The sequence below is a fragment of the Microbacterium sp. BH-3-3-3 genome, from assembly GCF_007679045.1.
In the GTDB taxonomy this organism is placed as follows: Bacteria; Actinomycetota; Actinomycetes; order Actinomycetales; family Microbacteriaceae; genus Microbacterium; species Microbacterium algihabitans.
This window is the reverse complement of the sequence record NZ_VEFS01000003.1, coordinates 113,550-228,892: the sequence shown is the minus strand read 5'-3', so window position 1 is coordinate 228,892 and position 115,343 is coordinate 113,550. Positions and strand designations below refer to the sequence as shown.

Sequence of the window (115,343 nt, the reverse complement as noted above, 5' to 3'; positions counted from 1 at the left end):
CAACCTCGGCGAGGCCCTGCGCCGCATCACCGAGGGCGCGGCGATGATCCGCTCCAAGGGTGAGGCCGGCACGGGCGATGTCTCGGAGGCGACCAAGCACATCCGCACGATCCGCGGCGAGATCAACGCCCTGCGCGCCAAGACGAAGGACGAGCTCTACGTCGCGGCCAAGGAGCTGCAGGCGCCCTACGACCTCGTCGCCGAGATCGCCGAGACCGGCGAGCTGCCCGTCGTCCTCTTCACCGCCGGGGGAGTGGCCACCCCGGCCGACGCCGCGATGATGATGCAGCTCGGCGCCGACGGCGTGTTCGTCGGCTCCGGCATCTTCAAGTCGGGCAACCCCGCCCAGCGCGCAGCGGCCATCGTGAAGGCGACGACCTTCCACGACGACCCCAAGATCGTGGCCGAGGCGTCGCGCGGACTCGGCGAGGCGATGGTGGGCATCAACGTCGCCGACCTCCCCGCCCCGCACCGCCTGGCCGAGCGTGGCTGGTAACACCCCGCGCGTCGGAGTGCTCGCGCTGCAAGGCGACGTGCGCGAGCACCTCGCCGTGCTGCGCGGGCTCGGCGCCGACGCGCAGCCCGTGCGTCGACCCGAGGAGCTCGCCGCCGTGGAGGGCCTCGTGCTCCCCGGCGGCGAGTCGAGCGTGATCGACAAGCTCGCGCGCGCCTTCGGCCTGTTCGACCCGATCCGCGCCGCGATCGCCGACGGCATGCCGATGTACGGCACCTGCGCGGGGCTCATCCTGCTCGCCGACCGCATCGACGGGGCGATCACCGGCCAGCAGACGTTCGGCGGCATCGACGCGCGCGTGGCGCGCAACGTCTTCGGCAGCCAGACCGCGTCGTTCGAGACCGAGCTCGAGGTGCCCGTCCTGGGCCATCCACCGGTGCACGCGGTCTTCATCCGCGCGCCCGCGGTGGTGGAGTGGGGTCCGGATGCCGCGCCCCTGGCGACCCTCGCCGACGGACGCGTCGTCGCGATCGAGCAGGGCGCCCTGTTGGGGACCGCGTTTCACCCCGAATCGACGGGGGAGACGCGTTTCCACCGCCGCTTCCTCGATCACGTCGCGGCCAGACGCGGCATCCACGCCCCCGCGCTCTAGACTGGAAGCTATGTCCGGACACTCCAAATGGGCCACGACCAAGCACAAGAAGGCGGTCATCGACTCCCGTCGCGCCAAGTCGTGGGCCAAGCTCATCAAGAACATCGAGGTCGCGGCGAAGCTCGGTGGAGCCGACCTCCAGGGCAACCCCACCCTCTTCGACGCCGTGCTCAAGGCCAAGAAGACCTCGGTCCCCAAAGACAACATCGACCGCGCGATCAAGCGAGGTGCGGGCATCGGCGGCGAGGCTGTTGAATACGCCTCTATCATGTACGAGGGCTACGGCCCGAACGGCGTCGCGTTCCTCATCGAATGTCTGACCGACAACAAGAACCGCGCCGCGGCCGAGGTGCGCACCGCCCTCAGCCGTAACGGCGGAACACTCGCCGACCCGGGCAGCGTCGCCTACAACTTCAGCCGCAAGGGCGTCATCGTGGTTCCCTCCGAGGGCACCACCGAAGACGACGTCATGCTCGCGGTCCTCGAGGCCGGCGCCGAAGAGGTCGAGCCGCACGGCGAGGGCTTCGGCGTCATCACCGAGGCGAGCGACCTCGTGTCGGTGCGTTCTGCTCTGCAGGACGCCGGCATCGAGTACGACTCCGCCGACGTCGAGTTCGTGCCCTCGCTCAAGGTCGAGGTCGACGCCGACACGGCCCGCAAGGTGTTCCGCCTCATCGACGCGCTCGAAGACAGTGACGACGTGCAGAACGTCTACACCAACTTCGACATGACGCCCGAGGTGCAGGCCGAGCTCGAGAACGACGAGTAAGGGCGCGCCCTGAGCTCGACCACGACCCCTGCGCCTACCGTGGGGGTCGTGGCATCTTCCCTGCGCGTCCTCGGCATCGACCCCGGCCTCACGCGCTGCGGCATCGGCATCGTCGACGTCGCTCCCAACCGCACGGCCACCCTCGTGCACGTCGGGGTGGCGCGTTCGGCACCGACCGATCCGATCGAGAAACGTCTCGCGGCCATCGCCGCCGGCATCCGCGAAGTTCTTCTCGCCCACCAGCCGCACGTCGTCGCCGTCGAGCGCGTGTTCGCACAGAACAACCGCCATTCGGTGATGGGCACGGCCCAGGCCAGCGGCATCGCGCTGCTGCTCGCCGCCGAGCACGGTCTCACCGCCGCCACGCACACGCCCAGCGAGGTCAAGGCCGCGATCACCGGCTACGGCTCGGCCGACAAGCTGCAGGTGCAGACGATGGTCGCGCGCGTGCTGCGCCTCGACTCTCTTCCCCAGCCGGCGGATGCCGCGGACGCGCTGGCCATCGCGCTCTGCCACGCGTGGCGCGGGGGAGCAGCCGCAGCTCCCGGCGGCGCGGAGCTCACCCCCGCGCAGCGCGCCTGGCGCGACGCCGAGAAGCGACGGACACCGCCGACGCGTGTCGCTCGAACACATGTACGAACCGATGCGTAGGCTCGGAGCATGATCTCTTCGCTGCACGGGACGGCGGCCCACGTCGCCGACGACTCGCTCGTGATCGTGGTGGGCGGCGTCGGTTTCTCCGTCGCCGTCACCTCGCAACTCGCCCGCACCGTCCACGTCGGCGATGACGTGCACCTGCACACGAACCTCATCGTGCGCGAAGACGCCCTGTCGCTCTACGGCTTCGACACCCGCGAAGAGCTGACCGTGTTCACGCAGCTGATCAGCGTGACCGGCGTCGGACCGAAGTCGGCCCTCGGCGTGCTGTCGTCGCTCACCGTTCCGCAGATCGCCCAGGCCGTCGCCGACGACGACGACGCCCCCTTCCGCCGCGTGTCGGGCATCGGCCCCAAGACCGCGAAGCTCATCGTCGTGCAGCTCGCGGGCAAGCTCGCCGTGATTCCCGCCACCGCCCCCGCGGCCGTGTCGGCGCACGGACAGGTGCCCCTGCAGGTGACGCAGGCGCTCATCGGCCTCGGGTGGACCGAACGCACGGCGGCCGAGGCCGTGGCATCCGTCGCCGAGAACGCCTCCGACGCCGACCGCGCGTCGGTGCAGGCGCTGCTGCGACTGACGCTCGCGCTGCTCGGCCCCGCCCGCAAGGAGAGCGTGAGTGGCTGACGTCCGCGACGCCGGCACCCCCGACGACGAGGTCGAGCTCGCGATCGAGGGGGCGCTGCGCCCCACCTCGCTCGCCGAGTTCGTCGGCCAGCAGAAGGTGCGCGGTCAGTTGCAACTGCTGCTCGACGCCGCACGCATCCAGCAGCGCTCGCCCGACCACATCCTGCTGTCGGGCCCTCCCGGGCTCGGCAAGACCACGCTCGCCATGATCGTCGCGCACGAGAGCGGCCGCCCCCTTCGCCTGTCGAGCGGACCGGCGATCCAGCACGCGGGCGACCTCGCGGCCCTGCTGTCCTCCCTCACGCCGGGTGAAGTGCTCTTCATCGACGAGATCCACCGCATGGCGCGCTCGGCCGAAGAGATGCTGTACCTCGCGATGGAGGACTTCCGCATCGACATCATGGTCGGCAAGGGTGCGGGTGCCACCAGCATCCCCCTCGACCTCGCCCCCTTCACCCTCGTCGGCGCCACCACCCGATCGGGCCTGCTGCCGAACCCGCTGCGCGACCGCTTCGGCTTCACCGCCCACCTCGAGTACTACGAGCCCGAAGAGCTCGAGCAGGTCGTCACGCGTTCGGCGTCGATGCTCGACGTCGGGCTGCCGGGCACCGCGCGCTCCGAGATCGCGCGCCGCTCGCGCGGCACCCCCCGCATCGCGAACCGCCTGCTGCGCCGCGTGCGCGACTACCTCGTGGTGCACGGGCCGTCCGCGGGCGCCGAACACGGCGACGCCGACGTGCGCACGGTCGGTGCCGCCCTCGACCTCTACGACGTCGACTCCATCGGCCTCGACCGCCTCGACCGCGCCGTGCTCGACGCGCTCGTGCGGCGCTTCCGCGGGGGACCGGTCGGACTCAGCACGCTCGCGGTCGCCGTCGGCGAAGAGCCCGAGACGATCGAGTCCGTCGTCGAGCCCTACCTCGTGCGCATCGGATTCATGGGCCGCACCCCCCGCGGCCGCGTCGCCACCCCAGAGGCGTACGACCACCTGGGCGCCCCTCACCCCGACGGCCTGCTCCGGTTCAGCCAGGGGTCATGACCTATACTCGGCGGGGGATTCCCCGACCCCCGCTCTACCCCCCGCTAGGCAGTGCCGCACGGCGCGCCTGACTTTGAAAGGTGCACCGCCTCGATGGATATCGCCCGGTTCTTCTCCGATTACGGCCTCATCATCCTGCTCATCGGCCTGCTGGTCTTCATGTTCTGGAGCTCGCGCCGCCGCATGCAGAAGCAGAAGGCCGAGCAGGAGAAGAAGGCCCGCGAGACCGTCGCCGGCGCCGAGGTCCTGCTGCAGGGCGGCCTGTACGGCACCATCGTCGAGTACGACGGTGAAGACCTCGACAAGCCCGCGCTGGTCGAGATCGCGCCCGGCGTGGTCATCAAGGTGCACAGCCAGGCCGTGCTCCGCATCGTCGACGCCGCCCAGGGCGCCGTCACCGAAGACGAGTTCATCGAGGCCGAGGAGTCCGAGGCCGAATACATCGCGGGCGTCGCCGACCACGACATCACCTCGATCAGCGACGACCAGCGCGCCGCCCGTCAGCACACCGAGGCCGAGCAGACCGACAAGGACCGCCCGCAGGCCTGACCTCCGCTCTTCCGCCGTACTCGCCCGCCGCACAGAAAGCCGACTCCGTGGCGCCCTCGACTCCTGTCCGTCATGCCTGGCGCGTGTTGACCGGACTGCTCGCCATCACCGGCGTGCTGTTCGGCATCAACGCGCTCGGCGTGTACACCTTCAACGCCAGTTCCTGGTCTCCCGAGCTCGCGCTCGACCTCCAGGGCGGCACGCAGATCATCCTGCAGGCCCAGACCACCGACGGCGCCGCGCCCGACAGCGATCAGCTGCAGCAGGCCGTGTCGATCATCCGCCAGCGCGTCGACGCCTCGGGCGTCGGCGAGGCCGACGTGGCCACCGAGGGCGGACAGAACATCGTCGTGCAGATCCCCGGCCAGGCCGACGAGGCCACCCGCCAGCGGATCCAGAGCGCCGCGCAGCTTCAGCTGCGTCCCGTGCTGTTCACGGGCTCGCCGGCCACGACGTTCGTCGGCGCCGACGGCAACTCCACGCCGTACCCGACGCCCGACCCGAGCCTGCCGGCCACGCCCACCGCGTCGCCGACCGACGCGAGCGACCCGGCGTACATCACCCCGGCTCTGCAGGCGCAGTTCCTCTCGTACGACTGCGCGAACCCGCCGAGCAACCCCGCGCAGGCCCCGGCAGACCAGCCGATGATCACGTGCGGGCTCCAGGACGGCACGAAGTACATCCTCGGACCCGTCGAGCTCGACGGAAACGACATCGTCGACGCCACGAACGGCCAGGAACAGAACACCGGCCGCTGGGCCGTCAACCTCGTCTTCAACGACCAGGGCACCCAGAAGTTCGGCGAGATCAGCCAGCGCCTTTACGGCAAGCAGGCACCCTTCAACCAGTTCGCGTTCGTGCTCGACGGTCAGGTGCTGTCGGCTCCCTCGATGAACGGCATCATCCTCGACGGCCGCCCCAGCATCACGGGCAGCTTCACGCAGGAGTCGTCGAAGGCCCTCGCCGACCAGCTGAAGTACGGCGCCCTGCCGCTGAGCTTCACCGTCGTCAGCAGTGACACCGTGTCGGCGACACTCGGTTCGCAGCAGCTGCAGGTCGGTCTGATCGCCGGCCTCATCGGCCTCGGCCTCGTCGCGATCTATTCGCTGATCGTCTACCGGGCCCTGGGCACGGTGATCATCGCGTCTCTCGCCGTGATGGCGGTGTTGACCTACGCCGCGATCTGCATCCTCGCGTGGCGCGCCGGCTTCCGCCTGTCGCTCGCCGGTGTCGCGGGTCTGATCGTCACGATCGGCTTCACCGCCGACTCGTTCATCGTGTACTTCGAACGCATCCGCGACGAGTTGCGCGACGGCAAGTCGATCACCGCGGCCGTCGAAGACGGATGGGGTCGCGCCAAGCGCACGATCTACATCTCGAAGTCGATCAACATCCTCGCCGCCGTCGTGCTGTACATCCTCGCGGATGCCACGGTGAAGGGCTTCGCGTTCACCCTGGGCCTGACCACGGCGATCGACATCCTGATCTTCATCCTGTTCACCCACCCGGTCATGCAGCTGCTGGCGCGAACGCGCTTCTTCGGCTCGGGCCACCCGCTCTCGGGGATGGACCCCAACGCGCTCGGGGCCGTCTACCGCGGTCGTGCGGAGTTCCGCGCCCCGGTCGTCGACAGCGGTCGCTCCAAGCGCTCGCGGGGCGAGGCCGCACGTCGGCAGACGATCGCCGAACGCAAGCAGGCCGAGCTCGCTGCCGCGTCCCGCGGCGATAGCCGCTCCACGAAGGAGGGAGACGACTGATGCGCTCCATGTCTCAGCTCGGAAACGACCTCTACTCCGGGAAGACCTCGTTCCCGTTCGTGCAGCGTCGTCGCCTGTGGTTCATCATCGCGGCGGTGCTCGTCATCGGCGCGGCGCTCGTGCCCTTCATCCGCCCCGTGCAGTTCTCGATCGAGTTCACGGGTGGGTCGCAGTTCACCGTGTCGAACCCCGCGAGCTTCGACCAGTCGCTCGCGACGAACGCGGTGACCTCGGTCGTGCCGGGCGCGCAGACGCGCGTCACCACGATCAGCGACCAGGCCGTCCGCGTGCAGACCGACCAGCTCGGCAGCGACCAGACGCAGGCCGTCTCGGCCGCGCTCGCGAGCGCGTACGACGTGCCCTCCGCCGAGGTGACCGACTCGTTCATCGGTCCCACCTGGGGCGCCGACGTCACGCGTCAGTCGCTGTGGGGTCTGGCGATCTTCCTCGCGCTGACCTTCCTCATCCTCGCGCTGTACTTCCGCACGTGGAAGATGTCGGTCGCCGCGATCATCGGCCTGGTCGACGTGCTCGTCATCACCATCGGCGTGTACGCGGTGTTCGGGTTCGAGATCTCGCCCGCGGCGGTGATCGGCTTCCTCACGATCCTCTCCTACGCCCTCTACGACACCACCGTCGTCTTCGACAAGGTGCGCGAGAACACGAGGGAAGACGGCGAGATCTCCGGCCGCACCTTCGCGGAGTCGGTCAACCTCGCCGCCAACCAGACGCTGATCCGCTCGATCAACACGACGGTCGTGGCCGTGCTCCCGGTCGGTGCGATCCTCTTCATCGGTGTTCCGCTCGGTGCCCGCACGCTGAGCGACATCTCACTGTCGATTTTCGTCGGCACGATCGTCGCGGCCTACTCGACCCTGTTCGTCGCCGTGCCGATGTACGCGCTGCTGCGCGAGTCGGAGAAGCCCATCGCCCAGCGCGACGCCCGCGTCGTCGCCGCGCGCGAGAAGGCGGGCGTCCCGGCCTGAGGCCGGGGCCCCGCCGCTCTCCGGGGCATCGCGCGGGGCGTAGACTTGATCGACTGGCCGTGAGGAAGGGGTGGCGATGACCGAGACCGCATCCTCCGCGCCGCCGCCGTCCTCGCTGCGACGCCTCGTGCCGCGCATCTTCTCGCGAGCCGCCCGTCGCGACGACGTCGACAAGCTGCTGCGAACGGTGCGCACGCATCACCCCAAGGGTGATCTCGCGATCATCGAGCGTGCCTACGCCGTCGCCGACAAGGCGCACGACGGACAGAAGCGTCAGAGCGGCGAGCCGTACATCACGCACCCGCTCGCCGTCGCGCAGATCCTCGCCGAGCTGGGGTTGGGACCGAAGGCCATCGCCGCGGCCCTCCTGCACGACACGGTCGAAGACACCGACTACCCGCTCGACGAGCTGGCCGCCGACTTCGGCGACGAGGTGGCGATGCTCGTCGACGGCGTCACCAAGCTCGACAAGGTCAAATACGGCGACAGCGCGCAGGCCGAGACCGTCCGCAAGATGATCGTGGCGATGTCGAAAGACATCCGCGTGCTGCTGATCAAGCTCGCCGACCGCCTGCACAACGCGCGCACCTGGGGCTTCGTGCCGCCCCACAAGGCGGCCAAGAAGGCCACTGAGACGCTCGAGATCTACGCCCCGCTGGCTCACCGCCTCGGCATCCAGGCGATCAAGAGCGAGCTCGAAGACCTCTCGTTCGCGGTCATGCACCCCAAGCTCTACGCCGAGATCGAGAGCCTCGTCAAACAGCGCACCCCGCAGCGCGAGCAGTACGTGCAGAACGTGATCGACGCCGTCGACGCCGACCTGCGCGAGCTCCGCGTGCGCGGGCGCGTCATGGGTCGACCGAAGCAGCTGTACTCGGTGTACCAGAAGATGGTCGTGCGGGGCCGCGAGTTCGATGACATCTACGACCTCATTGGCATCCGCATCCTCGTCGGGACCGTGCGGGACTGCTACGCGGTGCTCGGCGCAATCCACGCGCGGTGGACACCGCTGCCCGGGCGGTTCAAGGACTACATCGCCACGCCCAAGTTCAACCTGTACCAGTCGCTGCACACGACGGTGATCGGCCCGGGCGGACGCACGGTCGAGATCCAGATCCGCACGAACGAGATGCACCAGCAGGCCGAGTTCGGCGTGGCCGCGCACTGGAAGTACAAAGAGCGTATGGCCGGCGGCAAGACCGACGCGAAGGCCGTCGACGCTGACATGGCGTGGATCGCGCACATCTCCGACTGGCAGGCCGAGACCGCCGACCCGGGGGAGTTCCTCGACTCGCTGCGCTTCGAGATCGGCGCCAAAGAGGTCTACGTCTTCACGCCGAAGGGGCGCGTCGTGGGTCTTCCCACCGGCGCCACCCCCGTCGACTTCGCCTACGCCGTGCACACCGAGATCGGCCACCGCACGATGGGCGCCAAGGTCAACGGTCGCCTCGTGCCGCTGGAGTCGACTCTGCAGAGCGGCGACGTCGTCGAGGTCTTCACCTCGAAGAACCCCGATGCCGGCCCCAGCCAGGACTGGCTCGGCTTCGTCAAGAGCACCCGCGCGCGCAACAAGATCCGCGGGTGGTTCACCAAGGAGCGTCGCGAAGAGGCCATCGAGCAGGGCAAGGACTCCATCGCGCGCGCGATGCGCCGGCAGAACCTGCCGCTGCAGCGCCTGATGAACCAGGACTCGTTCACCGAGGTGGCGCGGCAGTTCCACTACGAAGACGTCTCCGCCCTGTACGCCGCGGTCGGAGAAGGCCACGTCTCGACCCAGTCGGTCATCGAGAAGGTCACCGCGCTCGTCAGCGCCGAAGAGACCAACACCGGTCCCATCGACATCCCCGTCGGGCGCAGCCGCGCCCCGCGCGGCGGAGACTCCGGCGTCCTCGTGCGCGGAGCCCCCGACATCCTCGTCAAGCTCGCCAAGTGCTGCACGCCCGTGCCCGGCGACGAGATCGTCGGCTTCGTCACGCGCGGCAGCGGAGTCTCGGTGCACCGCGGCGACTGCACCAACGTGCGCTCGCTCAAGGAAGAACCCGACCGTCTCATCGAGGTCGAGTGGGCGCCGACGACCAAGAGCGTGTTCCTCGTGCAGATCCAAGTCGAGGCCCTCGACCGCTCGGGTCTGCTGAGCGACGTCACGCGCGTGCTCAGCGAGCATCACGTCAACATCCTCTCGGCGACCGTATCGACCACCAACGACCGCCTCGCCCTGAGCAAGTTCGTGTTCGAGATGGGCGACACCGTGCACCTCGACCGGGTGCTCAACGCCGTGCGCCGCATCGACGCCGTCTACGACGTGTACCGCGTCACCTCGTCGTAAGGCCGGCGTCTCACGACCGAGGCCGCGTGCCGGTCTGCCCGTGCGCCGTCTCGCTCGATTCAATCGTGGATCGTCACGGCGGCCGGGGGATCCGACGCGTCAGCTCGTGGCCTGCGACTCGGACCAACCCGCCGCCGTCTGCGCGAGCACGTCGGCGGCGCGACGGGCGAAAGGGAATCGCGGATGCCGCGCGAGCCACTCGACCGCGTCATCCCGAGCTCCGGGATCATCGGCGGCCCACATGCGAGCGGCATGACGCTCGGTCTCGTCGTCGCTGCGCGCGAGGTCGACGAGGGTGCGTACGGGTGCGGTGACCGACACCCCCGCCACCTGCCGCACGTCGGCGGCCGCAAGGCGCACCTCGTGAGACACGACGCGCGCGTCGTGCGGCGCGCGGGCGCGGGTGGCCGCGACGCGCTGCACGTGGTGTCGATACGGTTCGGTCAGCACCCCGCCGTGGATCCACGCCGCGCTCAGGCGGATCGCCGCCCACCGCTCACCCACGAGCGGGGCGATGCTGCGCGCGCGCATCCACGGCGTCTCGACGGCATCGGCGGGGATGTAGCCCGCCCCGAGCGGGACCAGGATGCCGTCGAGGCACGCAGCGGTGAGCTCGGCGATCGACAGACGCTCACCGGGGAAGAACAGGAAGGGCGACACCATTCCGCCAGTGTGGCGGGAACGGTGTCGCCCCGTGACGGAAGTCCGTCAGCCTGTGGATAACCCGGTGGGTCGGCCTGTTCAGCCGCCGAGAGCGCGCAGCCAGGTGCGGCGCGCCTCGAGGGCCTCCTGCGTCTGGGCCACGGCGCGCTTGTCGCCCTTGGCCTCGGCGGCGGCGAGCTCGGCCTCGAGCTTGTCGATGGCGTCGGTGAGCTGACGCGTCATGTCGTTGGCGCGCGCCTTCTGCTCGGGATCGTTGCGCTTCCAGTCGGCGTCTTCGCGGGTGCGCACGCTCTGCTCGATGTTGCGGAGCTCGTCGTCGAGGGCGCGCTCCTTGTCGCGGGGGAAGATGCGACCGATCTCGTCCCACTGACGCTGGATCGCGGTGAGCTTCTGGCGCGCCGTGGCGATGTTCTTCTCATCGACGATCGGAGCGGCCTCCTGCAGCAGCACGCGCTTCTGCTCGATCTTCTCCTTCGACGCCTCGGCGTCGGCCGACTCGCGCTCGATGCGCGCGCCGTAGAGCGCGTCGCCGGCGGCCTTGAAGCGCGCCCACAGGGCGTCGTCGACCTTGCGGCCGGCGCGGCCGGTGGCCTTCCACGCGTCGAGCAGATCGCGGTACGCGCCGATGCCGTCTTCGCCACGGGGGGCGAGTGCCTCGGCACGCTCCACCAGGCGGGTCTTCGCCTCGCGCGCGGCCTTGTGGGTCTCGTCGAGCGACGAGAAGAACTCGCGGCGGTGGCGGTCGACCGTGGCGCGGGCGTCGCGGAAGCGGCGCCATAGCTGCTGGGCGGTCGACTTCGACAGGCGCGGACCGTTCTGCTGGTGGGCCTGCCACCGGTCGAACAACGCGGTCATGTCGGCCGTCATCTGCTTCCACTGCACCGTCTGCGGGTCGCGAGCGGCCAGGGCCTCGGCCTCTTCGACGATCGCGGTGCGCTCGCGCACGGCCTCTTCGGTGGCCTGCTTGGCGGCGACGGCCTCGGTCTCACTCGCCTCGGCGAGTTCGGAGGTGAGGGCGTCGACGCGGGTGATCAGAGCCGAGAGGTCGCCGACCGCTGCGGCACCGTCGAGCTTGCCGTGCAGCGCCTTGGCCGCGGCGCGCAGGTCGGACGCCGAGGCGCCACCGCGACGGTGACGGGTCTCGAGCAGCGTGACCTCGCCGGCGAGGTCGGCGAACTTGCGTTGGAAGTAGGCGAGGGCCTCGGCGGGGGTGCCGTCGGGGTACTGCCCGACGACGCGCCACTCGTCGCCCTCGCGGACCGACACGGTGCCTTCGTCATCGACGCGGCCCCAGGGCTCGGTCGACGAGGTGGAGGCCTTCTTGCCGGGCGGGGGACCGGGCACGCGCGCACCGGGGCGGGGGCCGGGGGCCGCCGGGGCGGCGGGGGCCTCATCGTTCGCGGACGCGTCCTCGGCAGGGGCGTCTTCGGCGGGAGCCTCAGCGGCGGCAGCGTCCTCAGCGGGGGCGTCCTCGACGGCGTCCGCGGCGGGAGCCTCGTCCGCAGGAGCACCCTCGGCGGGCGCGTCCTCCGCAGAGGCATCCTCGACGGAGGCCTCGTCAGCGGCGGGGGCGTCAGCCGCGGCCGCGTCTTCGACGGGGGATTCCTCGGCGGGAGCGTCCGACGTCTCATCGGCGGAGACCGGGGCCGTCAGGTCGTCGGAGGCCGCGGCATCCGGAGCCTCGACGGCCTCGGCCGTCTCGGCGCTGTCGGCCTGGGTGGTGTCGACCTCGACGTCGTTCGCGGCGTCGCGCGGGTCGGAGGACTCGGGGGTGGGGACGGAAGTCACGGGTAGCACCTCATCGCGGCAGAACCGCCTGGGGGAGAAGGACCCTCCGAGCCTAGTACGCGCGGCCCCCGCGAGACAGGATCAGGGCGTCGGCGTCGCCGCGGGAGCAGGCGCGGAGGGGGAGGTGTCGGGCGTCGACGCGGGCGTGGCGGGCGTCGACGGCGAGGGCGCGGGAGCACCGGGCCCGGCCACGAAGTACGCGGTCTGCACGCCGATGGCTCCGGCGATCACGACGAGACCGACCACGACGGCGAGTAGGTTGTCGCGCCGACGGCGTCGTCCCTGTCGCTCGTGCAGCTCGAGCCGCGCCTGGTAGGTGCGGGCGCGCTCGCGCTGCTCCCGCGTCTGCCGGTCTTTTCCGCGCGTCGCCACCATCGACTCCTCTCGCCCGTCACGGGCCCTTCGATCCTACAAAGCGGCGCCCGCGCGACATTCCCGCCCGCGCCCGTCGCGGTCCGCCCGCCCGGGCTCGATGTCGGAGGCCGCGGTTAGCCTGGAGGGGTGACCCCTTCCTCCGCCCTCTTTCAGGGCCAGACGCCGCTCGCCGTGCGCATGCGGCCGACCAGCCTCGACGAGGTCGCCGGCCAAGGGCACTTGCTGCGACCGGGATCGCCGTTGGTCACACTCGCGACGACCGACTCCTCGTCATCCGCGTCGGCGGCCTCGGTCATCCTCTGGGGCCCGCCCGGCACCGGCAAGACGACGCTCGCCCAGGCCATCGCCCGATCGTCGGGGCGACGCTTCGTGGAGTTGTCGGCGATCACCGCGGGCGTCAAAGACGTGCGCGAGGTCATGCAAGAAGCCCTCACCCAGCGCGATCTGTACGGGCAGTCGACGATCCTGTTCCTCGACGAGATCCACCGCTTCACCAAGGCCCAGCAAGACGCGCTGCTGCCCGGCGTCGAGAACGGCTGGGTCGTGCTCATCGCCGCGACCACCGAGAACCCGTCGTTCTCGGTGATCTCGCCCCTGCTCTCGCGCTCGCTCCTGCTGACCCTGCGTCCCCTCGGCGACGACGACCTCGGAGCCCTGGTGGATCGCGCGGTGGCCGACCCCCGCGGCCTCGCCGGACGCGTGGTGCTCGACGACGACGCCCGGGCGGCCCTGGTGCGCCTGGCCTCCGGCGACGCCCGACGCGCCCTCACCGCCCTCGAGGCGGCGGCCTCTGTCGCGGGCGACGATGCGGGGGCGACCGCACCGGCCGTCCGCGACGCCGAGGACGAAGACGACTCCGACGACGACGACGATCCCGGTCCGTTCACCGGCGGGGGAGACGAGCTCCCCGTCATCACCGCCGACCACATCGCCCAGGCCGTCGACCGCGCCCTGCTCCGCTACGACCGCCAGGGCGACGAGCACTACGACGTCATCAGCGCCTTCATCAAGTCGGTGCGGGGGTCGGATCCGGATGCCGCGATCCACTACCTCGCGCGCATGATCGAGGCGGGCGAGGACCCCCGCTTCATCGCGCGGCGCCTGGTCATCTCGGCCGCGGAAGACATCGGCATGGCCGACCCGCAGGCCCTGCAGATCGCGGTCGCCGCGGCCGACGCGGTCGCGTTCATCGGCATGCCTGAGGGACGCATCCCCCTTGCCGAGGCGACCGTGTACCTCGCCACGACCGCCAAGTCGAACGCCGCCTACAACGCCATCAACGCCGCGATCGCCGACGTGCGCGCGGGCGGGTTCGGACGCGTGCCGATGCACCTACGCGACGCCCATTATCCCGGCGCCAAGCGACTCGGGCACGGCAAGGGCTACAAGTACGCGCACGACAGCGACATCGGCATCGTCACGCAGCAGTACCTGCCCGACGAGCTCGTCGGCAAGCGGTACTACGAACCCACCAGTCACGGTGCCGAACGCGACGTGTCGGCGCGTCTCGAGAAGATCCGCCGCATCCTCGAGGGGCGCTGACGCGGCATCAGGCATGCTCCCGGCGCGCTCTGATAGCATGAACCGGCTCGAAACAGGGTTTTCGGGCATCCCCTCCTTCCTGTGATCACCTTCCGGTGCGCCCCGGCGTGCGCTTCGGATCGGGCGGAAGGGGGCGATACGCCCGTGAGCCGTGAAAGGCGCGGCCACGTCATCGGAAGGAGAACTTCGTGACCACGAAGTCTCAGGACCGCCGCAAGGTGCGTCTGTCGCGCGCCCTCGGCGTCGCACTCACCCCCAAGGCCGCCCGCTACCTCGAGAAGCGTCCCTACGCTCCCGGTGAGCACGGCCGCACCAAGCGCAAGGCCGACAGCGACTACGCCGTCCGTCTCCGTGAGAAGCAGCGTCTGCGCGAGCAGTACGGCATCCGCGAGAAGCAGCTTCGCATCGCGTTCAACGAGGCCCGCCGCACCGACGGCCTGACCGGTGAGAACCTGGTCGAGCTGCTCGAGATGCGTCTGGACGCCCTCGTCGTGCGTTCGGGCTTCGCCCGCACCACCGCGCAGGCTCGCCAGCTCGTCGTGCACCGCCACATCATGGTCGACGGCCAGCTCGTGGACCGCCCGTCGTTCCGCGTCAAGCCGGGACAGCTGATCCACGTCAAGACCAAGAGCGAGGGCCTCGAGCCCTTCCAGGTCGCCGCCGCCGGTGGGCACGCCGAAGTGCTGCCCCCCGTTCCGGGCTATCTCGAGGTCGACCTCTCCACGCTGCAGGCGAAGCTTCTGCGCCGCCCCAAGCGCGCCGAGGTTCCCGTGACGTGTGAAGTTCAGCTCGTCGTCGAGTACTACGCCGCCCGCTGATCTCAGCGAGCAGAGAAGGGCGTCGGGTTCTCCCGGCGCCCTTCGTCGTTCCCGGGTCGCGCTGTCACGCCGCCCTTCGTCCTTTCGGGGTCGCGCTCCCGCGTGGCCCTTCGTCGTTCCCGGGTCGCACTCCCGCGCGGCCGTTCGTCGTTCTCAGCCCGAGCACCGGCCTCCCCGGACACGACGCAGGAGATCCGCCGTCAACGGTCGGCAATCCGGGGGCAACGGGCGGATCCGCGTCCGATCTCCTGCGTTGTGTCCGCCCGGACTTCCTGCCGGCGCCGGGCACCCGTCGCGGGCGAGAGGGACGCAACGCAGCAGTCTCGGCGCCGCAGCCCTACGCACGCAGGGCCGCGAGCCACCGATGAGGCAGAACTCCTGCGTCGTGTCAGGACACGCGGCCGCTCCGACACGGCAGCGCTCCGCGACGCGACGGCGGCGGGAAGCGCCCGCAGGCGGCTGGGGACGGGCCGACTCCACGGCATCCCGTCGGTGGACGCGCGCGCCGCGGGGGCCGTCGCTTACGATGAGGGATGCCGCGATCGCGGCGTCGTATCGAGGAAGAAGTGGTGATCGTGAAAAGCCTCGTCTGGTTCGCGTTGGGTATCGCCGGTGGTTTCGTCGCCGCCCACCTGGTCAACAAGGACCCGCGCGGGCAGGAGGTGCTCGCCCAGCTCGACTCGCGCATCGGCGAGTTCACCGACCGTATGAGCGACGCCTACCACCAGCAGGAGACCCGACTCTCCGAGATCATCGACGACGCCAAGGGCGTCGCCGCCGCCGCTGTCGACAAGACCGCGGATGCCGTGGGCGACGCCGCCGCTACGGCCACGAAGGCCGTTTCCTCCTCCGACTGACCTCCCTGCGGCATCCGTCCCCGAACACCGGGGCGAATCCGCACGCGCACGGAAAGACCCGCCATGAAAACCGCCGAGATCGCCCAGCGCTTCCTCGACTTCTTCGAGAAGAAGAACCACACGATCGTCCCCTCGGCCTCGCTCGTCACCGACGACCCGGCCCTGCTGTTCACCGTGGCGGGCATGGTGCCCTTCATCCCGTACCTCAGCGGTGTCGTGCCGCCGCCGTACCCCCGCGCGGCCGACGTGCAGAAGTGCATTCGCACCAACGACATCGAAGAGGTCGGCAAGACCCCGCGTCACGGCACCTTCTTCCAGATGCTCGGCAACTGGTCGTTCGGCGACTACTTCAAGGAAGACGCGATCCGCTTCGCGTGGGAGCTGCTCACCGCGCCCGAGTCGGAGGGCGGACTCGCCTTCGACCCGAAGGATCTGTGGGTCACCGTCTACGAAGAGGACGACGAGGCCCGCGACCTCTGGCTGAAGCTCAGCACCCTGCCCGACGAGCGCATCCAGCGCCTCGGCAAGGACACGAACTACTGGTCGACCGGCCTGCCGGGCCCCGCCGGCCCCTGCTCGGAGATCTTCTTCGACCGCGGTCCCGCATACGGCATCGACGGCGGTCCCGCGACCGATGACGACCGCTACGTCGAGATCTGGAACCTCGTGTTCATGCAGTACGAGATCACCAACGTGCGCACGAAGTACGACTTCGACATCGTCGGCGAGCTGCCCGCGAAGAACATCGACACCGGCATGGGCCTCGAGCGCATCGCGTTCATCAAGCAGGGCGTCGACAACATGTACGAGACCGACCAGGTGCGCCCCGTGCTCGACCTGGCCGCGAAGCTCGCGGGCAAGTCGTACGGCCAGGAATCGCACGAAGACGACGTGCGCCTGCGCATCGTCGCCGACCACGTGCGCTCCTCGCTCATGCTGCTCGCCGACGGCGTGACCCCCTCGAACGAAGGACGCGGCTACATCCTGCGCCGCATCATGCGCCGCGCGATCCGCTCGATGCGCCTGCTGGGCGTCGAGGGTGCGACCTTCCCCGAACTGTTCGCCGCCTCGCGCGACGCGATGAAGGAGTCGTACCCCGAGGTCGAGGCCGACTACGCGCGCCTCTCGGCCTACGCGATCGCCGAGGAGCAGACGTTCCTGCGCACGCTCGCGGCCGGGTCGGCGATCCTCGACCAGTCGGTCGTCGAGGCCAAGAACGGCGGCGGCATTACCCTGTCGGGCTCCGAGGCGTTCCTCCTGCACGACACCTACGGCTTCCCGATCGACCTGACGCTCGAGATCGCCGAAGAGGCGGGCTTGTCGGTCGACCGTGCCGCGTTCGACACGCTCATGCTCGAGCAGCGCACGCGCGCCAAGGCCGATGCCCGCGCCCGCAAGGGAGCGATCGCCGACCAGAGCGCATACCGCGAGTTCCGCGCGCTGGGCGAGACCGTGTTCACCGGCTACACCGAGATGCAGACCGAGTCGAAGATCCTCGGCATCCTCGTGCAGGGCCAGGGCACCGACCGCGCGTCGGAGGGCCAGATCGCCGAGGTCATCCTCGCCGAGACCGCCCTGTACGCCGAGTCGGGCGGCCAGGTCGCCGACAAGGGCGTCATCGTCGGCCCGGGCTACGAGCTCGAGGTGCTCGACGTGCAGCGCCCCGTTCCGGGCCTGGTCAGCCACACCGTCGAGGTCACCACCGGCGAGGTGTCAGTCGGCGCCCCCGCGACGACCGTGGTCGACGCGCTCAACCGCCACGCGGCTCAGCAGGCGCACACCGCGACGCACCTCGTGCACGCGGCCATCCGCGACACGCTCGGCAAGAGCGCGACGCAGACCGGTTCGCTCAACCGCGCCGGTTACATGCGCTTCGACTTCAGCTGGGGCTCGGCGCTGTCGCCCGAGACCCGCACCGAGATCGAGGACATCGCTAACAACGCCGTCCGCGACAACCTCGAGGTCACCACCCGCGTGATGTCGCTCGACGAGGCGAAGGCCGCCGGCGCCATGGCGCTGTTCGGCGAGAAGTACGGCGACACCGTGCGCATGGTCGACATCGGCGGCCCCTGGTCGCGTGAGCTGTGCGGTGGCACCCACGTCGCCCGCAGCGCTGAAATCGGCCTGGTCAACCTCGTCGGCGAGCAGTCGGTCGGCGCCTCCAACCGCCGAGTCGAAGCCCTCGTCGGTCTCGACGCCTTCCGAGACCTCGCCGCCGAGCGCGCGATCGTCTCGCAGCTCAGCTCGAGCCTGAAGACGCCGCGCGAGCAGCTGCCCGCGCGCATCGCCGAGCTCGCCGCCAACCTCAAGGCCGCCGAGAAGAAGATCGCGACCTTCGAGGCGCAGGCCCTGACCGGTCGCCTGCCGCAGCTGGTCGAGTCGGCCGTCGCGGTCGGAACGGTGCGCGTCGTCGCACAGAGCCTGGGGGAGGGCGCGTCGGCCGACGACGTGCGCTCGCTCGCGCTGCAGGTGCGCGACCGCCTGGGCACCGACCCGGCCGTGGTGGCGCTCGCGACCGTCGCGGGTGGGCGTGCCACCGTCGTCGTCGTCACCAACGACGCGGCGCGCGAGCGCGGTCTCGCCGCGGGCGCCCTGGCCAAGAACGCCGCCGGTGTGCTCGGCGGCGGAGGCGGCGGACGCCCCGATGTCGCGCAGGGCGGTGGAACGGATGCCGCGGCCCTCCCGCAGGCGCTCGACGGCATCGTCGCCGACGTGCGGGCGACCACCGCGTGACGGAGTTCCGCCGCGGTATCCGCCTCGGCATCGATGTGGGGCGCGCCCGCGTGGGCGTGGCGCGCTCCGACCCCGACGGCGTGCTCGCCGTTCCGGTCGAGACGGTCCAACGCAAGAAGGAGCCGGTGCGACGCATCGTCGCCCTCGCCGCCGAGTACGAGGCGTTCGAGGTGCTCGTCGGTCTGCCGCTGAACCTGCGCGGCGACGACACGCCCTCGACCACCGACGCGCGGGCGTTCGCCCAAGCCCTCGCCGACGCCCTGCCGATGCCGGTGCGCTTGGTCGACGAGCGTCTGAGCACGGTGTCGGCGCACGGCGTCTTGCGGGAAGCAGGACGTTCCCAGCGCGATTCTCGTAGCATTGTGGATCAAGTCGCCGCTGTGGTCCTGCTGCAGCAGGCGCTCGACGTGGAGCGACAGTCCGGCGAGCCGGCCGGACCCGCCGTCACACCGGGACAGGAGCCCGCCTGACAATGCCCGAGAACCAGCCCCCCGAGAACGATCCGTTCGCCGACCTGTACGGCCGTCTGCCCGACCCCCGCCGGGCCGCGCGGTCTTCATCCGGCGACGACGCCGCACCCCCGTCGCGCCGGGCCGCGCGCGAGGCCCGGCGCACGTCGACGGGTCCGACCCCCACTCCCGAGTCGTCCGACGCCCCGACGCCCGACGCCGCCCCGCGCTTCGATGCGGCCCGCCGTGCCCCCGAAGACACCCCCGTGGCTCCGCCAGTCGAGACCGCGCGCCCCACCGCGCAGGACAGCCCAGCCCCCGCGCCCGCCCCGCGCGCGGCCGACGACGGCCCCACCGTCGTGCCGACGGCCGTCCCGGCCGCGGAGGTTCCGGATGCCGCGCCCCGGCGCACGGCATCCGCCCCCGCTCTCCGCGGAGACGACCTGGCCCAGCCCGGCCCGGTCCGCCGAGGCAACGATGGCCCCGCCCTCTCGTCGGAGGCCGCCCGCCGCGCCGCCGCCGCGGAGCCCGCACCCGCGGCGCCGCAGCCGACCGCCCAGCCTGCATCCGAGCGATCCGCAGCGGCCCCGCACGCCGCACAGACCCCCGCGCCGTCGGACCGCGACGCCCGCCGCGAGGCCCAGCGCGAGCCCTTGCTCGTCGGCGCCGGAGCCGCCGCCGCAGGCTCCTCGGCATCCGGTGCTCGTTCCGCCGCCTCGGGGTCGCTCGAAGACCTCTTCACCGGCCAGACGACCACGCACGACATCGGCGAGCACGCCCCGCGCGCGGCGAAGAAGCGCAACCGGATCGCCGGGTGGATCGCCCTCGCGATCGTGCTCGTCATCGTCGGTGGCATCGGCGCCGGCGGCCTGTACGTGTGGAACACGTACGGCGACCGAGTGCGCGAGTTCCTGGGCACGAGCGAACCGATCGAGTACGCGGCCGGCGAGGCCACCGGCGAAGCCCGCGTGACGATCGTCGCGGGCGACACCGGCGAATCGGTCTCTCCCAAGCTTTTCGACGCGGGCGTGACCAAGGCGTCGAACTCGCTGTACAAGTACATGGTCGACAACGCCGTGGGCTTCACCTTCCAGCCCGGCGTCTACAAGCTGCAGCAGAAGATGACCTCCGAGGCGGTCATCGCGGCGCTGAAAGACCCGGCCACCCGACTGAACTACTCGGTGCAGCTGCGCGAGGGCCTGACCCTCAACCAGTCGCTCGACCTCATCGCGGAGCAGCTCAAGATCCCGCGCGCCGACCTCGACGCCGCGACCGCCGATCCCTCGCAGTACGGGGTTCCGGCCTCGACGCTCGAGGGCTGGATCTTCCCGGCCACGTACGACTTCGACGAGGGCGTCACCGCGCAGCAGGTCATCCAGACCATGGTGCAGCGCACCGTGCAGTCGCTCGACAAGGCCGGAGTGCCCGAGGGCGATCGCGAGCGGATCCTCATCATCGCCTCGATCATCGAGCGCGAGGCACGCAGCAGCGAGGACTTCTACAAGGTCTCGCGCGTGATCGAGAACCGCCTGCAGCCCGACAACACCGAGACGCACGGCCTGCTGCAGATGGACTCCACGGCCCAGTACGGCGCGAACGAACTCGACGCCGGTTCGTCGTCGTCGAGCGAGAACGCGCTCACGAGCGACAACCCGTGGAACACCTACATCCGCCCGGGGCTCCCCGTCGGACCGATCGCGAATGCCGGCGATCTCGCCATCGACGCGGCCATGCACCCCGTCGACGGCACCTGGTACTACTTCACGACCGTCAACCTGGCCACCGGTGAGACGGTGTTCTCGACCACCTACGCCGACCAGTTGAAGGCCGTCGACCAGTTCCAGGCCTGGTGCCGCGAGAACCCCGACGGCGGATGCTGACCGGCCCGACCCGGCTGGCCGTCTGGGGCGACCCGATCGCACACTCGCGGTCGCCCCGGCTGCACACCGCGGCCTACGGCGTGCTCGGGCTCGACTGGGAGTACGACCGACGCCAGGTCGACGACGCCTCGTTCATCGGTGAGATCGAGGCCCTCGACGCGACCTGGCGGGGGCTGTCGCTCACGATGCCGCTCAAGCAGGTCGCTGCGGCCCGCGCGGCGACCCTCGACGACGACGCGCGCCTGACCGGCGCGGTCAACACGTACCTGCTGACCGCCGACGGACCGCACGGGTTCAACACCGACGTCGGCGGCCTCGCCCGCGCCCTCGAGGAGTACGGCGTACGCGCGCCGCGGATGGTGCGCGTGCTCGGCGCGGGGGCGACGGCGACCTCCGCGGTGGTCGCCGCGGCCCGAGCCGGTGCTGCGACCATCGAAGTCCGCGCCCGTCGCCCCGAAGCAGCCGCACGGCTCGCGGAGCTCGGCGCGGCACTGCGTGTCGAGGTGCGGGCGCGGTCGCTCGACGATCCGCGTCTCGAGTCGGCGGATGCCACGATCGCGGCGCTCCCGGGCGGGACCGACCTCGGCCCGGTCCGTACCGCCTTGGCATCCGCCTCCGGACCCCTCGTCGACGTCGTCTACGGCGGGTGGCCGACGCCACTCGCTCTCGCCTGGGAACGCGCGGGCGTCGCCGCGCACGACGGCCTCGGCATGCTGCTGCACCAGGCCCTGCTGCAGGTGCGGGTGTTCGTGGGGGAGGACCCGGCGCGGCCCCTCGCACGCGAGCCCGAGGCGCTGGCCGCAATGCGCATCGCGCTCATGGGAGACTAGGAACATGCTTCGCGTCCTCACCGCCGGCGAGTCCCACGGCCCCGAACTGATCGCCCTCATGGAGGGGATGCCGGCCGGCGTCCCCGTCTCTTCGGCCCAGATCCGCGCCGAACTGGCGCGTCGGCGACTGGGCTACGGCCGCGGCTCGCGCATGAAGTTCGAAGAAGACGAGCTCACGCTCTCGACCGGCATCGTGCACGGCTTCACCATCGGCAGCCCCATCGCGCTGCGCATCGGCAACACCGAGTGGCCGAAGTGGACCGAGGTGATGAGCCCCGAGCCCGTCGAACTCTCCGACCGCTCGCGCGGCCGCGGCGCCGCCCTCACGCGCCCGCGCCCCGGCCACGCCGACCTCGTCGGCATGCAGAAGTACGGCTTCGACGAAGCGCGGCCCATCCTCGAGCGCGCCTCGGCCCGCGAGACGGCCGCGCGCGTCGCCCTCGGCGCCATCGCCCGCTCGTTCCTGGGCGAACTCGGCATCCGCCTCGTCAGCCACACGCTGTCGATCGGTCCGGTGCGCACGCCCGAAGACGCAGCCCTTCCCACTCCCGATGACGTCGACCGTCTCGACGCCGATCCGCTGCGGTGCTTCGACGCCGACACGTCGGCCGCGATGGTCGCCGAGGTCGACGATGCGAAGAAGTCGGGCGACACCCTCGGCGGTGTCGTCGAGGTGCTCGCCTACGGCCTGCCGCCGGGACTCGGCTCGCACGTGCAGTGGGACCGCCGTCTCGACGCGAAGCTCGCGCAGGCGCTCATGAGCATCCAGGCGATCAAGGGCGTCGAGGTCGGCGACGGCTTCCTCACCACCACCCGTCGCGGATCGCAGGCGCACGACGAGCTCTTCGCCACCGACGGCGGCATCACACGTTCGTCCGACCGCGCGGGAGGCACCGAGGGCGGCATGTCGACCGGCACCGTGCTGCGCGTGCGCGCGGGCATGAAGCCGATCGCCACGATCCCCAAGGCGCTGCGCACCGTCGACGTCGCCACCGGCGACACGGCCGCGGCCCACCACCAGCGTTCCGACGTCTGCGCCGTGCCCGCCGCGGGCGTGGTCGCCGAGGCCATGGTCGCCGTGACCCTCGCCGACGCGGTGCTCGAGAAGTTCGGGGGCGACAACGTCGCCGAGACGCGCCGCAACCTCGAGTCGTACCTGGCGAACCTGCCCGAGACGCTGCGCACGAGCGACGCGTCCGACGCGGCGCTGCTCGCGCATGACCTCGCCTGAGCGGGTGCCCGCCGACGAATCGCACGCCGGGGGTCCCGGGCTTCCGGGGGCTGCCGGCAGCGCGGCGGCATCCGGTGTCTCCGGCGCACCCGGTGTCTCCGGCGCACCCGGTATCTCCGGCGTGCCCGGCAGCGCGGCGACACCCGGGCCCGACGGTGCTCCCGGTCCCGCCGTCGTGCTCATCGGTCCGATGGGCGCCGGCAAGACGAGCGTCGGTCGTCGCGTCGCGCGTGCGCTCGGCACGACCTTCACCGACACCGACAAGCTCGTCGTGCGCGACCACGGACCCATCCGCGACCTGTTCCTCGCCCACGGCGAGCCGCACTTCCGCGCCCTCGAGCGCGAGGCCGTCGTCGAGGCCCTCGGGCGCGGCGGAGTCGTCGCCCTCGGTGGGGGAGCCGTGCTCGACCCGCTCACCCGCGAACGCCTCACCGCGCATCGTGTCGTTCTGCTGACGGTGTCGCCGCACGTGGTGGCTTCGCGCATCCACGGCGACGAGCGTCCCCTGCTCGGCGGCGAAGACCCGGCCGAACGCTGGCTGCGCATCTTCGAGGAGCGCCGGCCCATCTACGAATCCACCGCCCACATCGCGTTCGACACGTCATCGGGGCCGTTGTCCCGCGTGGTCGACGACATCGTGGCCTGGGCGCAGAGCGTCCCGGCCCAGGAGGCACCATGAGCGACACCACGACCATCTCCGTCGCCGGCGACCCCGGTTACGACATCACCGTCGGCCGCGGGCTGCTCGCGACCCTGGGCGAGAAGCTGCCCGCCGGAGCGCAGAAGGTGCTCATCGTGCACCCGCCGACCCTCGCGAAGCAGGCCGAGGCGCTGCGCGCGCAACTCGTCGGCGACCGCCAGGTGCTGCTGGCCGAGATCCCGGATGCCGAGCAGGGCAAGCGCGTCGAAGTGGCGGCGTTCTGCTGGCAGGTCATGGGACAGGCCGACTTCACCCGCACCGACGTCGTGATCGGCTTCGGCGGGGGAGCGGTCACCGACCTCGCCGGCTTCGTCGCCGCGACCTGGCTCCGCGGCGTCGCGCTCGTGCAGGTGCCCACCACGGTGCTCGGCATGGTGGACGCCGCCGTCGGCGGCAAGACGGGCATCAACACCGCCGAGGGCAAGAACCTCGTCGGTGCGTTCTGGCCTCCGGTCGCCGTGGTCTGCGACCTCGACCTTCTCGACACGCTGTCGAAGAACGAGGCCACCGCGGGGTTCGCCGAAGTGGTCAAGGCGGGCTTCATCTGGCATCCGGAGATCCTCGACCTCATCGAGGCCGACCCGACGGGCATCGTCGACCCGCGCGGTGACGCGTTCCGTCGCTGCGTCGAGCTCGCGATCGACATGAAGGCCCGCGTCGTCGGCGAAGACCTGCGCGAGGCAGGGCTCCGCGAAGTGCTGAACTACGGCCACACCCTCGGCCACGCGATCGAGCACGCCGAGCGCTACCGCTGGCGCCACGGCGCGGCCATCTCGGTCGGCATGGTGTTCGCCGCCGAGCTATCGCGTCTGGCCGGTCGTCTGTCCGACGACGTCGCTCAGCGTCACCGCACGGTGCTGGAGTCGCTGGGCCTTCCGACGACCTACCGCGCCGGCGCGTTCCAGACGCTCAAGGCCACCATGCAGCGCGACAAGAAGAGCCGCGGCAGCATGCTGCGCTTCATCGTGCTCGACGACCTCGCCCGCCCGACCGTGCTGCAGGCTCCGGACGAGTCGCTGCTGTTCGCGGCGTACCAGGAGGTCGGTGCGTGAGCACCGCACGGTGCCGTGTGGAGAAGGCGCGCGCGTGAGCGTCGCCGTGCGCCGCGTGCGCGCGGGGGAGGGCGACCGCGTCCGCGCTCTGCGGCTGCGCGCGGTGAGCGACCCGGCGGCATCCATCGCCTTCCTCACCACCCTCGAGCAGGAGCGCACGCGCGCGCAGGAGTTCTGGGACGACCGCGCCTCGGCCGCCGCCGCGGGTGAGGCGGCGGCGATGTTCATCGCGGAGCGCGACGACGCGTGGCTCGGTTCGGTGACGGTGCTCGTGCGTCGCGTGGGGGAGGTCGACCACACCGGTCGTCGCATCAACGACGCGCGCGCCGACGTGGTCGGGGTGTACGTCGCGCCCGAACTCCGCGGCACGGGGGCGATCGACGCACTGCTCGACGCCGCCGCCCGCTGGACCCGCGAGCAGGGCTTCGACACGCTCGCCCTCGACGTGCACGCCGACAACGTCCGCGCCCAGGCCGCCTATCGCCGCGCCGGGTTCGTCGCGACGGGCGAGGAGTTCACCGGCCCGATCGGCCCCGAGCTCGCGATGAGCCGCTCGCTGCGCACGCTCTGACGCGCGGGTCTCGCCGCGCACGCAGAACCCCGCCTACGCGAAAGCCCCGCCTCACGGAGAGACGGGGCTTTCGCGTCAGAGGTCAGACCGTGGCGGGAACGCGGCGCTCGGCGGCGAGACCCAGCTGATCGGTGGGAACGTCCTTCGTCTCGCGAGCGGTCAGGGCGCTCACCGAGGCGATGACCGCGATGATCGCGGTGAAGACGCTGATCACGACCCAGCCGCCGGCCGACCCGCCACCGAGGGCGGCGACGATGCTGGGCGCGAAGCCGGCCATGAGGAAACCGAGCTGCGTGCCGATCGCCATGCCCGAGAAGCGCACGCGCGTGCTGAACATCTCGCCGTAGAACGAGGGCCACACGGCGTTGGCGGCGGCGTATCCGCACGAGAAGGTGAGGATCGCGAGACCGAAGGTCAGCAGGTCGTTCCCCGCGCCCATCGACAGCATGTAGAACGGCATGAACACCGCCGACGACAGCGCGCCGTAGATGAACACGGGCTTGCGTCCGACGCGGTCGGCGAGCTTGCCGAACAGCGGCTGCGTGAACAGCGCGACGACGTTGGCGACCACGACGAGCCACAGGGTGACGCTGGCCGCGAGGCCCTGCTCCTTGCCGTAGGCGATCGCGAGCGTGCCGAACACGGTCGAGACGGCGGCGATGAACGCACAGCAGATCACGCGCAGCACGTCGCGCCAGTGGTTCTTCAGCAGGGGGATCAGGGGCATGCGGGCGATCTGGCCGGTGGCCTTGGCCTGCTCGAACTCGGGCGTCTCGTGCAGGCTGCGGCGGATGAAGAACGCCACGATCACGACGACGGCGCTGAGCCAGAACGGGATGCGCCAGCCCCACGAGAACTTGATGTCGTCGGGCAGCGCGACCACCGGAATGAAGATGAGCGCGGCGAGGATCTGACCGCCCTGCGTGCCGGTGAGGGTCCACGAGGTGAAGAACGACCGACGCCCGTCGGGGGCGTGCTCGAGGGTGAGCGACGAAGCGCCCGCCTGCTCCCCGGCGGCCGAGAGTCCCTGCGCGAGGCGGCAGAGCACGAGCAGCACCGGAGCGAACCAGCCGATCTGGGCGAAGCCCGGCAGGCAGCCGATGATGAAGGTCGACAGACCCATCAGCACGAGCGTGAACATCAGCACCTTCTGGCGACCGATGCGGTCTCCGAAGTGGCCGAGGATCACGGCGCCCACGGGACGCGCGATGTAGGCGAACCCGAAGGTCGCGAACGACATCACGAGGGCCGCCTGATCACCCGACGGGAAGAACACCGTCGGGAAGATGAGGGCGGCGGCCGAGCCGAACAGGAAGAAGTCGTAGTACTCCACGGCGCTTCCCATGAAGCTGGCGGTGGCCGCCTTCACGGGAGTCTTCCGCGTCGTTGCGGTGGTGGTCATGGACGAGTGCTCCTTAGCGGGAGAGGGCCGGACCGACGGGGACGTCGGTGGTCGAGCCGGGGGTGACGAGGTCGAGGAAGTGGGCGGTCATGCGGTCGGGATCGGGTCGCGTCCCGGTGATGAGGGCGAAGGCGTCGACGGCCTGGTGGACCGCCATGCGTCCGCCGCTGAGGGTGCGGCATCCGCGCTCGCGCGCGGTGACGAGGAGTTCGGTGTCGAGAGGGCGGTAGACGATGTCGGCGACCCACAGCTCGGGGCGGAGCAGGTCGGCGTCGAGGGGGAGTCCCGGGTGCTCCGCCATGCCGACGGGGGTGCAGTGCACGAGGCCGTCGGCATCGGCGAGCACGGCGGGGAGGTCGGCGGGGGAGGAGGTGTCGACGACGGCGAGCGGATGCCGCGCCGCGAGGTCGTCCGCGAGGCCCTGCGCCCGCGCCGGGTCGAGGTCGACGATGCTCAGCCGGGCGGTACCCAGGCGCAGCAGCGCGTCGGCGACGGCCGACCCTGCCCCGCCGGCGCCGAGCTGGACGACGTGCCGGGTCTCGGCATCCGGGAGCCCGTCGGTGAACGCCGCGGCGAAGCCCGTCGTATCGGTGTTGTGGCCGACGCGTCCGGTGGGGGTGAAGAGCACGGTGTTGACCGCGCCGAGGGCGGCGGCGACCGGGTCGATGCGGTCGAGGTGCGCGAGCACGCTCTGCTTGCAGGGGTGGGTGACGTTGACGGCGTCGTAGCCGAGGCGTTCGGCCCAGGCGAGCACGTCGCCGATGCGGTCGGGGTCGATGCCGAGAGCCGTCAGGTCGAGCGGACGGTAGACGTAGGTGAGCCCGAGCGCACGCGCCTCGGCCATGTGCATGGGCGGCGTCAGCGACGGGAGCACGCCCGTGCCGATGAGGCCCACGAGATAGGGGTGCGAGTCGATCACGGTACTCCTTCGTCTCCGCGACACCGGCTTATGTACTAACCGGTACGTTCAGAGGAAACCACGCTCGCGTCGCGGTGTCAACGACGAGATCCCGGATGCCGGGGACCCGGGGCCCACGCGCGTGTCCGGTGGCTTCGACAGGCTCAGCCACCTGCGAACCGAGGTCCCTGAGCTCGTCGAAGGGCCCCGGCCACGCGGGTATCCGGCGGCTTCGACAGGCTCAGCCACCTGCGAACCGAGGGCCCTGAGCTTGCCGAAGGGCCCGAGCCCACGCGCAGGACCGGTGGCTTCGACAGGCTCAGCCACCTGCGACGCGAGGTTCCTGAGCTTGTCGAAGGGCCCGAGGCCAGCGGGTATCCGGTGGCTTCGACAGGCTCAGCCACCTGCGACGCGAGGTCCCCGAGCTTGTCGAAGGGCCCGGGCCCACGCAGGTGACCGGCGGCTTCGACAGGCTCAGCCACCTGCGAACCGAGGGCCCTGAGCTCGTCGAAGGGCCCGAGGCCAGCGGGATGCCCGGTGGCTTCGACAGGCTCAGCCACCTGCGAACCGAGGTCCCCGAGCTTGCCGAAGGGCCCGAGCCCACGCGCAGGACCGGCGGCTTCGACAGGCTCAGCCACCTGCGAACCGAGGTCCCCGAGCTTGTCGAAGGGCCCGGGCCCACGCAGGTGACCGGCGGCTTCGACAAGCTCAGCCACCTGCGACGCGAGGTCCCCGAGCTCGTCGAAGGGCCCGGAGCCAGCGGGGTGTCCGGTGGCTTCGACGGGCTCAGCCACCTGCGAACCGAGGGCCCTGAGCTTGCCGAAGGGCCCGAGCCCACGCGGGTATCCGGTGGCTTCGACAGGCTCAGCGACCTGCGAACCGAGGTCCCTGAGCTTGCCGAAGGGCCCGGGGCCAGCGCAGGTGACCGGTGACTTCGACAGGCTCAGCCACCGGCGTCAGCGCGCGGGGGCCGTGAGCCAGCCGACCACCACGTCGCCGATCACCGCGCGCAGGTGCGGGCGACGGTCGGGGGAGGCGAGGTCAACGTCGAACAGGTGCCCGAACGTGTACTGGTTGGCGACCTGGAACACGCAGTACGCGCTGATCACCAAGTGCACGTCGATCGCGTCGACGTCGGCACGGAAAAGGCCGTCGGCGCGACCGCGCTCGAGGATCTCGTCGAGCAGACCCTTCGCCGGCTTCGACAGCGTGCGCAGTCCCTCGATCTGACGGATGAAGGTGCCGCGGTGGATGTTCTCGATCGCGACGAGACGGATGAACGCGTCATGCCCGACGTGATGGTCGTAGGTCAGCTCGGCGAGAGCGCGGATCGCATCGACCGGGTCGGCGTGATCGACGTCGATCGCTCGTTCGGCCTCGCGGATCCCGCGGTACGCCTCCTCGAGGACGGCCCGGTAGAGCCCCTCTTTGCTGCCGAAGTAGTAGTAGATCATGCGCTTCGTGGTGCGCGTGCGGGCGGCGATCTCGTCGACGCGGGCACCCGAGAACCCGTCCTCGGCGAACACCTCGGTCGCCACCGCGAGCAGTTCGGAACGCGTGCGTTCGGCGTCTCGACGTGCCTCGGCCATGGCTTCAACCTACTGGACGGGGGGAGTGGACCCCGTTTGTACTAACTGGTACATTCAGCCGCCATGAAGACCTCGATGGCGACCGTCTGCATCAGCGGCACCCTGGCCGACAAGCTCCACGCGTGCGCGGCGGCCGGATTCGACGGCGTCGAGATCTTCGAGCCCGACCTGCTCGCCGCCCCCGAGAGCCCCGAGGAGATCGCCGCGATCGCCGCACGCCTCGGCCTCACGCTCGACCTCTACCAGCCCATGCGCGACGTCGAGGGCGTCGACGAAGACGCGTTCGCCGCCGTCCTGCACCGCGCCGAGGCGAAGTTCCGGCTCATGAACCGCCTCGGAATCGACCTCGTGCTGTGCTGCAGCAACGTGGCCACCGCGAGCATCGACGACGACGACGTCTCGGCGGGGCAGTTGCGCCGACTGGGCGATCTCGCTCAGGGCTACGGCATCCGGATCGCCTTCGAAGCCCTCGCGTGGGGGAAGTACATCGACGACTACCGCCGCGCGTGGCGCGTCGTCGAACGCGCCGACCACCCCGCGGTCGGGGTGTGCCTCGACTCGTTCCACATCCTCTCGCGCGGGCACGACCTCGCCGACATCGCCCTGATCCCGGGGGAGAAGATCTTCTTCGCGCAGCTCGCCGACGCCCCGCGGCTCAGCATGGACGTGCTGTCGTGGAGCCGGCACCACCGGCTGTTCCCGGGCGAGGGCGACTTCGACCTCGCCGACTTCACCGCGCGCGTCGTCGATGCCGGGTACACCGGTCCGCTGTCGCTCGAGGTGTTCAACGACACGTTCCGCCAGACCGACGCCCGCCGCACCGCCCTGCACGCGCGGCGCTCGCTGCGCTGGCTCGAGGACGCCGTCGCGCGCACCCTCTCCGCGCCCTCGGCCGACCTGCGGATGCTGCCCGACTCCGCCGCCCCCTCGGGCGTGGACTTCGTCGAGATCAAGGCCGAGGACACCTCCGCGGTCGAGGAGCTCCTCCACCAGCTCGGTTTCACCTCTCGCGGTCGACACCGCACCAAGCCCGTGACCCTGTGGACCGCGGGCGAGGCCCGGGTCGTGCTCAATGAGCAGCACGCGCGCGGGTGGGAGCCGCGACTGGCCGCGATCGGGCTCGAGGTCGACGACGCCGAGGCCGTCGACCTGCGCATGCACGAGCTCCGCGTTCCGCGGGCCTACCGTCGCACCTACGCCACCGAGGAGCGGCTCGACGGCGCCGTCGCCCCGGACGGCACCGAGGTGTACTGGGCGCAGGCCGCCGACGAGGGCGAACCCGCGTGGGTCGCGGAGTTCGAGCACGGCGAACCCGAGACTCCGACGACCGTCGCGGGCGTCGACCACGTCAGCCTCTCGCAGCCGTGGCAGGCGATCGAAGAAGCCACGCTGTTCTACACCGCCGGCTTCGCGCTGCGCGTCGACAGCAGCACCGAGGTGCCGGGTCCGCAGGGCCTCGTCGCGAGCCGCGTGCTCGGCTCGCCGGGCGGCGAGGTGCGCCTGCCGCTGAACGTCGCGCCGCCGATCCTCGCCGACCAGCGCGCCGGGGCCGCCCTGCCCCAGCACGTCGCGTTCGCGTGCACCGACGTGCGCGCGCTCGCCCGCGCCGCCCGGGAGCGCGGCTTCATTCCGCTCGCGATGCCCGGCAACTACTACGACGACCTCGCCGCGCGATTCGAGATGACGGATGCCGCGGTCGACGAGCTGCGCGAGCTGCACCTCGGCTACGACCGCGACGCCGCGGGGGAGTACCTGCACTTCTACACGCGCACGATCGGCGAGGTGTTCCTGGAGTTCGTCGAGCGCGTCGACGCCTACGCCGGATACGGCGCGGGCACCGCCCCCGTACGCCTGAGCGCGCAGGGCCGGCGCTGATAGCGTGCCGACCATGACCACGCCCCGTCGCCTGCTGCTCGTCAACGGTCCGAACCTCAACCTGCTCGGCACCCGGCAACCCGAGATCTACGGCCGCGAGACCCTCGCCGACGTCGAGCGGATCACCTCCGACGCCGCCGCGCGGTTCGGGCTCGAGGTACGCGCGATCCAGAGCAACCACGAGGGCGTGCTGATCGACGCGATCCACGCCGCCCGACTCGACTGCGCCGGCATCGTGATCAACGCCGGAGGGCTCACGCACACGTCCGTGTCGTTGCGCGACGCCCTGGCATCCGTCGACCTCCCCGTCGCCGAAGTGCACATCTCGAACATCCGCGAGCGCGAGAGCTTCCGGCACTTCTCGTACATCGAAGACGTCGCCGTCGTGCACGTCATCGGCGAGGGCGTGCCGGGCTACGCACGTGCGGTCGAACGCCTCATCGAGGTCATCTCGGGCCGCGCCGACGGCTGACGGCGCGCATCACGTAGACTCTGACGTCGGGCTCTCGCCCCACATCGACTCACGAAACGGAATATCGGCACTCATGGCATCCACCGCAGACATCAAGAACGGCGTCGTCCTGAACATCGACGGTCAGCTCTGGAGCGTCGTTGAGTTCCAGCACGTCAAGCCCGGAAAGGGCGGCGCGTTCGTCCGCACGAAGCTCAAGAACGTCATGAGCGGCAAGGTCGTCGACCGCACGTTCAACGCCGGCGCCAAGATCGACCTCGAGAACGTCGACCGCCGCGACTTCACCTACCTGTACAACGACGGTGAAGGTTTCGTCTTCATGGACGTCGCCGACTACGACCAGATCACCGTCGGTTCCGCCACCGTGGGCGACGCCGCGAACTTCCTGCTCGAGAACCAGCAGGTGCAGATCGCGCTGAACAACGGCAACCCGCTCTACATCGAGCTTCCGCCGTCCGTCATCCTCGAGGTGACCTACACCGAGCCCGGCCTGCAGGGCGACCGCTCCTCGGCCGGCACCAAGCCCGCCACCGTCGAGACCGGCTACGAGATGCAGGTTCCGCTGTTCCTCGAGACCGGCACGAAGATCAAGGTCGACACTCGCACCGGCGAGTACCTCGGCCGCATCAGCTGACCTTGAGCGCCCGTACCAAGGCGCGCAAGCGCGCCCTCGACATCCTGTTCCAGGCCGACGTGCGCGGCGAAGAGCTCGCGATCATGCTCGCGACAGAAGCCAAGCGCGCCGCCTCCGAGCCCGCTCGCGAGGCCTCGTGGCTCTACGCGCGCGACATCGTCGACGGAGTGATCGACAACCGCGACGCGATCGACGAGCAGATCACGACGTTCTCGAAGGACTGGTCGCTGCAGCGCATGCCCGCCGTCGACCGCGCCCTGCTGCGCATCGGCACGTGGGAGATCCTCTACAACGACGACGTGCCGACGGCCGTCGCGATCGACGAGGCCGTGGAGCTCGCGAAGGAGTTCTCCACCGACGACTCCGGTTCGTTCGTGCACGGCGTGCTCGCGCGGATCGCGCGCTCGTCCTGAGCAGTCCCGACGTGGTGCGACGCGGCCCCGACCCCCGGTCGGCGGTCGCGTCGCGTCGTTTCACGAGCGGGGCGGATGCCGCGTGCGCGCAGGTCGACGGACCGGTATCGGGTCGCGCCGAGTCGAGGCATGGCGCGGCGGATGCCGCGTGCCCGCCGCCCGGCCTGCCTACGACGGGTCGCATCGTCCGGCCCCGCGGCGGATACTCACGCATGAACGGTGTCGGCGCGCAGGAACGTGAACTGCACGCGTTCCTGCGCGCGGAAAGCGTTCATGGGTGGCCGCGCGCGTCCCTGTCGGAGGTCCACGGAAGGATCGCCGCGTGACGTCGTGGCGTGAGCTCATCCCCTCCGGCGGCGCTGCGTCGTACGAGGCGCTCGCGCTGGGCGTCGAGCTGCGTCAGCGCGAGGCGTACGACCCGGGCCGGTGGGAGGCGCGCGCCGTCGTGCCGGTGACCCCGCGCCTGCTCGCGCAGCGCCAGGACGACCTGCAACTCGCGGCCCGTCCCCTCGTGCGGGGGTCTCGCGAGGCCTGGATCAAGGCGGATGCCACGTGGGAGACGGTCCGCCGCTCGCCCGCTCGCTTCGACCCCGCTCACGTCCACTGGTTCGCCGAGCTGTTCGCTCTCGCTCAGGCCTTCCGCACGACGGGCCCCTTCGCGCCCGCCGGCGACACGATCGCGCTCGACACCGTCACCTCGCCCCTGCTGTGGCCGCACCTGGCGGCGGCAGAGCGGCTCGGCATCCCGCTCGTGTCGATGAACCCCCAGCAGAACGTGCGCCTCGCGAGCGCGGCGATCGCGCGGGTGGCGCTCGACGCCGTGGGCGGGGGAGCGCTGCGGATCTCGGCCGACCTCACGCTCGACGGCGACACCGTCGACGCGACGCGAGCGCGCGCGATCGGCGCGTCGGGGCTGTTCGCGTTCGAACTCGATCGCGACCCGGTGCCGATCGTGCTCGCTCCGGTCGCGTTGCCCGAGCCCCTGCCGACGCTCCTCGGCACCGCGGGGGTCGACGTACCCCGCGACGAGGCCGACGAGTTCGTCGCCGAGGTGTACCCCCGGCTCGCGCGGCGTGCGCCGCTGTCGGTGGGTGCGGGTGTCCCGACTCCGCCGCCCGATCGCCCGACGCTCGAGGTCGCGGTGGCGTACGCCGACGACGACGTCGCCTATCGGCTCGAGTGGGTGTACCCGGGTGGTCGCCGCGTGGCGTACGACGCGGCTGATGACTCGGAGCGCGACCTGCGCGCCGAGGCGCAGATCGGCGAGCGGTTCGAGACCGCGTGGATAGCGGCATCCGATCTCCCCGTGACGCCCCGCGCGAACCTGCACGACGCGGATGCCGCCGTGTTCGCGACCCGGGTGCTGCCCGCGATCGACGTGCTCGACGAGGTGCGGGTGCGCATGACCGGCACGGCGCCGACGTTTCGCGAGCTGAGGGGCGACCCGTCGCTGCGGATCACGGCGGTCGAATCGCTCGATCGCGACTGGTTCGACCTCGGCATCGTCGTGACGATCGAAGGTCGCCTGATCCCGTTCGGGACGCTGTTCTCGGCGCTCTCGCGGGGGCGCACGCGCATCAAGCTCTCGGACGGCGCGTGGTTCTCGCTCGCGCACCCGGCTCTGCAGCGACTTCGCGACCTGCTCGAAGAGGCGGCCGCCCTCGACGAGTGGGAGACCGGTCCGCGGCTTCCCCGCACGCACCTGACACTGTGGGCGGAGTTCGAAGACCTGGCCGACCAGTCCGAGGCCGCGGTTGAGTGGCGCGGCCTGGCGCGGGCGTTGCGGGATGTCGCAGAGGTGCCCGAGGTGCCGACGCCGAATGGGTTCCGCGCCGAGCTGCGCCCGTACCAGCGCGAGGGTCTGTCGTGGCTCGCGCTGCTGCACCGGCACCGGCTCGGCGGGATCCTCGCCGACGACATGGGGCTCGGCAAGACCCTGCAGCTGCTCGCTCTCATCGCCCACGCGAAGGCCACGGGGGAGCGGCGGCCCTGGCTCGTCGTCGCGCCCACCTCGGTGCTGCCGACGTGGCGCGACGAGGCGGCGCGCTTCGCCCCCGACCTGCGGGTCGCGGTGGTCGAAGCGACGGCCGTTCGCCGTGCGTCCGCGATCACCGACATCGCCGGGGGTGTCGACATCGTCGTGGCCCCCTACGGGGTCGTGCGGGCGGATGCCGCGGAGTTCGGCGCCGTGCACTGGGCCGGCGTCGTGCTCGATGAGGCGCAGTTCGTGAAGAACCCCGCGACGCGGATCCATCGCGCGATCGCGGCGTTGCAGACCGACGCGGTGTTCGCCGCCACGGGGACGCCGATCGAGAACGGTCTCGACGACCTGTGGGCACTGCTCTCGCTCACCGCTCCGGGGCTGTTCCCCTCGATCCGGCAGTTCCGCGAGGACTACACCCGCGCGATCGAGCAGCTGCCCTCCGACGCCCCGACGGCCCTGTCGGCGGCCGCGGCGAGCGCGCACCGCGAGAAGACGCTGGATCGACTACGCCGTCGGGTGCGGCCGTTCCTGCTGCGGCGCACGAAGGACGTCGTGGCATCCGACCTCCCTCCCAAGCAGGAGCAGGAGATCGCGGTTCCTCTCGGTCCCGCGCATCAGGAGCTGTACGACCGTGTGCTGCAGCGCGAGCGGCAGAAGGTGCTCGGGTTGCTCGACGATCTCGATCGGCAGCGCTTCATCGTGTTCCGGTCGCTCACCTTGCTGCGCATGCTGGCCCTCGCGCCGGGGCTCGTTGACGAGCGCGATGCGCATCTGGGGTCGGCGAAGCTCGACGTGCTGCTCGACCGTCTCGTCGAGGTGGCCGCCGAGGGACACCGTGCCCTGGTGTTCAGTCAGTTCACGTCGTTCCTCGATCTGGCGGCCGAGCGACTGGATGCCGCCGGTCTCGCGTACGCGCATCTCGACGGGTCGACGGCTCGTCGGGGGGATGTGATCGACGGGTTCCGCGAGGGGGATGCTCCGGTGTTCCTCATCAGCCTGAAGGCGGGTGGTTTCGGTCTGACCCTCACCGAGGCGGAATACGTGTTCCTGCTCGACCCGTGGTGGAATCCCGCCGCCGAGAATCAGGCGATCGACCGGGTGCACCGCATCGGTCAGACCAAGAGCGTGTTCGTGTACCGCCTCATCGCGGCGGGCACCGTCGAAGAGAAGGTGCGGGCGCTGCAGCATCGCAAGGCGGCGCTGTTCGACGCGGTGATCGATGACGACGACGCGTTCGCCGCAGCCCTCGACGCGGACGACATCCGGGGGTTGCTCGGGCCGTGATCCGCTCCTCGGCTCAGGAGAGCAATCCGTCGACGATCGCTCCCGCGGCGTCGAGGAGGTGGTCGGCGCCGGCAGCGATGTTCAGCACCCCGTTCACGAGGGCGTCGGCATCCATCACCTGCAGGAGCCCCTCCCCGATCTGGCCGATGACATCCTCCGACGTCTCACCGAGCTCATCGAAGTCGGCTCCGAGAGTGGCGAGCCACGCCTTCTCGACCCCGAAGATCACGGCGTAGGGGAGCAGCCGCTCGTTGAGCGCGAAACGCGACGCGGTGTCGCCGGGTTGCTGGAGCGACCCGGTCGGAGACTGCAGGGCGCGCAGACGCTCGGCCTCGGCGACGAGGAGATATCGACGGATGCCGTCGAGGTGCATGCGCCGTTCGGTCGCGGCCGGCGCGAACCGGCGGGATCGGCCCGGCGGAACGACGATGAGTGCCGCAGCGAGAAGAGCCCCGGCGCATAAGGACACGGCGAACGGCGCCGGGGGCGGGGGCGTGGCGAGGAAGACCCCCACGGCGAGGACGAGCAATGCGGTCGCCCAGCGGATGAGGGACCGACCGGAATATCACCCGCTCAGCAACCCCTCCGTGGTGAGGGCGAGTGACCGGGCGTCGACCAGTCTCCGCGCGCGTCGAGCGGTCCGTCGTCGGTCGCGGGAGAGTCGCCGTGAGAGGCGGCTCGGGGTCGCTTCACCGCAGATCGTGTCGAGCAGTCGGCGTTCTTCGTCGGTCAGGACCGCGCCGGCGATGAGTTGGACCGCGATCCCCGCGCGTGCGGTGCCGCTCTCGGTCAGAAGGCGCACTCGTCGGCGGACCGCGAGATCGACGAGTCCCGCCGCGAGGGCGCGCCGATCTCGACCGGCGAGGATCGCGTCCTCGATGACCGACGCACCCGCCAGCGGCGAGAACTGCACGACCAGCGAGCGCGGAAGGCGTCCCGCGTTCGCTCGCGCGACGATGGCGCACGACAGCAGCACTCCCGCAATGATCAGAAGGGTCGTTGCTGCAGCCATGTCGCGACGGTAGGGGGACCCTCGCCGTCGTCTCGCGATCCGCGCGTCGCCCCGGGAGCGGGTGATGTCAGCGCCGGTGGGTCGACGTCCCTCAGGTGTTCGGCGCCGCTCGCCGGAGTCGTCGCCGAACATGCCGCGGATGCTTTTCACCCACGCCCGTTGTTCGTGGGCCCCCGTTCGGACTCCGACGAAGCGGCATCCGGGATCTCAGCCGAGCTCGCCCGTCACGAACTGCGCGGTGCCGTGACCGAACGACCAGTCGGCGTCGCCGTTCTCCGTGATGCTCACGACGAGGTCTTCTCCGCCGATGTCGAGGCGGTCCTTCAGGTTGCGGGCGAGGGCGCGGTACAGAGCGACCTTGGCGTCTTCCGTGCGCGCCTTCGATGCGAACCGCACGATGACGAGTCGCTCGCTGCGGGTGATCCCGAGACCGGTGTCGAGGGCCACGAGCTCGAACGGTTCGTGCTGGGTGAGGATCTGGTACCGGTCGGTGTCCGGGACGTCGAACGCTTCGACGACGGCATCCTGCACGGCATCCATCAGCGTGCGCAGCTGCGTCTCGTCGTACTGTCCGCGGATGGTGTCGATCATGGCAAGGGGCATTTGGGGGTCCTTTCGTCGGTACGCCCGGCACGGTACTCGCGCCCGGTATGCGGGGGAGTGGCTTGACGGGGACTTCTCGACACCGGCGCACTCCCCGGGCTCTCGCAGTCCGCCCCGCGTAGACTCGACGGGTTCCGCCCACGACACAGGAGCGTTATGAAGATCACCGGCCTCGGCCACGCGGGAATGTTCATCGAGACGCGCGGCGGCAGCATCATCTGCGACCCCGTCATCGGTCCGAGCTTCTTCGGCTCGTGGTTTCCGTTCCCCGACAACCGCGCCCTCGACTGGGAGCGGTTCGGCAAGGCGGACTTCCTCTACATCTCGCACCGCCACCGCGATCACTTCGATCCGGCGATGCTCGAGCGGTACGTGTCGAAAGACATCAAGGTGCTGCTCCCCGAGTACCCCACCGATGACCTCGAGCAGGACCTCCTCGCGCTCGGCTACACCAACCTCGTGCGCACCGAGGCGGGTGTTCCCCTGCAGTTCGGTGACCTGAAGCTCATGGTGACGCCGCTGCGCGCGCCCTCCGATGGTCCGATCGGCGACTCGTCGCTGTCGCTCGACGACGGAACCGCCTCGATCCTGAACCAGAACGACTCGCACCCCCTCGATCTCGACAAGCTGTTCGACTTCGGCAAGCCCGACGCGTACTTCACCCAGGTGTCGGGTGCGATCTGGTGGCCCATGGTCTACGACCTGCCGCAGGACGCGAAGCAGAACTTCGCCAAGCTCAAGCGCGATGCGCAGAACAAGCGCGCGATGTACTACATCGATAAGGTCGACGCCGAGCACGTGTTCCCCATGGCCGGTCCGCCGATGTTCCTGCGCGAGGAGCTCTTCCGCTACAACGGCACCGGCATGGACGACGACTCGATCTTCACCGACCAGCGCGAGTTCCTCGCCCACATGAACGAGCAGCGTCCCGACCAGAAGGGGTACCTGTTCCTCCCGGGCACCGAGGTCGAGGTGCAGGGGTCGGATGTCACGGTCACCCAGACTCTGTACACGGATGCCGAGGTCGAACGCGTCTTCGGCGACAAGTGGAACTACCTGGCCGAGCAGCGCGACAGCCGCCAGGCCGAGGTTCAGGCGGAAGAGGCGACGCGCGCCGAGATCATCCCGCCGGCCGAGATGCTGGCCGCCCTGAAGGAGTGGTGGGAGCCGCTGCTGCGTCGCGCCCGGGTGATCCGCAATGGCGTGGGCGGCATGGTGCGGTTCCGCATCGGCGAGCTCGACATGGTCGTGGACTTCCCGAAGGCGAAGCTCCGCGAGTACGCCGGCGAGGAGTGCATTTACTGGTACACGATCCCCGCCGACCTCGTGTCGACGAACATCCGCGATCACGAGATCGACTGGTCGAACTCGATCTTCCTGTCGATGCAGTTCGAGGTGGGTCGTTCGGGCAAGTTCAACGAGTTCCTCACGACGTTCCTGAAGTGCCTGTCGCGCGACCGGATCGAGTACGTCGAGAACTGGTACGCCGAGCAGTCGGACCAGACCGAGGATGCCGAGATCGACGGCTGGACCGTTCAGCGTCGCTGCCCGCACCTGCGTGCCGACCTGACGAAGACCGGCAAGATCGAGGACGGTGTGCTGACCTGTTCGCTGCACGACTGGAAGTGGGATCTGGCGTCGGGTCGGTGCCTGACGACGACCGGTCACCCGATCCGTTCGACCCGTGCCGCCGAACCGGCCGAGGTTGCCGCGAGCTGACCTGTGCCGGGGTTCCATCACGTCGAGGTGTGGGTCGCCGACCTGGCTTCGGCGCGTGCCGAGTGGGGATGGCTGCTCACCGCGGTCGGATTCGAACGGACCGGCCAGTGGTCCGAGGGCGAGACGTGGAGTGCGGGGGACGGCCCCTACCTGACCCTGACGACGTCGCCGAACCTGTCGGGACCCGAGCATGATCGGCGCGCTCCCGGCGTGAACCATCTGGCGTTCCTCGGTGGTTCTCGGGCGCAGGTGGATGCCGCGATGGCCGCGGCGAGCTCTCACGGGTGGCGGTCGCTGTACCAGGAGCGGTATCCGTTCGCCGGTGGTCCTTCGCACTACGCGGGATGGCTGGAGAACTCCGCGGGGTTCAAGGCGGAGATCGTCGCAGACGAGGACTGACCCGAGCACGCGCGTTCGTGTCACGACGGGCGAGCGGGCGGTCCACGGCGCGAGGCGCGACGGACGGGGCTGCGGTGAGGCCACGGGTGACGTAGTCGAAACGGGAACGGCGAGCGCGGCAGCACCGACGGCGACGGCGGGCACCCACGGCGTGTCTGAGGAATGCGGCCCCAGCGCATCCGGTCACACTGGACAGGTGCAGCCGGAGCAGATCGTGGTGAAATCCGACGACCCGCGGTGCGTGGAGCTCGAGGCCGCCGGGTGGGTGGTCGTTTCACGATCATGGGCTGCGCAGGTGACGGCATCGAGCGTCGACATCGAGGTGCTCTCGGGCGCGGTTCGGCGCGGCCGTCGTCACGGTAACGTGCGGGAGATCGAAGACGGCGACCTCGAGTCCGTTCTCCTGCTGGACTACATGACGCTGGCCGACTATCCGGGCGGGGTCGCGACTGAGCATGATCCGCTGACGACATCGACCGCTCGCGTGACACACACGAGGCGAGGCTTCGGCGCCTTCGATGGCGGCGGCCGGGCTCTCGCGGTCACCTACGTCGACGTCGACGGTCGCGCCGCCGAGACCGACTTCACGGTCGTCGCTGCAGAACTCCGCGGGTTGGGCATCGGCACGGCGGTGAAGGCGGCCTCCCTGCTGGCGCTTCTACGCGACGGTGTCGAAGTGTTCCGAACCGGGGGCGCCGAAGAGAACCGCGCCACTCTCGACTCGAACCGGAGCCTCGGATACGTGGTCGACGAGGAATGGATCACTCTTTCCCCTCGGCACGACGCCGAGATCAGGTGACGACGGCGTTCACCGCGGACCGCCCGCGCCGACCGAGCCACGACAACGAGCTCTCTCCCACGTGGGCGATCCGTACCGTCGAATCCTCGGTCACGCCGCGTCGAAGCGACGCGGAGACCTCGACCGCAGCAGCGTGGGCGGGCGCACCTCACCCGTACGCGGATCAGGCGGGGCGTGCAACCAGTACGAGTCCCGCCCGGTCACGGAATCCCGCTCGCGCACGATCTTCTCGCCCCGATTGTGCAGACCCAGGTGATGGTTCCGGCAGAGGGGGACGCCGTCGTCGACGTCGGTTCTGCCCCGATCCGCCGCCCAATGGTCGATGTGATGCATCTCGCACTGCGAGATGGGGGCACGGCATCCGATACCGACGCACCCGCCGTCGCGCACCGCGATCGCGATCCGCTGGGCACGGGTGAACAGCCGCTGGTGTCGACCGACGTCGAGCGGCCGCCCCGCGTCGCCCACGGAGACCGGCACGGCGCCCGCATCGCACAGGTAGCTCTCGACGACCCCGCCGGGGAGGGCGGACCCGCCGTCTTCGAGGTGTCCGACTCCGCGCACGGTGGTCACGACACCCATCGCCTCGGCGCCAGGGGACTCGCCCTCCACCAGCGACGGAGCCTCCACCAGCGCCGATGCCTCCAGCACGATCCGCACGCCGGGTTGCCGGTCGCCGAACGCCTGCGCCGGATCGGCGGCGGCGCCCGTCCGCATGACGGCCATCAGCGTGTCGTAGGCGATCTGCTCGCCCGACCGCTCGTCGGGTGCGTCGGCGACCACGGCATCCGGATCCACGAACCGCGGACCCCGTCGCGGACGCAACGCCGCCTGGAGGATCGCATCGACCCAGGCCGCCGCATCGTCGTCGAACACGAACCGTCCGTGCCGCTGCCCGTGCTCGTCGACCCATGAACGATACGACCGGGCGGCGAAGCGCTCCTCGAACCGCAGGGTCACCCCGACCGGGTCGAGACGGTCCCGCGCGATCCGCGCGGACGCCCGCAACTCCTCGACCGGCAGGTGCGGCGCTTCGGCGATGAGCCGCTCGACGGCCGCCACCCAAGCGCGGGGGAGGAAGTCCGGATCGAGCTCGGAATACCTCTCGACCGGCGGCTCACCCAACCCCACGCGGATCGCCTGGAACTGAGCGTGACTGAGCGCCCCGTCACGCAGCGCCCCGCCGGCCCGTTCGAGCCATTCGCCACCCGCCGACGACACCGGCGATGCCGTGTCGCGAGGCCCGTCGTCACCCACGACGCCTACGGCATCGAGCAGGTCGCCCCCGGTCTTGACCGACCGCGTCACCTCGCGCCTGCTCCGCCCGGTCAGCGTCTGCAGCAACTCGGTCGCGTTGCGGTGCCCCTGTCGTTGGGCCAGCCCCGCCCCACCAAGCTCTCGCGCCGACCGTGCGTCGATCACCCGGGCCGCACACGCCGCCAACACGTCGAGGGCGTTCAGCGCCGCGGTGATCTCGGCCATGACCCCGACGATCTCGCGATCATCGAGGGCGGAGAGCTCCCGCCCCGCGATCAGGCCGACGACGCGCTCGCTCGCCACCCGAAGGCGGTCGACCGGCGCGCTCACTTCCATAGAACAAATGTACGAATGAACCACTCGAGCCGCCAGCGGCCAACCGCGACACCACCCGTAACCGCTCGAGGTTCACCCGCCCGCACCCGCTAGACTCGACGAAGAACCACAGCAACCTTTAACCCCGTCCCGTGAGGCGGAGAAGGGAGCGGCGGATGAATACGCGCACCGTCATGCACGATGCCGATATCGCCCGCGCTTTGACGCGCATATCGCACGAGATCCTGGAGTCCAACAAAGGACCGGAAGGACTCGTCCTCCTCGGCATCCCGACCCGCGGCGTCACGCTCGCGAACCGGATCGGCCCCCTCGTCAGCGAGTTCGGCGGCACATCCGTCCCGGTCGGATCGCTCGACGTCACGATGTACCGCGACGATCTGCACCGCAACCCCACGCGGGCCCCGCGTCGCACCGAGATCCCCGCCGGCGGCATCGACGGCAAGGTCGTCGTGCTCATCGACGACGTGCTGTTCTCGGGTCGCAGCATCCGCGCCGCCCTCGACGCGCTGCAGGACATCGGCCGCCCCGCCGCCGTGCGCCTCGCGACGCTGATCGACCGCGGCCACCGCGAGCTGCCGATCCGCCCCGACTTCGTGGGCAAGAACCTCCCGAGCGCCCGCGACGAGCGCGTCAACGTGCGCCTCGCCGAGATCGACGGCGTCGAAGAGGTGACGATCGAATCATGAGGCACCTCCTCGACACCCAGCACCTGTCTCGCGAAGACGCCCTCGAGATCCTCGACGTCGCCGAAGACATGGCCGACACCCAGCGCCGCGAGGTCAAGAAGCTCCCGACGCTGCGCGGCAAGACGGTGGTCAACCTCTTCTTCGAGGACTCCACCCGCACGCGCATCTCGTTCGAAGCCGCCGCCAAGCGCCTCTCCGCCGACGTCATCAACTTCTCGGCGAAGGGCTCGAGCGTCAGCAAGGGCGAGTCGCTGCAGGACACGGCGCAGACGCTCCAGGCGATGGGGGCGGATGCCGTGGTCATCCGCCACGGCGCGTCCGGCGCCCCGCGCACCCTTGCCACGTCCGGCTGGATCAGCGCCGGTGTGGTGAACGCCGGCGACGGCACCCACGAGCACCCCACGCAGGCCCTGCTCGACGCCTTCACGATCCGCAAGCGCCTGTTCGGCGACGACAGCCGCGGTCGCGGGCTCGACGGCATCCGGGTCACGATCGTCGGAGACGTGCTGCACTCGCGGGTCGCGCGGTCGAACGTATGGCTCCTGCACACCCTGGGCGCGCACGTGACGTTGGTGGCTCCGCCGACGCTGGTGCCGCAGGACGTCAGCCGCTGGCCCGTCGAGGTCGACTTCGACCTCGACCACGCGATCGCCGCCGGTCCCGACGCGCTGATGATGCTGCGCATCCAGCTCGAGCGGATGTCGGCGGCGTATTTCCCGACTGAACGGGAGTATTCCCGCCGGTACGGGCTCGACGCACGGCGTTTGCAGGCGCTTCCGGGCGGTAGCATCGTTCTACACCCCGGTCCGATGAACCGAGGTCTGGAGATCTCCGCCGAAGCCGCCGATTCGCCTCGCTCGACGGTGCTCGAGCAGGTCACGAACGGCGTCTCCGTGCGGATGGCCGTGCTGTACCTGCTGCTGGCGGGCGAGCGCCCCGACACCGAGAAAGAGGACCTCCGATGAGCCACGCCCCCGCACAGACCCTTCTGGTTCGCGGCGCGCGCGTCGAGGGTCATGACGCCACCGACCTGCTCGTGCGCGACGGTGTCATCGTCGAGACCGGCTCCGGCCTCTCGCACCAGGGCGCGACGGTCGTGGATGCCGACGGTCTCGTCGCCCTGCCGGGCCTCGTCGACCTGCACGTGCACCTGCGCGAGCCCGGGTACGAGGCATCCGAGACGATCCTCACCGGTTCCCGGGCCGCCGCCGCCGGTGGATTCACCACCGTCTTCGCCATGCCGAACACCTCCCCGGTCGCCGACACGGCGGGCGTGGTCGAGCAGGAACTCGCCCTCGGCGAGGCCGCCGGCTACGTGCACGTGCAGCCGATCGGCGCCGTGACCGTGGGGCAGAAGGGCGAACGCCTCGCCGAACTCGGCGCCATGGCCGACTCCCGCGCTCGCGTCCGTGTGTTCAGCGACGACGGCTTCTGCGTGTTCGACCCGATGATCATGCGGCGAGCGCTGGAGTACGTGAAGGCGTTCGACGGCGTCATCGCGCAGCACGCGCAGGACCCGCGCCTGACCGAGGGCGCGCAGATGAACGAGGGCGCCGTCTCGGCCGAGCTGGGTCTCACCGGTTGGCCAGCGGTCGCCGAGGAGTCGATCATCGCGCGCGACGTGCTGCTGGCCGAGCACGTCGGCTCGCGCCTGCACGTGTGCCACCTGAGCACCGCGGGCTCGGTCGACATCATCCGCTGGGCCAAGAAGCGCGGCGTCAACGTCACCGCCGAGGTCACCCCGCACCACCTGCTGCTGACCGACGAGCTCGTGCGCGACTACGACGCGCGGTTCAAGGTGAACCCGCCGCTGCGTCGTGAAGAAGACGTGATGGCCGTACGCGAGGGCCTGGCCGACGGCACGATCGACATCGTCGCCACCGACCACGCCCCGCACCCCGCCGAGGCGAAGGCCTGCGAGTGGGCGGCCGCCGCGAACGGCATGGTGGGTCTCGAGAGCGCTCTGCGCGTCGTGCACCACGCGATGGTCGAGACCGGCCTGCTCGACTGGGCCGACGTCGCCCGCGTGATGTCGGCGAACCCGGCCCGCATCGGACGCCTCGACGGACACGGCACGCCCGTCGCCGCGGGGCAGCCGGCGACCTTCACGCTGTACGACCCGCGCCCCTCCCGCACGTTCGGCCTCGACGACCTGCGCGGGCGCAGCACCAACTCGCCCTACCTCGGCCGTGAGCTGCCGGGCGAGGTGCGCTGGACCGTGCGCGCCGGCATCCCGACCGTCGTCGACGGTGCCGTGCTCGACGCTCCCGGGGTGCTCGCATGAGCCGCGAGGGCGCCCTCGTCGTGATGATCGGCGTGGCCCTCGTGCTGCTGGCCGTGCTCGCCTGGGCCTGGGTGCGACGAACGCGGCGCGATGCGCGCTTCACGGCCCCGGTGGGGGAGCTGCCCGCAGACGCCGTCGAAACGGCGGTGTTCTCGGGGCTCTACGTCGCCACGACCCGACACGACGAGCCGCTCGAGCGTCTCGCCATCAAGGGTCTCGGCTTCCGCTCCCGCGTCGACGTCACGGTCACCTCGGCCGGCGTCGCCCTCGACCTGCAGGGCCAGCCCCGCATCGCGCTCACCCGCGACCGCCTCGTCGACGCCTCTCAGGCCACGGTCGCCATCGACCGCGTGGTCGAGCGCGACGGCCTGACGCGCGTCAGCTGGCGCATCGACGACGACACGATCGTCGACACCTACCTCCGTCCTCAGGACGCCTCGGCCAAAGCTCTGGCCGACGCGATCCGCCCCCTCACCTCGACAGGAAGCGACGCATGACCGCCCTGATCCCTTCCGCGCGCCTTTCGCGCGACCCGGCCGTCCTCGTGCTCGAAGACGGCACCCGCTACACCGGCCGCGCCTACGGCGCTCGCGGCGAGACCCTCGGCGAGGTCGTCTTCGCCACCGGCATGACCGGCTACCAGGAGACGATCACCGACCCCTCGTACGCGGGCCAGATCGTGCTGCAGACCGCGCCCCACATCGGCAACACCGGCGTGAACGACGAAGACCCCGAGTCGCGTCGCATCTGGGTCGCCGGCTACGTCGTGCGCGACCCCTCGCGCATGGTGTCGAACTGGCGCGCGAACCGCTCGCTCGACGACGCGCTCGTCGAAGACGGCATCGTCGGCATCTCCGGCATCGACACCCGGGCCGTCACGCGCCGCATCCGCTCCGAGGGCAGCATGCGCGGCGGCGTCTTCTCGGGCGAGGCCGCGGACCTGGATGCCGAGGAGCAGCTGCGCCGCGTGCGCGAGGCCCCGGGTATGGCGGGTCGCAACCTCTCGGCCGAGGTGTCGGTCAGCGAGGTCGAGGTGACCCCCGCGACCGCCGAGCGCATCGGCAACCTCGCCGTGCTCGACCTCGGTGTGAAGCAGTCCACGATCGACAACCTCGCCGGGCGCGGTTTCGATGTGCACGTGTTCCCGCAGTCCGCGACGATCGAGGAGATCCGCGCGATCGAACCGGTCGCGGCGTTCTACTCGAACGGCCCCGGCGACCCCGCGGCATCCGACCAGCACGTCGAGCTGCTGCGCGCCGTGCTCGGCGACGGGCTGCCCTTCTTCGGCATCTGCTTCGGCAACCAGCTGCTGGGCCGCGCCCTCGGCTTCGGCACCTACAAGCTGCCGTTCGGCCACCGCGGCATCAATCAGCCCGTGCTCGACAAGACCACCGGCCGCGTCGAGATCACCTCGCAGAACCACGGCTTCGCGGTCGAGGCGCCGCTCGATGAGATCGTCGACAGCCCCGCCGGCTTCGGCCGCGTCGAGGTCAGCCACATCGGCCTGAACGACAACGTCGTGGAGGGCCTGCGCGCCCTCGACATCCCGGCGTTCAGCGTGCAGTACCACCCCGAGGCCGCCGCCGGCCCGCACGACGCCAACTACCTGTTCGACCGCTTCCGCGAGATGGTTCTCGCGAGTCAGGCCCTTCGACAGGCTCAGGGACCGGATGCCGCTGCTCTGGCCCCCTCCGACGCTCAGGACTCGACCCAGGAAGACAACAATGCCTAAGCGCGACGACATCCACTCCGTCCTCGTCATCGGATCCGGCCCGATCGTCATCGGTCAGGCCTGCGAGTTCGACTACTCCGGCACCCAGGCGTGCCGCGTGCTGCGCGAAGAGGGCGTGCGCGTCATCCTCGTCAACTCCAACCCCGCGACGATCATGACCGACCCCGACTTCGCCGACGCGACCTACATCGAGCCGATCACCCCCGAGGTCATCGAGTCGATCATCGCCAAAGAGAAGCCGGATGCCGTTCTCCCCACCCTCGGCGGACAGACCGCTCTGAACGCGGCGATCCAACTGCACAAGCGCGGCATCCTCGAGAAGTACGACGTCGAGCTCATCGGCGCCGACTTCGACGCGATCAACCGCGGCGAGGATCGCCAGATCTTCAAGGAGCTCGTGCTCGAGGCGGGCGCCGATGTCGCGGCATCCGTCATCTGCCACTCGATGGACGAACTCCTCGCCGGCGCCGAGAAGCTCGGCTACCCGCTGGTCGTGCGCCCGTCGTTCACCATGGGCGGCCTCGGCTCGGGCTTCGCGTACGACGAGGCCGACCTGCGCCGCATCGGCGGCGCGGGCCTGCACGACTCGCCCACCAACGAGGTGCTGCTCGAGGAGTCGATCCTCGGGTGGAAGGAGTACGAGCTCGAGCTCATGCGCGACACCGCCGACAACACGGTGGTCGTCTGCTCGATCGAGAACGTCGACCCGGTCGGCGTGCACACCGGCGACTCGATCACGGTGGCGCCCGCACTGACCCTGACCGACCGCGAGTACCAGAAGCTGCGCGACATCGGCATCGACATCATCCGCGCGGTCGGCGTCGACACCGGTGGCTGCAACATCCAGTTCGCGGTCGACCCGGCGACGGGCCGCATCATCGTCATCGAGATGAACCCGCGCGTCTCGCGTTCGTCGGCGCTGGCGTCGAAGGCCACCGGCTTCCCGATCGCCAAGATCGCCGCGAAGCTCGCGATCGGCTACCGCCTCGACGAGATCCCGAACGACATCACCAAGGTGACCCCGGCGAGCTTCGAGCCCACGCTCGACTACGTCGTGGTGAAGGTGCCGCGGTTCAACTTCGAGAAGTTCCCGGCCGCCGACACCACGCTGACCACCACCATGAAGTCGGTGGGCGAGGCGATGGCGATCGGCCGCAACTACACCACGGCCCTGCAGAAGGCGCTGCGCTCGCTCGAGAAGCGCGGGTCGAGCTTCCACTGGGGCGAGGAGTCGCGCTCGGTGGAGCAGCTGCTCGAGATCTCGAAGACCCCGACCGACGGCCGCATCGTGGTGCTGCAGCAGGCCCTGCGCAAGGGCGCCACGCCCGAGCAGGCGTTCGATGCGACGGCCATCGACCCCTGGTTCATCGACCAGATCGTGCTGATCAACGAGGTCGCTGAGTTCATCGGCGACGCCGTGAACCTGGATGCCGACACCCTCCGCGTCGCGAAGGAGCACGGTTTCAGCGACGCCCAGATCGCGCAGATCCGCGGGCTCGACGAGGCGGAGGTGCGTGAGAGCCGCTACGCGCTCGACGTGCGCCCGGTCTACAAGACCGTCGACACCTGCGCGGGGGAGTTCCCGGCCCTCACGCCGTACCACTACTCCTCGTACGACGCCGAGACCGAGGTCACCCCCTCCGACCGCACGAAGGTCGTCATCATCGGCTCGGGCCCCAACCGCATCGGTCAGGGCGTCGAGTTCGACTACTCGTGCGTGCACGCCTCGTTCGCGCTGTCGGACGCCGGCTACGAGACCGTCATGGTCAACTGCAACCCCGAGACCGTGTCGACCGACTACGACACCTCCGACCGGCTGTACTTCGAGCCGCTGACGCTCGAAGACGTGCTCGAGGTGCTGCACGCCGAGGCGCAGTCGGGCACGATCCTCGGTGTCGTCTGCCAGCTCGGCGGACAGACGCCGCTGGGCCTCGCGAAGGGCATCGAGGCCGCCGGGTACACGATCCTCGGCACGAGCCCCGAGGCGATCGACCTCGCCGAGGAGCGCGAGCTGTTCTCGCGCCTGCTCGACGAGGCCGGACTCGTGGCCCCGCGCAGCGGCACCGCGATCGACGTCGAAGGCGCCGTGACCGTGGCCGAGGAGATCGGCTACCCCGTGCTGGTGCGCCCGAGCTTCGTGCTCGGCGGTCGCGGCATGGAGATCGTCTACTCGACCGACGCGCTGCGCGACTACTTCGTGCGCGTCGCCGACCAGGCGATCATCGGCCCCGGCCTCCCGCTGCTCGTCGACCGCTTCCTCGACGACGCGATCGAGCTCGACGTCGACGCGCTGTTCGACGGCACCGACCTGTACATCGGCGGCGTCATGGAGCACCTCGAAGAAGCCGGCATCCACTCCGGTGACTCCTCGTGCACCCTCCCGCCCGTGTCGCTCGGTCGCACCGAGGTCGACCGCGTGCGCGAAGCGACCCTCGCCATCGCGAAGGGCGTGGGCGTGAGGGGTCTGCTGAACGTGCAGTTCGCGATCTCGGCGGGCGTCCTCTACGTCATCGAGGCGAACCCGCGCGCGAGCCGCACGGTGCCGTTCGTGTCGAAGGCGCTGGGCATCCCTCTCGCCAAGGCCGCCAGCCGCATCATGGCCGGCAACACCATCGCCGAGCTCATCGCCGAGGGTCTCCTGCCCGAGCAGGACGGCTCGCGCGTGCCGCTCGATGCTCCGGTCGCCGTCAAGGAGGCCGTGCTGCCGTTCAAGCGCTTCCGCACCGCCGACGGGCACACGGTCGACTCGGTCCTCGGACCCGAGATGCGCTCGACCGGTGAGGTCATGGGCATCGACCGCGACTTCCCGACCGCGTTCGCGAAGTCGCAGGAGGCCGCGTACGGCGGCATGCCGACCTCGGGAACCGTGTTCATCTCGGTCGCCGACGCCGACAAGCGCGCCGTGATCCTGCCCGCCCACCGTCTGCAGGAGCTCGGTTTCTCGTTGCTCGCGACCGAGGGCACCGCGGAGATCCTCGCGCGCAACGGCATCCGGGTGAAGGTCGTCGAGAAGTACTCCGAGACGCAGGGGTCGGACCAGCAGAACGTGGTCGACCTGATCAACGCGGGTGAGATCGACATGATCGTCAACACCCCCTCGGGTGGCACGGCACGAGCCGACGGCTACGAGATCCGCGCGGCGGCTGTGGCCGCCGACAAGGCCCTGTTCACCACGATGGCCGTGCTCGGCGCCGCGGTGAGCGCCCTGGGTGCGATGAAGGACGGCTTCGAGGTCCGCAGCCTGCAGGAGTACGCCGTGGATCGCGCGGCGCGCCTGTGAGCGAGACGTTCGGTCAGCGACTCTCCGCCGCCCTCGACCTGCACGGCGCCCTGTGCGTCGGCATCGACCCCCACGCCGCCCTGTTATCGGCGTGGGGGCTGGATGCCACGGCCGAGGGCGCGCGGGAGTTCGGCCTGCGCACCGTCGAGGCCGCCCACGGGCGGGTCGGCGTGGTCAAGCCGCAGGTGGCGTTCTACGAGCGCTACGGCTCCCGCGGGTTCGCCGCCCTCGAAGACGTGATGGCCGCCGCGCGCGACGCGGGGCTCCTCGTGATCGCCGACGCCAAGCGCGGCGACATCGGCACGACGATGGAGGGCTACGCGCACGCCTGGCTCGCGCCCGGTTCTCCTCTCGAGGCGGATGCCGTGACCCTGTCGCCGTACCTCGGCGCCGACTCGCTGCGCGAGGCGTTGGCGCTGGCCGTGCACCACGGCAAGGGCGCGTTCGTGCTGACCGCGACGAGCAACCCCGAGGCGCGTGCGCTGCAGAGCGCGATCGTCGACGACGCCCTCGCGGTGGGCGATCGCGAGCACGTCGCGGCCCGTGTGGCGCACGACGTGAACCAGGCGAACATCGGCGCCCCCGGAGCCCTCGGCCCGGTCGGCGTCGTGGTCGGCGCCACCGTCGATCGCTCGGCGTTCGGGCTGGGCGACGTGGCGCTGGCGGGCATGCCGATCCTCGCTCCCGGTTTCGGCGCGCAGGGGGCCGCGCCCGCCGACCTGCGCCGCTTGTTCGGCTACGTGGCATCCGCCGTCGTCGCGAACGAGAGCCGCAGCATCCTCGCGGTCGGACCCGACCGTCTCGCCGCCCGCATCGACGAGCGCGCCGCGCTCTACCGGGAGTCCCTGCATGGCTGAAACCCGTCGTCCGCCCGAGGTCGACCGCGCCGCCGCCTCGCGCCGCGCCGTCGAGGCTCGTCGCGAGCGCGCCGCGCTCAAGCGCGACGTGTCGACCCGCGTGATCTCTCCGCAGGAGCTGCTGCGCCGCGGCCTCGCCGACCCGCTGTCGGCGGCCGGGGCGATGCGCGTGACCGAGTTCCTCACGGCGATCCCCGCGATCGGCGAGAGCAAGCGCGACCGCATCCTCGCTTCGCTCGGCATCTCGCCGGTGAAGCGTCTGGGCGGTCTGGGCTCGCGTCAGCGCGACGCGCTGCGCTCCTACCTCGACACGCGCTGGCCCGAGCCCGGTCCCCGCGAGGGACGCAGCCGCCTCATCGTGCTCGCCGGCCCCACGGCCGTCGGCAAGGGCACCGTCGCCGCGCACATCAAGGAGCACTACCCCGAGATCCACCTCTCGGTCTCGGCGACCACGCGCAGCGCCCGCCCGGGAGAGGTCGAGGGCGAGCACTACTACTTCGTCGACGACGCCGAGTTCGACCGTCTGGTGGCGGCGGGGGAGTTGCTGGAGTGGGCTGTCGTGCACAACAAGAACCGCTACGGCACGCCGCGCGCTCCGATCGAGCGCGTTCTCGCCGAGGGCGGCACCGCCCTGCTCGAGATCGACCTGCAGGGCGCCCGTCAGGTGCGCGCGGCCGATCCGTCGGCCACCCTGGTGTTCCTCCTGCCCCCGAGCTGGGACGAGCTCGTGCAGCGCCTGGTCGGGCGGGGGACCGAGGATGCCGAGGAGCGGGCCCGTCGGCTGCGCACGGCGCGCGTCGAGCTCGCCGCGCAGAACGAGTTCGACTACCGCGTCGTGAACGACGAGGTGGCCCACGCGGCCGCCCAGGTCGTCGAGCTCGCGTCGGCGCAGCACTGAGCCGACCCGCCCGGGCCGCAGCGCTCGCTTCTGCACAGAGCGTCCGGTTCGGGGCGCGATCTGCACCTCGGGGCGGGAATTTTTCGCCCCGAGGTGCGGAATCCGCCCCGAACCCGCTCCGCCCGACCCACCCGACGCCCCTCGGCACAGCCCGCGCCGGCGTCGGCTAGAATAAGAGGATGCTTCGGCGCTCGAGCGCCGCATCCACCCCATCCCGCCGAACCAGGAGGTTCCCCATGGCCGGACGTGACAAGGGCATCATCGACCCGCCCATCGACGCTCTGCTCGACAAGGTCGACTCGAAGTACCAGCTCGTGATCTACGCGTCCAAGCGCGCGCGCCAGATCAACGACTACTACTCCGACCTGCACGAGGGAAACCTCTTCGACAACGTGGGACCGCTGGTCGACTCCACCGTCGAAGACAAGCCCCTCACGATCGCGCTGCACGAGATCCACGAAGACAAGCTGCGCCTGCGCGCTGCGGAGTGATCCACAGCCGACGCATTTCGTGATCTGTTCACAGATGTGACGATGCCCCGGGCGGCCCACCGCCGCCCGGGGCATACTTGTGCCCGTCCCCAGCCCTCAACTTTTTCGGAGTCGTCTTGACCGACCTGCGCCTGTTCACGTCCGAGTCCGTCACCGAAGGACACCCCGACAAGATCTGCGACCAGATCTCCGACAGCATCCTCGACGCGATCCTCACCGACGACCCCACCGGTCGCGTGGCCGTCGAGACGCTCGTCACCACGGGGCTCGTGCACGTGGCCGGCGAGGTCTCCACGAGCGCCTACGTCGAGATCCCCGCCATCGTGCGCAACGTGGTCAACCGCATCGGCTACACCTCGAGCGACACCGGCTTCGACGGCGAGTCGTGCGGCGTGAGCGTGTCGATCGGTGCGCAGTCGTCCGACATCGCCGCGGGCGTCAACAAGGCGTTCGAGCAGCGCGAGCGCGGCTCCGTCGATCCCCGCGACCTGCAGGGTGCGGGCGACCAGGGCATCATGTTCGGTTTCGCGACCAACGAGACGCCGCAGCTCATGCCCATGGCCGCCTGGACCGCTCACCGCATCGCCGAGCGCCTGGCATCCGTGCGCAAAGACGGCTCGCTGCCGTTCCTGCGTCCCGACGGCAAGACCCAGGTCACGCTCGGCTACGACGGGCACGTGCCGCGCACGGTCGACTCGGTCGTGCTGTCGACGCAGCACCACCCCGACATCTCGCAGGAAGACCTGCGCGCCGAGGTGCAGGCCGCGGTCATCGACCCGGTGCTCGCCGAGACCGGTCTCGCCCTGCCCGACGTGAAGTACTACATCAACCCGGCAGGTCCCTTCGTCATCGGCGGACCGAAGGGCGATGCGGGCCTGACCGGCCGCAAGATCATCATCGACACCTACGGCGGCGCCTCGCGTCACGGCGGCGGTGCGTTCAGCGGCAAAGACCCGTCCAAAGTCGACCGCTCGGCCGCCTACGCCATGCGCTGGGTCGCGAAGAACGCCGTCGCCGCGGGTCTCGCCGACCGCCTCGAGGTGCAGATCGCCTACGCGATCGGCAAGGCCAACCCCGTGGGCCTGTACGTCGAGTCGTTCGGCACGGCGCACGTGGCCGACGACGTGATCGTGAAGGCGATCCGCGACGTGTTCGACCTGCGCCCGGCCGCGATCGTCGAGCAGCTCGACCTGCTGCGCCCGATCTACGCGAAGACGGCGACCTACGGCCACTTCGGCCGCGAACTGCCCGACTTCACGTGGGAGCGCACCGACCGCGTCGACGAGCTCCGCACCGCCGCCGGACTCTGAGAGTGCGTGGGGGAGTGCGCCCCGGCTCGATGATCGACGCAGCCCCCGGGGACCGATCTCGTGAGTGAGCGGCGCGTCGCGCGCGTGCAGCTCGAGTCGCCCGTGCCCCAGCTCGACCGACTGTTCGACTACGCCGTTCCGCACCCGCTCGTCGCCGATATCGCTCCGGGCGTGCGGGTGAAGGTGCCGTTGCGCTCGGCCGGTCGCATGATGGACGCCTTCGTCATCGAGGTGGTCGCCGACGACGGCACCGAGCGACCCCTGTCGGCGGTCGAGGCGGTCGTCTCGCCCATGCCGGTGCTGCCCGAGCGGCTGTACACGCTGGCCCGACGGGTCGCCGACCGCGCGGCGGGCTCGGTGAGCGACGTGCTGCGCTTGGCGGTGCCCAAGCGCATGGTCCGCGCCGAGAAGGCGTGGGCGGCAGCCCCGGCTCCCAAGACGCCCGAGGTGGTGCCCGCGGCCCGAGAGCGCGCCACGGCCCTGCTGCAGCCCTACCCGGGGCTCGCCGACGCCCTCGACGCGGGGGAGCGACTCGCCGTCGACGCCCCGCCGCATCCGCATCCGGAACTCCCGCGCGGCGCGTGGGCCGACCTGCTCGCCGCGGCCGCCGTGCACACGCTCGCGCGGGGGCGCAGCGCCGTGCTCGTCGTGCCCGACTATCGCGATCAGGCGCAGGTGCTGGCTGCTCTGGCCGAGCTCGTGACTCCGGATGCCGTGGTGCGCGACGACTCCGACCAGTCCGGTCCCGCGCGCTACGCCCAGTACCTGCGCGCCCTCGTGCCGGTGCCCTGCATCGTCGTGGGCCGCCGCTCGGCCGTCTACGCCCCCGCGCACGACACCGGCCTCGTCGCGATTTGGGACGACGGCGACACCCTGCTCGCCGAGCCCCTGTCGCCCGGCGTGCACGCCCGCGACGCCGCCCTCGTGCGGCAGGAGCTCGAGGGATCGGCGCTGCTGTTCGCCGGCCACACCCGCACCACTGACGTGCAGCGCCTCGTCGAGGTCGGCTACGTGCGCGAGGTTCCGCAGGCGCGTCGCCAGAGCCCGCGGGTCGTCCTCAGCGCCACGCGCGAGGGCGAGCAGCGGCAGTCGCGCGTTCCGTCGTCGGCGTTCGCGGCGGCGCGCGAGGCTCTTCAGCACGGCCCCGTGCTCGTGCAGGTCGCCCGCCCCGGTTACGCCCCGTCGCTCATCTGCGCCGATTGCCGACGCCCGGCGCGCTGCCAGCACTGCGCCGGCCCGCTGCGCGCCGCCCGACCGGGTGCCGTGCCCGTGTGCGCGTGGTGCGGGCGGAGCGCCCACGCGTGGGCCTGCGGGCACTGCGGCTCGACCAAGCTGCGCATGGCCTCCTCGGGCAGCGAGCGCACCGCCGACGAGCTCGGCCGCGCCTTCCCGAACACGCGGGTGATCGTCGCCGACGGCGCCCATCCCGTCGCCGAGGTCGACGCCACTCCCGCCCTCGTGATCGCCACGCGCGGGGCCGAGCCGCTCGCGCGGGGCGGCTACAAAGCCGTGATCCTGCTCGACGGCGACCGGATGCTGCAGAACGAAGCCCTGCGCATCGCCGAGCACTGCCTGCGCTGGTGGTCGAACGCCGCCGCCCTGGCCGCCCCCGGCGCCCCCGTGCACCTGGTCGGCGTCGCGGGACCGGTCGCCCGGGCGCTCGCGACCTGGACCCATCCGGCGTACGCGCGCGGAGAACTCATCGAGCGCCTTCCCCTGCGGATGCCGCCCGCCGTGCGCGTCGCGAGCGTCGACGGACACGCCCGGAGCGTCGACGTGCTGCTCGAATCACTGCGCGAGAGCGTGCCCGACCTCGACCCGCTCGCGATCCTCGGCCCGGTCGACACGTCGGAGACGCCCGACGTCGCGACCTCCCGCGCACTGGTGCGCTTCGACTACGCCCACGGCCGCGCCGTCGCCGAGGCCCTGCGCGCCGGGGTGATCGCCGACGCCCTGCGCGCGCGCAAATCGCGCAAAGATCGCGGCCCCAAGCCGCGCAGTACGCTCAGAGTCCGCCTCGACATCCCCGAGCCCGACCTCTGAGCGGGTCACGCACCCGTCACGACCCCGAGACTCTGAGGAGACCCATGCGCCTCGTCTTCGCCGGCACACCCGCCGTCGCCGTCCCCTCCCTGCGCGCCCTCGCGTCGGGGCCGCACGAGATCGTCGCGGTCGTCACGCGCGACGACGCGCCCCTCGGCCGCAAGCGCGTGCTCACCCCGTCGCCGGTCGCGCAGGCCGCCGAAGACCTCGGTCTGCCGATCATCAAGGCCGACCGCCTCGACGCCGACGTCACCGCCCGCATCGCGGAGTTCGAGCCCGAGCTCGGGGTGATCGTGGCCTACGGCGGACTCGTGCGCGAACCGCTGCTGTCGACGCCCGCGCACGGCTGGATCAACCTGCACTTCTCGCTGCTCCCGCGCTGGCGCGGCGCCGCCCCCGTGCAGCGCGCGCTCATGGCGGGCGATGCGGTCACGGGCGCGAGCGTCTTCCAGCTCGTCGCCGCGCTCGACGCGGGCGACGTGTTCGCCGAGGAGCGCTACGAGGTGCCGACCGGGGCGACCTCGGCCACGGTCCTCGACGACCTCGCCGAGATCGGGGCTCCGCTGCTGGCCCGCGTGGTCGACGGCATCGCCGACGGCTCGGCGACCGCGACGGCGCAGCAGGGCGAGCCGACCCTCGCGCCCAAGCTCACCCTCGACGACGGCGCCCTCGATCTCACCCGGGATGCCGAGAGCCTCCTGCACCAGATCGCCGGAGTCACGCCCGAACCCGGGGCCCACACCACCCTCGACGGAGCGCGCTTCAAGGTGCTGCGCGCCGCCCCCGCCGATGCGCCCCCGTTGCCGCCGGGCCGGGTCGCGGCATCCGGAAAAGACGTCGTCGTCGGCACGGGGACCACACCGTTGCGCCTCGACACCGTGCAACCCGCAGGAAAGGGAGCGATGAACGCGAGCGATTGGTTCCGCGGCCTCCGCACCGACGAGCCGGAGCTCGGCGCATGAACGTGCAGGGAGCCCGTGCCGTGGCCTACGAGGTGCTGCGCGCCGTCTCGGGAGACGAGGCGTACGCCAACCTGCTGCTGCCGCACGCGATCACCCGTCAGAAGCTGGATGCCAAAGACGCAGGTCTCGCGACCGAGCTGACCTACGGCACCCTGCGCCGACGGGGCACGTACGACGCGATCATCGCCTCCGCCGCCGACCGCACGGTCGATCGGATCGACCCGGCCGTGCTCGACGCCCTCCGCCTGGGCGTGCATCAGCTGCTGTCGACCCGCGTCGCCTCGCACGCCGCGGTGAACGAATCGGTCGAGCTCGCACGTCGGCACGGCGGGGGCCGCGGAGCCGCCGGCTTCGCCAACGCGGTGCTGCGCCGGGTGTCGCGCGACAATCCGGGGCAGTGGATGCAGACCATCTCGGCGGCCGCGCGCAGCGACGACGAGCGCCTCGGCCTGACGACCTCGCACCCGGTGTGGATCGTGCGGGCGCTGCGCCGCGCCCTCACCGCCGAGGGGCGCGCCGACGAGCTCGACGGACTGCTCGAGGCCGACAACGTCGCGCCGCGCGTGGCGATGATCGCCCTGCCCGGCCTCGCGGAGGTGCCGGATGACGCGACCCCCACGAGGTACGCCCCGACCGCGTTCACCACCCGTGGGGGAGACCCCGAGGGGCTGATCCGCTCGTCGGGCGGCACGATCCGCGTGCAGGACGAAGGGTCGCAGCTCGCCGCCCTCGCCCTCAGCCGTGCCCTTCCCGTGCGCGAGGGCGAGCGCTGGCTCGACCTGTGCGCCGGGCCCGGCGGCAAGACCGCGTTGCTCGCCGCCGAAGCCCTCGCCCACGGGGCGACGCTCGACGCCAACGAGATCGCCCCGGCGCGAGCGGGGCTGGTGCGCCAGGCCGTGGCATCCGTGCCCCTCGACGTCGAGGTGAGCGAAGAGGACGGGCGCGAGCGCGCGGCGCGGATGCCGGGGGAGTACGACCGCGTCCTCGTCGACGCCCCGTGCACCGGCATCGGGGCTCTGCGACGCCGGCCCGAGGCGCGCTGGCGCAAGACGCCGGCCGACGTGCCCGACCTCACCGCACTGCAGCAGGAACTCGTGCTCGCCGCCTTCGAGGCCCTGAAACCCGGGGGAGTCGTGGCCTACGTCACGTGCTCGCCGCACCTGGCCGAGACCTCGGGCGTGCTCGCCGAGGTGAAGCGCGCGCTCGGCGACGCGGTCGAAGAGCTCGACGCGCGCGCGGTGGTGCGCGAGATCGCCGAGGCCGAGATCGACCTGCCCGACCAGGCCGACGGGTCGCTGCGGGCGCAGCTGTGGCCGCACCGGCACGGCACCGACGCGATGTCGATCGCGCTGCTGCGCAAGCGCTGAACCGCGTCCGTCCCACGCGAGCCCCCGCGTGAGTCGCCAAGACCTGTCGCTTCCGTAGTCCGTGAAGCGACGAACTCTGGCGACTCACGCGATCCGCACCGGCGCCCATAATGGTCGGGTGCCTACCGACGCCCCGCGCATCAACCCGAGCATCCTCGCCGCCGACTTCGTGAACATGGAGGCCGAGCTCGCGCGCATCGCGGGAGCCGACTTCGTGCACGTCGACGTGATGGACAACCACTTCGTTCCGAACCTCACGTTCGGGCCGCAGATGGTGGGCCGCATCCAGGAGACCAGCCCCGTGCCGCTCGACGTGCACCTGATGATCGACGACCCCGACCGCTGGGCTCCGGCGTACGCCGAGCTGGGTGCGGCATCCGTGACCTTCCATCTCGAGGCCGCGGCGTCTCCCGTCGCGCTCGCCCGGCAGCTGCGCTCGATGGGCGCGCGGGCCGGAGTGGCCGTCAAGCCCGGAACCCCGGTCGAGAACCTCTTCGACTCGCTCAACGAGTTCGACCAGATCCTCGTGATGACCGTCGAGCCCGGCTTCGGGGGGCAGTCGTTCATGCCCGAGACCATGCCGAAGCTGCGCTCCCTCGCCGACGAGGCGAAGCGCCGCGGGGCCAGCGTCTGGCTGCAGGTCGACGGCGGCATCGGCGAATCCACGATCGCCCAGGCCGCGGAGGCCGGGGCCGACACGTTCGTCGCGGGCTCCGCGGTGTTCGGCGCCGACGACCCCGACCGCGCGATCCAGTCGCTGCGCGCCTCGGCCGCCCACCACCGCCACTGAGCCCGGCCGGCGAACTCCACGCTCGGGGATTGCTCCCCGCCCCGCGCGCACACGCCGCGGACAGCCCCACCCCCGCCGACCCGATACCCTGGAACCGTGAAAACTTTCGACGACCTGTTCGCGGAACTCAGCGCCAAGGCCGTCGAGCGACCCGCCGGCTCCGGCACCGTCGCTCAGCTGGATGCCGGCGTGCACGCCATCGGCAAGAAGATCGTCGAAGAGGCCGCCGAGGTGTGGATGGCCGCCGAGTACGAGACCGACGAGGCCGCCGCCGAAGAGATCTCGCAGCTGCTCTACCATCTGCAGACGCTCATGCTCGCGAAGGGCCTGTCGCTTCAAGACGTCTACCGACATCTCTGAGCCGCGCTCTTCCCCCTCCAGCTCACACAACACGAAAGCCCCCGTCATGCTGCGAATCGCCGTGCCGAACAAGGGGTCGCTCGCCGAGACCGCCGCCGAGATGCTCTCGGAGGCCGGTTACACCGGACGTCGCGACTCGAAAGACCTGTACACCGTCGACCCCGTGAACGAGGTCGAGTTCTTCTACCTCCGTCCGCGTGACATCGCGACCTACGTCGGCTCGGGTGCGCTCGACGTCGGCATCACCGGTCGTGACCTGCTGCTCGACGCCCGCATGCCCGGCGCGCGCGAGGTGGAGTCGCTCGGCTTCGCCGGTTCGACGTTCCGCTTCGCCGGTCGCCCCGGTCGCTTCACCGACATCGCCGACCTCGAGGGTCTGCGCGTCGCCACGGCCTACCCGGGTCTGGTCGACGCATTCCTCGACGAGCGCGGCATCGCCGTCGACATCGTCCCGCTCGACGGGGCGGTCGAATCGGCCGTGCAGCTCGGGGTGGCGGATGCCGTGGCCGACGTCGTCTCGACCGGAACCACGTTGCGCCAGGCCGGTCTCGAGATCTTCGGGCCGGTGCTGCTCGAGTCCGACGCCGTGCTGATCGCCGGTCCCCAGGAGGCCGAGGGCACCGACACTCTGCTGCGCCGCCTGCGCGGCGTGCTCGCCGCCCGCACCTACGTGCTGATCGATTACGACCTGCCCGCTCACCTGATCGAGCAGGCCGTCGCCGTGGCCCCGGGCCTGGAGTCGCCCACGATCTCGCCGCTGCGCGACCCCGAGTGGGTGGCCGTGCGGGTCATGAGCCCGCGCCGCGACGTCAACCAGGTCATGGACGCCCTCTACGCGATCGGCGCGCGCGCGATCCTCGTCACCGAGATCCTCGCCGCGAGGCTCTGATGACCCTCGCGCGTCGCGTCATCCCCTGCCTCGACGTCGCCGCGGGCCGCGTCGTCAAGGGCGTCAACTTCCTCGACCTGCGCGACATGGGCGACCCCGTCGAGCTCGCGAAGCTGTACTTCGAGCAGGGCGCCGACGAGGTCACCTTCCTCGACGTGACCGCCACGGTCGACGAGCGCTCGACGACCTACGACGTCGTTCGCCGCACGGCCGAACAGGTCTTCATCCCGCTCACCGTCGGCGGGGGAGTGCGCTCGAGCGACGACGTCGCCCGCCTGCTCGCGGTCGGCGCCGACAAGATCGGCGTCAACTCGGCCGCGATCGCGCGACCGGCCCTGATCGACGAGATCGCCGACCGCTTCGGCGCGCAGGTGATCGTGCTCTCGCTCGACGTCAAGCGGGCGGCATCCACCCCCTCGGGCTTCGTCGTGACCACCCACGGCGGCCGCACCGAGACCACGCTCGACGCCCTCGAGTGGGCGCGCGAGGCGGTCGAGCGCGGAGCCGGCGAACTGCTCGTCAATTCGATCGACGCCGACGGCACCAAGCAGGGCTTCGACCTCGAGCTCGTGCGCCTCATGCGCCAGGTCGCCGCGGTCCCCGTCATCGCCTCGGGCGGGGCGGGCGCGCTCGAGCACTTCGCCCCGGCCGTGCAGGCCGGCGCCGACGCCGTGCTCGCGGCATCCGTGTTCCACTCCGGCCAGCTCACCGTGGGACAGGTCAAAGACGCCATGGCCGCCGAGGGGATCGAGGTGCGCCGATGAGCGTCGACCGTGTGAAGTACGACGCCGACGGTCTCGTGGCCGCGGTGATCCAGCAGTTCGACTCGCGCGAGGTGCTGATGGTGGGGTGGATGGATGCCGAGGCCCTGAACCGCACGCTCACCACCGGTCGCGTGACGTTCTGGTCGCGGTCGCGGCAGGAGTACTGGCGCAAGGGCGACACCTCGGGCCACATCCAGCTGGTCAAGGGCGCGCGCCTGGACTGCGACGGCGACACCCTGCTGATCGAGGTCGACCAGATCGGCGCCGCGTGCCACACCGGCGACCACACCTGCTTCGACTCCGACGACCTGCACCCGGTCGTGGGGGAGCGCTGATGCGTCGCGCCCGCTCCACGGCGGTGCTCGCGATGCTCCTGACCGGCGCGATCGGGGTGATCGCGTCGACGCAGACCTGGATCGACGTCACCCTCGACGACGGATCGCAGCAGACGCTCGCGGTGCCCGGCGCCGAGGCCCTGCCCGTGCTCACCCCGCTGAGCCTCGCCGCCCTCGCCCTGGGCGCCGCCCTCTCGATCGTCGGCCCCGTAATGCGGTACGTCTTCGGCGCGCTCGGCGTGCTCATCGCCGCCCTCGTCGGGTTCGGCACCGCGCAGCTGCTGTTCGCCACCCCCGTGTCGGCGACCGCGGCGACCGTCACCGATGCGACGGGGATCTCGGGCACGGATGCCGTGGGAGCGCTGGTCCAAGACCTCTCGCTCACGCCGTGGCCGGCCGTGACCTTCGTCGCGCAGGTCGTGCTGCTCGCGGCATCCGTCTTCACCCTCGTCACGGCGCGACGCTGGGCCTCGGGCGCGAGCCGCAAGTACCGCACGGCCGAGGAGGCCGCGGTGACCGGCACCGGTCGTCCGCACGACGCGATCGACTCGTGGGACGACCTCTCGCGCGGCGACGACCCCACCGCCTGAGCGATCCTCGCGACATCGAGACGTCGGCGCGGGGACGGCACCACCGTTTCGGTAGACTGGACGCACGCTTTCCCCCGCGCTGCGCGCGACTGTAAGGAGCCCCATGAGCAACCCCATCGGCGATCCCGGCCACGGACACTCGCCCGCCGCCTGGACGACCGTGATCATCATGCTGGTCGCGATCACGCTCGGCACGCTGTTCTTCTGGTTCGACATGCCGGTCATGGTGTGGGCGTCCGTGGGTCTGCTCGTGGTCGGCGCGATCGTCGGCTTCGTCATGACCAAGGCCGGTTACGGCGCGAACGGCGCGAAGTCCAACCCGAAGGCCCACTGATCGTGCTGGCCGATCTCACGGCCGGAGCGGTGGAAGACGCCGAGCAGCGCGCCCAGGCGCGTCCGCTCGCGGAGGTCGAGCGCGACGCCCTCGCGCAGACCCCGGCTCGCGATGCCCTCGCGATGCTCGCCCCCGCCGACCGCGTGAAGATCATCGCCGAGGTCAAGCGCGCGAGCCCCTCGCGCGGCGACCTCGCCTCGATCCCCGACCCCGCTCGTCAGGCGCGCCTGTACGAAGAGGGCGGGGCCTCGGCGATCTCGGTGCTCACCGAGGCGCGCAAGTTCAAGGGCAGCCTGGCCGACCTCGAGGCCGTTCGTGCCGCCGTCAGCGTTCCCGTGCTGCGCAAGGACTTCATCGCGACGCCGTACCAGGTGCTCGAGGCCCGCGCGTCGGGCGCCGACCTGGTACTGCTCATCGTCGCGGCCCTCGACGACAAGACCCTCGCAGAGCTTTACGGCCTCGTCACCGACCTGGGCATGACCGCCCTCGTCGAGACGCACTCGGCCGATGAGCTCGAGCGCGCGTCGCAGCTGGGCGCGAAGCTCATCGGCGTCAACGCGCGCAACCTGTCGACCTTCGAGCTCGACCGCGACCTGTTCGGTTCGCTGGTCGAGCGTTTCCCCGCGGATGCCGTGAAGATCGCCGAATCGGCCGTCCTCGCCCCCGCCGACGTGGCGCACTACCGCGCGGCGGGTGCCGACGTCGTGCTCGTGGGCGAGGCCCTCGTCACCGGCGACCCCGTCGCCACGCTCCGCGCGTTCCTCCAGGAGTCCTGATGACCACCGTGCCCGACCAGAAGCTGCGCGACCAGAAGGGGCCGTTCTTCGGCGACTTCGGCGGGCGCTACATGCCCGAATCGCTCATCGCGGCGATCGACGAGCTCACCGAGGTCTACGAGTCGGCGATGGCCGACCCGGAGTTCCACACCGAGCTGCGGGCTCTGCTGCACGACTACGCGGGTCGCCCCTCGGTGCTCACCGAGGTGCCGCGCTTCGCCGCGCACGCGGGAGGCGCGCGCGTCTTCCTCAAGCGCGAAGACCTCAACCACACCGGCTCGCACAAGATCAACAACGTGCTGGGCCAGGCGCTGCTGACCAAGCGCCTCGGCAAGACGCGCGTGATCGCCGAGACCGGAGCCGGCCAGCACGGCGTCGCCACCGCGACCGCCGCGGCCCTGTTCGGCCTCGAGTGCGTCGTCTACATGGGCGAGGTCGACACCGAGCGCCAGGCGCTCAATGTGGCCCGCATGCGCCTTCTCGGCGCCGAGGTCATCCCCGTCACGACGGGCTCGCGCACGCTGAAAGACGCGATCAACGAGGCCTACCGCGACTGGGTCGCCTCGGTCGAGACGACCAACTACATCTTCGGCACCGCCGCGGGCCCGCACCCCTTCCCGGCGATGGTGCGCGACTTCCAGAAGATCATCGGCGAAGAGACCCGCGCGGAGTTCCTCGAGCGCCTCGGCCGCCTCCCCGACGCCGTGTTCGCGTGCGTCGGCGGCGGATCGAACGCGATCGGCATGTTCGACGCGTTCCTCGACGACGAGGGCGTGGCCCTCTACGGCGTCGAGGCGGCGGGCGACGGCGTCGACACCCCCAAGCACGCGGCCTCGATCGAGCGGGGTCGCCCCGGCGTCCTGCACGGTGCGCGCACCTACGTGCTGCAGGACGAAGACGGCCAGACCACCGAGTCGCACTCCATCTCGGCCGGACTCGACTACCCGGGCGTCGGTCCCGAGCACGCGTGGCTCGCCGACATCGGCCGCGCCCAGTACATCCCCGCCACCGACGACGAGGCCATGCAGGCCCTGCGCCTGCTCTCGCGCACCGAGGGCATCATCCCGGCCATCGAGTCGGCCCACGCCCTCGCCGGAGCCCTGCGCATCGGTCGCGAGTTGGGTCCGGATGCCGTGATCGCCATCAACCTCTCGGGTCGCGGCGACAAAGACATGGACACCGCGGCGCGCTACTTCGACCTGTACGACGCCCAGCACGCGCCCGAGGGTCCCGAGGGCGCCGCGCAGACGCGTGCTGCGGAGACGGTGGCATCCGCCCCCGGCTCGCCCGTCGACGTGACCCCGGCCCCGGACGCCGCCAGCGGCGCGGGAGTCGAGCTGTGACCTCTCGCGTCTCGGCGGCCATCGACGCCGCCCACGCCGAGGGCCGTGGTGCCTTCGTCGGCTACCTGCCCGCGGGCTTCCCCGACGTCGCGACCAGCGTCGAGGCGGCCGTCGCGCTGGCCGAGGCCGGCGCCGACGTCATCGAGCTCGGCCCGCCCTACAGCGACCCGGTGATGGACGGCCTGGTCATCCAGGAGGCCACGCAGACGGCGCTCGCGAACGGGTTCCGCATGCGCGACCTGTTCACGATCATCCGCGAGGTCACCGCGCGCACCGACGTGCCGGTCCTCGTGATGACCTACTGGAACCTCGTCGAGCAGTACGGCGTCGACCGCTACGCCGACGAGCTCGTCGCCGCGGGCGGTGCGGGCCTCATCACGCCCGATGTGACCCCGGATGCCGCATCGCAGTGGATCGAGACGAGCAAGCGCGCCGGCCTCGACCGCGTGTTCCTCGCCGCCCCCACCTCGTCGGACGAGCGTTTGAAGATGATCGTCGAGGCCTCCACCGGCTTCGTCTACACCGTGTCGACCATGGGCATCACGGGGGAGCGCACCTCGCTCGACGCCGCCGCGCGGAACCTCGTCGAGCGCCTGCGCTCGTTCGGTGCCGCCCACGCATGCGTCGGGATCGGCATCTCGAACGCCGAGCAGGTCGCGGGTGTCGTCGAGTACGCCGACGGCGCGATCGTCGGAACCGCGCTGGTCAAAGCGCTCCGCGACGGCGGCGTCGAGGGGCTCTCCTCGCTCGCGAAGGAGCTGTCCGCGGGCGCTTCGAAGCGCGCCTAGACTCGTCTGCATGACGTTCGCCCTCTCGAGCGCCGCCTCCGGCGTGCTCGCCAGCATCCCGAGCCCGACGATCTCCTACGTCGATCTCGGTCCGCTCCGCATCCACTTCTATGCCCTGTGCATCGTCGCGGGCATCATCGTCGCGGTGTTCCTCACGAACGCGCGTCTGACGCGTCGCGGGGCCGAGAAGTGGGTCGTCATCGACATCTGCCTGCTGGCGGTGCCCCTCGCCATCGTCGCGGCGCGCATCTACCACGTGGCCACGCACGCGGGCTTCTACTTCGGCCCCGGCTCCAACCCGTGGAACATCACGCAGCCCGGATCGGTGTGGGCCATCTGGGAGGGCGGCATCGCCATTTACGGCGCCCTCATCGGCGGCGCGATCGGCGCCTTCCTCGGGTGCAAGTGGACCGGCATCCGCTTCTGGACCTTCGCCGACGCGCTCGCGCCGGGCCTCATCATCGCCCAGGCCATGGGTCGCTTCGGCAACTGGTTCAACCAGGAGCTCTTCGGCCAGCCCACCGACCTGCCCTGGGGTCTGCAGATCGACTCCGGCAACCCGGCCATCCCGGTCGGCCTGCCCGCCGGCACCCTGTTCCACCCCACCTTCGCCTACGAGGTCATCTGGAACCTGCTGGGCGCCGCGGTCATCCTCTACGTCGGCAAACGCTTCACCCTGCAGTGGGGCAAGCAGTTCGCGATCTACCTGGTCTGGTACTCCGCCGGACGCATCGTGTGGGAGTCGATCCGCGTCGACCCGAGCGACATCATCCTGGGGCTGCGCACGAACGTGTGGGCCGCGATCTTCGGCGTGATCCTCGGCATCGTGATCTTCATCGTGCAGTCGCGTCGCCACCTCGGTCTCGAGCCCTCGCCCTACGCGCCCGGGCGCGAGTCGAAGGCTCCGGGGGCTGTAGACTCAGGCGACCCCTCTGACTTCGTCGACGTGAGCGAGCCGCCCGCGACGAGCGACACCGTCGGCACCAGCGCCACAAGCAGCCCCGCCACGAACTAACACTCTGGGCCGACGTCGTCCCATTCGAAGCATCAACGTGAGGACGGTTGATATGGCTTCCAGCCTGCGCTCCGACACCGTCGGAGGCACGTTCCCCGCCCGACAGGGAATGTACGACCCGTCGTTCGAGAAAGACGCCTGTGGCCTCGCCATGGTCGCCACTCTCCGCGGCGAAGCCGGTCACGACATCATCGACCTGGCGCTGACGGCGCTGCGCAACCTCGAGCACCGTGGCGCCATCGGCTCCGACGCGGGCACGGGCGACGGCGCCGGCATTCTGACCCAGATGCCCGACGCGTTCCTGCGCGAGGTCGTCGACTTCGACCTGCCGCCGGTGGGGGAGTACGCCGCGGGCATGATCTTCCTGCCGCTCGGCCACGACGAGCGTCAGGCCATGAAGTCGGGCATCGAAGAGCTCGCGCGCCACGAGAACCTCGAGGTGCTCGGCTGGCGCGAGGTGCCCGTCGAGACCGAGAACCTCGGCAAGCTCGCCTTCGAGGCGCGTCCCGCGTTCGAGCAGCTGTTCGTCTCGCGCCCGGCCACGGGCGACGAGCCGGCGCTGTCGGGCATCGCGCTCGACCGCCGCGTCTACCGCCTGCGCAAGCGCGCGCGTCACGAGCTCCAGGCGTACTTCGTGTCGCTGTCGAGCCGCACGCTCGGCTACAAGGGTATGGTCACCACGCTCCAGCTCGAGCCGTTCTACCCCGACCTCTCCGACGAGCGCTTCGCCTCGGAGCTCGCGGTCGTGCACTCGCGATACTCCACGAACACGTTCCCGTCGTGGCCGCTCGCGCAGCCGCTGCGCATGCTCGCGCACAACGGCGAGATCAACACCGTCAAGGGAAACCGCAACTGGATGCGCGCGCGTCAGTCGCAGCTCGAGTCCGAGCTCATCGGCGACGTTCGCCCCCTGCTGCCCATCTGCACCGAGGGCGCGAGCGACTCGGCGTCGTTCGACGAGGTGCTCGAGCTGCTGACCTTGACGGGTCGCAGCCTGCCGCACGCGGTGATGATGATGGTGCCCGAGGCCTACGAGAAGCAGGCCACGATCGACCTCGACCTGCGCGCCTTCTACGACTACCACTCCATGCAGATGGAGCCGTGGGACGGCCCCGCCGCGCTGATCTTCACCGACGGCACGCTCGTGGGCGCCACCCTCGACCGCAACGGACTGCGCCCGGGCCGCTGGACCGAGACGACCGACGGCCTCGTGGTCATCGGCTCCGAGACCGGTGTGCTCGACTTCGCGCCCGAGCGCATCAAGCGCCGCGGCCGCCTGCAGCCGGGCCGCATGTTCCTCGTCGACACGGCCCAGCGCCGCATCGTCGAAGACGAGGAGATCAAGGCCGACCTCGCCGCCTCGCAGCCGTGGGGCGAGTGGGTCAGCAAGGGCCGCGTCAAGCTCAGCGAGCTGCCCGAGCGCGAGCACATCGTGCACCCCATCGCCTCGATCACGCGCCGCCAGCGCACTTTCGGCTATACCGAAGAAGAGGTGCGCATGCTGCTGACCCCCATGGGTCAGGGCGGCACCGAGCCGCTCGGCGCCATGGGCAGCGACGCACCCGTCGCCGTGCTCAGCGACCGCCCTCGTCTGCTGTTCGACTACTTCTCGCAGCAGTTCGCGCAGGTCACCAACCCGCCGCTCGACTCGATCCGCGAAGAGGTCGTCACGTCCCTCTCGCTCGGTCTCGGTCCCGAGCGCAACCTGCTGGCCTGGGGTCCCGACCACACGCGCACGGTGACCCTCGACTTCCCCGTCATCGACAATGACGAGCTCGCGAAGATCCAGCACATCGACACCGCCCTGCCGGGCCGGTCGTCGGTGACGATCCGCGGTCTCTACCGCGTCGAGGCCGGACACAAGGGTCTGCAGAAGCGCCTCACGCAGATGTGCACCGAGGTCGACCAGGCCATCGAAGACGGCGCCGAGTTCATCGTGCTCAGCGACCGCGACTCCAACAAAGACCTCGCGCCGATCCCGTCGCTGCTCATGCTCGCGGCCGTGCACCACCACCTCATCCGCAAAGAGACCCGCATGAAGGTCGGTCTCGTGGTCGAAGCCGGCGACGTTCGCGAGGTGCACCACGTGGCGACCCTCATCGGCTACGGCGCCTCGGCGGTCAACCCGTACCTGGCGATGGAGACCGTCGAGTACCTGGTGCGAGCGGGCTTCATCACCAACGTCACGCCCGAGAAGGCGGTCAAGAACCTGATCTACGCGCTCGGCAAGGGCGTGCTGAAGATCATGTCGAAGATGGGCATCTCGACCGTGTCGTCGTACGCCGGCGCCCAGGTGTTCGAGGCCGTGGGACTGTCGCGCGACTTCATCGACGCGTACTTCACCGGCACCGAGACCAAGCTCGGCGGCGTGGGACTCGACGTCATCGCGGCCGAGAACGCCGCGCGCCACGAATACGCCTACCCGCAGGACGCGGCGGCCCGTGCGCACGAGCGCCTGTGGACCGGTGGCGAGTACCAGTGGCGCCGTGACGGGGCCCCGCACCTGTTCAACCCCGACACGGTCTTCCGTCTGCAGCACGCCACGCGCGAGCGCCGGTACGACATCTTCCGCGAGTACACGCACCTGATCGACGACCAGGCGCACGAGCTGAAGACCCTGCGCGGTCTGTTCGGCCTGCGCACGGGCCTGCGGCCGGCCGTGCCGATCGACGAGGTCGAGCCCGTCTCGGCGATCGTCAAGCGTTTCTCCACCGGCGCGATGAGCTACGGCTCGATCTCGAAAGAGGCGCACGAGGTGCTCGCCGTCGCGATGAACCGCATCGGCGGCAAGTCGAACACCGGTGAGGGCGGAGAAGACGTCGACCGTCTGCTCGACCCCGAGCGTCGCAGTGCCATCAAGCAGGTGGCATCCGGTCGCTTCGGGGTGACGAGCCTCTACCTGACGAAGGCCGACGACATCCAGATCAAGCTCGCGCAGGGCGCCAAGCCCGGCGAGGGCGGTCAGCTGCCGCCAACCAAGGTGTACCCGTGGGTGGCGCGCACGCGCCACGCGACCGCGGGCGTCGGGCTCATCTCGCCCCCGCCGCACCACGACATCTACTCGATCGAAGACCTCAAGCAGCTCATCTTCGACCTCAAGCGCGCCAACCCCTCGGCCCGCATCCACACCAAGCTGGTCAGCCAGTCGGGTATCGGTGCGGTCGCGGCGGGTGTCGCGAAGGCGCTGAGCGACGTCATCCTGGTTTCCGGTCAGGACGGCGGCACGGGCGCGAGCCCCATGAACTCGCTCAAGCACGCCGGCACCCCCTGGGAGCTGGGCCTGGCCGAGACGCAGCAGACGCTCATGCTCAACGGCATGCGCGACCGCGTCGTCGTGCAGGTCGACGGTCAGATGAAGACCGGTCGCGACGTCATCATCGGGGCCCTGCTCGGTGCCGAGGAGTTCGGCTTCGCCACCGCTCCGCTGGTGGTCTCGGGCTGCATCATGATGCGCGTGTGCCACCTCGACACCTGCCCCGTGGGCGTCGCGACGCAGAACCCCGTGCTGCGCGAGCGCTTCACCGGCAAGGCCGAGTACGTCGTCAACTTCATGGAGTTCATCGCCCAGGAGGTGCGCGAGTACCTCGCCGCCCTCGGCTACCGCTCGATCGACGAGATCGTGGGTCGTTCGGAGCTCCTGGATGCCAACGAGGCGATCCAGCACTGGAAGGCGCGCGGCCTCAACCTCGCGCCGATCCTCGAAGGCCCCCGCTTCGCCGACGACGAGCCCCGCCGCCACGCGCGCAACCAGGACCACGAGCTCGAGGAGCACTTCGACGTGCAGCTCATCGAGCGCGCACAGGACGTCATCGCGCACGGCGGTCAGCTCACGATCGACCTGCCGATCCGCAACACGGCCCGCGCGGTGGGGACCATGCTCGGCCACCACGTCACCAAGGCGCGGGGCGAGCACGGCCTGCCCGAGAACTCGATCGACGTGCGCCTGACCGGCTCGGCCGGACAGTCGTTCGGTGCGTTCATGCCCGCCGGCATCACGCTGCGCCTCGAGGGCGACTCGAACGACTACGTCGGCAAGGGCCTGTCGGGCGGCACGATCGTCGTGCGCCCGCCGCGCGGTTCGACCTTCGCCGCGTCCGAGAACGTCATCGCCGGAAACGTCATCGGCTACGGCGCCACGCAGGGGCAGATGTTCCTCAACGGCGTCGTAGGCGAGCGCTTCCTCGTGCGCAACTCGGGTGCGACCGCGGTCGTCGAGGGCGTGGGCGACCACGCGCTCGAGTACATGACCGGTGGTCTCGCCGTGATCCTCGGCGCCACGGGCCGCAACCTCGGCGCCGGCATGTCGGGCGGCCAGGCCTACGTCTACAAGCTCGACCGCGACCTCGTGAACCGCGAGGCCATGGCATCCGGTGAACTCGAACTCGGTTCCCTCGGAGCGGGGGATGCCGAGATCCTGCGCGACCTGCTCGAAAAGCACGTCGCGGAGACCGATTCCACCCTCGCCCGTCGTCTGCTCGACGAGTTCGAAACCGAGGTGGACAACTTCGTCCGGGTGCTGCCACGCGACTACGCCGCCGTGCTGCAGACCCGCCAGGAGGCGGTGTCGGAGGGGCTCGACCCCGACGGCGACGTCGTCTGGAAGCGCATTCTGGAGGTGACGGGTGGCTGACCCGAAAGGTTTTCTCAAGACCACGGAGCGCGAGCTTCCGAAGCGTCGTCCCGTTCCGGTCCGCATCATGGACTGGAAAGAGGTGTACGAGCCGGGTGATTCGGCCGTCATCAAGCGCCAGGCCGGTCGCTGCATGGACTGCGGCATCCCGTTCTGCCACAAGGGCTGCCCGCTCGGGAACCTGATCCCCGAGTGGAACGACCTCACGTGGCGCGGCGAGGGCCGTGCGGCCATCGAGCGCCTTCACGCGACCAACAACTTCCCGGAATTCACCGGTCGCCTGTGCCCCGCGCCCTGCGAGAGCTCGTGCGTGCTCGGCATCAACCAGCCGGCCGTCACGATCAAGCAGGTCGAGGTCTCGATCATCGACGAGGCGTTCGGCAACGGCTGGGTCGAGCCCGAGCCGCCCGAGCGCCTGACCGGCAAGACGGTCGCCGTCGTCGGCTCCGGCCCCGCCGGACTCGCCGCCGCCCAGCAGCTCACGCGCGCCGGGCACACGGTCGCGGTGTTCGAGCGCGACGACCGGATCGGTGGTCTGCTGCGCTACGGCATCCCCGACTTCAAGATGGAGAAGCGCCACCTCGAGCTGCGCCTGCGCCAGATGCAGGCCGAGGGCACGCGTTTCCGCGCGGGCGTCGAGATCGGCAAGGACATCTCGTGGAGCGACCTGCGGGCGCGCTACGACGCGGTCGTGGTGGCCACCGGCTCCACGGTGCCGCGCGACCTCGCGATCCCGGGCCGCGACCTCGACGGCGTGCACTACGCGATGGAGTACCTCATCGAGGGCAACAAGGCCGTCGCGGGCGACCAGGTGCCGCACCAGATCACCGCCGAGGGCAAGCACGTCGTGGTCATCGGCGGTGGCGACACCGGCGCCGACTGCATCGGCACCGCGCACCGTCAGGGCGCGCTGAGCGTGACCAACCTCGCGATCGGCAAGCAGCCCCCGTCGGAGCGCCCGGCCGAGCAGCCGTGGCCGATGATGCCGAACCTGTTCGAGATGGCATCCGCTCACGAAGAGGGCGGGGAGCGCACGTTCCTCGCCTCCACCGTGGAGTTCCTCGGCAACGCCGCGGGCGAGGTGCGCGCGCTGCGCGTCGCCGAGACCGAGTACCTCGACGGTCGTCGCGTGCCCAAGAGCGGCACCGAGCGCGAGATCCCCGCCGACCTCGTGCTGATCGCCATGGGCTTCACCGGCCCCGAGCGCGAGGCGCTCGAGCAGCAGCTCGGCACGCAGTTCACGAACCGCGGCAACCTCGAGCGCGACGCGACGTACGCCACCACGACGCCCGGCGTGTTCGTGGCCGGCGACGCGGGTCGCGGTCAGTCCCTCATCGTGTGGGCCATCGCCGAGGGTCGCGCCGCGGCCGCGGAGGTCGACACGTTCCTCATGGGCGAAACGGTGCTGCCCGCACCGGTGCGCCCGACCGATGTCGCCATCGGCCTCCTGCCCGCCTAAGCTGGCAAGGGCCGATCGGCCACTTCCCGAAAATCCTCACGGAGCTTGTAAACGGATGAGACGCGCCAAGATCGTCGCAACACTCGGGCCCGCCACGTCGTCGTATGAGATGGTTCGCGCCATCATCGACGCCGGGGTGGACGTCGCCCGCCTCAACTTGAGCCACGGAGATTACTCCGTGCACGACGCCAACTTCGCCAATGTGCGCAAGGCCGCGGAGGACGCCGGTCGCCCGGTCGCCGCCCTCGTCGACCTGCAGGGTCCGAAGATCCGCCTCGGCAAGTTCGAGAACGGTCCCCACGACCTGCTGCCCGGCGACATCTTCAAGATCACCGTCGAAGACATCCTCGGCACAAAAGAGATCGTCGGCACGACCTTCAAGGGTCTGCCCCAGGACGTCCGCCCCGGCGACTTCCTGCTGATCGATGACGGAAAGGTGCGCGTCGAGGTCGTCGAGACCGACGGCACCGTCGTCACCACCCGCGTCGTCGTGGGCGGTCCGGTCTCGAACAACAAGGGCATCAACCTGCCCGGCGTCGCCGTCAACGTCCCTGCCCTGAGCGAGAAGGACGAAGCCGACCTCCGCTGGGGTCTGAACGCCGGTGCCGACCTCATCGCGCTGTCGTTCGTGCGCGACGCGAAGGACATCGAGCGCGTGCACGAGATCATGGCCGAAGAGGGACGCTACGTGCCCGTCATCGCCAAGATCGAGAAGCCGCAGGCGGTCGACAACCTCGAAGAGATCATCGACGCCTTCGACGGCATCATGGTCGCCCGCGGCGACCTCGGCGTCGAGCTGCCGCTCGAGGCCGTGCCGATCGTGCAGAAGCGCGCGGTCGAGCTCGCCCGTCGCATGGCCAAGCCCGTCATCGTGGCGACGCAGATGCTCGAGTCGATGATCAACAGCCCGGTGCCCACGCGCGCCGAGACCAGCGACGTCGCCAACGCCGTGCTCGATGGCGCGGATGCCGTGATGCTCTCGGGCGAGACCAGCGTCGGCGACTACCCGGTCGTCGTCGTCGAGACGATGGCCCGCATCGTCGAGTCGACCGAGGAGCACGGCCTGGAGCGCATCGCGCCCCTGACCAACAAGCCCCGCACGCAGGGTGGCGCCATCACCCTCGCCGCCGTCGAGGTCGCCGACTTCGTCGAGGCCAAGTACCTCTGCGTCTTCACCGAGTCGGGCGACTCGGCCCGTCGCATGTCGCGCCTGCGTTCGACGATCCCCATGATCGCGTTCACGCCCGAGCCCGGCATCCGCCGCCGCCTGGCGCTGACGTGGGGCGTGCGCTCGACCCTGGTCGAGCACGTGTCGCACACCGACAAGATGTTCCTGCAGGTCGACGACTACCTGCTCTCGCACGACCTGGCCAAGGTCGGCGACAAGGTGGTCGTGATCTCGGGTTCCCCTCCCGGAATCGCGGGCTCGACCAACGACCTGCGCGTGCACCGCGTGGGCGACGCCGTGCACGGTGCGGCTCCCGGTTACCAGGAGGTCTGACCCTCCGACGACGCGCGCCGGTTCTCCGGCGCGCGTCGTCGCGTTCCCCCCGGTAAGTTGGGAACGCAACACCTGCCGGTGTGGCGGAATGGCAGACGCGGAGCACTCAAAATGCTTTGTCGCAAGACGTGTGGGTTCGAGTCCCACCACCGGCACGCTTTCCCACATCCCGGTCGAGACCGGGGTTGTCCGCATTCGTCGTTCTAGGATGGTCCCGTGACTGATCAAGAAGCCGCTCCGGCTACCGCCCCGACCGCACCCCGCCGCGTCGTCGTCGCGGAAGACGAGTCGCTCATCCGCCTCGACATCGTCGAGATCCTCCGCGACAACGGCTACGACGTCGTGGGCGAAGCGGGCGACGGCGAGACCGCCGTCCAGCTGGCCACCGAACTGCGCCCCGACCTCGTCATCATGGACGTCAAGATGCCGCAGCTCGACGGCATCAGCGCCGCCGAGAAGCTCAGCAAGAACCACATCGCCCCCGTGGTGCTGCTCACCGCGTTCAGCCAGAAAGAGCTGGTCGAGCGCGCGAGCGAGGCCGGCGCCCTGGCCTACGTGGTCAAGCCCTTCACGCCCAACGACCTGCTGCCGGCGATCGAGATCGCGCTGGCCCGCTACGAGCAGATCATCACGCTCGAGGCCGAGGTCGCCGACATGGTCGAGCGCTTCGAGACCCGCAAGCTCGTCGACCGGGCCAAGGGCCTGCTCAACGAGAAGATGGGCCTGAGCGAGCCCGAGGCCTTCCGCTGGATCCAGAAGGCGTCGATGGACCGCCGCCTCACCATGCAGGACGTCGCCAAGGCGATCATCGAGCAGCTGGCCCCCAAGAAGGCCTGACGCTCTCTGACACGGAATGGATGCCACTTCGGTGGCATCCATTCGTCGTTTCGCCCCGGTGATCCGCGGCACCAGGTGGCTGAGCCTGTCGAAGCCACCGGTCACGCGCGGGCCCTCGCGACACAGGTGGCTGAGCCCGTCGAAGCCACCGGACACTCGCAAAACCCCGACCCTTCGACAGTCTCAGGGCCCTCCACCCGCCATCAGCGCGCGGGGGCGTCCTTGATGAGGTTCGTGATGCGGATCGTCGAGCATCGGCGGCCCTGCTCGTCGGACACCGCGATCTCGTGCACGGTGAGCGAGCGGCCGAGGTGGATCGGGGTGCAGACGCCCGTGACGATGCCCGAGGTGGCCGAGCGGGTGTGCGTGGCGTTGATGTCGATGCCGACCGCCAGACGCCCCGAACCGGCGAAGAGGTTCGCCGCCATCGAGCCGAGCGATTCGCCGAGCACCACGTATGCCCCGCCGTGCAGCAGGCCGACGGGCTGGGTGTTGCCCTTGACGGGCATGGTGGCGACGCAGCGGTCGACGGTGAACTCGACCCATTCGATGCCCATCTTCTCGGCGAGGGCGCCCATTCCGCGCTGCTTCGCCCAGTCGAGGCCGGCGGACGTGTCAGGGGTCGTGGAGGTCATCATCGCCTTCGATCGGGCCGGGCCGGGGGAGTGTCCGTGGTTCTCGTTACGCTGGAGGGGTGACGGATGCCGAAAAGCCTACTCTCCTCGTCGTCGACGGCCACTCGCTGGCCTATCGGGCGTTCTACGCGTTGCCGGTCGACAACTTCTCGACGAAGGACGGCCAGCACACCAACGGCATCTACGGGTTCCTGTCGATGTTCGTGAACCTCGTGAAGGCCGAGAAGCCCACTCATCTCGCCGTGGCGTTCGACACGTCGCGGCAGTCGTTCCGCACGCGCGAGTACGCCGAGTACAAGGCGAACCGCAGCGAGTCGCCCGCGGAGTTCAAGGGGCAGATCCCGCTGCTGCAGGACTGCCTGCGCGCGATGGGCGTTCCGGTGCTGACCAAGGAGGATTTCGAGGCCGACGACATCCTCGCGACCCTCGCCACCCAGGGCGAGGAGCAGGGCTTCACGGTGCTGATCTGCTCGGGTGATCGCGACACGATCCAGCTCGTGACCGACGACGTCACGCTGCTGTACCCCAATGTGCAGGGCGTCTCGCAGCTCAAGCGCTACGACACCGAGGCCGTCATCGAGAAGTACGGCCTGCCGCCCGCGCAGTACCCCGAGATCGCCGCCCTCGTCGGCGAGACGAGCGACAACCTGCCGGGCGTGCCCAAGGTCGGCGAGAAGACCGCCGTGAAGTGGCTGACCCAGTGGGGCTCACTCGATGCCCTGCTCGAGAACGCCGACAAGATCACCGGCGTGGTGGGCAACAACCTGCGCGAGCACATCGACGGCGTGCGCCGCAACCGCTCGCTCAACCGTCTGCTGCGCGACGTCGAGCTCCCCGTCGGCCCCGGCGAGCTGAAGATGCACCCGCTCGACGCCCAGGCCGTCCGCGACATCTTCGCTCGCCTCGAATTCCGCACGCTGTTGCCGCGCGTGTTCGACGCGCTCGGCGGCGACGCGGGCATCGTCGAAGAGCAGCGTCCCACCGCGACCGCTCCGACGCCCGCGCAGCTCGATGCCGCTGCCCTCGCGGAGTGGGCCGCGGCGGCCACCGGCGAGGTCGGGGTCACCGTGACGCTGGCCGACGGCGCGCCCACCGCGATCGGACTCGCCTCGGCCGACGCCGCGGTCGAGGCCGAGTGGACGCCGGCGGTGCGCGACGCGCTGGCCGAGTGGCTGGCATCCGACGCCCCCAAGGTCTTCGCCGACGCGAAGCCCCAGATCAAGGCGCTCGCCCGCGACGGCGTGACGGTGGCCGGCGTGGCGTTCGACGTGATCCTCGCCGGGTGGCTCGTGCGCCCGAGCTTCCCCGACAAGACGCTCGGCGACCTCGTGGAGCGCATGCTCGACGAGAAGCTGCCGGTCGCCGACCCCACGCAGTTGGTTCCCGAGACCGAGGGCGCGACCCCCAGCCAGCTGTCGTGGTTCACGCGCCGCGTCGCCGAGGCGCAGCGCGCCGACATGCCCGAGACGGTCGCGAGCGTGCTCGACGACATCGAACTGCCCACGCTCACCGCCCTCGCCGACATGGAGCTCGCCGGTGTCGCGGTCTCGCACGAGAAGCTCTCGAGCTTCTCGACCGAGCTCGGCGCCCGCGCCGATGCGCTCGCGCGCGACGCCTACGCCGCGATCGGTCACGAGGTCAACCTCGGTTCTCCGAAGCAGCTGCAGGAGGTGCTGTTCGACGAGCTGCAGCTGCCGAAGACCCGCAAGACCAAGAGCGGATACACGACGGATGCCGCGGCCCTCGCCGACCTGCAAGAGAGCGCGCCGCATCCCTTCCTCGACCTGCTGCTGCGCCACCGCGAGGCGACGAAGCTGAAGCAGATCATCGATGCGCTCGATACGGCCACCGGTGCCGACGGGCGCATTCACACCACCTATGTGCAGACCGGCAGCCAGACCGGGCGCCTGTCGAGCACCGACCCGAACCTGCAGAACATCCCGATCCGCACCGAAGAGAGCCGTCGCATCCGCGCGGCGTTCGTCGTGGGCGAGGGCTACGAGACGCTCCTCACCGCCGACTACTCGCAGATCGAGATGCGCATCATGGCGCACCTGTCGGGTGACCCCGGGCTCATCGAGGCCTTCAACTCGGGCGAAGACCTGCACCGCTTCGTCGGCGCGCGCGTCTTCGGCGTCGAGCCGGCCGAGGTCACCCCGGCCATGCGCACCAAGGTCAAGGCGATGTCGTACGGCCTGGTCTACGGCCTGTCGGCGTTCGGCCTGTCGAAGCAGCTGCGCATCGAGCAGTCCGAGGCCAAGAAGCTCATGCTCGAGTACTTCGCCCGCTTCGGCGCCGTGCGCGACTACCTGCGCGGGTCCGTCGAGCAAGCTCGCCAAGACGGCTACACCGAGACGATCTTCGGTCGACGCCGGCCGTTCCCCGACCTCACGAGCATGAACCGCGTGCTGCGCGAGAACGCCGAGCGCGCCGCGCTCAACGCCCCCATCCAGGGCAGCGCCGCCGACATCATGAAGGTTGCGCTGTTCCACATCCAGCGCGATCTCGCCGACGCCGACCTGCGCTCGCGCGTGCTGCTGCAGATCCACGACGAACTCGTGGTCGAAGTCGCGGCGGGGGAGTGGGACGACGTCGAGAAGATCGTGCGCGCGCGCATGGCCGACGCCGCCGACCTGTCGGTTCCGCTCGACGTGCAGATCGGCCGCGGCGGCGATTGGGACGAGGCCGGGCACTAGCACCCGCGGTTGCCGCGCCCCGCCGCTGAGCCCGGGGCGCGGCATCCGGAACCACCGGCGACGCGGGGCCGCGCTGCGCGTGGTCGCACCGGGGCGCCGCATCCGGAACGGTCCACCGCGACGTGGCCGACACGTGCGGGTGGGGCGAGCGCTGGCATCCGGAACCGCCCGAGGGGGCGTGCGCGCGCGGCGCGCCTTGCCTAGGCTCGGAAGATGACTGACGCACAACGCACCCCCACGCCGATCGACACGATCGCGGACGCGTGGGTCGACACCCTGGCGGAGAAGGACCCGACGCTCGCGACCTACATCGGCCGCTTCGAGCACAACGGTCGCTTCGGCGACTACAGCCCCGCGGGCGCGGAAGCCCTCGTGTCGGAGGCGCGCTCGACGAAGTCCGCGCTCGAGGCGGCGGAGGCGACCGACGCGATCGACACGGTCACCAAGATGGACCTCGTGCGTGAGCTCGACCTCATGATCGAGCAGCACGAGGCCAAGACCCACCTGCGCGACCTGAACGTCATCGCCTCGCCCGCGCAAGACATCCGCTCGACCTTCGACCTCATGCCCACCGCGACGGTCGACGACTGGTCGACGATCTCCGACCGCATGAAGGCGCTGCCGGCGGCCATCGACGGCTACGTCGCGACGCTGCGTCAGGGCATCGCCGAGGGCGTCGTCCCGGCGCGCCGCCAGGTGAGCGAGGTCGTGACCCAGATCGCTCGCTACACCTCCGACACGGGCTTCTTCGCCGAGTTCGTCGGAGACGCCGCCCCCGAGGAGGGGCAGCTTCCGGCGTCGCTCGCGCGCGACCTCGCCGCGAACTCCAACGCGGCGCGGGTGGCCTACGACAGCCTCGCATCGTTCCTGTCGAAGGAGCTCGCGCCGGCCGCGGGAGAGGTCGACGCCGTCGGTCGCGAGGTGTACGCCCTGCAGTCGCGTCACTTCCTCGGCGCGGAGGTCGACCTCGACGAGACGTACGAGTGGGGTGTCGAAGAGCTCGCGCGCATGGTCGCCGAGCAGGAGGCCATCGCGAACGAGATCCTGCCGGGCTCCACGGTTGAAGAGGCGGTGGCGTTCCTCGAGAAGGACGAGTCGCGCAAGCTCCGCGGCACCAAGGCCCTGCGGGAGTGGATGCAGCGCACGAGCGACAAGGCCGTCGAAGAGCTCGGCCGCACGCACTTCGACATCGCCGAGCCGATCCGCCACCTCGAGTGCATGATCGCCCCGACCAACGAAGGCGGCATCTACTACACCGGCCCCACCGACGACTTCTCGCGCCCGGGTCGCATGTGGTGGTCGGTGCCCGAGGGCGTCGACACGTTCGACACCTGGCGCGAGCTGACGACGGTCTACCACGAGGGCGTTCCGGGCCACCACCTGCAAATCGCCCAGGCCGTGCACAACCGCGCCGCGCTCAACTCGTGGCGCCGCCTGCTCGCCGGCACGAGCGGCCACGCCGAGGGCTGGGCACTCTACGCCGAGCGCCTCATGGAGCAGCTCGGCTACCTCGACGACCCGGCCGACCGCCTGGGCATGCTCGACGGCCAGCGCATGCGCGCTGCGCGCGTCGTGCTCGACATCGGCGTGCACCTGCAGAAGCCCCGCCTCGACGGCACCGGCACCTGGGACCACGACTACGCGCTCGCGTTCATGCTGAAGAACGTCAACATGAGCGAGGAGTTCGTGCGCTTCGAGGTCAACCGCTACCTCGGCTGGCCCGGACAGGCGCCGTCGTACAAGGTCGGCCAGCGCATCTGGGAGCAGGTGCGCGACGAGGAGCAGGAGCGCCACGGCGCCGACTTCTCGATGAAGCAGTTCCACACGCGCGCGCTCGACATCGGCGGCGTGGGGCTCGACACGCTGCGCGCGGCTCTGGCCTCCGCTTGATCTCCTCGAGGGGCGTCACCACGGTGGCGCCCCTCGCCGGTTTCGGGGAATACCCGGCGCCCGCGTAAAGTTCATTCATCCGAATGCAAGGAGACCTCATGGACGTTCGCCCCCTCGAGCTCGGCCTCGACACCTTCGGAGACATCTCGCGCGGCCCCGACGGGTCGCTGCAATCCGACGCGCAGACCATCCGCAACGTCGTGGAACAGGCGGTGCTGGCCGACCAGGTCGGGCTGTCGTTCTTCGGCGTGGGGGAGCACCACCGCAAGGACTTCGCGGTCACGAGCCCCGAAATGGTGCTGGCCGCCGCGGCCGCCCGCACCGAGAACATCCACCTCGGCAGCGCCGTGACGGTGCTCTCGAGCGACGACCCGGTGCGCGTGTACGAGCGCTTCGCGACGCTGGACGCCGTCTCGAACGGCCGGGCCGAGGTCATCCTCGGGCGCGGCTCGTTCATCGAGTCGTTCCCGCTGTTCGGCTACGACCTCGCCGACTACGAGCAGCTCTTCGAAGAGAAGCTCGAGCTGTTCTCGCTGCTGCGCGACGAGAAGCCCGTCACCTGGTCGGGTCGCACGCGCGCTTCGCTGCAGGATGCCGATGTGTACCCCAAGACCGAGAACGGGCTCAAGGCGTGGGTCGGCGTCGGCGGTTCTCCCGAGTCGGTGGTGCGCACGGCGCGCTACGGCTACGGACTCGTCCTCGCGATCATCGGCGGATCGGCCGCGCGCTTCCGGCCCTACGCCGACCTGTACCGCCGCTCGCTCGACGAGCTCGGCAAGCCGCAGATGCCCATCTCGGTGCACTCGCCCGGCCACGTCGCCGAGACCGACCAGCAGGCCTGGGAAGAGGCGTTCGAGGGCGTCGCCGAGCTCAACAACACGATCGGCCGCGAGCGCGGCTGGCCCGAGTACAACCGCATGCGCTTCCAGCACGACGTCGGGCCCGAGGGGTCGATGTACATCGGATCGCCCGAGACGGTCGCCACCAAGATCGCCGCGACCGTGCGGGCGCTCGGCAACTCGCGCTTCCAGCTGAAGTTCGCCAGCGGCTCCATCTCGCACGACAAGCTGATGTCGAGCATCGAGTTGTACGGTACGAAGGTGCTGCCCCTCGTCCACGACATGCTCGCCGACACACCGACTCAGACGCCCGCCAGCGCCTTCGGCATCCGGTGAGCACGACCACCGACACCATCCGGGTGTCCGAACGCCTCGATGCACTGCCGTTCACGCGGCGGCACGGGCGGATCCTGGGTGGGTCGGGACTGGGCTGGGCCCTCGACGCCATGGACGTCGGGCTCATCTCGTTCGTCATCGCCGCGCTGAGCGTGCAGTGGCGGCTCGCACCGACCGAGGCGTCGTGGATCGCCTCGGCCGGCTTCGCGGGCATGGCGATCGGCGCGAGCCTCGGCGGACTGCTCGCCGATCGGTTCGGTCGGCGTCACGTCTTCGCGCTGACCCTGCTCGTCTACGGCGTCGCGACCGGGGCAAGCGCTCTGGTGGGCGGTCTCGCCGCCCTACTCGTGCTGCGCTTCGTCGTGGGCCTCGGCCTGGGCGCCGAGCTGCCTGTCGCCTCGACCTACGTGAGCGAGTTCGCGCCCGCCCGCATGCGGGGTCGCCTCATCGTCTTCCTCGAGGCGTTCTGGGCGGTGGGCTGGACCGCCGCCGCCCTCATCGGCTATCTCGTCGTGCCGTCGTCGGCCGACGGCTGGCGCTGGGCGTTCGCGCTCGGCGCGATCCCCGCGGTCTACGCCCTCGTCGTTCGCTGGGGCCTGCCCGAATCCCCGCGATGGCTGGCGTCGCGCGGACGCAACACCGAAGCCGTCGCGATCGTGCGCGACCTCGAGGCCGCCGCCGGGCGCGTGTCGCTCGAGCCCTCGACGGAGGGGGTCACGGCATCCGCCCCCGCTCCGCGCCCGCGGGTGAGCGCCCTGTGGGCCCCGGCGCTGCGGATGCGCACGGCGAGCCTGTGGGTGCTGTGGTTCTGCGTGAACTTCTCGTACTACGGCGCGTTCATCTGGATTCCGACGATCCTCGTGAGCCAGGGCTACGACCTCGTCCGTTCGTTCGGCTTCACGCTGATCATCACACTCGCGCAGCTCCCCGGCTACGCCGTCGCCGCGTGGCTCATCGAGGCGTGGGGGCGCCGCCCGACGCTCGCGGTGTTCCTTGCCGGGTCGGCGGTGTCGGCGGTGTTCTTCGGCACGGCATCCGGAGAAGTCGCCGTGATCGCCGCCGGCATGGCGCTGTCGTTCTTCAACCTCGGCGCGTGGGGCGCGCTGTATGCCGCGACGCCCGAGACGTATCCGACGTCGCTGCGGGCGACCGGCTCGGGATGGGCCGCAGGAGTGGGGCGCATCGCGTCGATCCTCGCGCCGTTGGCCGTGCCGCCGCTGCTGAGTTTCGGGGGAGCACCCCTGCTCTTCGTCGTGTTCGCCGGCTTCTTCGCCGTCGCCGTGGTGGCGGCGCTGTTCCTGCGCGAGCAGCGCGGGCGCGCTCTGGCGTAGGTCGCGCGTCCAGATCTGGGCGGCGCTGTTCCTGCGCGGGCGCGCGCTGGCGAAGGTCGCGTCCCCGCACGGAGCGGCACCCGGCCCGCTCCGGTTTAGGCTCGAGCCATGGCATCCGTGCGCTACGTCGCGATCGGCGATTCGTTCACCGAAGGAGTCGGCGACGAACTGCCCGACGGCACCGTGCGAGGGTGGGCCGACCTGGCTGCGCAGGGGTGGGCGGATGCCACGGGCGAGCCGATCCAGTACGCGAATCTGGCGATCCGCGGCAAGCTCGTGAAACCCATCGTCGACCAGCAGCTCGAACCGGCGCTGGCGTTGAAGCCCACGCACCTGTCGTTCAACGGGGGCGGCAACGACATGCTGCGCCCGCGCACCGGCATCGAGCGCATCGTCGACGTGTTCGATCACGTCGTGCGCCGCTGCGACGAAGAGGGCGTGCAGCTCATCGTGCTCTCGGGCGCGAACCCCTCGGCGGGCCTGCCGCTCGGGCGGGTCGTGCAGGCGCGCGGCGACCGCCTGTCGCACGCCGTCGAAGATCGACTCGCCTCGCGCCCCGACGTCATCACGGCCTACAACTGGTTCGACCGCGAGCTCGCCGGCGGGGCGTTCTGGTCGGTCGATCGGCTGCACATGAACGCGCGCGGGCACCACCGCGTCGCGGCGCGCGTGATCTCATCGGTCGGTCTCACCCCGCCGACCGACTGGTGGCACCTGCGCGAGATCCCCGAGATCGAGCGGCTGAAGGGCACCGCCTACTACCGCGAGCACGTGGCTCCGTGGGTGCGGCGGCGGTTGAGCGGCACCTCGTCGGGAGACGGTCGCGAGCCGAAGTTCGGCGGCGGGTGGGTCGAGCTCGCGCCGGGCGGCTGAGCCCTCAGGGCGTGCGGCACTCCGCCGTCAGCGAGAAGTGCAGCATCCCGTCGATCGTCGAGCGATCGCGGGCCGAGAGACTCACCGTGCCGTTGTACCGCAGGTCTTCCTGCATCGCGCGGTCGGCGGAGTAGCCCTCGGCGCTCCATGCGTCGAGGATCGCGGCGTAGGAGGAGGCGTTGTCGTCGGTGCGGATGGCGAGGTCGTACGCGGTGGTCCCGTCGCAGGCGAGGTCGGATGCCGCGGGCGCGGTCACCGCACCTCCTGCGGCATCCGTCACCGGCGCGCCCGCGGCCTCGAGGGTCAGCTGCACCATGCGGGCGAGTTCGACCCGCGCGTCCGTCGCCGGGGAGGGGGCGGGGCCCTCAGCCGGTTCGACGGCGGCACGCGGCGGCGGGGGAGTGTCTTCCTCGGCGGCCAACCCGCCTGTGAGACCGCAGTCCGTGTCGGTCACGAGCCGCGGAAGGACGAACGACGGCGCCGAGGCGACGCTGAGTCGTTCCGTCGCGCTCTGGAAGGTGTTCCAGACACGGAGGGTGTAACCGTCGGTGACCGCGATGTACGACCCTTGGTCGAAGGGCATGTGACCGTCGTCCACCTCGGTGCGACCGACCGACGTCCCGATCGGGCCGTCGAGCCGACGAACGCTGCCGGAGGCCCCGAAAAGGAACGCGCGCTCGGTCACGACGTACCCGGTCTCGCATCCGTTGGCGACGATCGGGGTCACCGGTTCGTCCGTCAGAGAGAAAGCGAGGCCTCCCAGCACCGTCGCCACGAGTGCGATGGCGCGAAGTGGGCCCAGGAGCATCCACCACCACCTCCGCGCGGGCACGGCGAACACGATCACCGCGAGCGACACGATGGCTGCCCCGATGCTGCCGGTAACGATGACCTCGCCGGTCCACGGACCGATCACGACCTCACGCGCGCCCGCGCTGTCGAGCGAAATCGGCCAGACGACGGCGACCAGCGCGATGAGCAGCAGGTAGGACACGCTCGCCGCGACCACCGTCCGACGCCGCACCATAGGCGCACGCTGAGCGGAGACCGGCGTCCCTTCGTCATCCCCCACGCGATCACTCTGGCAGCGCTCGCTGGGCGAACCCCGCACACCGCGCCCATGGGTTCGAGGAGCAGACTGAGCACATGACTCTCGCGATCGTCACCGGAACCACCAGCGGCATCGGCCTGCACACGGCCATCCAGCTCGCGCAGCAGGGGGTGACGGTGATCGCCACGGTGCGCGACACCGCGCGCGCCGATGCCCTGCGCTCCGCGGCATCCGACGCCGGTGTCGAGCTCGACATCCGGGCCCTGGATGTGACGGATGCCGCGGCGGCTCGGGCCCTGGTCGAGGCGGTGGGTCCCGTCGACATCCTCGTCAACAACGCCGGTCGCGGCGCCGTGGGCACGCTCGAACAGATGAGCGACGACGACCTGCAGGAGCAGCTCGAGACGAACTACCTCTCGGTCGCACGCCTGACCCGCCTCGTCCTCCCCGGGATGCGCGAGCGGGGGAGCGGACGCATCGTGACCGTGACGAGCGTCGGGGGAGCCGTGGGCCAGCCGTTCGCCGACGCCTACTGCGGCGCGAAGTTCGCCGTCGAGGGGCTCATGCAGTCCCTCGCCCCGGTCGTGGCGCCGTTCGGCATCGACGTGTCGATCGTCGAGCCCGCCGCCGTCGCCTCGTCGTTCACCGACTCGGTGCACCGCGCACCCGCCGGCCCGTACGCGGAGCAGCAGCAGGCGTACCTCGACCGCGCGGCGACCTCGTTCGCGTCGGCGCAGTCGGCGGAAGACGCCGCGAAGACGGTCGTGGAGGCCGCGACGACCTCGGCTCCGCGGTTCCGTTGGCAGACCTCCGAGGCCGCGGTGCGCTTCGCGGGGCTCTCGCTCGCCGATCTCGACGGCTCGCGCGTGCTCGGTGTGACGGCGGGCTGGGTGCGTCCGGGGGAGTGACGAGCTGCACGCCGGAGCCCACCGACCGGCGTGAGCGCGCGCGCAGAGGGTGGCTCGTCGACGTCGAGGCGACGGGCCGCTAAGACGGCCTCACCGCCGGCTCCCACGAGCACACGGCATCCACCAACTCCGTTACCGTCGACCCACTGTCGAGTCTCAGGACGGGCTTGTCGACCGTCGACAGCCACAGATCATGCCGGGCGCGACTGCGGCCGTCGAACCCGGGATCGTCGTAGCCCGCAGCCCAGGCCCTGAACTCGTGCCAGGCGTCGTCGTCGTGGGGAAGGCCCCCGCGTCGACCGACCTCACGGGCTTCGAGCCGGCGGAGCCTCTCCGTGGGATCGAGCGCGATGAAGACGATCGCGTCGCACTCCGCGACGACCGACTCTCCCCACCCGAGCATCGAGCCCGACAGCACCCACGCGGGCCGCCCCACGAAGATCCGGCGCATCAGCGCCACCCGCTCCGCCTCGCCTCTCTTCCGCGTGAACGGGGGAGTGGTGGGCACCCAGAAGTAGTCGTCGGCGTCCACGTGCGGCACCGCCCAACGTGAGGCCAGCGCATGGCCCAACGTGGTCGTTCCACTGCCGCTGCCACCCAGGATGTGGACGCGAGAAGGCTGCATCTGGTCAGTTCACCTCGCCCGAAGGTGCAGGTCGCTGTTCAGGCACGACCGGTGATCCGGGCGAACCACGCCTTGACCCGGCGCGTCTGACGGTCGGTGTAGTCGTTCGACAAGCGCATCGCCTCGTCGGTGATGTCGGCGCCCGCGTGGATGTTCGCCAGGGCGCGCAGCGCGCGTTCCTCCTGCGTCGCATCGTCGTCGTCGGGCATGCGGCCAGCCTAACCATGCGGGTCCGACCGTGGCTCGGGGTGCCGATGCGCGAGAACGGGACGGAATGGTGGGGAGCCGGCATCCGGATGCCGGGAAGCCCTGCTCACGTCAGTCCGGGACGATTCCGGATGCCGAGTCCGTTGCGCGCTCGTGGAGTGCCCGGACGGCGGTGACGAACGACTCGGGCGCCTCCTGAGGAACGTCGTGTCCGACGTCGACGCGCTGGTACCCCACCAGATCAGGGAAGTGTTCTCGATGCACGCGTTCCGGCAGGGGGGCGTCGAGCGGATCGGCGGTCGCATCGATCACCACCGTCGGGACGATGATCGGCGGTTGACGCGCGATCAGTGTTTCGCTGGCTTCGTGCGCCGGATCGCCGATCGCCAGACCGTAACGATGTCGGTAGGAGTGCACCACGGTCGCCACGAAGTCGGAATTGTCGAACGAGGGTCGGGTGCGCTCGAATGCCCCATCGGGCGCGGCCCAGGTCGGGGACCATTCACGCCACAGCTGTCGAGTGAGCTCGGAGCGGTACAGGTCGAGACCGCGGCGGCCTCTTTCACTGTGGAAGTACCACTGATACCAGTTGCGACTCTCCTCATCGGGCGGGGAAGGAGTCGTCGCCATCGCGGCGATGTCGTGCACGTTGTACCCTCCGACCGTCACGAGGCCCCCGATCATCTCGGGCCACAGCATCGAGGCGACGCACGATGCTCGTCCGCCCCAGTCGAAGCCGCCCACGATGGGCCGTTCGAGTCTCAAACCGACGATGAGGTCGCGGAGGTCGGAGGCGAATGCCGCCTGTTGTCCGGATCTGTGGATCAAGGGGGACAGGTACCGAGTCGATCCGTAGCCCCTCATGAACGGCAGGACGACGTGCGCGCCCGCCGACGCGAGTTGCGCGGCGACCTCGTCGTAACACCGCGGGTCGTAGGGGAAGCCGTGGGTGAGGACCACAGGCCATCCCTCCCGCGAGCCGTAGCGCTCGTAGGCGATCTCGACCTGGGAACCCTCGACGAACTCGATGTCACGCACACGCCCATCCTGCTCGCGCGAACGAGTGCCGGGGAAGGGGTTCGCGGGTGCGCCGGCTTCGTCGTCGGGCATGCGCCCCGCCTAACGATGCTGTTGCGATCCGTGCGATCGCGACCGGGGGCTGTCAGAGTGACCCCCATGTCCCCGGCATCAGGAGCGACGGCGCAGCCTGCGGATCACTACGACGCGTTCGCCGAGGCGTATGCGCGTGCGAACGAGAACGGCCTGTTCAACCGGTGGTACGCGCGGCCGGCCGTGCTCGACCTGCTCGGCGACGTGAGCGGACGACGCATCCTCGACGCCGGATGCGGCTCCGGACCATTGCTGGCCGACTTGGGGGAGAGGGGCGCCGAGGTCGTCGGCTTCGACGCGAGTGCGCAGATGATCCGGCTCGCCCGCGATCGTCTGGGTGCCGACGCCGACCTGCGGGTCGCCGATCTCACCGAGCCCCTCCCGTACGAGAGCAGCACCTTCGACGATGCCCTGGCCGTGCTGGTGCTGCACTACCTCGAGGACTGGGCGGGGCCGCTGGCCGAGTTGCGCCGAGTGCTGAAGCCCGGCGGTCGCCTGATCGTGGTGGTCAATCACCCGGTGATCCCCCCGGTGATGTACCCCGAGATCGACTACTTCTCGACCGTCCCGAACGACGAGGAGTACGACTTCGACGGCGTCTCGGCGACATTGACGATCTGGTACCGACCGCTGAGCGCGATGCCCGCGGCGTTCAGTGCGGCGGGATTCCGGATCACCGCGATCGACGAGCCCGGAGTCTCACCGGACACACCGGTCGATCTGTTGCCGCCGAAGGCCGTCGAGACTCGGCGCTTCCTCGCTTTCCTGTTTTTCACGCTCGAAGCGGACGGAAGCAGTGACGGGATGCCGCTGTGAACATCCACCACGAGGACGGAAATGCCCTTGACCGAGCCGCCCGGGAAGAACCGCGGGCTTCACGGATTCGCGACGCAATGCCCGGCAGAGAAGCTACCGTCTGTGATGCCGGTCGAATTCGCGGGGAATGCTGAACGAATGCCTTTGACGTTAGGTCCGCTGTTGCTCGACGCCGGCATCGACGAGACACGAGCGCTCGTCATCCGTCATGCTTTCGTCACGGAGCCCGAAGAAAGCGGCCTGACCGGTCTGCACGCTGATTCCACTCACGCCGAGATCCTCGCCTATACCGCGACGCAGTCGTCGGATCCGCGAAGATTTCCGACGGTGCCGCCGCCCCTTTGGATCGTCTTCCTCCGGGAGGGCGGTGATCAGGCGCGACTGTGGGGGGTCGTCGAAAACCGTGGGGAGATCTCCCGCAATGAGGCCGTGCGGACATTCGACATCGTCGAGACCGACCACATGGACGAACTCCGGGGCCGCCTCGTCCTCGGCTGGCGGTCGCCGCGAACCTGGCGGATGAACGCGACGACGGCGAGCACCTACCCCGTCGCCGGCATCGCCGACGCGGAACCCATCCCGTTTCCCGGCTTCGATCGACTCATCCTCAACCACGCACAGCTGAAGGCGGTGATGCATGAACCGCGGTACGCGTCGTGGCGCACGGCCTTGTCCTCCGTGCTCGGCATCTACCTCATCACGCACACCCGTGACGGTCGCCACTACATCGGCAAGGCGGACGGCGAGGAGAGCATCCGACAGCGATGGCACGCGTACGCGACGAACGGACACGGGGGCAACATCGAGCTCAAGCGGCTGGACCCGTCCAGCTTCCGCTTCTCCCTCCTGCGAGTGTTCGATCCCGCGACTCCCACCCGGGAGATCAATGCGGCCGAAAGCCATTTCAAAAACGCACTCGACTCGGTGCGGTATGGCTTGAATCGCAACTGAGCGCGGCACACGCGTTCGCACGCCTGAACGGGGGAGTGTCCGCCAAGCGGGGGCGCACCCCATCGCGATCGAGATGACACCGGGCTCAGCGCATCACGCCGAAAGCGGTGGGAGACTCACGGGATGACTACTTCGCCCGGCAATGACCGTCGCCTGCGAATAGCGACGGGCGTCTTCGAATTCATCGAATCCGAGGTGCGCCCATTCCTCAGGTCGGGAGGGCGTTTGTGGTCGAAGGGGTCTGCCGGCTATCCGAGTCGGCTACGGCAGATGCTCAGCGGATTGGACGACGGATATCGGGTCACCTTCGCCACGAGCGACGCCCTGCGACTTCCCGTCAGCGAGCGAGTCGTCGAGCACGTGATTCCGATCAAGCGGATCGTGATCGAGATCGTCGACCCCTATCAAGCGGATCCTCGTTCGAACAGCCACCGGGGGCCGATTGCCGACGGGCCGGCGACGTCACCGGAGCATCTGCTGCGCATCCTCGACACTCTGACGCAGAAGTGCTGGGTGACGAAGGACGAGCACGATCTACTGAACCGCGCGGGTGCCAGCTTTCAGTGGGACGCACCCGAGGGGGACGGATGGGCACGCTACCGCCGGGCCCGAGTCGCGCCGGTCCCGCTCGCAGGGGAGGCGACCACACCTTTCGGAACCGACGGCCACCGGAACAAACTGACATAATGTGCATTATCGGCGCACCTAAAACGACGGCGACCGACCGCTGCAGTCGGCTCCGACCCAGGTGAACCAGACTTCATTCAGATGCATACTCCAACGGCGCAAGCAAGTGCTGATTCACCGCTGAGATTATCTGTCAGCATCACCTCATGGCCGCTCGCGCTCCGCACACCGACGACGTCGATGATCACGCCGTCGACACCCTGAGCGCTCTGGCGGCCGCCGTCGCAGAGGGCGATCGCGCAGCGTTCGCCCAGCTGTACGACCTCACCTCCGCCCGGGTGTTCGGAGTGGTGCTCCGGGTGGTCGTGAATCGCGCTCTGGCCGAAGAGGTGCTCCAAGAGGTGTACGTCTACGTCTGGCAGAACGCGTCGAGATTCGTCGCCTCGAAGGGCAGCCTGCAGGCGTGGATCAGCACGATCGCGTATCGCCGAGCCGTCGACTGCGTGAGGGCGACGCAGGCGTCTCACGACCGGGACCGGCACGTGGGATCGAGAGCTCTCGTCTGGGACGCCGACGTGGCCTCGGATGCCGTCGACCACTACCTCGAACGCGCGCACCTTCACGCCGCTCTGGCTCAGCTCTCCCCCGATCAGCGGCTCTGTGTGGAGCTGGCCTACACCGCCGGCCTCACGCAGTCGCAGATCGCGGCCCGCCTCGGCCAGCCCCTGGGGACGGTGAAATCCCGCACGCGAACCGCCCTGAGAGAGCTGCGTCGCATCCTTCACGGACACGCCGGCCTGGGCGTGGGGGCGGTGGCATGACACCGGCGGTCGGCATCATCCCAGGCTGATCTCGACGACGCGTCGGCTCGACCAGCCCGCGGCTCACCATCTCAGCCGGGTATGGCTCGCTCTCGTCGACGCAGCGCCGCCTCGGTCACCGACATGCCGACGACGGAGAGCAGGGCGACACCGGCGAGGCCGATGGTGAGCAGCGCGAGCCCGTCGAAGAGCAGCCACTCGGCGAAAACTCCCCCGAGCACGTTGCCGAGAAGGTAGCCCGCTCCCACGACGACCGAGTACGCGCCCATGATGAGACCACGATCGTCGCGATGATCCGCCGAGATCTCACTGAGATGGATGAGGGCGGCGGGCGTGAATCCGGCCTCGAGGAACACGCCCACCGCGACCATCGGAAGGACGACCACGAGGGACGCTCCGTGATTGGCGAGGAGCAATCCGAAGGATGCCAGCATGGCTCCGGCCACCGTGACGAACAACACGGGAAGCGTCGGGAACCGGCCGATGAAGAAGGCCCAGAACACGATGCAGGCGCTGAAGAACAGCACGTAGACGCCCAAGACGGCGGATAGTCCCGCCTCATCGCCGCGGAACGCCCCGGGGAACAGCTGGTCGTCGACGGTGACGTCTCCGGCGAGGACGAACGTGATCTGCGAGGTGACCCACGTTCCGAGGATCGCGTTCACGGCGATCCATGCCGGAAGGAACGCGAGGAGCCGAGGCTGGGCCAGGACCCCCACCCGTTCGCGGAGCGAGACGCGCGAGGCGGGTTGCGTGAGCGCGGCCGCGGGACGAACACGAGCGAAGACGAGAATGGCGGTCGCGACGTACACGACGGCCAGGGCGACGAACGTCCAGAGACCGAGCGCGCCGTAGAGCAACGGGCCCGCCACGGCTCCGAGGGCGATTCCGCCCGACGAGGACAATTCGTAGAGGCTCGTCAGCCGCCCGCGACGCCGCCGGTCGCCGTCGGTGGCGTCAGCCAGAAGCCCGAGTGTCGCGGGGGCCGAAATCGCGGCGCCCGCGCCGTCGAGCAGTCGCGAGCTGCCGACGATCACCACGACCAACGCGAGCGGGGGAACCGCCGCCAGCACCGAGGCTCCGGGGGTCAACAGGACGCCGCCGGCCGCGAGGAGCGGGGCTGCGATGAGGAAGACCCGGCGCCCGCGCCGATCGCTCGCCGATCCGGCGACCGGCGCGAGCACGAGCTCCGCCAGAAAGCTGACGGCCGACAGAATTCCCAGCAGCAGTGCCCCCACCGACGTGCCCTGCCGCGAGAGATCGACGAAGTACGACCCCAGCGCGAGCGCCCCGGCGGCCGAGGCGGTCCGCAGAAGGAGCTGGGCCACGATGACGGCACCGGAGCCCGACGCCGCGACCCGAGGCCCCGACGAAGACGACGGCGGGTTCATGACGGGCCCCTCACGCCGAATCCGCGCCGAGGGTGACCCGGTCGGCGAGGTCGGCGGCCACGGCCACCAGATGACCGCCCTTGCGCTCGGCCCTGCCGATTTCGCGCGGGTCGGCCGCGTCGCGTTCGAGCAGATGCCACGGGTGCGCGTCGATGTCGGCACCCCCGGTCGCGCAGGCGAGAAGAGCGAGGGGTTCGAGCAGTCGCCACCGGCCCCGCGGTCGCTGCATGTCGACGATGCCGGCGCGTCCGCCCGGCCGCACGGCGGCGCACGCGCGACGCCACGCCTCATCTCGATGCGGGATCACGCTGAGCGCATAGGTGGAGAACACGGCATCCGCTCCCCGTCCGCCGGTCGCGGCGAGGATCTCGCGGGGGTCGACGGTGGCGGCGTCGGCTGCCAGGAGCGTCACGACCGCGTCCCACCCCGCGGCGGAGACACGACGGCGCGCGACGGCCAGCATGTCGGCGCTGCGATCGATGCCGATCACGCGACCCGTCGGCCCGACGGCGGCCACGAGACCGGCGAAGTTCAGACCCGTGCCGCATCCGAGGTCGATCACGACGTCTCCGGGGTGAAGGTCCAGAAGGCGGATGCCGGCCTCACGGCCCGCCCCGTACACCCATCGCTCCCCCGACAGCACGTCGTACCATCGAGCGCCCACGCCGTAGCGACGCAGTGGTGTCGTCATCGCCCCACCCCCTCTCTCCCCCACCCTAGGCTTCGAGCATGACCTCTTCGCCCCCTCGACGTGCCCGTCCGCTGACCTCGGCGGAGGCGGGCCGCGTCGAGTGGGATCTCGTCGTCGTGGGCGCGGGCAGCGCCGGTCTGGTGGGAGCCCGCACCGCGGCGGCGCTCGGGGCGCGGGTGCTGCTGATCGAGGCATCCGGCTTCGGCGGGGAGTGCCTCTACACGGGCTGCGTGCCCTCCAAGGCGCTCATCGCGGCCGCCGACGCGGCGCACGATGCGCGAGCGGCCGCGCGACTGGGCGTGCACGCGGGCGAGGTGCGTGTCGACTTCCCCGCGGTAATGGCGCACGTGAAGCAGGCGATCGCCGAGATCGAACCCGTCGACTCCCCCGAGACGCTTGCGGAGACGGGCGTGCACACTCTGCGCGGCCGCGCTCGGTTCGACGGACATCGGTCGGTGGTGGTCGAGGGTGTCGGCATCCGCTTCCGAGACGCGCTCATCGCCACCGGCAGTTCTCCGATGGTTCCGCCGGGGATCGACGACCTGCTCACCAACGAGACGTTGTGGGATCTCACGGAGCTCCCCGAGACGTTGATGGTCATCGGTGCGGGCGCCGTCGGATGCGAGATCGCCCAGGCGATGGCGCGTCTGGGGAGCCGGGTGACCCTCGTCCACCGGGGGGAGCGCGTGCTGCCGAAGGAGGATCCCGCGGCGAGTGCTCTCGTGATGGCCGCTCTCCGGGCCGACGGTGTCGAGGTGCGCGTCGGCACGACCGTCGAGACGGCCGAGCACACGGGCGGACGGACGCTCGCCCGTCTCAGCGACGGCACCACCGTGATCGCCGACCGCGTGCTGGCCGCGCTCGGACGCCGCGTCGACACCACCGGATTGGGCCTGGATGCCGCGGGCGTCGAGGTCGACGACTCGGGAGCGATCCGGGTCGATCGCACTCTCGCCACGAGCAACCCGCGCATCCGCGCCGCCGGTGACGCCACTCCCCTGCCGCGCTTCACCCACACGGCGGGGATGTTCGCCAGCGTCGCCGCGACAAATGCCGTGCTCGGCTTGACGCGACGCATCCGTCTCGACGATGTCCCGCGCGTCACGTTCACCTCCCCCGAGGTCGCCGCGGTGGGAGTGTCGACCGCAGTCGGCGAAAGCGCGGGGCTGCGCGTGGTCGAGACCGGGCACGACGACCTCGACCGAGCGATCGCCGAGAACCTCACAGCCGGCTTCACCCGTCTCGCCGTCGACCGGAAGGGACGCGTGGTCGGCGCCACGATCGTGGGACCGAGGGCCGGCGAATCGCTGGGCGAGCTGTCGACGGCGGTGTCGCTCGGCCTCACGGTGCGCGCACTCGCAGGCGTCATGCACGCCTACCCGACCTACTCCGACGCGGGCTGGAACGCGGCCGTTCGCGATGCGCAGAGCGCCTTGCGCCACGGGGCGGTGGCCGCGGTGATCCGACTGCTCCGTCGCGTACGGCGGCGGCGCACCTGATCGGCGATCGTCACCGCAGCAGGCGGTAGCCGGTCACGACGCGTTGCGCGGCGCTGATCCCGACGAACAGGCTCCACACCAAGGCGATCTGCCACGCCCAGAACGGCAGGATGAGCCAGAGGGAGTGCACGATGATCGTCTCGGTGCCTTCCGCGATGCGTCCGAGGAACGACAGGGATCGGCCATCGTCCAGCTGACGACCGGTGCGTTCGGCGATCGACGAGAACGCCAGGAAGGCGGTGCCGTTGACGTAGTACGCGACCAGCACGAGCAGGAACGGCCACCACGGCGCCCCGTACGCCGCCGTCGCCCCCCACGCGACGCCGAAGACGCCCACTCCGTAGGCGATGAAGTCGGCGGCGATGTCGAGGAATCCCCCGGCGTGGCTCTCACTCCCCCGGCCTCGGGCGCGGCGCCGGCGCGCGAGGGTGCCGTCGAGCCCGTCCGCGACGCGAGAGAGCAGCCACAGCACAACCGCCGCCCCCCACCACTGCGCCGCTGCGGCCCCCGCTGAGATGAGGGCGAGGACGAGCCCCGCGACCGTCAGCCGATCGGGCGTGATGCCCGGACGATCGAGGGCCGCCGCTGCGGCCTCCAACGGAGCGGAGAGCGCGGCGCGCATGGTGCGGTCAAGCATCGGGCGCTCCGGCGCTGCGGCGACGCCGAACGACGGCCCCCACGACGAGTCCTCCCGCCAGCAACACGCCGACGGCGGCCAGCGCGACCCAGAACTCGGGACCGAGCTCCCAACCGAACGCACCGAGGGCGACGTACGCGGCGGATCCCGGAAGAATGCCCACCGCGGTGCCGATCGCGTAGTCGCGCCGACGAACCGAGGTCAGGCCCGCGCCGTAGTTGATGAGGGTGAACGGAATGACCGGAATGAGCCGTGCACTCAAGACGGCGACGAGTCCGCGTCGGCCGATCGCGGCGTCGAGGCGGGCCACCCGCGCACCCGTGAAACGTTCTACGGCCTCGCGGCCCAGCGCTCGCCCGATCAGGAACGACGCCGCGGCCCCCAGCAACGCGCCCACGTAGACCATCGCGAAGGCGACGGGGAAGCCCCAGACCAGTCCGGCCGCGATTCCCAGAACGTTCTTCGGGGCCGGACTGAGCGTCAACGCGGCGTAGAGCACGGTGAAGAGCACCGCGCCCGCCCACCCGGCCTGGCTCGACCAGGCGCGGATCTCCCCGACGTCGTGCGGCATGAAGACGAACCCAACCGTTGCGACGACGGCGACGAACACGAAGAGAAGCACCAACCGGAGGACGGGTCGGCGCTTCGCCCCGCGCGCCGGCACGTCTGTTCCGCTCGGTTGCATCGATCACCCTCCGCTACCCCATACCCTAAAGCCGCACGCGACCTGCGGTCGCCGGTCCCGACCGAGGAGCCTCATGACCCCCCTTCGACACCGACGTCGACTCGCCGCGATGACCGTGGCCACGGCATCCGCCCTCTTCGCCCTCGCCGGGTGCGCCGCACCCGCCGCCCCCGAAACGGCGGAGTTCTCCGACTGGGATGCCGTTCTCTCGGCCGCCCGGGGCCAGACCGTGCAGTTGTGGATGTACGGCGGTGACGATCAGGGCAACGCCTACGTCGACGATGTGCTGACCCCCGCGGTCGCCGAATACGGGGTGACCCTCGAGCGCGTTCCGGTCACCGACACGCGCGACGCGCTCAACCGCGTGTTCACCGAGCTCCAGGCCGGCCGCGACGACGGCAGCGTCGACCTCGTGTGGATCAACGGCGACAACTTCCGCACGGGCAAAGAGGCCGGAGCGTGGCGCTGCGGCTGGACCGGCCTGCTCCCGTCGATGGCGGGCACCGGCGCCGACGACCCTCTGCTGCAATCCGACTTCGGCACGCCGGTCGACGGCTGCGAGGCACCGTGGCACAAGGCGCAGTTCACGCTGGCCTACAACGCCGAAGCGATCGCCGATCCGCCGACCACCCTCGCGGGCGTGCTCGACTGGGCCGACGCTCACCCCGGGCGCTTCACCTACCCGGCGCCGCCCGATTTCACCGGCTCGGTGTTCGTCCGCGAGGCGCTCGCGAGCGTCTCCGGCGGGGCAGACGAGGTGCCCACCGCGTTCTCGCAAGACGCCTACGACGAGCTCACGCCCGCGCTGTGGAACCGCCTCGACGAGCTCGCCCCCCACCTGTGGCGCGGGGGCGACACCTATCCCGCGAACGAGACGGAGCTCGGGCAGCTCTTCGCGGACCGTCAGATCGACATGACCATGACGTACGGCCCGGCCACCCTCACCGCTCTCGTGGCGGACGGAACCTACCCCGCTCAGACCAAGGTCCTGACACTCGAGGACGGCACCGTCGGCAACGCCAGCTTCCTCGGACTGCCCGTCAACTCCGACGCCGCGGCGGGCGCGATGGTCGTGGCGAACGTCGCGCTGTCTCCCGAGCAGCAGGCGAAGAAGGCCGAGCCCGAGGTGTGGGGGCAGTTCCCGGTCCTCGATCTGGACGCTTTGTCGGCCGAGGATCGGGAACTCTTCGATGCGCTGCCGACCTCGCCGGTCGTGCCGCCCTACGACGAGCTCTCGCGCAACGCCCACGGCGAGCTCGCCGCCGAATGGGTCCCGGCTCTCGACGACGGCTGGCGGCAGAACGTGCTGCCCCGGTGACCTGGGCGCCCGTCGCCCGGCGCACCGGCTCGACCCGCGAGAAACTGCTCGGGGCGGTCCTGGTGCTGCCCGCGGTCGCCCTCGCCCTCGTCGTGGTGGGCGGTGGCGTGGGAGCGACGGCCCTTCAGGCCTTCGGCCTGCTGCCGGTGGTCGGTCGGCCGAGGCCGGGGACGGGGGCGTTCACCGCGCGTCCCGGTGAGCTCTTCGCGGCGATCGGGGTCTCGCTGAGCGTCGCCGTCGTCGCCACGGCGGTCGCGGTCGTCGTCGGCACGACGGCCGCCGTGGTCATCGTGTCGCGCACCCGCAGCAGCCGGGCCGTGGCGACGTTGGGCACCTTGACCGTGACGATCCCCCACCTCATCGCCGCTGCGACCGTGGGCCTGCTGCTGTCGGATGCCGGTGTGCTCCCGCGCCTGTTGGGGATCTCCCCCGACGACTGGGCGCCCTGGGTCGGCGGTCCGCTGTGGGGCGCGGCGATCGTCGAACTGGCGTGGAAGGAATCGGCGTTCATCGCCCTCATCGTCACGGGAACGCTCGCCACCCGCATCCAGACGTACGACGAGACCGCAGCGCTCCTGGGCGCGGGACGTGCACAGCGGTTCCGCCATGTGCTGCTGCCGCTGACGGCGCCCACGATCGTCATCGGAGCGGCGATCAGCTTCGTCTACGCGCTGGGCTCGTACGAAATCCTCTGGTTGCTGGGCCGCACCTCCCCCGAACCGCTACCCGTCCTGGCGGTTCGGCTGTTCCAGGGGGTGTCCCTCGATGCGCGGAACGAGGCCGCGGCGGTCGCGCTGGTCACCTGCGTGCTGGCGCTCGGCGCGGTCGCCCTCACCTTCGCCGCGCTCCGGCGGACGGCGACGTGGCGATGACCTCGGTGGACAGCCCTCTGACCCGATCGCGCGGCGCCGGGAAGGTGGTGCGCCGCGCGCTCGCCGTCGCGCTCGTGGTGTGGTTCGCGCTGCCCCTCCTGCCCCTCCTGCTGTGGTCGTTCGCCGACAGCTGGAGTGTCCCCGCCCCCCTGCCGACGGCCGTGGGGGTGCGCTCGGTCGATGCGGCGATCGCCTTCGGCGCACTCCCCGCCCTCGGCCGCTCGCTCGTGCTCGGCGTCGTCGTGGCCATCGCGGCCACCGCGATCGGCGCCCTCGCTGCTCGAGCGCTCACCTTCGGTGCCGTTCCCGCAGCGCGTGCCGTCTCGGTGCTGCTGCTCGCCCCCATCGCCCTTCCACCGTTCGCGGCCGTGCTCGGCGTCAACGTCGTGCTGCTGCGCGCGCATGTGCCCTCTGTGATCGGCGTCGCGATGGTGCTCACGGTCATGGCCCTGCCCTACACGGCCTTCGTGATGCGCACCGCGTACGGCGCGTACGACCGCTCGTACGAGGAGGAGGCGCGGTTGCTCGGCGCCGGGCGGCTGCAGGTCTTCCGCCGTGTGCAGCTGCCCCTCATCGCGCCCGCCCTCGCTCGGGCCGCGTTCCTGGCGTTCCTCGTCGCGTGGAGCGACTACATCGTCACCCTCATCGTCGGAGGCGGAGAGGTCGTCACTCTGCCGCTCGTCGTCGCCTCGGCGGCTGCTGGCCTGGGTAACGACGCCGCCGTCTCGCTGATGTCGCTGTCGGCGGTCGCTCCGCCCGTTCTCCTCCTGCTCGGTGTGCTGGCCTTCGGGCGTCGGCGTCGAGCCCTTCCCGTGAAAGAGATGGTGGCATGAGCACCGACCTGGTCCTGACGGGCCTGACCAAGACCTTCGCCGCGTCTCCGAACCCGGCCCTCGACGACCTTTCACTGACGGTCACCGCGGGCACCTGCACGGCCGTGCTCGGCCCCAGCGGGTCGGGCAAGTCCACCCTGCTCCGCGTCATCGCGGGGCTCGAGACCCCCGACCAGGGCAGCGTGTCGATCGCGGGACGTGACGTCGCCGCCGTCGCCGCCGAACGTCGCGGCGTGGGGATGGTGTTCCAACGATCGCTGCTGTTCCCGCACCTGTCGGTTCTCGACAATGTCGCCTTCTCGGACCGCGTCGCCGGAATGCCACGGGCCCGCGCCCGCGAGCGAGCCGAACGCTACCTCGACACGGTGCGACTGACGGGTTACGGCCGTCGCCGCGTCGGCGAGCTATCGGGCGGGCAGGAGCAACGCGTCGCGATCGCCCGTGCTCTCGCCGCCGAGCCGGCCGTGCTGCTGCTCGACGAGCCATTCAGTGCCCTCGACCCGGCCCTTCGAGCCGACATGCACGAACTTCTCGAAGCGGTGCGCGCCGATGTCGCGCCCACGATCCTGCTCGTCACGCACGATCGCGACGAAGCCGCGCGCGTGGCCGATCGCATCGCTCTGGTCGAGCACGGACGACTGCTGCACGAGGGCACCGTCGCCGACGCCTATCGACGGCCCGGGAGCGTGCGCGCCGCCGAGCTGATGGGCGGACGCAACGCCGTCCCCGGTCGAGTGCGCAACGGCGTCCACCGCAGTGTGCTCGGCGAGATCGCCGCCGCCGGGGTCGACGAGGGCCCTGCGACCCTCCTCTTCCGACAGGAGGACGTGCGGGTGGACGAGCACGCGGATGCGGCTTCGCTCCGCATCGTCGGGATCGTCCTCGTGCGGCGACCGACGGGTGCCCGAAGTGAACTGACGGTCGGAGCGGGTGGCGTCGAACTGCACGCCGAGGTGCCGTCGATGTCGCCGCTGAGCCCCGGCGACGAGGTCGTACTGTCGGTGCCGGAAGCCCTCGCCCACGTCGTCGCCCGCTGAGGACGCCGGGGCGCCTCAGACGACCCGCGTGCCGGTCTCGCGCACGGCGGTGAGCCCGGAGGGACGAGCGGTGACGGTCGCGCCGGGACGCACGGTCGGCAACGGCAGGATGCGCGGCAGCTCGACGTTCTCCTGCGGGTCGAGCACCGAGTGCTGCACGCAGGCGGGAACGAGGCGGCCGTCCTCGGGGTGGGACATGGCGTACATGCACGCCCCGAGGCGCTCCTGGGTTTCGCGCAGCAGCGGATCGTCGGCGACGACGCCCTCTTCCATCATCTTCCAGGCGGGGGCGACCTGCTCGGCATCCATGAAGTTGTGAATCACGAACGTCTTGAACGACACCTTGCCCCGACGCGCGGCCGCCGCGACCTTGCGCACGCCTCCCGCCCGACGCAGCACGCGACTCATCAGGCCGAGGAGCGGAGGGATGTCGCCCGGGTGTGCGGCGAGAGCGCGCACGACCTTGATCACGAGGACGTGACGGGGGATGCCGCCGAAGATCATCCCACCGAAGTGGGAGAGGAACCGATCGCGCGCGGCGATGTCCTTGGCGTCGTCGGGGTCGAGCACGGGGGCGAAGGTCTTCCCGACGCGCACGCCGACGCTCGAGCGATTGCACCGCGGGTCACCGAACTGCGTGGCCTGCCAGGGCAGTTTCTGTCCCGCTCCGGCCTCGATGCGCTCCCACACCGCGTCGATCGTGACCTCGCCGAAGTCTTCGCGCCAGCGGCGATCATCGCCGATGAAGGCCGCGGGCTGGAACGACATCATGTCGAACGGCATCTCGAGGACGTCGCGAGTGACCTCCTCGACCTCGGCGACGTTCGAGGGAGTGACCGTCATGTTGTGCGCGAGATAGCTGCTGACCCCGTGGTCGCGCTTGAGATCGACGAACATGCGGGCGAATGCCTCGCGGAAGGGGTTCAGCTCGGCCTCGCTGTGCGGGCGAACGGCACCGCGGCGCCCGCGCATGAGCGAGTCGAAATGCGCAGCGAACGACACCTTGTCGAAGCGGGGCTTGCCGTCGGCGTCGAGCACGACATCGAGCAGGTAGTCGTAATCGAAATCGCCATGGGTCATCGACATGGGTTCGCGCCCGACGGCTCGCATGGCCAGGAGCGAACGCGCGTGATCCTCGGCGCTCAGCAGGCTGACCTCGCCGCCGATGAGCTGCGCGTGCGCGCGCGGACCGCGGACCTCGCGCAGGAAGTCCATCTGCCGGATGACGTTGTCGACGGTGTGTTCGCCGTCGATGCGCACCTTGTTGGCGTCCGCCGAGTGGTAGCACGGCGAGCACGTGAGGTTGCACTTGGGGAAGACGCCGTGCGTCCCCTCGCAGCCGACGGCGCTGCGACCGAGAAGTTGACCCGGGGTCTGCGCGTGAGGAGGGAGCTCCGCCCACCGGCGGTCCAGTGCTCGTCTCGTCTCGGGGTGGATCGGGCGGGTGTCCAGCTCGAACCGTCGCAGGGCCGTTGCAAGTCGCATGTCGTCCTTTCGTGGCGTCATCGCTCACCGGGCATTCGACACACACGTGCGTTCGGTTTGCCCGAAGCCTCATTCTGCCCCGGTCGCACCCGGGTGAGGCCGTCTTCGCGCCGCGGCCGGACATCCCGCCGGACGACCCGTGCGCGCACGGCCCCGTCGACCTCGTCAGCGCCGCGTCAGGTTGCCTTCGGCCCACTCGCCGAGCTGACCCAGGATCGTTTCCATAGTCACTCTGATCGGAGAAGCGCATGACCTTGTTCCGTCTCGATGCCAGCATCCTGCCCGCCACCTCTGCCAGCCGCGAGCTCGGCGATCTCGTCGAGGCCGAATGGCTCGCCGCGCACCCGTCGTCGACGGTCGTCCGCCGCGATGTCGCCGCCGACCCGATGCCCGCCACCGCCTGGCGCGACGCGGTGACCTCGGGCTTCACCCCCGCCGACCAGCACACCGACGGCCAGCGTGAGGCCATCGCGCTGCGCACCCGCCTCGCCGACGAGCTGATCGACGCCGACGCCCTGCTCTTCACCGTTCCGCTGTACAACTACGGCGTCTCGCAGCACGTGAAGACCTGGTTCGACCTCGCCTACACCGACCCGCGCATCGACCCGCAGGGCACCGCGCTCCGCGGCAAGCCCGCCACCCTCGTCACGGTGCTCGGCGGCAACTACGAGCCCGGAAGCCCGAAAGAGGGCTGGGACCACTCGACCGGCTGGCTGCGCCGCGTCTTCGCAGACGTGTGGGGACTCGACCTCACCGTCGTGCACCGCCCCTTCACCCTCGTCGGGGTGAATCCCGCGCTCGACGCGTTCGCCGACGTGGCGGCAGGACTGAAGACGGATGCCGAGCAGGCCGCCGTCACCGCCGGGCGCACCCTCGCCGCGTCGCGCGCCGCCTGACGCCGGCACGTCCCGACTCGCCCGCCACGGACCGCTCCGGCGAACCGTGGCGGGCGAATCCCGTCACGCCCGGGGTTCGAACACCTCCGCGAGGAACGCCTTCATCGCGGCCCAGCTGCGCCGCTCGGCGGTCGCCTGAAACTGTGCGCCGTGCTCGGGGGCATCGGCATCCGGAAGCGTGAAGGCGTGCATCGCATTCGCGTACGACACGAGCTGCCAGTCGACAGACGGCGCCGTTCGCAGGTCGTTCTCGAAGGCGAGCATCGCGTCGTCGGGTGCGACGGGGTCGGCGGCGCCGTGCAGCACCAGCAGCTTCGCGGTGATCTGCTCCGCCTCGCCCTCGGGGCCGGTGAGCAAGCCGCCGTGGAAGCTGACAACCGCGTCGACGTCCGCGCCCGTGCGGGCGAGCTCGAGCACCGACGACCCGCCGAAGCAGTAGCCGATCGCCGCGGTGCGGTCGGCGTCGACCGACGGCTGCGCGCGCAGGGAGGCGAAGGCCTCGGTCAGACGTTTCCTCCACAGCGGGCGATCCTGGTAGAAGCCGCCGGCCACACCGGCCGCATCCTCGGGAGCCGGTCGCACGTCGGCGCCGTAGACGTCCGCCGCGAAGGCCGTGTAGCCGAGGCGAGCGAGCATGTCGCAGCGCATGCGCACGTAGTCGGTCACACCGAGCCAGTCGTGCACGACCATGATCCCCGGATGCCGCCCCTCCCCCGCCGGGTGCGCCAGGTATCCGCGGTAGGCGACGCCGTCGGCTTCGTAGTCGACGTCGCCGGACTCGATTCCGGATGCCGGGAGGGGTTCGCGATCGAGGATGTCGGTGAGGTTCGGGGCGTAGGTCGTCATTCTGCGGACGCTAGACCGCGGAGATATGGACCGGCCGGGTCTTGCGCGCTCGCCCTCTCCGCTCCTCCCTCTCAGGCCTACACTCGGCGCTGACGGCGACCGCCGTCACCTCCGGCCGGAGAGGAGCGCGCGTGCGCGAACGGGTGATGGATCTCGTCTTCCTCATCGGCGTCGCCCTGAAGGGCCTCGACGGTCTGGTCGAACTGGTCGGCGCGATCGTGCTGCTGGTGACGACCCCCGGTCAACTGCTGCACGTCGCGCAGCGGCTGACGGCGCACGAGCTCGCGCGGGAGCCGAACGACGTCCTCGCCAACGCGCTGCTGCACAGCATCAAACAGCTCGGATCGGGCACCGTGGTCTTCCTCGCCGTGTACCTGCTGCTGCACGGCGTCGTGAAGCTGGCCATCATCGTCGCCCTGATGCTCGGCACCCGGCGCGTGTACCCGTGGGCGATCGCCGCGATCGGCGCCTTCCTCGTCTACCAGGTGTACGAGCTGTTCGTCTCACCCAGCATCGGGCTCGTGCTGCTCACGGTGTTCGACCTGATCATCCTGCTGCTCACCTGGCGCGAGTGGCGGCGGGGTCGTCCCCTGCGCCAGACCTGGCATTCGACGCTCGACTGGATCCTGCGCCGGCCGCAGCCGCAGCACTAGCTAGCGAGGCATCGCCCCGCGGCATCCGCCCCCGTCATGCCCACCCCCGCTCCCCCGCTACGCTCGAACCGATGACTCCCCACAGCGCTCCCCCGAAACGGCCGGGCGCATGAGCGGGATCTTCACCGGTTTCGCGGTCGTCGGCCTCGCCGTGGTGGTGGGCTACATCATCGCCCGCATCGACCTGCTCGGACCTCACGCGCGCCATGTGCTGAGTCGCCTGACGTTCTTCGTGCTGTCGCCGTTCCTGCTCTTCACGGTGCTGGCGAAGGCCGACGTGGCGACGCTGTTCTCCGCGCTGCTGCCGGTGTCGATGATCACCGCGGCGGGCGTCATCCTGGTCTCGGTCCTGGTGTCCGCGCTGATCCTGCGCCGGCCCGTGGGCGAGACCGTGATCGGCGCACTGTCGGCCGGGCAGGTCAACAGCAACAACATCGGCATCCCGATCTCGCTCTACATGCTCGGCAACGCGGCCTACAGCGCGCCGGTGATCCTGTTCCAGTTGCTGATCCTCATGCCGATAGCCCTGTCGATCCTGGATGCCGCGACCTCGGGCTCGCGCAACATCGGACGCATCCTGCTGCAGACGACGAAGAACCCGATGCTCATCGGCTCGGCCCTCGGCGTGCTCGTGGCGCTGCTGGGCATCGACCTGCCGCCGATCGTGTTCGACCCGCTCCAGTTGATCGCCGGTGCGTGCGTGCCGGTGCTGCTGATGTCGTACGGCATGTCGCTGTACGGCCAGCGAGTGCTCACCGAACCGGGGCGCCGCGTCGACGTCGTCATCGCCTCGGCTCTCAAGCTCGTGGCGATGCCCGCACTGGCGTGGCTCGTCGCGACGCTGTTCGGTCTGCCGGCCGACCAGGTGTTCATCGTCGTGGTGCTCGCGGCGCTGCCGACCGCGCAGAACGTGTTCAACTTCGCCCAGCGGTACGGGGTGGGCGAGATCCTCTCACGCGACGTCGTGTTCATCTCGACCATCGGCTGCCTGCCGGTGCTGTTCGCGGTCGCGCTGCTGCTCGAGCACTCCCCCGCCTGACGTCCGCGCGGGGCGTGACGGCGTGCGTCGACGGACCCGCGAAGTTTCACCTTCGGGTCTAGGGTGAGCACTGTTCCCAGCGTTCGCACAGAAAGGCTCGCCATGTCGCCCTCGTCAACGACCAACCCCGCCGTCGGAGCCGTGCGCACCGCGCTCGCCGTCAGCGGAGCCCTCTCGCTCGTGATCGGCCTGATCATCCTCATCTGGCCGGGTCGCACCGCCCAGGTGGCCGTCGGCATCATCGCCGTCTACGTCATCATCGCGGGCCTCGTGAACATCGGAATCGGCCTGTTCTGGCGCTCGGGCTGGGCGCGCATCGGCTACATCGTGCTCGGCGTCCTGTTCATCGTCGCCGGCATCTTCTCGTTCGCGAACCTCCCCGCGACCACCGCGTGGCTCGGCGTCTTCATCGGCACGCTCGTCGGCATCCTGTGGATCATCGAGGGCGTCGTCTCGCTCACCACCGCGAGCCACCAGTCGAAGGCCCGGGCGTGGACGATCTTCTTCGCGATCATCAGCATCGTCGCCGGCATCGTGCTGCTGTTCTCGCCGCTGCTCGGCGCCGTCACGCTGTTCATCCTGATCGGCTTCTCGCTGATCGTGCTCGGCATCTTCCAGATCGTCCGGGCGATCCAGTTCGGCAAAGCGGTCTGACGCGGAACGACGAGGGCCCGGATGCCATGGCATCCGGGCCCTTCCCGACTCACGCGACCGGCAGGTACCGCCGCCACCAGTCGAGCACCGCATCGAAACGCTGCACGCGGTGCTGCGGACGACCGGAGCGCGTGAGCTCGTGGTCTTCGCCGGGGAAGACGAGCATCTCGGCGTCGACGCCGTTGCGCTTCAGCGCCGCGTAGTAGCGCGTCGCCTGGTCGAGCGGGCAGCGGTAGTCGAGCTCGGAGTGCAGCACCAGCGTGGGCGTGCGCACCCGGTCGACCACGGCCATGGGGCTCTGCGCCGCGACGAGCTGCGGATCGGTGCCGACGTACTCGTCTCCGAAGAACGATCCGATGTCGCTCGAGCCCGGGAAGGCCGCCGGGTCGAGGAAGCCGCGCTCGACGATCGAGGCCGCGAAGCGGTGCTCGTGCGCGATGATCCAGGCGGTGAGGTATCCGCCGTACGAGCCGCCCATGACCCCGACGCGGTCCGCGTCGAGGCGCGACTCGGCCGCGATCACGCCGTCGAAGAAGTCCATGACGTCGAAGAAGTCGAGCGTTCCCATGCGGCGGCGGATCGCGCGACCGTGCGCGCGACCGTAGCCGGCGCTGCCGCGGGGGTTGCTGTAGACGACGGCGTATCCGGCGTCGACGAGCACCTGCGTCTCGTCGAACAGGTGCACGCCGTACGAGGCGTAGGGGCCGCCGTGGATCTGCAGGATCACGGGGAACGGCCCCTCGCCCTCGGGAACGGCGACCCACCCGTGCACGGGCGAGCCGTCGCGGCCGGTGATCTCGTGCTCGACGGGCACGACGACACCGCGTTCGGCCGCGCCCGCGCCGAAGTGCGTCAGCGCCCGCACCTCGCGTCCCTCGAGCAGCACCAGCTCGCCCGCTGATTCGGGAGAGGCGACGGATGCCACGACCCGGCCGTGCGCGACGGCGTGGCCGTTCACCTCGAGGTCTCCGCCCAGCACCTCGGTCACCGCGCCGGTGCGCGTGACGCGCAGCAGGCGGACCCGACCGCGGGTGCGGTCCTGCACGAGCACGTCGTCGCCGTCGAATGAGAGGTGGCTCCCCACCTCGCCGAGGTCGATCGACTCGGCATCCGTCAGCGCATGGGGTCCGTCGGGCTCGAGGGCGAACAGGGCGACGCCCGGTGCCACGAAATCGGCCCCGCTCTCGCCCACGTCGTGCGCAAGGAGGAACACCGCTCCGTCCGGAGCGACCGACACCTCCGACACCGACAGGTTCTCGGCCGTGCTGAGCACCTCGCGCTGCTCTCCGCTGTCGACGGCCACGGCGACCACCCGGTCGCGCAGGTCGCGCCGCGCGGTCTCGATGACGTCGGGAACGCTCAGCAGCTCCGCGCCGTCGGCGCTCCACGCCACGCCTCCCCAGCTCGTCTCGCCGTGGGTGAGCTGGGCGGCGGGCTCGGGCACGATGCGCTTCTCGGGCGTCTCGAGGGCCGGCGCCGGCAAGTAGAACGGCTCTGCGTCGGTCGCGGGCACGTCGACGACGAACAGCTGCGCGGGACGATCAAGGTAGCCCAGCCCGTTGGCGTGCCAGCGGATGCCGGTGATGCGGCGCGGCGGCTCGGCCGCGGCATCCCGCCCCTCCACCGTGCCGTAGCGGCCGGGTTCGGGCACGCGCGCGGTGAAGGCGAGGCGGCTGCCGTCGGGGGAGAACGCCAGAGCGGTCACTCCCCCGGGCTGATCGGTGACCTGCACGGGCTCGCCCCCGGACGCGGCGACCACGAAGACCTGCGCGCGGCCCTTGTCGTCGGCGCGCAGGAACGCGATCGTCGCGTCGTCGGGCGACAGGCGTGGAGCCGTGTCGGCGACACCGCGCGTGAGACGGCGGGGCGAGCCGGCGGGCAGGTCGACCCGCCAGAGCTGCCCGACCGTGCGGTCGGCGGCGAGGTCGGGGCGCGAGGTCGCGAAGACCGCGAAGGCCCCGGAGGCGGCGATCGTGGGCCGACCGACCCCGGTCAGTGTCTCGATGTCGGTCGGCCGCATGCTCACTCGCCTCCGAACGAACCCGTGTCTCCGACGAGGCGGGTGTTGTCGGCGGGCACCGGGTCGACCGCGGCGCGGGCCACCTCGGCGGCGAACTCCGACACGTTGTAGAGCTTGCCGGCGTCTTCGCGGCGGGCCGAGATGGCGCCGGGGTTCGCGCGCTCGAGCAGGGTGGCCGTGATGGTGCCCTCGATCATGTCGCCCGAGACCACGGTGAAGCCGATGCCGCGCTCTTCGAGGGCGGGGATCTTCTCGCGCAGGGCGTCTTCGCCGGCGCGCTTCGACAGGGCGACCGGCTCGTACTCGGGCATGGTCGGCGTGGTGCGGATGAAGTGCGCCTGGTGGCTGGTGACGAAGACCACGCGCGCGTCGTCCTTCAACAGCGGCAGGGCCGTCTCGAGCACGTTGACCTGCGCGTCGCGGTTGAGCAGCAGAGCGTAGTCCTCGGCCATGCCCGACTCCATGCCGCCCGAGGCGTTGAGCACGAGGATGTCGAGGCCGCCGAAGGTGCGCTCGACCTCGTCGAACATCGCCTTCACCGACTCGGGATCGGTGAGGTCGGCGCCGACCACCAGGGCCTCGACGCCGAGCTCGCGCAGCTGCGTGGCGAGCTTCTCGGCGCGGGGCGCCTTGTTGCGGAAGTTGATGACGACGTTCGCGCCGGCCTCGGCGAAGTAGCGGACGGTGTCGGCGCCGATGCCGCGCGACGAACCGGTGACGAGGGCGGTCTTGCCGCTCAGCGAGCCGGACGGGAGGGTCTGAGACACGGAAGTACTCCTGACGATTCGAAAGATCGACTCCCCAGCCTACCGACCGCCTCGCCACCGTCTCGGGTGACGCAGTCTGTGGGGTGGTTGAGAAGCGGCCCCGGTGTCGTACCCCGGTGCTACGTTCAGCCTCAGGAGGTGCGACATGGACGTTCTCTCCACTTTCGACACGTGGGCCTGGATCGGGTGGCTCGTGTTGATCCTGGTCTTCCTGGTCGTCGAAATGCTCACCGGTGAGCTGACGTTCCTCATGCTGTCCGTGGGCAGCGTGGTGGGTCTGGCCGCCGACCTGGTGGGCGCACCGCTGTGGCTCCAGGTGATTCTGGCCGCCCTCGCCGCCGGTGCGCTGCTGACGTTCCTGCGGCCGCCGCTGCTGCGACGCCTGCACCGCGGCGCCGACACCCGCCCGTCCAACGTCGAGGCCCTGCTCGGCCTCGAGGGTCTCGTGCTCTCGCGCATGTCCCCGTCGGTCTCGGGGCAGGTCAAGCTCGCCAACGGCGACGTCTGGACCGCACGGGCCGAGAGCGACACCCGGATCGACCCCGCCACGCGCGTCGAGGTCGTCCGCATCGACGGCGCCACCGCCGTCGTGCGCCCCACGCAGCAGCGCGCCCACGACACCGCCAGCGACTAGGAGGCCGCGATGAACATCGACACTCTCATCCCCGTCACGATCGGCTGGGTGCTCGCGATCGTGGTGGCGGTCTTCGTCATCGTGGTGCTGTTCCGCTCGATCCGCATCATCCCGCAGGCCCGCGCGGGGGTGGTCGAGCGCCTCGGCAAGTACCACAAGACGCTCTCGCCCGGCCTGAACCTCGTCGTCCCCCTCGTCGACCGCGTGCGGCCGCTGCTCGACATGCGCGAGCAGGTCGTCTCGTTCCCGCCGCAGCCGGTGATCACCGAAGACAACCTGGTCGTCTCGATCGACACGGTCGTCTACTTCCAGGTCACCGACGCGCGCGCAGCGACCTATGAGATCGCCAACTACCTCGGCGCGGTCGAGCAGCTGACGACCACGACGCTGCGCAACGTCGTGGGTGGCCTCAACCTCGAGCAGGCGTTGACCAGCCGCGACAACATCAACGGCCAGTTGCGCGTGGTCCTCGACGAAGCCACGGGAAAATGGGGCATCCGGGTAGGACGCGTCGAGCTCAAGGCGATCGATCCTCCCCTCTCGATCCAGGACTCGATGGAGAAGCAGATGAGGGCCGAACGCGACCGCCGTGCCGCGATCCTGACCGCCGAGGGCTCGAAGCAGTCCCAGATCCTCGAAGCCGAGGGCCGGCGTCAAGCCGCGATCCTCGAGGCCGAGGGCGACAAGCAGGCCGCGGTCCTGCGCGCGCAAGGCGAGGCCGAGGCCATCCACTCGGTGTTCACGGCGATCCACGAGGGTCGGCCCGACGACAAGCTGCTCGCCTACCAGTACCTGCAGACGCTGCCGAAGATCAGCGACAGCGCCTCGAGCAAGCTGTGGATCATCCCGAGCGAGTTCACCGAGGCCCTCAAGGGCATCTCGGGGGCGTTCGCCTCGCGCACCGGCGACGGCGACTCCCCCGCGGTCGCACCGCGCCCCTCCGCACCCTGATGACGCGGCATCCCTACCTCTCCCCCGACGCTCCGCGTGTGCTGGCCCATCGGGGCCTCGTGACTCCGGATGCCGCGGCCCTCGGCATCGCCGAGAACTCCTTCGCGGCGGTGGCCGAGGCCCACGCCGCCGGCGCGGTGTACGTCGAGTCGGACTGCCACCTGACCGCGGATGGCGTGGTCGTGCTGTTCCACGACGACGACCTGCAGCGCGTCGCGGGCGACCCGCGGGCGATCGCCGACGTGCGCGTGCACGAGCTCGAAGAGCTGATGGCCGACCGCGGCGGCTTGAGCACCCTCGCGCAGGCGCTCGAGGCGTTCCCCGAGGTGAGGTTCAACCTCGACGTGAAGGCTGCGGCCGCGGCCGAGGGCGTCGGTCGACTCGTCGCCCCTCACGCGGAGCGCGTTCTGGTGACCAGCTTCTCCGACGAGCGACGCCTCGAGGCACTGCGCGCCGCGGCCACGGCCGGAGCCGCCCAGCGCCCGGCCACCTCCCCCGGTTCGGCGACGATCGCGCGTCTGGTCGCGGCGCGCGCACTGCACCAGACCCGCCGTGTACGGGCGCTGCTGGCCGATGTCGACGCTCTGCAGATCCCCGAGAAACAGGGGCCGCTGCGGCTCGTGACGCCGGGTCTGCTGCGCGACGCGCATGCGGCCGGCGTCGAGGTGCACGTGTGGACGGTCAACGACGAGTCCGACATGGCGCGGCTGCTCGACGCGGGTGTCGACGGCCTCGTGACCGACCGCGCCGACGCTGCTGTGGCGTTGGTGAACGAACGGGGAACGGCGCCTGTCTGAGCATCCTCTGTGAAAGCTGCCACGACGCCCGCTCTTCGAATAAAGCGCACAGGTGCGAACGTTATACATGGGGACCGACGAGAGGACCACAAAATGGCAGACCGCAGTCTCCGCGGCATCCGACTCGGCGCCCAGAGCCTCCAGAGCGAAGACGGCGTCGTGTTCCACGACCGTGCACAACACACCTATGTCTGCAGCACCTGCGGACGCGAGACCGTCCTGACCTTCGCGGCTGACGCCGAGGTTCCCGACGCCTGGGAATGCCGCACATGCGGCGCCGAGGCGCTCCTGCGTGTCGGCGACAACATCGCGACCGTCGACCACTCGGGCGACAAGGCCGCCCGCACGCACTGGGACATGCTCCTGGAGCGTCGTACGCTGCCCGAGCTCGAGGAGTTGCTCGAAGAGCGCCTCGCCTTCGTGCGCGCCCGTCGTGGCGCAGGCAACGAGAAGCTCAGCGCGTAACCCGCTGCGCGACGAAGATTCAGACGCCGGTCCCCTCGGGGGCCGGCGTCTTCGTCGTTGCGCGATGGCCGCATCGCACCCGCCGCGGCGACGACGCCCGACGTCGTTCTCGGATGCGTGCTGTTCAGGCCCGCGGGCGACGGCGCCGCACCGCGGCGACCAGGCCCGCCGCCAGCCGCTGCTCAGGCCTGCGGGCGACGGCGGCGCACCGCGACCACGAGACCCGCCGCGAGCAACGCGACGATGCTCCCCCACCCGATCACGATCTTCACGGCGGGACCGATGACGACCGCGGGGGTGAGGCCGGTGCGCAGCGGCACCTCGGTGAGCATGTGCCCGGCGGTGTCGATGGGCAGGGCGTCGAGGGTCGCCCCGTCGGGGGCGATCACCTGGCTCGTGCCGACGGTCGAGAGATTGACCACCGAGCGCCCGGTCTCGATCGCGCGCATCTGCGCGAAGGCCAGCTGCTGCAGGTTCTCGTCGGTGCCGCGGAAGTCGGCGTTGTTCGTCTGGAACATGTAGACCTCGGCGCCCTCGTTCGCCCCGTCCCACACGACGTCGTCGTAGATGACGTCGAAGCAGATCGCGAGGCCCACGCCGATGCCGTTCAGATCGACGAGCGGGCGCGCGGTGCCGGGCGTGTACTCGCGCCCGATGAGGCCGATGAGGTCGGGCGCGAAGGGCTCCCAGAACGCGCGGTCGGGCACGTACTCGCCGAAGGGCACCGGATGCCGCTTGTCGTAGGTCTCACCGGTCTGCCCGTCGGCGGTCCACAGCAGCGAGGAGTTGAACAACTCCGATCCGCGCTCGGTCACCGCCGAGACCAGCAGCGGCGCGTCGAGGCGCCGCGACAGCTCGGACAGCGCCGCGGAGGTCTGCGCGTTCGCGGTCGGGTCGGAGTCGACCCCGCCCTCCGGCCACAGCACGACGTCCATGTCTTCACCGAAGAGGGGGGCGGATGCCGCGAGCTGGGCGTTCAGCACGGCGTTGCGCGCGCGCTGGTCGAAGTAGCCCGCCGGGCCGTTGCCCTGCACCGATCCCACGCGCAGCGACCCCGCGGCGGTCGTGGGGAACTGCGGCAGCACGACCAGCACGGCTAGGAGCGCCGCGACCGGGATTGCGCGCACCGCGCGACGCACGCGCCCGCCCCGCACGACCTCGATGAGCATCGCGCACGCGAGCACGACGAGGAACGACAGCCCCGACATGCCCACCCACGACGCGACCTCGGCGAACGGTCCGTTGACCTGCGAGACGCCGATGCGCCCCCAGGGGAATCCGCCGTAGGGCCACGAGCCCACGATCTGCTCGCGCAGGGTCCACAGCCCCGCGACGAGCGCCGGGAGCAGCAGCAGGCGCCCCACACGCCCCGGGACCACCCGCGGCAGCCACCGGTACGCGAGGGCGATCGGCGCCGCGAGCACCGCCGTCAGCAGCGACTCGAGCACCGACAGGGCGAGCCACGGGATCGGGCCGAGGTAGCGCGCCGTGAACAGCAGGTTGACCGAGAAGAACGCCGCCCCGAAGAGGAAGCCGATCAGCACGGCCGACCAGAAGCGGCGCCCGATCAGCACGACGAGGGCGAGCACGACGGCGGGGAAGGCCATCGGCCACCATGCCAGGGCGGGGAAGGCGGTGACGAGCAGGAGGCCGGCGACGACCGACAGCGGCGCCGCGAACGCGAGCCGCACCAACGGCGCCCGGGTCGGGGCCACCGCGGCGGCGGTGGTCGTCGATGCGGCGCTCATGCCGACGTGTAGGCGACGATGCCGCGGCGCACGGCGTCGAGCGCGGTGCGAGCCGTTCCGGCCAGCTTGGGCTCGGCCACGAGCGAGATCTGATCGAGCAGGTCGATCGTCTGCTTCGCCCAGCGCACGAAGTCTCCGGCGGCCATGTCGGCGAGGGTCAGGACGCTGTCGAGCGGGAGGCCCTTCGCCCACGCGTGCATCGCCGGCGCGAGGCCGGAGGCGGGCGACTCCGAGCCCGGCAGCCGGTGGTCGCGTTCGAGGTCGTCGAGCTCCTGCCAGAGCGTCTGCGTGGCGTCCAGGGCCCCGCGGAAGGCACCGCGCGGCAGACCGCGCTCGCCCGGACCCGCCTCGTCGCGCCGCGGCTCGTACACGAGGCAGCAGGCGAGGGCAGCGAGCGACGGGGCGTCCAGCCCCTCCCACAGCCTCTGGCGCAGCGACTCGGCCACGAGCAGGTCGCGCTCTCCGTAGATGCGGCGCATCGTGCGCCCGGCACGCGTCAGCACGGTGGCACCGTCGTCTTCGATCGCCACGTACTCCAGCGCCGCGAGCACCTCGACCACGCGGTCGAACACGCGCGCAACGGTGCCGGTGCGCTGGTCGATCTGCTGACGGGTCTTGTCGGTGCTGCGCTTCAGCTTCCAGTAACGCTCCGCCCACCGGGCGTGGGCCTCGCGGTCGGGGCACGACTGGCACGGGTGCCGCTGCATGCGCTTGCGCAGCGACTGGATCTGCTGCTGCCGCTCATCGCGCAGACGGCGCGGCGCCGTGGCATCCCGTCGATTGATCTTCTCGAGATCGCTCAGCTCGCGCCGGATGGTGGAGTACTCGCGGAAGTCGCCGCGGTCGCACGTCATCGCCTTCTCGTAGCCGGCGAGCGATTCCTCGGCCTCCTTCACCTGGCGGGCGAGGCCCACCACCGAGCGGTCGGCCTGGAACTGCGCGAACGACGACTCGAGGATCTCGCGCGCCCGCGCCCGACCGAACTGGTCGATGAGGTTCACGGCCATGTTGTACGTGGGCCGGAAGCTCGAGTTGAGCGGGTACGTACGGCGCGAGGCGAGGGCGGCGACCGACTGCGGGTCGAGCCCCTCGGTGAACTGCACGACGGCGTGGCCCTCGACGTCGATGCCGCGGCGACCGGCGCGACCGGTCAGCTGCGTGTACTCCCCCGACGTGATCGCGACGCGCGCCTCGCCGTTGAACTTCTCGAGCTTCTCGAGAACGACGGTGCGCGCCGGCATGTTGATGCCGAGCGCGAGCGTCTCGGTCGCGAAGACGACCTTGACGAGCTTGCGGCGGAACAGCTCTTCGACGACCTCTTTGAACGCCGGCAGCAGACCGGCGTGGTGCGCGGCGACGCCGCGCTCGAGGTTCTCCCGCCACTCCCAGAAGTGCAGCACGGCGAGGTCTTCGTCTTTGAGGGTGAAGGTCAGCTCGTCGACGATCTGGCGGATCTCGACCCGCTCCTCGGCGGAGGTCAGCCGCACATTCGCCCGGCGCAGTTGCTGCACGGCCGCGTCGCAGCCGGCCCGGCTGAAGATGAAGAAGATCGCGGGCAGCAGGTGGTTGCGCTGCAGCAGCTCGACGACCTCGGGTCGGTCGATGCGCTCGATGCGCGGGCCCTGCTGGGCGCGCAGCGGTTTGTGCCCGCCGCGCCGCTGGTGCGCGTGGCGCGGGCCGCCCGCGTGACGCTGCGAGCGGTACTCCTGCGCGCGCCGGTTGTTCTCGTATCCGCCGGCGTTGCCGCCCCGGATGCGCAGCAGCTCCTGGTTGACCTGCGCGGTGGCGACTCCGGCCCGGTCGTCGAACAGCGGCAGCAGGTCGCCGCGCACGAGCACGTGCTGCTCGAGCGGCACCGGCCGGGTCTCCGACACGATCACCTCGGTGTCGCCCCGCACGGTGTCGAGCCAGTCGCCGAACTCCTCGGCGTTCGACACGGTCGCCGACAGCGACACGAGCTTGACCGACGGCGGGAGGTGGATGATCACTTCCTCCCACACCGCCCCGCGGAAGCGGTCGGCGAGGTAGTGCACCTCGTCCATCACGACGAACCGCAGTCCGCGCAGCGCCGGGGAGTCGGCGTAGAGCATGTTGCGCAGCACTTCGGTGGTCATCACGACGATGCGCGCCGAGGCGTTGATGTTGGTGTCGCCGGTGAGCAGGCCGACCTCGTCGTCGCCGTAGATCTCCTGCAGCTCGTGGAACTTCTGGTTCGACAACGCCTTGATGGGCGTGGTGTAGAACGCCTTGTCGCCGGGCTCGAGCATCGCGAGGTGGATCGCGAATTCGCCGACGATCGTCTTGCCGGCACCGGTGGGAGCGGCCACCAGCACGCTCCGGCCATCCTCGAGGGCGTGGCATCCGGCGATCTGGAAATCATCGAGCTCGAAGCGCTGCATCTCGGCGAAATCCGCCGTGTGCGGGTGCGTGGAACGGGCGGAGGCGCGCGCGAAACGCTCGGCCGGACTCGGCGAACTCACGCGAGAGGCCCCGACGGCATCTCCGCCGCGGCGAGTCGGCGGGCCTTGCGCCGGTCGAACAGCATCGAGACGCCGGCGGCCGCGAAGAACAGCACGGTGAGGATGCCGGCGAGCAGGAACATGCTGATGATGTCGGCCGCGGGGGTGGCGAGGGCCGAGAACAGTGTGGCGATGAGGATGGCCACGCGCCAGCCCTTGAGGATCGCCTTGCCGCTCATGACGCCGGCCACGTTGAGGGCGACGAGGAACACCGGCAGCACGAACGCGACGCCCACCACGATCAACAGCTTGAACACGAAGTCGTAGTAATCGACGGCGTTGTAGAAATTGACGCCGCCCTCGGGGGTGAAGCCCCACATGAGCTCGATCACGTGCGGGACGATCAGCAGGCCCACCCAGCAGCCCACGAAGAAGAGCGGGACGGCGGATGCCACGAACCCGACCGTGTAGCGGATCTCTTTGCGCGTGAGCCCGGGCATGATGAACGCCCAGATCTGCCAGAGCCAGACCGGCGCCGAGAGGAAGATGCCGATCGTGAAGGCGATGCGCATGCGCAGATCGAACGCCGAGGTCACCGAGGTGAAGTTCAGCGCCGAGAAGTCGTCGCCACGCCTCTCAGCGATCACGCGGATCGGCTCGGTGATGAGGTGGATGATCGGGTCGGTGATGGCGAAAGCCACCACCATGCCGACGACGAGCGCCAGCGCGGCGATCATGAGCCGCTTGCGCAGCTCGACCAGGTGCGCCCCGATCGACATGCGCTTGTCGCGCCGCGGCCCTTCGGGCACGTCGATGCGCGGCGGACCTGCCGTCACCACGGGTTAGACGGTGGGGTCGGTCGACCTGCGCGGCTCGGGGGCGACGGACGGCGCAGTGCCGGCGTCGGTGGCGCGCGGGGCTTCGGGGGCGGCAGCGACCTCGTCGTCGCGC

The 115,343-nt window shown here is 70.5% G+C and carries 108 protein-coding genes and 1 tRNA gene (2 of these 109 cut by a window edge); 82 read left to right on the top strand and 27 right to left on the bottom strand.

Features of this window, described 5'->3' with window-relative positions; translation table 11 throughout:
* From pdxS to FS769_RS11370, 10 genes are all read left to right on the top strand, one after another.
* A protein-coding gene (pdxS, locus tag FS769_RS11415) for a pyridoxal 5'-phosphate synthase lyase subunit PdxS (RefSeq protein WP_186325525.1) crosses the window boundary here: on the top strand, positions 1-496 show its 3' portion. Its footprint begins 389 nt before the window's first position; only the last 496 of its 885 coding nucleotides appear in the window; its start codon lies off the left edge, out of view; it ends in the stop codon at positions 494-496.
* A complete protein-coding gene (pdxT, locus tag FS769_RS11410) occupies positions 486-1,106 on the top strand; it encodes a pyridoxal 5'-phosphate synthase glutaminase subunit PdxT (protein ID WP_144833510.1) in 621 nt (206 codons plus the stop codon). The genes pdxS and pdxT overlap by 11 nt, the downstream gene beginning before the upstream one ends.
* A 10-nt stretch (positions 1,107-1,116) precedes the next feature.
* Positions 1,117-1,875 carry a YebC/PmpR family DNA-binding transcriptional regulator gene (locus tag FS769_RS11405; RefSeq protein ID WP_144833508.1) on the top strand — a complete coding sequence of 253 codons (759 nt, stop codon included), beginning with the start codon at positions 1,117-1,119 and terminating at the stop codon, positions 1,873-1,875.
* A gap of 48 nt (positions 1,876-1,923) precedes the next feature.
* On the top strand, positions 1,924-2,526 hold the full coding sequence (ruvC, locus tag FS769_RS11400; protein ID WP_144833506.1) for a crossover junction endodeoxyribonuclease RuvC: 603 nt from the start codon (positions 1,924-1,926) through the stop codon (positions 2,524-2,526).
* A 9-nt stretch (positions 2,527-2,535) separates the two neighbouring features.
* A complete protein-coding gene (ruvA, locus tag FS769_RS11395) occupies positions 2,536-3,156 on the top strand; it encodes a Holliday junction branch migration protein RuvA (RefSeq protein ID WP_144833504.1) in 621 nt (206 codons plus the stop codon).
* Positions 3,149-4,195, top strand: coding sequence for a Holliday junction branch migration DNA helicase RuvB (gene ruvB, locus FS769_RS11390; protein WP_144833502.1), 1,047 nt, complete (start codon positions 3,149-3,151; stop codon positions 4,193-4,195). Before ruvA ends, ruvB begins: the two co-directional genes overlap by 8 nt.
* 93 nt (positions 4,196-4,288) lie before the next feature.
* Complete coding sequence (gene yajC / locus FS769_RS11385) at positions 4,289-4,744, top strand: preprotein translocase subunit YajC (RefSeq protein ID WP_144833501.1); 456 nt, start codon at positions 4,289-4,291, stop codon at positions 4,742-4,744.
* Between the two features lie 47 nt (positions 4,745-4,791).
* Positions 4,792-6,501 (top strand): protein translocase subunit SecD, encoded by a 1,710-nt coding sequence (gene secD, locus FS769_RS11380; protein WP_144833499.1) that lies wholly within the window; start codon positions 4,792-4,794, stop codon positions 6,499-6,501.
* The gene (gene secF / locus FS769_RS11375) at positions 6,501-7,487 is read left to right on the top strand and encodes a protein translocase subunit SecF (RefSeq protein ID WP_144833497.1); all 987 of its coding nucleotides are present in this window, start codon (positions 6,501-6,503) and stop codon (positions 7,485-7,487) included. The genes secD and secF overlap by 1 nt, the downstream gene beginning before the upstream one ends.
* Before the next feature lie 76 nt (positions 7,488-7,563).
* Complete coding sequence (locus FS769_RS11370) at positions 7,564-9,813, top strand: bifunctional (p)ppGpp synthetase/guanosine-3',5'-bis(diphosphate) 3'-pyrophosphohydrolase (protein ID WP_144833495.1); 2,250 nt, start codon at positions 7,564-7,566, stop codon at positions 9,811-9,813.
* A 99-nt stretch (positions 9,814-9,912) separates the two neighbouring features.
* On the opposite strand, the gene FS769_RS11365 is transcribed toward FS769_RS11370, so the two are convergent.
* The 3 genes from FS769_RS11365 to FS769_RS11355 form a co-directional block, all read right to left on the bottom strand.
* The gene (locus FS769_RS11365) at positions 9,913-10,476 is read right to left on the bottom strand and encodes a hypothetical protein (protein ID WP_144833493.1); all 564 of its coding nucleotides are present in this window, start codon (positions 10,474-10,476) and stop codon (positions 9,913-9,915) included.
* Between the two features lie 78 nt (positions 10,477-10,554).
* The gene (locus FS769_RS11360; RefSeq protein ID WP_144833492.1) at positions 10,555-12,264 is read right to left on the bottom strand and encodes a DUF349 domain-containing protein; all 1,710 of its coding nucleotides are present in this window, start codon (positions 12,262-12,264) and stop codon (positions 10,555-10,557) included.
* Between the two features lie 81 nt (positions 12,265-12,345).
* Positions 12,346-12,639: a dioxygenase gene (locus FS769_RS11355; RefSeq protein ID WP_262346221.1), complete on the bottom strand. Its 294-nt coding sequence runs from the start codon at positions 12,637-12,639 to the stop codon at positions 12,346-12,348.
* A gap of 126 nt (positions 12,640-12,765) precedes the next feature.
* On the opposite strand from FS769_RS11355, the gene FS769_RS11350 reads away from it, so the two are divergent.
* From FS769_RS11350 to FS769_RS11300, 11 genes are all read left to right on the top strand, one after another.
* The gene (locus FS769_RS11350) at positions 12,766-14,181 is read left to right on the top strand and encodes a replication-associated recombination protein A (protein ID WP_144833488.1); all 1,416 of its coding nucleotides are present in this window, start codon (positions 12,766-12,768) and stop codon (positions 14,179-14,181) included.
* A 188-nt stretch (positions 14,182-14,369) separates the two neighbouring features.
* A complete protein-coding gene (rpsD, locus tag FS769_RS11345; RefSeq protein WP_144833486.1) occupies positions 14,370-14,999 on the top strand; it encodes a 30S ribosomal protein S4 in 630 nt (209 codons plus the stop codon).
* Between the two features lie 569 nt (positions 15,000-15,568).
* Positions 15,569-15,856, top strand: a complete 288-nt coding sequence (locus FS769_RS11340; RefSeq protein WP_230704630.1) for an ATPase — start codon at positions 15,569-15,571, stop codon at positions 15,854-15,856.
* Positions 15,857-15,919: 63 nt separating this feature from the next.
* Positions 15,920-18,589, top strand: coding sequence for an alanine--tRNA ligase (alaS, locus tag FS769_RS11335; RefSeq protein WP_144833484.1), 2,670 nt, complete (start codon positions 15,920-15,922; stop codon positions 18,587-18,589).
* On the top strand, positions 18,586-19,059 hold the full coding sequence (gene ruvX / locus FS769_RS11330; RefSeq protein WP_144833482.1) for a Holliday junction resolvase RuvX: 474 nt from the start codon (positions 18,586-18,588) through the stop codon (positions 19,057-19,059). Before alaS ends, ruvX begins: the two co-directional genes overlap by 4 nt.
* Before the next feature lie 2 nt (positions 19,060-19,061).
* Positions 19,062-20,918, top strand: a complete 1,857-nt coding sequence (mltG, locus tag FS769_RS11325) for an endolytic transglycosylase MltG (RefSeq protein ID WP_144833480.1) — start codon at positions 19,062-19,064, stop codon at positions 20,916-20,918.
* Entirely contained in the window at positions 20,912-21,748 is an 837-nt protein-coding gene (locus FS769_RS11320; RefSeq protein WP_144833478.1) for a shikimate dehydrogenase, read from the top strand. Before mltG ends, FS769_RS11320 begins: the two co-directional genes overlap by 7 nt.
* A gap of 4 nt (positions 21,749-21,752) precedes the next feature.
* Positions 21,753-22,979: a chorismate synthase gene (gene aroC, locus FS769_RS11315; RefSeq protein ID WP_144833476.1), complete on the top strand. Its 1,227-nt coding sequence runs from the start codon at positions 21,753-21,755 to the stop codon at positions 22,977-22,979.
* Positions 22,980-23,169: 190 nt separating this feature from the next.
* Positions 23,170-23,658 (top strand): shikimate kinase, encoded by a 489-nt coding sequence (locus FS769_RS11310; RefSeq protein WP_144833783.1) that lies wholly within the window; start codon positions 23,170-23,172, stop codon positions 23,656-23,658.
* Entirely contained in the window at positions 23,655-24,731 is a 1,077-nt protein-coding gene (gene aroB, locus FS769_RS11305) for a 3-dehydroquinate synthase (RefSeq protein WP_144833474.1), read from the top strand. Before FS769_RS11310 ends, aroB begins: the two co-directional genes overlap by 4 nt.
* A 34-nt stretch (positions 24,732-24,765) precedes the next feature.
* Entirely contained in the window at positions 24,766-25,302 is a 537-nt protein-coding gene (locus tag FS769_RS11300; protein WP_144833472.1) for a GNAT family N-acetyltransferase, read from the top strand.
* An 82-nt stretch (positions 25,303-25,384) separates the two neighbouring features.
* On the opposite strand, the gene FS769_RS11295 is transcribed toward FS769_RS11300, so the two are convergent.
* Together FS769_RS11295 and FS769_RS11290 are read right to left on the bottom strand one after the other, a co-directional pair.
* Positions 25,385-26,704 carry an MFS transporter gene (locus FS769_RS11295; protein WP_144833470.1) on the bottom strand — a complete coding sequence of 440 codons (1,320 nt, stop codon included), beginning with the start codon at positions 26,702-26,704 and terminating at the stop codon, positions 25,385-25,387.
* 13 nt (positions 26,705-26,717) lie between these two features.
* Positions 26,718-27,623 (bottom strand): shikimate dehydrogenase, encoded by a 906-nt coding sequence (locus FS769_RS11290; RefSeq protein WP_144833468.1) that lies wholly within the window; start codon positions 27,621-27,623, stop codon positions 26,718-26,720.
* Between the two features lie 431 nt (positions 27,624-28,054).
* On the opposite strand from FS769_RS11290, the gene FS769_RS11285 reads away from it, so the two are divergent.
* Positions 28,055-28,534, top strand: a complete 480-nt coding sequence (locus FS769_RS11285) for a hypothetical protein (RefSeq protein WP_144833466.1) — start codon at positions 28,055-28,057, stop codon at positions 28,532-28,534.
* Positions 28,535-28,558: 24 nt separating this feature from the next.
* On the opposite strand, the gene FS769_RS11280 is transcribed toward FS769_RS11285, so the two are convergent.
* Positions 28,559-29,191, bottom strand: coding sequence for a TetR/AcrR family transcriptional regulator (locus FS769_RS11280; protein ID WP_144833464.1), 633 nt, complete (start codon positions 29,189-29,191; stop codon positions 28,559-28,561).
* A 63-nt stretch (positions 29,192-29,254) separates the two neighbouring features.
* Between FS769_RS11280 and FS769_RS11275 the strand changes: the two genes are divergently transcribed.
* The 5 genes from FS769_RS11275 to FS769_RS11255 all read left to right on the top strand — a co-directional run bounded on the left by FS769_RS11275 (position 29,255) and on the right by FS769_RS11255 (position 35,853).
* Complete coding sequence (locus FS769_RS11275) at positions 29,255-31,066, top strand: sugar phosphate isomerase/epimerase and 4-hydroxyphenylpyruvate domain-containing protein (protein ID WP_144833462.1); 1,812 nt, start codon at positions 29,255-29,257, stop codon at positions 31,064-31,066.
* A 13-nt stretch (positions 31,067-31,079) separates the two neighbouring features.
* Positions 31,080-31,538, top strand: coding sequence for a type II 3-dehydroquinate dehydratase (locus FS769_RS11270; RefSeq protein ID WP_144833460.1), 459 nt, complete (start codon positions 31,080-31,082; stop codon positions 31,536-31,538).
* A 73-nt stretch (positions 31,539-31,611) separates the two neighbouring features.
* Positions 31,612-32,172, top strand: a complete 561-nt coding sequence (gene efp / locus FS769_RS11265) for an elongation factor P (protein ID WP_144833458.1) — start codon at positions 31,612-31,614, stop codon at positions 32,170-32,172.
* A 2-nt stretch (positions 32,173-32,174) separates the two neighbouring features.
* On the top strand, positions 32,175-32,585 hold the full coding sequence (gene nusB / locus FS769_RS11260; RefSeq protein ID WP_144833456.1) for a transcription antitermination factor NusB: 411 nt from the start codon (positions 32,175-32,177) through the stop codon (positions 32,583-32,585).
* Between the two features lie 322 nt (positions 32,586-32,907).
* Positions 32,908-35,853, top strand: coding sequence for a DEAD/DEAH box helicase (locus FS769_RS11255; protein ID WP_144833454.1), 2,946 nt, complete (start codon positions 32,908-32,910; stop codon positions 35,851-35,853).
* Positions 35,854-35,866: 13 nt separating this feature from the next.
* Here the strand turns inward: FS769_RS11255 and FS769_RS11250 are convergent, their stop codons facing one another.
* From FS769_RS11250 to FS769_RS11240, 3 genes are all read right to left on the bottom strand, one after another.
* Positions 35,867-36,382 (bottom strand): hypothetical protein, encoded by a 516-nt coding sequence (locus FS769_RS11250; protein WP_186325524.1) that lies wholly within the window; start codon positions 36,380-36,382, stop codon positions 35,867-35,869.
* Between the two features lie 36 nt (positions 36,383-36,418).
* Positions 36,419-36,865, bottom strand: a complete 447-nt coding sequence (locus FS769_RS11245) for a DUF2207 domain-containing protein (protein ID WP_144833451.1) — start codon at positions 36,863-36,865, stop codon at positions 36,419-36,421.
* A gap of 207 nt (positions 36,866-37,072) precedes the next feature.
* A complete protein-coding gene (locus FS769_RS11240; protein WP_144833449.1) occupies positions 37,073-37,468 on the bottom strand; it encodes a tautomerase family protein in 396 nt (131 codons plus the stop codon).
* A 156-nt stretch (positions 37,469-37,624) separates the two neighbouring features.
* Between FS769_RS11240 and FS769_RS11235 the strand changes: the two genes are divergently transcribed.
* From FS769_RS11235 to FS769_RS11225, 3 genes are read left to right on the top strand one after another with little or no spacing between them, the layout of a single operon-like run.
* Positions 37,625-39,187: a Rieske 2Fe-2S domain-containing protein gene (locus FS769_RS11235; protein ID WP_144833447.1), complete on the top strand. Its 1,563-nt coding sequence runs from the start codon at positions 37,625-37,627 to the stop codon at positions 39,185-39,187.
* Positions 39,188-39,190: 3 nt separating this feature from the next.
* Entirely contained in the window at positions 39,191-39,586 is a 396-nt protein-coding gene (locus FS769_RS11230) for a VOC family protein (protein WP_144833445.1), read from the top strand.
* Positions 39,510-40,385: a hypothetical protein gene (locus FS769_RS11225; RefSeq protein ID WP_260979749.1), complete on the top strand. Its 876-nt coding sequence runs from the start codon at positions 39,510-39,512 to the stop codon at positions 40,383-40,385. The genes FS769_RS11230 and FS769_RS11225 overlap by 77 nt, the downstream gene beginning before the upstream one ends.
* A 90-nt stretch (positions 40,386-40,475) precedes the next feature.
* Here FS769_RS11225 and FS769_RS11220 read toward each other — a convergent pair whose 3' ends face one another.
* Entirely contained in the window at positions 40,476-41,978 is a 1,503-nt protein-coding gene (locus tag FS769_RS11220; protein WP_144833441.1) for an HNH endonuclease signature motif containing protein, read from the bottom strand.
* A gap of 155 nt (positions 41,979-42,133) precedes the next feature.
* Here FS769_RS11220 and pyrR point away from each other — a divergent pair, with 155 nt between their 5' ends.
* The 29 genes from pyrR to FS769_RS11075 all read left to right on the top strand — a co-directional run bounded on the left by pyrR (position 42,134) and on the right by FS769_RS11075 (position 74,299).
* Positions 42,134-42,664: a bifunctional pyr operon transcriptional regulator/uracil phosphoribosyltransferase PyrR gene (pyrR, locus tag FS769_RS11215; protein ID WP_144833439.1), complete on the top strand. Its 531-nt coding sequence runs from the start codon at positions 42,134-42,136 to the stop codon at positions 42,662-42,664.
* Positions 42,661-43,629, top strand: a complete 969-nt coding sequence (locus tag FS769_RS11210) for an aspartate carbamoyltransferase catalytic subunit (protein ID WP_144833437.1) — start codon at positions 42,661-42,663, stop codon at positions 43,627-43,629. Before pyrR ends, FS769_RS11210 begins: the two co-directional genes overlap by 4 nt.
* The gene (locus FS769_RS11205; protein WP_144833435.1) at positions 43,626-44,948 is read left to right on the top strand and encodes a dihydroorotase; all 1,323 of its coding nucleotides are present in this window, start codon (positions 43,626-43,628) and stop codon (positions 44,946-44,948) included. Before FS769_RS11210 ends, FS769_RS11205 begins: the two co-directional genes overlap by 4 nt.
* Positions 44,945-45,445, top strand: a complete 501-nt coding sequence (locus FS769_RS11200) for a hypothetical protein (RefSeq protein WP_186325523.1) — start codon at positions 44,945-44,947, stop codon at positions 45,443-45,445. The genes FS769_RS11205 and FS769_RS11200 overlap by 4 nt, the downstream gene beginning before the upstream one ends.
* The gene (gene carA / locus FS769_RS11195; RefSeq protein WP_144833433.1) at positions 45,442-46,680 is read left to right on the top strand and encodes a glutamine-hydrolyzing carbamoyl-phosphate synthase small subunit; all 1,239 of its coding nucleotides are present in this window, start codon (positions 45,442-45,444) and stop codon (positions 46,678-46,680) included. The genes FS769_RS11200 and carA overlap by 4 nt, the downstream gene beginning before the upstream one ends.
* Complete coding sequence (gene carB / locus FS769_RS11190) at positions 46,673-49,960, top strand: carbamoyl-phosphate synthase large subunit (protein ID WP_144833431.1); 3,288 nt, start codon at positions 46,673-46,675, stop codon at positions 49,958-49,960. Before carA ends, carB begins: the two co-directional genes overlap by 8 nt.
* Entirely contained in the window at positions 49,957-50,817 is an 861-nt protein-coding gene (pyrF, locus tag FS769_RS11185; protein ID WP_144833428.1) for an orotidine-5'-phosphate decarboxylase, read from the top strand. The genes carB and pyrF overlap by 4 nt, the downstream gene beginning before the upstream one ends.
* Complete coding sequence (gene gmk / locus FS769_RS11180) at positions 50,810-51,715, top strand: guanylate kinase (RefSeq protein WP_144833427.1); 906 nt, start codon at positions 50,810-50,812, stop codon at positions 51,713-51,715. The genes pyrF and gmk overlap by 8 nt, the downstream gene beginning before the upstream one ends.
* A 236-nt stretch (positions 51,716-51,951) precedes the next feature.
* Complete coding sequence (gene rpoZ / locus FS769_RS11175; protein ID WP_055837405.1) at positions 51,952-52,206, top strand: DNA-directed RNA polymerase subunit omega; 255 nt, start codon at positions 51,952-51,954, stop codon at positions 52,204-52,206.
* Between the two features lie 116 nt (positions 52,207-52,322).
* Positions 52,323-53,516: a methionine adenosyltransferase gene (metK, locus tag FS769_RS11170; protein WP_144833425.1), complete on the top strand. Its 1,194-nt coding sequence runs from the start codon at positions 52,323-52,325 to the stop codon at positions 53,514-53,516.
* 60 nt (positions 53,517-53,576) lie between these two features.
* Positions 53,577-55,559 carry a primosomal protein N' gene (locus FS769_RS11165; protein WP_144833423.1) on the top strand — a complete coding sequence of 661 codons (1,983 nt, stop codon included), beginning with the start codon at positions 53,577-53,579 and terminating at the stop codon, positions 55,557-55,559.
* A gap of 44 nt (positions 55,560-55,603) precedes the next feature.
* On the top strand, positions 55,604-56,521 hold the full coding sequence (fmt, locus tag FS769_RS11160) for a methionyl-tRNA formyltransferase (RefSeq protein ID WP_144833421.1): 918 nt from the start codon (positions 55,604-55,606) through the stop codon (positions 56,519-56,521).
* Complete coding sequence (locus FS769_RS11155; RefSeq protein WP_186325522.1) at positions 56,518-57,888, top strand: RsmB/NOP family class I SAM-dependent RNA methyltransferase; 1,371 nt, start codon at positions 56,518-56,520, stop codon at positions 57,886-57,888. Before fmt ends, FS769_RS11155 begins: the two co-directional genes overlap by 4 nt.
* A gap of 118 nt (positions 57,889-58,006) precedes the next feature.
* On the top strand, positions 58,007-58,678 hold the full coding sequence (gene rpe, locus FS769_RS11150) for a ribulose-phosphate 3-epimerase (protein ID WP_144833419.1): 672 nt from the start codon (positions 58,007-58,009) through the stop codon (positions 58,676-58,678).
* A 96-nt stretch (positions 58,679-58,774) separates the two neighbouring features.
* On the top strand, positions 58,775-59,038 hold the full coding sequence (locus tag FS769_RS11145; RefSeq protein ID WP_144833417.1) for a phosphoribosyl-ATP diphosphatase: 264 nt from the start codon (positions 58,775-58,777) through the stop codon (positions 59,036-59,038).
* 46 nt (positions 59,039-59,084) lie between these two features.
* Positions 59,085-59,927: an ATP phosphoribosyltransferase gene (gene hisG / locus FS769_RS11140; protein ID WP_144833415.1), complete on the top strand. Its 843-nt coding sequence runs from the start codon at positions 59,085-59,087 to the stop codon at positions 59,925-59,927.
* Entirely contained in the window at positions 59,927-60,691 is a 765-nt protein-coding gene (gene hisF / locus FS769_RS11135) for an imidazole glycerol phosphate synthase subunit HisF (RefSeq protein ID WP_056231813.1), read from the top strand. Before hisG ends, hisF begins: the two co-directional genes overlap by 1 nt.
* Complete coding sequence (gene hisI, locus FS769_RS11130; protein WP_144833413.1) at positions 60,688-61,026, top strand: phosphoribosyl-AMP cyclohydrolase; 339 nt, start codon at positions 60,688-60,690, stop codon at positions 61,024-61,026. Before hisF ends, hisI begins: the two co-directional genes overlap by 4 nt.
* Complete coding sequence (locus FS769_RS11125) at positions 61,026-61,616, top strand: Trp biosynthesis-associated membrane protein (RefSeq protein WP_144833411.1); 591 nt, start codon at positions 61,026-61,028, stop codon at positions 61,614-61,616. Before hisI ends, FS769_RS11125 begins: the two co-directional genes overlap by 1 nt.
* Positions 61,617-61,719: 103 nt before the next feature.
* The gene (locus FS769_RS11120; RefSeq protein WP_144833410.1) at positions 61,720-61,950 is read left to right on the top strand and encodes a DUF6704 family protein; all 231 of its coding nucleotides are present in this window, start codon (positions 61,720-61,722) and stop codon (positions 61,948-61,950) included.
* 2 nt (positions 61,951-61,952) lie between these two features.
* Entirely contained in the window at positions 61,953-62,726 is a 774-nt protein-coding gene (gene trpC / locus FS769_RS11115) for an indole-3-glycerol phosphate synthase TrpC (RefSeq protein WP_144833408.1), read from the top strand.
* Positions 62,726-64,069, top strand: a complete 1,344-nt coding sequence (gene trpB, locus FS769_RS11110; protein ID WP_144833406.1) for a tryptophan synthase subunit beta — start codon at positions 62,726-62,728, stop codon at positions 64,067-64,069. Before trpC ends, trpB begins: the two co-directional genes overlap by 1 nt.
* On the top strand, positions 64,066-64,857 hold the full coding sequence (gene trpA, locus FS769_RS11105) for a tryptophan synthase subunit alpha (protein WP_144833404.1): 792 nt from the start codon (positions 64,066-64,068) through the stop codon (positions 64,855-64,857). The genes trpB and trpA overlap by 4 nt, the downstream gene beginning before the upstream one ends.
* A gap of 10 nt (positions 64,858-64,867) precedes the next feature.
* Positions 64,868-65,872, top strand: coding sequence for a prolipoprotein diacylglyceryl transferase (lgt, locus tag FS769_RS11100; RefSeq protein WP_144833402.1), 1,005 nt, complete (start codon positions 64,868-64,870; stop codon positions 65,870-65,872).
* A gap of 52 nt (positions 65,873-65,924) precedes the next feature.
* Positions 65,925-70,502, top strand: coding sequence for a glutamate synthase large subunit (gltB, locus tag FS769_RS11095; protein WP_144833399.1), 4,578 nt, complete (start codon positions 65,925-65,927; stop codon positions 70,500-70,502).
* Positions 70,495-71,961: a glutamate synthase subunit beta gene (locus FS769_RS11090; RefSeq protein ID WP_144833397.1), complete on the top strand. Its 1,467-nt coding sequence runs from the start codon at positions 70,495-70,497 to the stop codon at positions 71,959-71,961. The genes gltB and FS769_RS11090 overlap by 8 nt, the downstream gene beginning before the upstream one ends.
* Positions 71,962-72,016: 55 nt before the next feature.
* Positions 72,017-73,462, top strand: a complete 1,446-nt coding sequence (gene pyk / locus FS769_RS11085) for a pyruvate kinase (RefSeq protein ID WP_144833395.1) — start codon at positions 72,017-72,019, stop codon at positions 73,460-73,462.
* Positions 73,463-73,536: 74 nt separating this feature from the next.
* Positions 73,537-73,617 (top strand) — tRNA-Leu (locus FS769_RS11080).
* 61 nt (positions 73,618-73,678) lie between these two features.
* On the top strand, positions 73,679-74,299 hold the full coding sequence (locus FS769_RS11075; protein ID WP_144833393.1) for an ANTAR domain-containing response regulator: 621 nt from the start codon (positions 73,679-73,681) through the stop codon (positions 74,297-74,299).
* A 203-nt stretch (positions 74,300-74,502) separates the two neighbouring features.
* Here the strand turns inward: FS769_RS11075 and FS769_RS11070 are convergent, their stop codons facing one another.
* On the bottom strand, positions 74,503-74,934 hold the full coding sequence (locus FS769_RS11070) for a hotdog fold thioesterase (RefSeq protein ID WP_144833391.1): 432 nt from the start codon (positions 74,932-74,934) through the stop codon (positions 74,503-74,505).
* 59 nt (positions 74,935-74,993) lie between these two features.
* On the opposite strand from FS769_RS11070, the gene polA reads away from it, so the two are divergent.
* From polA to FS769_RS11045, 5 genes are all read left to right on the top strand, one after another.
* Positions 74,994-77,630 (top strand): DNA polymerase I, encoded by a 2,637-nt coding sequence (gene polA / locus FS769_RS11065; protein WP_144833389.1) that lies wholly within the window; start codon positions 74,994-74,996, stop codon positions 77,628-77,630.
* 213 nt (positions 77,631-77,843) lie between these two features.
* Positions 77,844-79,520: a DUF885 domain-containing protein gene (locus tag FS769_RS11060; protein WP_144833387.1), complete on the top strand. Its 1,677-nt coding sequence runs from the start codon at positions 77,844-77,846 to the stop codon at positions 79,518-79,520.
* 98 nt (positions 79,521-79,618) lie between these two features.
* Entirely contained in the window at positions 79,619-80,695 is a 1,077-nt protein-coding gene (locus FS769_RS11055; protein WP_144833384.1) for an LLM class flavin-dependent oxidoreductase, read from the top strand.
* Positions 80,692-82,026, top strand: coding sequence for an MFS transporter (locus FS769_RS11050; protein WP_144833382.1), 1,335 nt, complete (start codon positions 80,692-80,694; stop codon positions 82,024-82,026). Before FS769_RS11055 ends, FS769_RS11050 begins: the two co-directional genes overlap by 4 nt.
* 108 nt (positions 82,027-82,134) lie before the next feature.
* Positions 82,135-82,899, top strand: a complete 765-nt coding sequence (locus tag FS769_RS11045; RefSeq protein ID WP_186325521.1) for an SGNH/GDSL hydrolase family protein — start codon at positions 82,135-82,137, stop codon at positions 82,897-82,899.
* 4 nt (positions 82,900-82,903) lie between these two features.
* Here the strand turns inward: FS769_RS11045 and FS769_RS11040 are convergent, their stop codons facing one another.
* Positions 82,904-83,926, bottom strand: a complete 1,023-nt coding sequence (locus FS769_RS11040) for a hypothetical protein (protein WP_144833380.1) — start codon at positions 83,924-83,926, stop codon at positions 82,904-82,906.
* A gap of 119 nt (positions 83,927-84,045) precedes the next feature.
* Here FS769_RS11040 and FS769_RS11035 point away from each other — a divergent pair, with 119 nt between their 5' ends.
* A complete protein-coding gene (locus FS769_RS11035; protein WP_144833378.1) occupies positions 84,046-84,858 on the top strand; it encodes an SDR family oxidoreductase in 813 nt (270 codons plus the stop codon).
* A 79-nt stretch (positions 84,859-84,937) separates the two neighbouring features.
* Here the strand turns inward: FS769_RS11035 and FS769_RS11030 are convergent, their stop codons facing one another.
* The 3 genes from FS769_RS11030 to FS769_RS11025 form a co-directional block, all read right to left on the bottom strand.
* On the bottom strand, positions 84,938-85,483 hold the full coding sequence (locus FS769_RS11030; RefSeq protein WP_144833376.1) for a hypothetical protein: 546 nt from the start codon (positions 85,481-85,483) through the stop codon (positions 84,938-84,940).
* Between the two features lie 38 nt (positions 85,484-85,521).
* Positions 85,522-85,692, bottom strand: coding sequence for a hypothetical protein (locus FS769_RS16860; RefSeq protein ID WP_186325520.1), 171 nt, complete (start codon positions 85,690-85,692; stop codon positions 85,522-85,524).
* Positions 85,693-85,801: 109 nt separating this feature from the next.
* Entirely contained in the window at positions 85,802-86,800 is a 999-nt protein-coding gene (locus tag FS769_RS11025) for an alpha/beta fold hydrolase (protein ID WP_144833374.1), read from the bottom strand.
* 66 nt (positions 86,801-86,866) lie between these two features.
* On the opposite strand from FS769_RS11025, the gene FS769_RS11020 reads away from it, so the two are divergent.
* From FS769_RS11020 to FS769_RS11005, 4 genes are all read left to right on the top strand, one after another.
* Positions 86,867-87,616 carry a class I SAM-dependent methyltransferase gene (locus FS769_RS11020; RefSeq protein WP_144833372.1) on the top strand — a complete coding sequence of 250 codons (750 nt, stop codon included), beginning with the start codon at positions 86,867-86,869 and terminating at the stop codon, positions 87,614-87,616.
* Positions 87,617-87,721: 105 nt separating this feature from the next.
* On the top strand, positions 87,722-88,567 hold the full coding sequence (locus FS769_RS11015; protein WP_260979748.1) for a GIY-YIG nuclease family protein: 846 nt from the start codon (positions 87,722-87,724) through the stop codon (positions 88,565-88,567).
* A gap of 123 nt (positions 88,568-88,690) precedes the next feature.
* Positions 88,691-89,254 (top strand): hypothetical protein, encoded by a 564-nt coding sequence (locus FS769_RS11010; protein WP_144833371.1) that lies wholly within the window; start codon positions 88,691-88,693, stop codon positions 89,252-89,254.
* Between the two features lie 146 nt (positions 89,255-89,400).
* Entirely contained in the window at positions 89,401-90,015 is a 615-nt protein-coding gene (locus FS769_RS11005; protein WP_144833369.1) for a sigma-70 family RNA polymerase sigma factor, read from the top strand.
* Between the two features lie 71 nt (positions 90,016-90,086).
* On the opposite strand, the gene FS769_RS11000 is transcribed toward FS769_RS11005, so the two are convergent.
* Positions 90,087-91,406 (bottom strand): MFS transporter, encoded by a 1,320-nt coding sequence (locus tag FS769_RS11000; protein ID WP_144833367.1) that lies wholly within the window; start codon positions 91,404-91,406, stop codon positions 90,087-90,089.
* A 10-nt stretch (positions 91,407-91,416) separates the two neighbouring features.
* Positions 91,417-92,097, bottom strand: a complete 681-nt coding sequence (locus tag FS769_RS10995) for a methyltransferase domain-containing protein (protein WP_144833365.1) — start codon at positions 92,095-92,097, stop codon at positions 91,417-91,419.
* Positions 92,098-92,135: 38 nt separating this feature from the next.
* Here FS769_RS10995 and FS769_RS10990 point away from each other — a divergent pair, with 38 nt between their 5' ends.
* Positions 92,136-93,596 (top strand): NAD(P)/FAD-dependent oxidoreductase, encoded by a 1,461-nt coding sequence (locus tag FS769_RS10990; protein WP_144833363.1) that lies wholly within the window; start codon positions 92,136-92,138, stop codon positions 93,594-93,596.
* A gap of 10 nt (positions 93,597-93,606) precedes the next feature.
* Here the strand turns inward: FS769_RS10990 and FS769_RS10985 are convergent, their stop codons facing one another.
* Both FS769_RS10985 and FS769_RS10980 read right to left on the bottom strand, forming a co-directional pair.
* Entirely contained in the window at positions 93,607-94,233 is a 627-nt protein-coding gene (locus tag FS769_RS10985) for a CDP-alcohol phosphatidyltransferase family protein (protein WP_144833361.1), read from the bottom strand.
* On the bottom strand, positions 94,226-94,855 hold the full coding sequence (locus FS769_RS10980) for a TVP38/TMEM64 family protein (protein WP_230704924.1): 630 nt from the start codon (positions 94,853-94,855) through the stop codon (positions 94,226-94,228). The genes FS769_RS10985 and FS769_RS10980 overlap by 8 nt, the downstream gene beginning before the upstream one ends.
* A gap of 136 nt (positions 94,856-94,991) precedes the next feature.
* Here FS769_RS10980 and FS769_RS10975 point away from each other — a divergent pair, with 136 nt between their 5' ends.
* From FS769_RS10975 to FS769_RS10960, 4 genes are read left to right on the top strand one after another with little or no spacing between them, the layout of a single operon-like run.
* On the top strand, positions 94,992-96,236 hold the full coding sequence (locus FS769_RS10975) for an ABC transporter substrate-binding protein (protein WP_222123930.1): 1,245 nt from the start codon (positions 94,992-94,994) through the stop codon (positions 96,234-96,236).
* Positions 96,233-97,108, top strand: coding sequence for an ABC transporter permease subunit (locus tag FS769_RS10970; RefSeq protein WP_260979747.1), 876 nt, complete (start codon positions 96,233-96,235; stop codon positions 97,106-97,108). Before FS769_RS10975 ends, FS769_RS10970 begins: the two co-directional genes overlap by 4 nt.
* Positions 97,105-97,941 carry an ABC transporter permease gene (locus FS769_RS10965; protein WP_144833357.1) on the top strand — a complete coding sequence of 279 codons (837 nt, stop codon included), beginning with the start codon at positions 97,105-97,107 and terminating at the stop codon, positions 97,939-97,941. Before FS769_RS10970 ends, FS769_RS10965 begins: the two co-directional genes overlap by 4 nt.
* Positions 97,938-98,978 (top strand): ABC transporter ATP-binding protein, encoded by a 1,041-nt coding sequence (locus FS769_RS10960; protein ID WP_144833355.1) that lies wholly within the window; start codon positions 97,938-97,940, stop codon positions 98,976-98,978. The genes FS769_RS10965 and FS769_RS10960 overlap by 4 nt, the downstream gene beginning before the upstream one ends.
* A 15-nt stretch (positions 98,979-98,993) precedes the next feature.
* On the opposite strand, the gene FS769_RS10955 is transcribed toward FS769_RS10960, so the two are convergent.
* Positions 98,994-100,463: a radical SAM domain-containing protein gene (locus FS769_RS10955; protein ID WP_186325517.1), complete on the bottom strand. Its 1,470-nt coding sequence runs from the start codon at positions 100,461-100,463 to the stop codon at positions 98,994-98,996.
* Between the two features lie 248 nt (positions 100,464-100,711).
* Here FS769_RS10955 and FS769_RS10950 point away from each other — a divergent pair, with 248 nt between their 5' ends.
* Positions 100,712-101,359: an FMN-dependent NADH-azoreductase gene (locus FS769_RS10950; protein ID WP_144833353.1), complete on the top strand. Its 648-nt coding sequence runs from the start codon at positions 100,712-100,714 to the stop codon at positions 101,357-101,359.
* A 63-nt stretch (positions 101,360-101,422) separates the two neighbouring features.
* Here the strand turns inward: FS769_RS10950 and FS769_RS10945 are convergent, their stop codons facing one another.
* Positions 101,423-102,205, bottom strand: a complete 783-nt coding sequence (locus FS769_RS10945; RefSeq protein WP_144833351.1) for a dienelactone hydrolase family protein — start codon at positions 102,203-102,205, stop codon at positions 101,423-101,425.
* A 131-nt stretch (positions 102,206-102,336) separates the two neighbouring features.
* Here FS769_RS10945 and FS769_RS10940 point away from each other — a divergent pair, with 131 nt between their 5' ends.
* The 3 genes from FS769_RS10940 (at position 102,337) to FS769_RS10930 (ending at position 104,551) form a co-directional block, all read left to right on the top strand.
* The gene (locus tag FS769_RS10940; protein ID WP_260979746.1) at positions 102,337-102,858 is read left to right on the top strand and encodes a DUF2127 domain-containing protein; all 522 of its coding nucleotides are present in this window, start codon (positions 102,337-102,339) and stop codon (positions 102,856-102,858) included.
* Positions 102,859-102,967: 109 nt separating this feature from the next.
* On the top strand, positions 102,968-103,897 hold the full coding sequence (locus tag FS769_RS10935) for an AEC family transporter (protein WP_144833349.1): 930 nt from the start codon (positions 102,968-102,970) through the stop codon (positions 103,895-103,897).
* Positions 103,898-103,999: 102 nt separating this feature from the next.
* Entirely contained in the window at positions 104,000-104,551 is a 552-nt protein-coding gene (locus tag FS769_RS10930; RefSeq protein ID WP_144833347.1) for an HdeD family acid-resistance protein, read from the top strand.
* Between the two features lie 49 nt (positions 104,552-104,600).
* Here FS769_RS10930 and FS769_RS10925 read toward each other — a convergent pair whose 3' ends face one another.
* Both FS769_RS10925 and FS769_RS10920 read right to left on the bottom strand, forming a co-directional pair.
* Positions 104,601-106,571 carry a S9 family peptidase gene (locus FS769_RS10925; RefSeq protein WP_144833345.1) on the bottom strand — a complete coding sequence of 657 codons (1,971 nt, stop codon included), beginning with the start codon at positions 106,569-106,571 and terminating at the stop codon, positions 104,601-104,603.
* 2 nt (positions 106,572-106,573) lie between these two features.
* Positions 106,574-107,338 (bottom strand): SDR family oxidoreductase, encoded by a 765-nt coding sequence (locus FS769_RS10920; protein ID WP_144833343.1) that lies wholly within the window; start codon positions 107,336-107,338, stop codon positions 106,574-106,576.
* 145 nt (positions 107,339-107,483) lie between these two features.
* Here FS769_RS10920 and FS769_RS10915 point away from each other — a divergent pair, with 145 nt between their 5' ends.
* The 4 genes from FS769_RS10915 (at position 107,484) to FS769_RS10900 (ending at position 110,185) form a co-directional block, all read left to right on the top strand.
* Positions 107,484-107,972, top strand: coding sequence for an NfeD family protein (locus FS769_RS10915; RefSeq protein WP_144833341.1), 489 nt, complete (start codon positions 107,484-107,486; stop codon positions 107,970-107,972).
* A gap of 9 nt (positions 107,973-107,981) precedes the next feature.
* Positions 107,982-108,923: an SPFH domain-containing protein gene (locus tag FS769_RS10910; protein ID WP_144833339.1), complete on the top strand. Its 942-nt coding sequence runs from the start codon at positions 107,982-107,984 to the stop codon at positions 108,921-108,923.
* Complete coding sequence (locus tag FS769_RS10905) at positions 108,923-109,720, top strand: glycerophosphodiester phosphodiesterase family protein (RefSeq protein ID WP_144833337.1); 798 nt, start codon at positions 108,923-108,925, stop codon at positions 109,718-109,720. Before FS769_RS10910 ends, FS769_RS10905 begins: the two co-directional genes overlap by 1 nt.
* Before the next feature lie 93 nt (positions 109,721-109,813).
* The gene (locus FS769_RS10900; protein ID WP_144833335.1) at positions 109,814-110,185 is read left to right on the top strand and encodes an RNA polymerase-binding protein RbpA; all 372 of its coding nucleotides are present in this window, start codon (positions 109,814-109,816) and stop codon (positions 110,183-110,185) included.
* Between the two features lie 182 nt (positions 110,186-110,367).
* Here the strand turns inward: FS769_RS10900 and lnt are convergent, their stop codons facing one another.
* The 4 genes from lnt to tatA all read right to left on the bottom strand — a co-directional run.
* The gene (lnt, locus tag FS769_RS10895) at positions 110,368-111,933 is read right to left on the bottom strand and encodes an apolipoprotein N-acyltransferase (protein WP_144833333.1); all 1,566 of its coding nucleotides are present in this window, start codon (positions 111,931-111,933) and stop codon (positions 110,368-110,370) included.
* On the bottom strand, positions 111,930-114,413 hold the full coding sequence (locus FS769_RS10890) for an RNA helicase (protein WP_144833331.1): 2,484 nt from the start codon (positions 114,411-114,413) through the stop codon (positions 111,930-111,932). Before FS769_RS10890 ends, lnt begins: the two co-directional genes overlap by 4 nt.
* On the bottom strand, positions 114,410-115,171 hold the full coding sequence (gene tatC, locus FS769_RS10885) for a twin-arginine translocase subunit TatC (RefSeq protein ID WP_144833767.1): 762 nt from the start codon (positions 115,169-115,171) through the stop codon (positions 114,410-114,412). The genes FS769_RS10890 and tatC overlap by 4 nt, the downstream gene beginning before the upstream one ends.
* Before the next feature lie 63 nt (positions 115,172-115,234).
* Positions 115,235-115,343, bottom strand: the 3' portion of a protein-coding gene (gene tatA, locus FS769_RS10880) for a Sec-independent protein translocase subunit TatA (RefSeq protein ID WP_144833330.1). 143 nt of this gene lie beyond the right edge of the window; the window shows 109 of its 252 coding nt (coding positions 144-252); its start codon lies off the right edge, out of view; the stop codon is at positions 115,235-115,237.

Coding starts and splice junctions, on each gene's coding strand:
- FS769_RS11405 (WP_144833508.1), top strand. CDS start 1,117: ATGTCCGGACACTCCAAATGGGCCACGACCAAGCACAAGAAGGCGGTC.
- ruvA (WP_144833504.1), top strand. CDS start 2,536: ATGATCTCTTCGCTGCACGGGACGGCGGCCCACGTCGCCGACGACTCG.
- yajC (WP_144833501.1), top strand. CDS start 4,289: ATGGATATCGCCCGGTTCTTCTCCGATTACGGCCTCATCATCCTGCTC.
- secF (WP_144833497.1), top strand. CDS start 6,501: ATGCGCTCCATGTCTCAGCTCGGAAACGACCTCTACTCCGGGAAGACC.
- FS769_RS11370 (WP_144833495.1), top strand. CDS start 7,564: ATGACCGAGACCGCATCCTCCGCGCCGCCGCCGTCCTCGCTGCGACGC.
- FS769_RS11365 (WP_144833493.1), bottom strand. CDS start 10,476: ATGGTGTCGCCCTTCCTGTTCTTCCCCGGTGAGCGTCTGTCGATCGCC.
- FS769_RS11355 (WP_262346221.1), bottom strand. CDS start 12,639: ATGGTGGCGACGCGCGGAAAAGACCGGCAGACGCGGGAGCAGCGCGAG.
- alaS (WP_144833484.1), top strand. CDS start 15,920: ATGAAAACCGCCGAGATCGCCCAGCGCTTCCTCGACTTCTTCGAGAAG.
- mltG (WP_144833480.1), top strand. CDS start 19,062: ATGCCCGAGAACCAGCCCCCCGAGAACGATCCGTTCGCCGACCTGTAC.
- FS769_RS11320 (WP_144833478.1), top strand. CDS start 20,912: ATGCTGACCGGCCCGACCCGGCTGGCCGTCTGGGGCGACCCGATCGCA.
- aroC (WP_144833476.1), top strand. CDS start 21,753: ATGCTTCGCGTCCTCACCGCCGGCGAGTCCCACGGCCCCGAACTGATC.
- FS769_RS11310 (WP_144833783.1), top strand. CDS start 23,170: ATGGGCGCCGGCAAGACGAGCGTCGGTCGTCGCGTCGCGCGTGCGCTC.
- aroB (WP_144833474.1), top strand. CDS start 23,655: ATGAGCGACACCACGACCATCTCCGTCGCCGGCGACCCCGGTTACGAC.
- FS769_RS11295 (WP_144833470.1), bottom strand. CDS start 26,704: ATGACCACCACCGCAACGACGCGGAAGACTCCCGTGAAGGCGGCCACC.
- FS769_RS11280 (WP_144833464.1), bottom strand. CDS start 29,191: ATGGCCGAGGCACGTCGAGACGCCGAACGCACGCGTTCCGAACTGCTC.
- FS769_RS11275 (WP_144833462.1), top strand. CDS start 29,255: ATGAAGACCTCGATGGCGACCGTCTGCATCAGCGGCACCCTGGCCGAC.
- FS769_RS11270 (WP_144833460.1), top strand. CDS start 31,080: ATGACCACGCCCCGTCGCCTGCTGCTCGTCAACGGTCCGAACCTCAAC.
- efp (WP_144833458.1), top strand. CDS start 31,612: ATGGCATCCACCGCAGACATCAAGAACGGCGTCGTCCTGAACATCGAC.
- FS769_RS11245 (WP_144833451.1), bottom strand. CDS start 36,865: ATGGCTGCAGCAACGACCCTTCTGATCATTGCGGGAGTGCTGCTGTCG.
- FS769_RS11240 (WP_144833449.1), bottom strand. CDS start 37,468: ATGCCCCTTGCCATGATCGACACCATCCGCGGACAGTACGACGAGACG.
- FS769_RS11235 (WP_144833447.1), top strand. CDS start 37,625: ATGAAGATCACCGGCCTCGGCCACGCGGGAATGTTCATCGAGACGCGC.
- FS769_RS11220 (WP_144833441.1), bottom strand. CDS start 41,978: ATGGAAGTGAGCGCGCCGGTCGACCGCCTTCGGGTGGCGAGCGAGCGC.
- pyrR (WP_144833439.1), top strand. CDS start 42,134: ATGAATACGCGCACCGTCATGCACGATGCCGATATCGCCCGCGCTTTG.
- FS769_RS11210 (WP_144833437.1), top strand. CDS start 42,661: ATGAGGCACCTCCTCGACACCCAGCACCTGTCTCGCGAAGACGCCCTC.
- FS769_RS11205 (WP_144833435.1), top strand. CDS start 43,626: ATGAGCCACGCCCCCGCACAGACCCTTCTGGTTCGCGGCGCGCGCGTC.
- FS769_RS11200 (WP_186325523.1), top strand. CDS start 44,945: ATGAGCCGCGAGGGCGCCCTCGTCGTGATGATCGGCGTGGCCCTCGTG.
- carA (WP_144833433.1), top strand. CDS start 45,442: ATGACCGCCCTGATCCCTTCCGCGCGCCTTTCGCGCGACCCGGCCGTC.
- carB (WP_144833431.1), top strand. CDS start 46,673: ATGCCTAAGCGCGACGACATCCACTCCGTCCTCGTCATCGGATCCGGC.
- gmk (WP_144833427.1), top strand. CDS start 50,810: ATGGCTGAAACCCGTCGTCCGCCCGAGGTCGACCGCGCCGCCGCCTCG.
- rpoZ (WP_055837405.1), top strand. CDS start 51,952: ATGGCCGGACGTGACAAGGGCATCATCGACCCGCCCATCGACGCTCTG.
- fmt (WP_144833421.1), top strand. CDS start 55,604: ATGCGCCTCGTCTTCGCCGGCACACCCGCCGTCGCCGTCCCCTCCCTG.
- FS769_RS11155 (WP_186325522.1), top strand. CDS start 56,518: ATGAACGTGCAGGGAGCCCGTGCCGTGGCCTACGAGGTGCTGCGCGCC.
- hisG (WP_144833415.1), top strand. CDS start 59,085: ATGCTGCGAATCGCCGTGCCGAACAAGGGGTCGCTCGCCGAGACCGCC.
- hisF (WP_056231813.1), top strand. CDS start 59,927: ATGACCCTCGCGCGTCGCGTCATCCCCTGCCTCGACGTCGCCGCGGGC.
- hisI (WP_144833413.1), top strand. CDS start 60,688: ATGAGCGTCGACCGTGTGAAGTACGACGCCGACGGTCTCGTGGCCGCG.
- FS769_RS11125 (WP_144833411.1), top strand. CDS start 61,026: ATGCGTCGCGCCCGCTCCACGGCGGTGCTCGCGATGCTCCTGACCGGC.
- FS769_RS11120 (WP_144833410.1), top strand. CDS start 61,720: ATGAGCAACCCCATCGGCGATCCCGGCCACGGACACTCGCCCGCCGCC.
- trpB (WP_144833406.1), top strand. CDS start 62,726: ATGACCACCGTGCCCGACCAGAAGCTGCGCGACCAGAAGGGGCCGTTC.
- lgt (WP_144833402.1), top strand. CDS start 64,868: ATGACGTTCGCCCTCTCGAGCGCCGCCTCCGGCGTGCTCGCCAGCATC.
- gltB (WP_144833399.1), top strand. CDS start 65,925: ATGGCTTCCAGCCTGCGCTCCGACACCGTCGGAGGCACGTTCCCCGCC.
- pyk (WP_144833395.1), top strand. CDS start 72,017: ATGAGACGCGCCAAGATCGTCGCAACACTCGGGCCCGCCACGTCGTCG.
- FS769_RS11070 (WP_144833391.1), bottom strand. CDS start 74,934: ATGACCTCCACGACCCCTGACACGTCCGCCGGCCTCGACTGGGCGAAG.
- FS769_RS11060 (WP_144833387.1), top strand. CDS start 77,844: ATGACTGACGCACAACGCACCCCCACGCCGATCGACACGATCGCGGAC.
- FS769_RS11055 (WP_144833384.1), top strand. CDS start 79,619: ATGGACGTTCGCCCCCTCGAGCTCGGCCTCGACACCTTCGGAGACATC.
- FS769_RS11045 (WP_186325521.1), top strand. CDS start 82,135: ATGGCATCCGTGCGCTACGTCGCGATCGGCGATTCGTTCACCGAAGGA.
- FS769_RS11040 (WP_144833380.1), bottom strand. CDS start 83,926: ATGGTGCGGCGTCGGACGGTGGTCGCGGCGAGCGTGTCCTACCTGCTG.
- FS769_RS11035 (WP_144833378.1), top strand. CDS start 84,046: ATGACTCTCGCGATCGTCACCGGAACCACCAGCGGCATCGGCCTGCAC.
- FS769_RS11030 (WP_144833376.1), bottom strand. CDS start 85,483: ATGCAGCCTTCTCGCGTCCACATCCTGGGTGGCAGCGGCAGTGGAACG.
- FS769_RS16860 (WP_186325520.1), bottom strand. CDS start 85,692: ATGCCCGACGACGACGATGCGACGCAGGAGGAACGCGCGCTGCGCGCC.
- FS769_RS11025 (WP_144833374.1), bottom strand. CDS start 86,800: ATGCCCGACGACGAAGCCGGCGCACCCGCGAACCCCTTCCCCGGCACT.
- FS769_RS11020 (WP_144833372.1), top strand. CDS start 86,867: ATGTCCCCGGCATCAGGAGCGACGGCGCAGCCTGCGGATCACTACGAC.
- FS769_RS11015 (WP_260979748.1), top strand. CDS start 87,722: ATGCCGGTCGAATTCGCGGGGAATGCTGAACGAATGCCTTTGACGTTA.
- FS769_RS11010 (WP_144833371.1), top strand. CDS start 88,691: ATGACTACTTCGCCCGGCAATGACCGTCGCCTGCGAATAGCGACGGGC.
- FS769_RS11005 (WP_144833369.1), top strand. CDS start 89,401: ATGGCCGCTCGCGCTCCGCACACCGACGACGTCGATGATCACGCCGTC.
- FS769_RS11000 (WP_144833367.1), bottom strand. CDS start 91,406: ATGAACCCGCCGTCGTCTTCGTCGGGGCCTCGGGTCGCGGCGTCGGGC.
- FS769_RS10995 (WP_144833365.1), bottom strand. CDS start 92,097: ATGACGACACCACTGCGTCGCTACGGCGTGGGCGCTCGATGGTACGAC.
- FS769_RS10990 (WP_144833363.1), top strand. CDS start 92,136: ATGACCTCTTCGCCCCCTCGACGTGCCCGTCCGCTGACCTCGGCGGAG.
- FS769_RS10985 (WP_144833361.1), bottom strand. CDS start 94,233: ATGCTTGACCGCACCATGCGCGCCGCGCTCTCCGCTCCGTTGGAGGCC.
- FS769_RS10975 (WP_222123930.1), top strand. CDS start 94,992: ATGACCCCCCTTCGACACCGACGTCGACTCGCCGCGATGACCGTGGCC.
- FS769_RS10965 (WP_144833357.1), top strand. CDS start 97,105: ATGACCTCGGTGGACAGCCCTCTGACCCGATCGCGCGGCGCCGGGAAG.
- FS769_RS10960 (WP_144833355.1), top strand. CDS start 97,938: ATGAGCACCGACCTGGTCCTGACGGGCCTGACCAAGACCTTCGCCGCG.
- FS769_RS10955 (WP_186325517.1), bottom strand. CDS start 100,463: ATGCGACTTGCAACGGCCCTGCGACGGTTCGAGCTGGACACCCGCCCG.
- FS769_RS10950 (WP_144833353.1), top strand. CDS start 100,712: ATGACCTTGTTCCGTCTCGATGCCAGCATCCTGCCCGCCACCTCTGCC.
- FS769_RS10945 (WP_144833351.1), bottom strand. CDS start 102,205: ATGACGACCTACGCCCCGAACCTCACCGACATCCTCGATCGCGAACCC.
- FS769_RS10935 (WP_144833349.1), top strand. CDS start 102,968: ATGAGCGGGATCTTCACCGGTTTCGCGGTCGTCGGCCTCGCCGTGGTG.
- FS769_RS10930 (WP_144833347.1), top strand. CDS start 104,000: ATGTCGCCCTCGTCAACGACCAACCCCGCCGTCGGAGCCGTGCGCACC.
- FS769_RS10925 (WP_144833345.1), bottom strand. CDS start 106,571: ATGCGGCCGACCGACATCGAGACACTGACCGGGGTCGGTCGGCCCACG.
- FS769_RS10915 (WP_144833341.1), top strand. CDS start 107,484: ATGGACGTTCTCTCCACTTTCGACACGTGGGCCTGGATCGGGTGGCTC.
- FS769_RS10910 (WP_144833339.1), top strand. CDS start 107,982: ATGAACATCGACACTCTCATCCCCGTCACGATCGGCTGGGTGCTCGCG.
- FS769_RS10905 (WP_144833337.1), top strand. CDS start 108,923: ATGACGCGGCATCCCTACCTCTCCCCCGACGCTCCGCGTGTGCTGGCC.
- FS769_RS10900 (WP_144833335.1), top strand. CDS start 109,814: ATGGCAGACCGCAGTCTCCGCGGCATCCGACTCGGCGCCCAGAGCCTC.
- lnt (WP_144833333.1), bottom strand. CDS start 111,933: ATGAGCGCCGCATCGACGACCACCGCCGCCGCGGTGGCCCCGACCCGG.
- tatC (WP_144833767.1), bottom strand. CDS start 115,171: ATGTCGATCGGGGCGCACCTGGTCGAGCTGCGCAAGCGGCTCATGATC.